Origin of the sequence: Streptomyces sp. YPW6 (genome assembly GCF_018866325.1) — a bacterium.
Classification (GTDB): Bacteria; Actinomycetota; Actinomycetes; order Streptomycetales; family Streptomycetaceae; genus Streptomyces.
In genome coordinates this window covers 4270500-4385004 of sequence record NZ_CP076457.1, presented here as the reverse complement: position 1 = coordinate 4385004, position 114505 = coordinate 4270500, and the positions used below count along the sequence as shown (strand labels likewise).

Annotated in this window: 100 protein-coding genes, 3 rRNA genes and 1 pseudogene (2 of these 104 only partly in view); 37 read left to right on the top strand and 67 right to left on the bottom strand. The window is 71.5% G+C overall.

Annotated elements, in window-relative coordinates:
• The 5 genes from KME66_RS19485 to hemL form a co-directional block, all read right to left on the bottom strand.
• Positions 1-565 carry the 5' portion of a cytochrome c biogenesis CcdA family protein gene (locus KME66_RS19485; protein ID WP_073227938.1) on the bottom strand. Its footprint begins 218 nt before the window's first position, so only the first 565 of its 783 coding nucleotides appear in the window; it begins with the start codon at positions 563-565; its stop codon lies beyond the left edge, outside the window.
• Between the two features lie 4 nt (positions 566-569).
• On the bottom strand, positions 570-1172 hold the full coding sequence (locus KME66_RS19480; RefSeq protein WP_073227934.1) for a TlpA disulfide reductase family protein: 603 nt from the start codon (positions 1170-1172) through the stop codon (positions 570-572).
• Between the two features lie 67 nt (positions 1173-1239).
• Positions 1240-2502 carry a hypothetical protein gene (locus KME66_RS19475; RefSeq protein ID WP_216324152.1) on the bottom strand — a complete coding sequence of 421 codons (1263 nt, stop codon included), beginning with the start codon at positions 2500-2502 and terminating at the stop codon, positions 1240-1242.
• Positions 2503-2958: 456 nt separating this feature from the next.
• Positions 2959-3717 carry a histidine phosphatase family protein gene (locus KME66_RS19470; protein WP_216324150.1) on the bottom strand — a complete coding sequence of 253 codons (759 nt, stop codon included), beginning with the start codon at positions 3715-3717 and terminating at the stop codon, positions 2959-2961.
• A complete protein-coding gene (hemL, locus tag KME66_RS19465; protein WP_178379139.1) occupies positions 3714-5021 on the bottom strand; it encodes a glutamate-1-semialdehyde 2,1-aminomutase in 1308 nt (435 codons plus the stop codon). The genes KME66_RS19470 and hemL overlap by 4 nt, the downstream gene beginning before the upstream one ends.
• 296 nt (positions 5022-5317) lie before the next feature.
• Between hemL and KME66_RS19460 the strand changes: the two genes are divergently transcribed.
• Both KME66_RS19460 and KME66_RS19455 read left to right on the top strand, forming a co-directional pair.
• The gene (locus KME66_RS19460) at positions 5318-5902 is read left to right on the top strand and encodes a hypothetical protein (protein ID WP_073227923.1); all 585 of its coding nucleotides are present in this window, start codon (positions 5318-5320) and stop codon (positions 5900-5902) included.
• 261 nt (positions 5903-6163) lie between these two features.
• A complete protein-coding gene (locus tag KME66_RS19455) occupies positions 6164-6499 on the top strand; it encodes a hypothetical protein (RefSeq protein ID WP_216324148.1) in 336 nt (111 codons plus the stop codon).
• On the opposite strand, the gene KME66_RS19450 is transcribed toward KME66_RS19455, so the two are convergent.
• Entirely contained in the window at positions 6414-7007 is a 594-nt protein-coding gene (locus KME66_RS19450; protein WP_073227916.1) for a TIGR03086 family metal-binding protein, read from the bottom strand. The genes KME66_RS19455 and KME66_RS19450 overlap by 86 nt on opposite strands.
• A gap of 107 nt (positions 7008-7114) precedes the next feature.
• Between KME66_RS19450 and KME66_RS19445 the strand changes: the two genes are divergently transcribed.
• The 3 genes from KME66_RS19445 to KME66_RS19435 all read left to right on the top strand — a co-directional run bounded on the left by KME66_RS19445 (position 7115) and on the right by KME66_RS19435 (position 9817).
• Complete coding sequence (locus KME66_RS19445) at positions 7115-7936, top strand: helix-turn-helix domain-containing protein (RefSeq protein ID WP_216324143.1); 822 nt, start codon at positions 7115-7117, stop codon at positions 7934-7936.
• 264 nt (positions 7937-8200) lie between these two features.
• Positions 8201-8935 (top strand): Mut7-C ubiquitin/RNAse domain-containing protein, encoded by a 735-nt coding sequence (locus tag KME66_RS19440; protein ID WP_216324141.1) that lies wholly within the window; start codon positions 8201-8203, stop codon positions 8933-8935.
• Between the two features lie 123 nt (positions 8936-9058).
• On the top strand, positions 9059-9817 hold the full coding sequence (locus KME66_RS19435; RefSeq protein WP_216324138.1) for an SDR family NAD(P)-dependent oxidoreductase: 759 nt from the start codon (positions 9059-9061) through the stop codon (positions 9815-9817).
• Between the two features lie 7 nt (positions 9818-9824).
• Here KME66_RS19435 and KME66_RS19430 read toward each other — a convergent pair whose 3' ends face one another.
• From KME66_RS19430 to KME66_RS19415, 4 genes are read right to left on the bottom strand one after another with little or no spacing between them, the layout of a single operon-like run.
• Positions 9825-10913: an ABC transporter ATP-binding protein gene (locus KME66_RS19430; RefSeq protein WP_216324136.1), complete on the bottom strand. Its 1089-nt coding sequence runs from the start codon at positions 10911-10913 to the stop codon at positions 9825-9827.
• Complete coding sequence (locus KME66_RS19425; protein ID WP_079185775.1) at positions 10910-11788, bottom strand: ABC transporter permease; 879 nt, start codon at positions 11786-11788, stop codon at positions 10910-10912. Before KME66_RS19425 ends, KME66_RS19430 begins: the two co-directional genes overlap by 4 nt.
• Positions 11776-12735, bottom strand: coding sequence for an ABC transporter permease subunit (locus KME66_RS19420; RefSeq protein WP_216324134.1), 960 nt, complete (start codon positions 12733-12735; stop codon positions 11776-11778). Before KME66_RS19420 ends, KME66_RS19425 begins: the two co-directional genes overlap by 13 nt.
• Positions 12736-12737: 2 nt before the next feature.
• Positions 12738-13886, bottom strand: a complete 1149-nt coding sequence (locus tag KME66_RS19415) for an extracellular solute-binding protein (protein WP_073227895.1) — start codon at positions 13884-13886, stop codon at positions 12738-12740.
• A 311-nt stretch (positions 13887-14197) separates the two neighbouring features.
• On the opposite strand from KME66_RS19415, the gene KME66_RS19410 reads away from it, so the two are divergent.
• Both KME66_RS19410 and KME66_RS19405 read left to right on the top strand, forming a co-directional pair.
• Positions 14198-14938: a GntR family transcriptional regulator gene (locus tag KME66_RS19410; RefSeq protein WP_079185774.1), complete on the top strand. Its 741-nt coding sequence runs from the start codon at positions 14198-14200 to the stop codon at positions 14936-14938.
• Positions 14939-15066: 128 nt separating this feature from the next.
• Complete coding sequence (locus KME66_RS19405) at positions 15067-15714, top strand: HAD family phosphatase (protein ID WP_216324132.1); 648 nt, start codon at positions 15067-15069, stop codon at positions 15712-15714.
• Between the two features lie 39 nt (positions 15715-15753).
• Here the strand turns inward: KME66_RS19405 and KME66_RS19400 are convergent, their stop codons facing one another.
• The gene (locus KME66_RS19400; RefSeq protein WP_216324129.1) at positions 15754-16947 is read right to left on the bottom strand and encodes an RtcB family protein; all 1194 of its coding nucleotides are present in this window, start codon (positions 16945-16947) and stop codon (positions 15754-15756) included.
• A 172-nt stretch (positions 16948-17119) separates the two neighbouring features.
• Between KME66_RS19400 and KME66_RS19395 the strand changes: the two genes are divergently transcribed.
• Together KME66_RS19395 and KME66_RS19390 are read left to right on the top strand one after the other, a co-directional pair.
• Positions 17120-17971 (top strand): DUF3558 domain-containing protein, encoded by an 852-nt coding sequence (locus tag KME66_RS19395; RefSeq protein ID WP_216324126.1) that lies wholly within the window; start codon positions 17120-17122, stop codon positions 17969-17971.
• A gap of 195 nt (positions 17972-18166) precedes the next feature.
• Positions 18167-18979 (top strand): DUF3558 domain-containing protein, encoded by an 813-nt coding sequence (locus tag KME66_RS19390; RefSeq protein ID WP_216324124.1) that lies wholly within the window; start codon positions 18167-18169, stop codon positions 18977-18979.
• A gap of 7 nt (positions 18980-18986) precedes the next feature.
• Here KME66_RS19390 and KME66_RS19385 read toward each other — a convergent pair whose 3' ends face one another.
• Positions 18987-20561: a tryptophan 7-halogenase gene (locus tag KME66_RS19385; RefSeq protein ID WP_216324121.1), complete on the bottom strand. Its 1575-nt coding sequence runs from the start codon at positions 20559-20561 to the stop codon at positions 18987-18989.
• 159 nt (positions 20562-20720) lie between these two features.
• Between KME66_RS19385 and KME66_RS19380 the strand changes: the two genes are divergently transcribed.
• The gene (locus KME66_RS19380) at positions 20721-20978 is read left to right on the top strand and encodes a DUF6269 family protein (protein WP_216324118.1); all 258 of its coding nucleotides are present in this window, start codon (positions 20721-20723) and stop codon (positions 20976-20978) included.
• Positions 20979-21077: 99 nt separating this feature from the next.
• On the opposite strand, the gene KME66_RS19375 is transcribed toward KME66_RS19380, so the two are convergent.
• On the bottom strand, positions 21078-22973 hold the full coding sequence (locus KME66_RS19375) for a BTAD domain-containing putative transcriptional regulator (protein WP_216324115.1): 1896 nt from the start codon (positions 22971-22973) through the stop codon (positions 21078-21080).
• Positions 22974-23210: 237 nt separating this feature from the next.
• On the opposite strand from KME66_RS19375, the gene KME66_RS19370 reads away from it, so the two are divergent.
• Complete coding sequence (locus tag KME66_RS19370) at positions 23211-23420, top strand: hypothetical protein (protein WP_216324112.1); 210 nt, start codon at positions 23211-23213, stop codon at positions 23418-23420.
• 27 nt (positions 23421-23447) lie between these two features.
• On the opposite strand, the gene KME66_RS19365 is transcribed toward KME66_RS19370, so the two are convergent.
• The 4 genes from KME66_RS19365 to KME66_RS19350 all read right to left on the bottom strand — a co-directional run bounded on the left by KME66_RS19365 (position 23448) and on the right by KME66_RS19350 (position 29436).
• Positions 23448-26435, bottom strand: coding sequence for a BTAD domain-containing putative transcriptional regulator (locus tag KME66_RS19365; protein ID WP_216324109.1), 2988 nt, complete (start codon positions 26433-26435; stop codon positions 23448-23450).
• Positions 26436-26568: 133 nt separating this feature from the next.
• The gene (locus KME66_RS19360) at positions 26569-26793 is read right to left on the bottom strand and encodes an acyl-CoA carboxylase subunit epsilon (protein WP_216324106.1); all 225 of its coding nucleotides are present in this window, start codon (positions 26791-26793) and stop codon (positions 26569-26571) included.
• Positions 26794-26803: 10 nt separating this feature from the next.
• Positions 26804-28351, bottom strand: a complete 1548-nt coding sequence (locus tag KME66_RS19355; RefSeq protein ID WP_216324101.1) for an acyl-CoA carboxylase subunit beta — start codon at positions 28349-28351, stop codon at positions 26804-26806.
• A gap of 11 nt (positions 28352-28362) precedes the next feature.
• Positions 28363-29436, bottom strand: coding sequence for a polyprenyl synthetase family protein (locus KME66_RS19350; RefSeq protein ID WP_253208406.1), 1074 nt, complete (start codon positions 29434-29436; stop codon positions 28363-28365).
• Positions 29437-29661: 225 nt separating this feature from the next.
• Between KME66_RS19350 and KME66_RS19345 the strand changes: the two genes are divergently transcribed.
• The 4 genes from KME66_RS19345 to KME66_RS19330 all read left to right on the top strand — a co-directional run bounded on the left by KME66_RS19345 (position 29662) and on the right by KME66_RS19330 (position 35266).
• Entirely contained in the window at positions 29662-30333 is a 672-nt protein-coding gene (locus KME66_RS19345) for a hypothetical protein (RefSeq protein WP_216324097.1), read from the top strand.
• Positions 30334-30443: 110 nt separating this feature from the next.
• A complete protein-coding gene (locus KME66_RS19340; protein WP_216324095.1) occupies positions 30444-32621 on the top strand; it encodes an MMPL family transporter in 2178 nt (725 codons plus the stop codon).
• 144 nt (positions 32622-32765) lie between these two features.
• Positions 32766-33311, top strand: a complete 546-nt coding sequence (locus KME66_RS19335; protein ID WP_216324093.1) for a hypothetical protein — start codon at positions 32766-32768, stop codon at positions 33309-33311.
• A complete protein-coding gene (locus tag KME66_RS19330; protein ID WP_253208405.1) occupies positions 33308-35266 on the top strand; it encodes an AarF/UbiB family protein in 1959 nt (652 codons plus the stop codon). The genes KME66_RS19335 and KME66_RS19330 overlap by 4 nt, the downstream gene beginning before the upstream one ends.
• A 32-nt stretch (positions 35267-35298) precedes the next feature.
• Here KME66_RS19330 and KME66_RS19325 read toward each other — a convergent pair whose 3' ends face one another.
• Genes KME66_RS19325 through KME66_RS34005 form a run of 3 tightly spaced genes read right to left on the bottom strand, consistent with a single transcriptional unit; the run spans position 35299 to position 37370 of the window.
• Positions 35299-36093: an ABC transporter permease gene (locus KME66_RS19325; RefSeq protein WP_216324090.1), complete on the bottom strand. Its 795-nt coding sequence runs from the start codon at positions 36091-36093 to the stop codon at positions 35299-35301.
• Positions 36090-37118 (bottom strand): ATP-binding cassette domain-containing protein, encoded by a 1029-nt coding sequence (locus tag KME66_RS19320; protein ID WP_216324088.1) that lies wholly within the window; start codon positions 37116-37118, stop codon positions 36090-36092. Before KME66_RS19320 ends, KME66_RS19325 begins: the two co-directional genes overlap by 4 nt.
• A 51-nt stretch (positions 37119-37169) precedes the next feature.
• A complete protein-coding gene (locus KME66_RS34005) occupies positions 37170-37370 on the bottom strand; it encodes a hypothetical protein (protein WP_253208404.1) in 201 nt (66 codons plus the stop codon).
• 9 nt (positions 37371-37379) lie between these two features.
• Between KME66_RS34005 and KME66_RS19315 the strand changes: the two genes are divergently transcribed.
• Both KME66_RS19315 and KME66_RS19310 read left to right on the top strand, forming a co-directional pair.
• Positions 37380-37661, top strand: a complete 282-nt coding sequence (locus KME66_RS19315; protein ID WP_253208403.1) for a nuclear transport factor 2 family protein — start codon at positions 37380-37382, stop codon at positions 37659-37661.
• A gap of 157 nt (positions 37662-37818) precedes the next feature.
• Positions 37819-39249 carry a DUF2637 domain-containing protein gene (locus KME66_RS19310; protein ID WP_216324086.1) on the top strand — a complete coding sequence of 477 codons (1431 nt, stop codon included), beginning with the start codon at positions 37819-37821 and terminating at the stop codon, positions 39247-39249.
• Positions 39250-39338: 89 nt separating this feature from the next.
• Here KME66_RS19310 and lysS read toward each other — a convergent pair whose 3' ends face one another.
• A complete protein-coding gene (gene lysS, locus KME66_RS19305) occupies positions 39339-41102 on the bottom strand; it encodes a lysine--tRNA ligase (RefSeq protein WP_073227872.1) in 1764 nt (587 codons plus the stop codon).
• A gap of 179 nt (positions 41103-41281) precedes the next feature.
• On the opposite strand from lysS, the gene argS reads away from it, so the two are divergent.
• Positions 41282-43063: an arginine--tRNA ligase gene (gene argS, locus KME66_RS19300; RefSeq protein ID WP_216324083.1), complete on the top strand. Its 1782-nt coding sequence runs from the start codon at positions 41282-41284 to the stop codon at positions 43061-43063.
• Positions 43064-43136: 73 nt separating this feature from the next.
• Here argS and KME66_RS19295 read toward each other — a convergent pair whose 3' ends face one another.
• The 3 genes from KME66_RS19295 to KME66_RS19285 form a co-directional block, all read right to left on the bottom strand.
• Positions 43137-43577, bottom strand: a complete 441-nt coding sequence (locus tag KME66_RS19295; protein WP_216324080.1) for a hypothetical protein — start codon at positions 43575-43577, stop codon at positions 43137-43139.
• A 197-nt stretch (positions 43578-43774) separates the two neighbouring features.
• Positions 43775-44986 carry a phosphatidylserine/phosphatidylglycerophosphate/cardiolipin synthase family protein gene (locus tag KME66_RS19290; protein ID WP_216324077.1) on the bottom strand — a complete coding sequence of 404 codons (1212 nt, stop codon included), beginning with the start codon at positions 44984-44986 and terminating at the stop codon, positions 43775-43777.
• Positions 44987-45158: 172 nt separating this feature from the next.
• Positions 45159-46604: a helix-turn-helix transcriptional regulator gene (locus KME66_RS19285; RefSeq protein ID WP_216324074.1), complete on the bottom strand. Its 1446-nt coding sequence runs from the start codon at positions 46602-46604 to the stop codon at positions 45159-45161.
• 227 nt (positions 46605-46831) lie between these two features.
• Between KME66_RS19285 and KME66_RS19280 the strand changes: the two genes are divergently transcribed.
• From KME66_RS19280 to KME66_RS19270, 3 genes are all read left to right on the top strand, one after another.
• On the top strand, positions 46832-47545 hold the full coding sequence (locus tag KME66_RS19280; protein WP_216324071.1) for a DUF4232 domain-containing protein: 714 nt from the start codon (positions 46832-46834) through the stop codon (positions 47543-47545).
• A gap of 157 nt (positions 47546-47702) precedes the next feature.
• Complete coding sequence (locus tag KME66_RS19275) at positions 47703-48488, top strand: helix-turn-helix transcriptional regulator (protein ID WP_073227852.1); 786 nt, start codon at positions 47703-47705, stop codon at positions 48486-48488.
• Positions 48485-48727: a DUF397 domain-containing protein gene (locus KME66_RS19270; RefSeq protein WP_216324068.1), complete on the top strand. Its 243-nt coding sequence runs from the start codon at positions 48485-48487 to the stop codon at positions 48725-48727. The genes KME66_RS19275 and KME66_RS19270 overlap by 4 nt, the downstream gene beginning before the upstream one ends.
• 28 nt (positions 48728-48755) lie before the next feature.
• Here KME66_RS19270 and KME66_RS19265 read toward each other — a convergent pair whose 3' ends face one another.
• Together KME66_RS19265 and KME66_RS19260 are read right to left on the bottom strand one after the other, a co-directional pair.
• Positions 48756-49322, bottom strand: a complete 567-nt coding sequence (locus KME66_RS19265; RefSeq protein ID WP_216324064.1) for a dihydrofolate reductase family protein — start codon at positions 49320-49322, stop codon at positions 48756-48758.
• A 362-nt stretch (positions 49323-49684) separates the two neighbouring features.
• A complete protein-coding gene (locus KME66_RS19260; RefSeq protein WP_073227845.1) occupies positions 49685-50143 on the bottom strand; it encodes a peptidoglycan-binding protein in 459 nt (152 codons plus the stop codon).
• 340 nt (positions 50144-50483) lie between these two features.
• Between KME66_RS19260 and KME66_RS19255 the strand changes: the two genes are divergently transcribed.
• The gene (locus tag KME66_RS19255) at positions 50484-50963 is read left to right on the top strand and encodes a hypothetical protein (RefSeq protein ID WP_073227842.1); all 480 of its coding nucleotides are present in this window, start codon (positions 50484-50486) and stop codon (positions 50961-50963) included.
• A 12-nt stretch (positions 50964-50975) separates the two neighbouring features.
• On the opposite strand, the gene hemB is transcribed toward KME66_RS19255, so the two are convergent.
• The 6 genes from hemB to KME66_RS19225 form a co-directional block, all read right to left on the bottom strand.
• Positions 50976-51980, bottom strand: a complete 1005-nt coding sequence (gene hemB / locus KME66_RS19250) for a porphobilinogen synthase (RefSeq protein ID WP_216324061.1) — start codon at positions 51978-51980, stop codon at positions 50976-50978.
• Between the two features lie 238 nt (positions 51981-52218).
• The gene (locus tag KME66_RS19245) at positions 52219-53889 is read right to left on the bottom strand and encodes a bifunctional uroporphyrinogen-III C-methyltransferase/uroporphyrinogen-III synthase (protein WP_216324058.1); all 1671 of its coding nucleotides are present in this window, start codon (positions 53887-53889) and stop codon (positions 52219-52221) included.
• Positions 53886-54872, bottom strand: coding sequence for a hydroxymethylbilane synthase (gene hemC / locus KME66_RS19240; RefSeq protein WP_073227831.1), 987 nt, complete (start codon positions 54870-54872; stop codon positions 53886-53888). Before hemC ends, KME66_RS19245 begins: the two co-directional genes overlap by 4 nt.
• Positions 54869-56380, bottom strand: coding sequence for a glutamyl-tRNA reductase (locus KME66_RS19235; RefSeq protein ID WP_216324055.1), 1512 nt, complete (start codon positions 56378-56380; stop codon positions 54869-54871). The genes hemC and KME66_RS19235 overlap by 4 nt, the downstream gene beginning before the upstream one ends.
• The gene (locus tag KME66_RS19230) at positions 56377-57138 is read right to left on the bottom strand and encodes a redox-sensing transcriptional repressor Rex (protein ID WP_073227826.1); all 762 of its coding nucleotides are present in this window, start codon (positions 57136-57138) and stop codon (positions 56377-56379) included. Before KME66_RS19230 ends, KME66_RS19235 begins: the two co-directional genes overlap by 4 nt.
• 257 nt (positions 57139-57395) lie before the next feature.
• Positions 57396-57686, bottom strand: coding sequence for a glutaredoxin family protein (locus tag KME66_RS19225; RefSeq protein ID WP_073227824.1), 291 nt, complete (start codon positions 57684-57686; stop codon positions 57396-57398).
• Between the two features lie 157 nt (positions 57687-57843).
• Here KME66_RS19225 and KME66_RS19220 point away from each other — a divergent pair, with 157 nt between their 5' ends.
• From KME66_RS19220 to KME66_RS19210, 3 genes are all read left to right on the top strand, one after another.
• Entirely contained in the window at positions 57844-58791 is a 948-nt protein-coding gene (locus tag KME66_RS19220) for an HAD family phosphatase (RefSeq protein ID WP_073227821.1), read from the top strand.
• 433 nt (positions 58792-59224) lie between these two features.
• Positions 59225-60004 carry an ECF subfamily RNA polymerase sigma factor, BldN family gene (locus tag KME66_RS19215; RefSeq protein ID WP_073227817.1) on the top strand — a complete coding sequence of 260 codons (780 nt, stop codon included), beginning with the start codon at positions 59225-59227 and terminating at the stop codon, positions 60002-60004.
• Between the two features lie 209 nt (positions 60005-60213).
• On the top strand, positions 60214-61428 hold the full coding sequence (locus KME66_RS19210) for a DUF5667 domain-containing protein (protein ID WP_073227813.1): 1215 nt from the start codon (positions 60214-60216) through the stop codon (positions 61426-61428).
• Positions 61429-61554: 126 nt separating this feature from the next.
• Here the strand turns inward: KME66_RS19210 and KME66_RS19205 are convergent, their stop codons facing one another.
• The 16 genes from KME66_RS19205 to KME66_RS19130 all read right to left on the bottom strand — a co-directional run bounded on the left by KME66_RS19205 (position 61555) and on the right by KME66_RS19130 (position 77996).
• A complete protein-coding gene (locus KME66_RS19205) occupies positions 61555-62649 on the bottom strand; it encodes a lysophospholipid acyltransferase family protein (protein ID WP_216324052.1) in 1095 nt (364 codons plus the stop codon).
• 15 nt (positions 62650-62664) lie between these two features.
• Positions 62665-63753 (bottom strand): NAD-dependent epimerase/dehydratase family protein, encoded by a 1089-nt coding sequence (locus KME66_RS19200; RefSeq protein WP_073227807.1) that lies wholly within the window; start codon positions 63751-63753, stop codon positions 62665-62667.
• Positions 63754-63923: 170 nt separating this feature from the next.
• Positions 63924-64022, bottom strand: coding sequence for an AURKAIP1/COX24 domain-containing protein (locus KME66_RS19195; RefSeq protein ID WP_003948845.1), 99 nt, complete (start codon positions 64020-64022; stop codon positions 63924-63926).
• A 121-nt stretch (positions 64023-64143) separates the two neighbouring features.
• Positions 64144-64356, bottom strand: coding sequence for a helix-turn-helix domain-containing protein (locus tag KME66_RS19190; RefSeq protein ID WP_029182680.1), 213 nt, complete (start codon positions 64354-64356; stop codon positions 64144-64146).
• Between the two features lie 127 nt (positions 64357-64483).
• Positions 64484-65299: a phosphatase gene (locus KME66_RS19185; protein ID WP_216324049.1), complete on the bottom strand. Its 816-nt coding sequence runs from the start codon at positions 65297-65299 to the stop codon at positions 64484-64486.
• A gap of 100 nt (positions 65300-65399) precedes the next feature.
• Positions 65400-66569, bottom strand: a complete 1170-nt coding sequence (locus tag KME66_RS19180) for an acetoin utilization protein AcuC (protein ID WP_073227801.1) — start codon at positions 66567-66569, stop codon at positions 65400-65402.
• Positions 66538-67788, bottom strand: a complete 1251-nt coding sequence (locus KME66_RS19175) for an MFS transporter (protein ID WP_216324046.1) — start codon at positions 67786-67788, stop codon at positions 66538-66540. The genes KME66_RS19180 and KME66_RS19175 overlap by 32 nt, the downstream gene beginning before the upstream one ends.
• Before the next feature lie 83 nt (positions 67789-67871).
• Positions 67872-68516, bottom strand: coding sequence for an HAD family phosphatase (locus KME66_RS19170; protein WP_073227795.1), 645 nt, complete (start codon positions 68514-68516; stop codon positions 67872-67874).
• A 72-nt stretch (positions 68517-68588) separates the two neighbouring features.
• Positions 68589-68705: ribosomal RNA gene (gene rrf, locus KME66_RS19165) — 5S ribosomal RNA — on the bottom strand.
• 81 nt (positions 68706-68786) lie between these two features.
• Positions 68787-71909: ribosomal RNA gene (locus KME66_RS19160) — 23S ribosomal RNA — on the bottom strand.
• A 295-nt stretch (positions 71910-72204) separates the two neighbouring features.
• Positions 72205-73730: ribosomal RNA gene (locus KME66_RS19155) — 16S ribosomal RNA — on the bottom strand.
• The 16S, 23S and 5S rRNA genes sit together here, the layout of an rRNA operon.
• Before the next feature lie 678 nt (positions 73731-74408).
• Entirely contained in the window at positions 74409-75218 is an 810-nt protein-coding gene (gene proC / locus KME66_RS19150; protein WP_216324043.1) for a pyrroline-5-carboxylate reductase, read from the bottom strand.
• 84 nt (positions 75219-75302) lie between these two features.
• Positions 75303-76025 (bottom strand): ABC transporter permease, encoded by a 723-nt coding sequence (locus KME66_RS19145; protein ID WP_073225706.1) that lies wholly within the window; start codon positions 76023-76025, stop codon positions 75303-75305.
• Positions 76022-76912, bottom strand: a complete 891-nt coding sequence (locus tag KME66_RS19140; protein ID WP_216324041.1) for an ABC transporter ATP-binding protein — start codon at positions 76910-76912, stop codon at positions 76022-76024. Before KME66_RS19140 ends, KME66_RS19145 begins: the two co-directional genes overlap by 4 nt.
• A 161-nt stretch (positions 76913-77073) precedes the next feature.
• Positions 77074-77604, bottom strand: a complete 531-nt coding sequence (locus tag KME66_RS19135; protein WP_216324038.1) for a hypothetical protein — start codon at positions 77602-77604, stop codon at positions 77074-77076.
• 47 nt (positions 77605-77651) lie between these two features.
• Positions 77652-77996 carry an SH3 domain-containing protein gene (locus KME66_RS19130; protein ID WP_073225712.1) on the bottom strand — a complete coding sequence of 115 codons (345 nt, stop codon included), beginning with the start codon at positions 77994-77996 and terminating at the stop codon, positions 77652-77654.
• Between the two features lie 134 nt (positions 77997-78130).
• Between KME66_RS19130 and KME66_RS19125 the strand changes: the two genes are divergently transcribed.
• A complete protein-coding gene (locus tag KME66_RS19125) occupies positions 78131-80308 on the top strand; it encodes a PQQ-binding-like beta-propeller repeat protein (RefSeq protein WP_216329464.1) in 2178 nt (725 codons plus the stop codon).
• Positions 80309-80606: 298 nt separating this feature from the next.
• On the opposite strand, the gene ilvD is transcribed toward KME66_RS19125, so the two are convergent.
• From ilvD to KME66_RS19105, 4 genes are all read right to left on the bottom strand, one after another.
• Positions 80607-82457, bottom strand: a complete 1851-nt coding sequence (gene ilvD, locus KME66_RS19120) for a dihydroxy-acid dehydratase (protein WP_216324036.1) — start codon at positions 82455-82457, stop codon at positions 80607-80609.
• A gap of 169 nt (positions 82458-82626) precedes the next feature.
• A complete protein-coding gene (locus KME66_RS19115) occupies positions 82627-83247 on the bottom strand; it encodes a TetR family transcriptional regulator (RefSeq protein ID WP_073225718.1) in 621 nt (206 codons plus the stop codon).
• 94 nt (positions 83248-83341) lie between these two features.
• Entirely contained in the window at positions 83342-84172 is an 831-nt protein-coding gene (locus KME66_RS19110; protein ID WP_216329463.1) for a sugar phosphate isomerase/epimerase, read from the bottom strand.
• Between the two features lie 141 nt (positions 84173-84313).
• Positions 84314-85264 (bottom strand): Ppx/GppA phosphatase family protein, encoded by a 951-nt coding sequence (locus KME66_RS19105; RefSeq protein WP_073225722.1) that lies wholly within the window; start codon positions 85262-85264, stop codon positions 84314-84316.
• Between the two features lie 39 nt (positions 85265-85303).
• On the opposite strand from KME66_RS19105, the gene KME66_RS19100 reads away from it, so the two are divergent.
• A complete protein-coding gene (locus tag KME66_RS19100; RefSeq protein WP_073225724.1) occupies positions 85304-86167 on the top strand; it encodes a hypothetical protein in 864 nt (287 codons plus the stop codon).
• A 352-nt stretch (positions 86168-86519) separates the two neighbouring features.
• Here the strand turns inward: KME66_RS19100 and KME66_RS19095 are convergent, their stop codons facing one another.
• Positions 86520-88454, bottom strand: coding sequence for a hypothetical protein (locus KME66_RS19095; RefSeq protein WP_216324033.1), 1935 nt, complete (start codon positions 88452-88454; stop codon positions 86520-86522).
• Between the two features lie 233 nt (positions 88455-88687).
• On the opposite strand from KME66_RS19095, the gene radA reads away from it, so the two are divergent.
• A complete protein-coding gene (radA, locus tag KME66_RS19090) occupies positions 88688-90109 on the top strand; it encodes a DNA repair protein RadA (protein ID WP_073226325.1) in 1422 nt (473 codons plus the stop codon).
• A gap of 80 nt (positions 90110-90189) precedes the next feature.
• Entirely contained in the window at positions 90190-91314 is a 1125-nt protein-coding gene (gene disA, locus KME66_RS19085; protein WP_073225728.1) for a DNA integrity scanning diadenylate cyclase DisA, read from the top strand.
• Between the two features lie 344 nt (positions 91315-91658).
• On the opposite strand, the gene KME66_RS19080 is transcribed toward disA, so the two are convergent.
• Positions 91659-92393, bottom strand: a complete 735-nt coding sequence (locus KME66_RS19080; RefSeq protein WP_216324030.1) for a hypothetical protein — start codon at positions 92391-92393, stop codon at positions 91659-91661.
• A 304-nt stretch (positions 92394-92697) separates the two neighbouring features.
• Between KME66_RS19080 and KME66_RS19075 the strand changes: the two genes are divergently transcribed.
• From KME66_RS19075 to cseC, 5 genes are all read left to right on the top strand, one after another.
• On the top strand, positions 92698-93612 hold the full coding sequence (locus KME66_RS19075; protein WP_216324027.1) for an A/G-specific adenine glycosylase: 915 nt from the start codon (positions 92698-92700) through the stop codon (positions 93610-93612).
• Between the two features lie 261 nt (positions 93613-93873).
• Positions 93874-94536, top strand: a complete 663-nt coding sequence (locus KME66_RS19070; protein ID WP_216324023.1) for a SigE family RNA polymerase sigma factor — start codon at positions 93874-93876, stop codon at positions 94534-94536.
• A gap of 104 nt (positions 94537-94640) precedes the next feature.
• A complete protein-coding gene (locus tag KME66_RS19065; protein ID WP_216329461.1) occupies positions 94641-95288 on the top strand; it encodes a hypothetical protein in 648 nt (215 codons plus the stop codon).
• Positions 95289-95455: 167 nt separating this feature from the next.
• The gene (gene cseB, locus KME66_RS19060; protein ID WP_216324020.1) at positions 95456-96172 is read left to right on the top strand and encodes a two-component system response regulator CseB; all 717 of its coding nucleotides are present in this window, start codon (positions 95456-95458) and stop codon (positions 96170-96172) included.
• Positions 96173-96389: 217 nt separating this feature from the next.
• On the top strand, positions 96390-97727 hold the full coding sequence (gene cseC, locus KME66_RS19055) for a two-component system sensor histidine kinase CseC (RefSeq protein ID WP_216324018.1): 1338 nt from the start codon (positions 96390-96392) through the stop codon (positions 97725-97727).
• 486 nt (positions 97728-98213) lie between these two features.
• Here the strand turns inward: cseC and KME66_RS19050 are convergent, their stop codons facing one another.
• Positions 98214-98927, bottom strand: a complete 714-nt coding sequence (locus KME66_RS19050) for a M23 family metallopeptidase (RefSeq protein WP_073225744.1) — start codon at positions 98925-98927, stop codon at positions 98214-98216.
• Positions 98928-99381: 454 nt separating this feature from the next.
• On the opposite strand from KME66_RS19050, the gene KME66_RS19045 reads away from it, so the two are divergent.
• Both KME66_RS19045 and KME66_RS19040 read left to right on the top strand, forming a co-directional pair.
• A complete protein-coding gene (locus tag KME66_RS19045) occupies positions 99382-99810 on the top strand; it encodes a trypco2 family protein (protein ID WP_216324016.1) in 429 nt (142 codons plus the stop codon).
• Positions 99807-103058 carry an NACHT domain-containing protein gene (locus tag KME66_RS19040; RefSeq protein WP_216324013.1) on the top strand — a complete coding sequence of 1084 codons (3252 nt, stop codon included), beginning with the start codon at positions 99807-99809 and terminating at the stop codon, positions 103056-103058. The genes KME66_RS19045 and KME66_RS19040 overlap by 4 nt, the downstream gene beginning before the upstream one ends.
• A gap of 75 nt (positions 103059-103133) precedes the next feature.
• Here the strand turns inward: KME66_RS19040 and KME66_RS19035 are convergent, their stop codons facing one another.
• Positions 103134-105662: an ATP-dependent Clp protease ATP-binding subunit gene (locus KME66_RS19035; RefSeq protein WP_073225751.1), complete on the bottom strand. Its 2529-nt coding sequence runs from the start codon at positions 105660-105662 to the stop codon at positions 103134-103136.
• A 450-nt stretch (positions 105663-106112) separates the two neighbouring features.
• Here KME66_RS19035 and KME66_RS19030 point away from each other — a divergent pair, with 450 nt between their 5' ends.
• Complete coding sequence (locus KME66_RS19030) at positions 106113-106739, top strand: SCO3374 family protein (protein ID WP_216324012.1); 627 nt, start codon at positions 106113-106115, stop codon at positions 106737-106739.
• On the opposite strand, the gene KME66_RS19025 is transcribed toward KME66_RS19030, so the two are convergent.
• The 11 genes and pseudogenes from KME66_RS19025 to KME66_RS18975 all read right to left on the bottom strand — a co-directional run.
• Positions 106718-107053 (bottom strand): Lsr2 family protein, encoded by a 336-nt coding sequence (locus KME66_RS19025; RefSeq protein WP_006125504.1) that lies wholly within the window; start codon positions 107051-107053, stop codon positions 106718-106720. The two genes, KME66_RS19030 and KME66_RS19025, sit on opposite strands and share 22 nt — an antisense overlap.
• A 144-nt stretch (positions 107054-107197) precedes the next feature.
• Complete coding sequence (locus KME66_RS19020; RefSeq protein ID WP_073225756.1) at positions 107198-107767, bottom strand: amino-acid N-acetyltransferase; 570 nt, start codon at positions 107765-107767, stop codon at positions 107198-107200.
• 9 nt (positions 107768-107776) lie between these two features.
• Positions 107777-108259 carry a BlaI/MecI/CopY family transcriptional regulator gene (locus KME66_RS19015; RefSeq protein ID WP_216324010.1) on the bottom strand — a complete coding sequence of 161 codons (483 nt, stop codon included), beginning with the start codon at positions 108257-108259 and terminating at the stop codon, positions 107777-107779.
• A 129-nt stretch (positions 108260-108388) separates the two neighbouring features.
• Complete coding sequence (locus tag KME66_RS19010) at positions 108389-108568, bottom strand: hypothetical protein (protein WP_073225760.1); 180 nt, start codon at positions 108566-108568, stop codon at positions 108389-108391.
• 80 nt (positions 108569-108648) lie between these two features.
• Positions 108649-109232, bottom strand: a pseudogene (locus tag KME66_RS34000) (hypothetical protein).
• 158 nt (positions 109233-109390) lie between these two features.
• Positions 109391-110188: a type III pantothenate kinase gene (locus tag KME66_RS19000; protein WP_073225764.1), complete on the bottom strand. Its 798-nt coding sequence runs from the start codon at positions 110186-110188 to the stop codon at positions 109391-109393.
• Positions 110188-111225, bottom strand: coding sequence for a carboxylating nicotinate-nucleotide diphosphorylase (gene nadC / locus KME66_RS18995; RefSeq protein ID WP_178379115.1), 1038 nt, complete (start codon positions 111223-111225; stop codon positions 110188-110190). The genes KME66_RS19000 and nadC overlap by 1 nt, the downstream gene beginning before the upstream one ends.
• A gap of 179 nt (positions 111226-111404) precedes the next feature.
• Positions 111405-113096: an L-aspartate oxidase gene (locus KME66_RS18990; protein WP_216324006.1), complete on the bottom strand. Its 1692-nt coding sequence runs from the start codon at positions 113094-113096 to the stop codon at positions 111405-111407.
• Positions 113093-114112 (bottom strand): pantoate--beta-alanine ligase, encoded by a 1020-nt coding sequence (gene panC / locus KME66_RS18985; protein ID WP_216324003.1) that lies wholly within the window; start codon positions 114110-114112, stop codon positions 113093-113095. Before panC ends, KME66_RS18990 begins: the two co-directional genes overlap by 4 nt.
• Positions 114109-114348: a hypothetical protein gene (locus KME66_RS18980; protein ID WP_216324000.1), complete on the bottom strand. Its 240-nt coding sequence runs from the start codon at positions 114346-114348 to the stop codon at positions 114109-114111. The genes panC and KME66_RS18980 overlap by 4 nt, the downstream gene beginning before the upstream one ends.
• Positions 114345-114505: the end of a Rossmann-like and DUF2520 domain-containing protein gene (locus tag KME66_RS18975; RefSeq protein ID WP_073225776.1), read on the bottom strand. It continues 790 nt past the right edge of the window; 161 of the gene's 951 nt are visible here — the last part of the coding sequence; its start codon lies beyond the right edge, outside the window — the gene reads right to left on this strand; its stop codon occupies positions 114345-114347. Before KME66_RS18975 ends, KME66_RS18980 begins: the two co-directional genes overlap by 4 nt.

Below are 114505 nucleotides of genomic sequence, written 5' to 3'. Positions count from 1 at the left end.
CCACGGTCAGCAGCGCGCCGCGTCCGGCGGTGGCGCTCTGGGTGGAGAGCGCCAGCACGGAGGAGAGGGTGGGGCCGATGCACGGCGTCCAGCCGATCCCGAAGAGGGCGCCGAGCAGCGGTGCGCCGGCCAGCCCGGTCACCGGCCGCTTGTGGAAGCGGAACTCGCGCTGGGTCACGCCCGGCAGGAGCCCCATGAAGAAGACGCCCATGAGGATCATCAGGACGCCGAGGACCTTGTTGAGCACCTCGGCGTGCATCTGGAGCTCCTGGCCGAAGTAGCCGAAGAGCGCGCCGGTGGAGGCGAACACCACGGTGAAGCCGAGGACGAACAGCGAGGCGCCGGCCACCACCCGGCCCCGGCGCGCGTCGGCCAGGTCGGTGCCGCTGATTCCGGTGACGTAGCTCAGGTAGCCGGGGACCAGCGGCAGGACGCACGGGGAGAAGAAGGAGATGAGGCCGGCCAGCAGGGCGAGCGGCAGGGCGAGCAGCAGCGCCCCGGACAGCACGGTGCTGTTCGTCGCGGCGAGCGTGACGGTCTCGTGGTGGGCGGCGAGGGGGATCACCGGATCACTTCTCCGCGATGATCGGGTCGATCATCTCGCGCAGTTCGTCCCCGTTGATCCCCTGGAGCGTGCGGGCCGCGATCTTGCCGTCCCGGTCGATGACCACGGTGGAGGGGATGGCCTGCGGGTTCAGGGTGCCCTTGGGGAAGCGGAGGATGAGCTTGCCGATCGGGTCGTAGAAGCTCGGGTACGTCACCCCGTAGTCCTTCTCGAAGTTGACCGCCTTGTCCCGCTCGGGGTCCCGGGTGTTTATCCCGACGAACTGGACGCCCTGGTCCTTGGTCTCCTCGGAGACCTGCGCGAAGTACTTCGCCTCCAGTCGGCAGGGGCCGCACCAGGAGCCCCAGACGTTGAGCACGACGACCTTGCCCCGGTAGTCGGCGAGGTCGAGCGGCTTGCCCTCCAGGCTGGTGCCGTCGAGCTTCGGCGCGGCCACCCGGTCCGCCTTCGCGACGGTGGAGATGCCCCCGCTGCCGGTGATGAAGTTGGTGTTGCCGCCACCCCCGGCCTTGTTGCCGCCGCCGCACGCGGACAGCGTCAGGGCACCGGCCACGGCGGTGGCGGCGAGCAGGGTGAAGCGGCGTCGGGACGCGCGGCCAAAGCTCATGTGAAAAGTTTCGCATGGCAGTTTCCGGCGATCTGCGCGCCCCCCTCGGTGCCCGTAAAGCCCCTTGTCAAGCCTGTTTAAAGAAGGAGTTCCAGCCACCCGCGGGCGCCTGTCCGACCTCCAGCGTCCGGAGCTTGGCGAGCACGGCGGGATCCTGGGCGTCGAGCCAGTCGACGTACTGCCGGAACGAGACGAGACGTACGTCGTCCTTGCCCGCGATCTTCTTGATCACTTCTTCCACGGCGTCCATGTAGATACCGCCGTTCCACTCCTCGAAGTGGTTGCCGATGTAGAACGGCGCGCGATTCGACTCGTAGGCGCGCTGGAATCCGGCGAGATAGGCGTCGGTCGCCTGCTTGCGCCAGCCGGGATAGCGCGAGGGCATGCCCTTGGTCGAATTGTGCGACTGATTGGCGAGGATGTTGTAGTCCATCGAGAGCACCTCGAAGGAGTGGCCGGGGAACGGCATCGCCTGCAGCGGCAGATCCCAGACGCCCCCGCGTTTCACGGGCCAGGTCTGGCGGCCGCCGGGCGAGCTGGCGTCGTAGCGCCAGCCCAGCTTCCGCGCCGTCGGCAGGAGGTTGTCCTGGCCGAGCAGGCAGGGGGTGCGGCCGCCGACCAGTTCCTTGCGGTAGTCGAACGGAAGCGGCTCCTCGTCCTTCCAGCCGGTGTTGGTCCGCCATTCCGTGACGAACGACACAGCCTGATTGATCTCACTGTGCCATTGGGCCGGGGTCCAGCGTTCCACCGATCCGGAACCGCCGCAGAAATGCCCGTTGAAGTGGGTGCCGATCTCATGGCCGTCCAGCCATGCCTGGCGGACGTACTTCAGCGTGTCCTTGACGTGGTCGTCGGAGAGATAGCCGATGTCGGAGGCGCCGCGCGGGTTGTTCGGCGGGCGGTAGAGCGACTTCTTCGCCTCGGGAAGCAGATAGAGCCCGGAGAGGAAGAACGTCATCGCCGCGTCGTGTTCCTTGGCGAGTTCGAGAAAGCGCGGGAAGAGCCCGTTGCCGACCTCGCCCGCACCGTCCCAGGAAAAGATCACGAACTGCGGCGGCTTCTGACCCGGTTCGAGGGGGACGGGGGCTTCGGGCTGATGCGGCTGCTTGCCGGTGTCGGCCGTCGAACCGTCACCGATCAGCCGGACCTTGTCCTTCGGCGCGCCGTTGCCGCTGCCGTTGCCTCCGGTGCCGGAGCCGCCCGTGCCCGTGCCGCCCCGGCCGGACCCTCCGTCACCGGAGGAGCCCGACGTGCCACAGGCGGCGAGTCCGATCGCGGCTGCGGCCCCGAGTCCCGCGCCGAGCAGGCCCCTTCGATTGATGTCGCGCATACCGTCCCCATCTGCGGTCGTTTTATCTCAAGCCCATACAAACTGCTGAAGGATTAGATGAGGTGCGTAACACGTCGGTTCCGTGCATTTGTGGACTTTCTTTACGCTTTACCCTCCGGTCGCGGCGAGACGCCCGTACGGCTCTCGCACGCCCTCACGGGAACCCCTGAGGAGGGACGCGGGAGCGGCCCTCCGCAGTTCTGCCGCCGGCCGGCGGACCGGGAGTCGCCGGGGCGCACATCGCGCGTCGCGGGAGCGCGCACCGCGCGGACGGCGGATCCGGCGGACGGCGGATGGACAGCGGATCGAAGGGTCGGCTTCCCCGCCTCGTCGAACTCATGCACGGGCCCGGAGACCCCTGGCGGGCGACACGGCACAAGGGACGGGACCGGCCGCCGCACACCGCGGCGGCCGGTCCCGTAGGTCCTGCCCTGTTCTTCGCCCCGTGGCGCCGGGCTACGCCCCGAACGCCTTCGACCGGCCCTTCGCGGCCTTTCCCCTCACCGGCTTGGCCCCGGCCAGCAGATGCACGGGCACCAGGTCCCGGGCCGGCTCCGAGTAGCCGACCGAGACGATCGTGTCGCCCCGGTAGGTGAAGCTGGTCAGCGAGGCCAGCGTGCACTGCCGCTTGCGCGGGTCGTGCCACAGGCGGCGGCGCTCCACGAAGGACCGCAGGATCCAGATCGGGAGCTGGTGGCTGACGCAGACCGCCTCGTGCCCGCGCGCCGCGTCCCGGGCCGTGTCGATCGCGCCCATCATCCGGACGACCTGCTCGACGTACGGCTCGCCCCAGGACGGCTTGAACGGGTTGGTGAGGTGCTTCCAGTTGTCCGGCTTGCGCAGCGCGCCGTCGCCGACGCCGAAGGTCTTGCCCTCGAAGACGTTGGCGGCCTCGATCAGCCGGGGGTCGGTGGCCATGTCCAGTCCGTGCGCCCGGGCGATGGGGTCGGCGGTCTCCTGGGCGCGCTCCAGCGGGGAGGCGACGACATGGGTGATGTCGCGCTTCTCCAGGTGCTCGGCGACCCGGTCGGCCATCTTCCGGCCGAGGTCGGAGAGGTGGTAGCCGGGGCGGCGGCCGTAGAGCACGCCGTCCGGGTTGTGGACCTCGCCGTGCCGGACCACGTGCACCACGGTCAACTGCTCGTCGCGGTCGACGCCTCCGCCCTTCGCGACCCCGCCGTTCGTGTTCCCGCCGTTCGGCTTCTGCTCGCTCATGCGGTGGCCTCCGACGCGGCGCGGGCGGCGGCGGGCAGGGCGGCGGCGATGCGCTCGACCGCCCGCTCGTCGTGGGCCGTGGAAACGAACCAGGACTCGAACGCCGAGGGCGGCAGGTAGACGCCCTGCTCCAGCATGGAGTGGAAGAACGCGGTGAAGCGGAAAACGTCCTGCTTCCTGGCGTCGTCGTAGTCGCGCACCGGGCGGTCGGTGAAGAAGACGGAGAACATGTTGCTCGCGGCCGACACCGTGTGCGCGACGCCCTCCTTGGTGAGCGCGTCGCCCACCAGGGAGCGCAGCTCGGCGGAGACCGCGTCGATCCTCGCGTACGCCGCGTCGTCCAGCAGCCGCAGCTGGGCGAGTCCGGCGGCGGTGGCGACCGGGTTCCCGGAGAGGGTGCCCGCCTGGTAGACCGGGCCGGCCGGGGCCAGGTGCGCCATCACGTCACCGCGACCGCCGAAGGCCGCGGCGGGGAAGCCGCCGCCCATCACCTTGCCGAAGGTCATCAGGTCGGGGCGGACGCCGTCGACGCCGTACCAGCCGGCCTTCGACGTACGGAAGCCCGTCATGACCTCGTCGGAGATGTACAGCGCGCCGTTGGCCGCGCACAGCTCCTTGAGCCCGGCGTTGAAGCCGTCCGCCGGCGGGACGACGCCCATGTTGCCGGGGGAGGCCTCGGTGATCACGCAGGCGATCTCGCCCGGGTGCGCGGCGAAGGCGGCGCGGACCGCGTCCAGGTCGTTGTAGGGCAGCACGACGGTGTCGCCGGCCGTGGCGCCCGTGACGCCGGGGGTGTCGGGCAGCCCGAAGGTGGCCACGCCCGACCCGGCGGCGGCGAGCAGCGCGTCCACGTGGCCGTGGTAGCAGCCGGCGAACTTCACGACCTTGGCCCGGCCCGTGAAGCCGCGGGCCAGCCGGATCGCCGACATGGTCGCCTCGGTGCCGGAGGAGACCAGGCGCACCTGCTCGACGGGCTCGATCCGCGCCACGATCTCCTCGGCGAGCGCCACCTCGCCCTCGCCCGGTGTGCCGAACGAGGTGCCGCGGGAGACCGCCTCCTGGACGGCTGCGGTGACCTCCGGGTGAGAGTGGCCGAGAATCATCGGCCCCCACGAGCAGACGAGGTCGACGTACTCACGGCCGTCGGCATCGGTGAGGTACGGACCGGTGCCGGACACCATGAACCGGGGCGTACCGCCCACGGCACGGAAGGCACGCACGGGAGAGTTCACGCCGCCGGGCGTCACGGCGGACGCCCGGTCGAACAGCGACTGCGAAACTGGGGCTTCGTATGAATACGCCACTTTGGTCCTGATCTGCGATTCGGGTGTCGGGGGGCCGGGCCGGGAAGTCCCTGACAATCTCGGCCACCGGTGAGCAGGGAGGGCGCTCCCCTCGTATCACGAGAGAGTGTCAGCGCTCTCGCGTCTGCGAAACTGGGGCGTCATAGGGAAAGCTCACACATGCCATGGTGTCAGAGGCACGGACGGTCTTCGCGGACAGGTGTTTCACCGCACGCGCGCGGGGGAGGTCACTGACACGATGATCGGGTTGCGCGGCGGGGACTGTGCCTCCTAAGAAGTAGTCGGGTGGATGAGATATGCATCGCGGTGGCGGAGTGGGCGAAGGGACCGACGACCTGGGGCCCGAGCCTGCCCGGCGAGGGCGGCACCGGCGCAGGGCCGAGCGCGCACAGAGCAGGGGCGCGGAGAGCACGCCGCTCCCCGGGACCAGGAGCGGGGGCGGGATGGGGGTGACGTACAAGTATTTCGGCGCGCCGGACGGGGCCACCGCCGCGCGGGTGCCCATCTCGATGCGCCCGGAGGAGCTGGGCGGCGACGAGCTGGGCATGGGCGGCATGTTCACCAAGATCAAGCCGGAGACCGTGGCGGCCATGGTCCTGACCGGCATCCAGGGCATACCCCTGCACAAGGTCCCCCCGCTGGAACTGGTCGTCCTCCACCCCGACTACGCCGTGGTCAAACTCCCGATGACCGTCGTCGACCCGCTGCGCGGCGTCGGCGAGGAATCGGTCGGCGCGGCGGCCTTCATCTGGTCCACGGTCCCCGACCGCGGCGGCCCGCGCGACGCGTTCAACGTCTACCAGCTGCTCCACGAGTGGCAGGACTTCTCCCACCGCCTGCACGACGCGGGACACCAGGCGTACTGCCTGGTGTGGCCCTGACCGAAGACCTCCGACGACCTGGTCCGGCCCTGACCGGGGACCTCCGGCGACAGAGCCGGCCGCTTCCCGCGGGCTCTTCCGCGGGACCGCCCCGACAGCTTCGGCCGCACAGTCGGTCGAAGCGTTCAGACGGACGCACCCACCCGCGCCCACCCGGGCGTCATCCGGCCAGATCTTCCGGATATTTGGCCGACGGCAGCTCTTCAGCCGCCCCGCCCGGCACGCCGATGGACAGGACACCGACCATCGAGGAGGTCCGCCGTGGGCGATGTTCTGCTGGCCCTGTCCATCCCCGTGCTCGTCTTCGCCAGTGGCATCTACGCCGCCGGTGACTGCTGGTGGCGCCGCAGGCACCCGGCGCCGCCGTCCCCGTACACCCATCGGGCGGCCCGGCTGGCGGAGCAGGAGATGCTGCTGCTGGCCGAGGAGATCGTCAACGACGCGCACGCCGCGCTCGGCCCCCTCTACGACGCCCCGTCCGCGCCGGGCCGCGCCGCCGCTCCCGTCGTGCTCAGCTCCCGCCCGCCCGGGGCGTCCCGTCCGGCCGCCACCCCGGATCGCGCCCCGTCACCGCCAGCAGCCGTTCGAAAGCCGTAGCGCTCCCCGGCACCGGGAACGGCTCGCCGAACACCTTCATCTCCCGGGCCTGCGGCGCCATCGCCGCCAGCCCCGGACCCACCTCGTCGAGCACGCCGCGCTCCGGCTCGAAGTCCCCGCCCGTCGCCCGTGCCAGGTCCCAGGCGTGCACGGTCAGATCGCCGAGCACCATGAGCCCCACCGTCCGGGCCGGCAGCCCCATCCGCCCCGTCGTGCCTTCCTCGACACCCGGCACGCTCCACGCCTCCACCAGCCGGGCGGTCTCGTCACCGAACCTGGCCCGCCAGTCGCCCGTCACGAACTCCGGCTCCCCGCCGAAATCCGCGTCCTTCCGGGCCGCGAGCGCCTGGAAGTTCACCACCACCTGGAACAGGTGGTTCAGCAGCGCCCGTACGTCGTACGCGGCGCAGGGCGTGGGGTCGCCCAGCCGCGCGTCGTCGATCCCCCGCACGACGGGCAGGGCCCGGTCCGCGGCGGTCTCCAGCAGTTCACCGATCGTCTGAGTCATGCCCCCACCCTGCGCCGCCCCGCCGCCGCCGTCTTGAAGAAACACGACAGGCCCCCCGAGCCCGCCTGACCACGACAGATCCCCCGAGCCCGCCTAACATCGTGGCCATGGCCGCCGGACCCCGCCGCGACACCCGGGGCATCGTCGACGCCCCGGACCTCTTCGCGCACGTCCGTTTCCGCCGCCGCGAGCCCGCCCCCGAGCTGCGCCGGTATCTGGAGCACTACTGGCTGATCGACTGGGACCTCACCGAGCCGTACGCCGCCCATGTCGTCCCGCACCCGTCGGTGAACCTGGTCTGCCAGCGGTACGGGGCCGGGGGCAGCTCCCGGGAGCGGTCCGGGTACGCCGAGGTCGCGGGCGTCCATCCCGGACTCTTCACCCGCAAGCTGGCGGGGCGCGGCCGGGTCTGCGGCGTGCAGTTCCGGCCCGGCGGCTTCCGCCCGTTCGCCCCCGGGCGCCCGGTCTCCGCATGGACCGGGGTGCGGGCCGACGCCGCCGGGGTGCTGCGGATGCCGCCGCCGCTCGACGCGGTCCTCGGCCCCGAGGACGAGGACGCGCGCGTCGCGGCGCTCGACGCCTTCCTGCTGGCGCTGGAGCCCCGCCCCGACCCCCGGGCGGCTCTCGCGATGGCCGCCGTCGACCGGGTGCGCACGGACCGCACGGTACGCCGGGTGGACGGGCTCGCCCGGGACACGGGGCTCTCCGCCCGCTCCCTGCAACGGCTGTTCTCGGCGTACGTCGGCGTCAGCCCCAAGTGGGTCATCCTCCGCTACCGCATCCACGAGGCGCTGGAGGCCGCCGAAGCCGGCCCGGAGGTCGACTGGGCGCGGCTCGCCGCTGACCTCGGCTACAGCGACCAGGCCCACCTGGTGCGGGACTTCACCGCGACGGTGGGCGTGCCACCGACGGCGTTCGCACCGCACTGACCCGACGCGGACCGCGACGAGCCCCGGTGCCCCCGGAAGGCACAAGCGACCAGGCCGCGGTCCCCCCGGAAGGCCGAAGCCCCCGGGCCCTGGTGCCCCGGAAGGCCGAAGCCCCCGGGCCCTGGTGCCCCGGAAGGCGGAAACCCCCAGGGGTCGGTGCCCCCGGAAGGCCGGTCACGCCCGCCCGGCGGGCCGGCCCCTCACACCCGCGCGCCCCCGGGATATCCCTGGCAGGCCGTCCTGCCCCGGTGGCATCCTGACCGGGTGAACGGACCCGAGATCACCCTCGAAGTAGCCCCCGAGCTGCGGATCTTCGTCCCGCACGACCGTCGCGGCGGGCCCACCCCCCTCGTCACGGACGGCGTCTCCACCCTCGGCCACGTCATCGAGTCCCTCGGCGTCCCGCTCACCGAGGCCGGAACGCTGCTGGTGAACGGCGCCCCGGTGGCCCGCTCGCATGTGCCGGGCCCCGGCGAACACGTCGACGTGCGGGCCGTGGATCGCCCCCAGCGGGTCCCCGGCGCGCCGCTGCGCTTCCTCCTCGACGTCCACCTCGGCACCCTGGCCCGCCGGCTGCGGCTGCTGGGCGTCGACGCCGCGTACGAGAGCGAGGACATCGGCGACCCCGCCCTGGCCGCCCTCTCCGCGCGCGAGCGGCGTGTCCTGCTCTCCCGGGACCGCGGGCTGCTGCGCCGCCGCGAGATCTGGGCGGGGGCGTACGTCTACAGCGACCGCCCGCAGGAGCAGCTCCGCGACGTCCTCGGCCGCTTCGCCCCGGCCCTGGACCCCTGGACCCGCTGCACCGCCTGCAACGGGACCCTGACCGGGGCCGCCAAGGACTCCGTGAGCGAGCTGCTGGAACACGGCACGCAGCAGGCGTACGACGTGTTCGCCCAGTGCACGGAGTGCTCCCGGGTGTACTGGCGCGGCGCCCACCACGGCCATCTGGAGACGATCGTGTCCGAGGCGGTCCGGGAGTTCGGGGGCACCCCGGCCTGACGAGCTCGTGACCGCACCACCGGCTCACCGCGCCCGCCGGGGGGTACGGGCGCGCACGGGGAGGTCCGGGGCGCCTGCCTATCCTGGGCCCGTACCGATCAGCAGTCCGAGGAGAGATCAGCCATGGCCGCCACCCCCATCGCCGTCGTCACCGGCGCGAGCAGCGGCATCGGCGCCGCGACCGCCCGCACGCTGGCCGCCGAAGGCTTCCGCGTCGTCCTCACCGCCCGCCGCAAGGACCGCATCGAGGCGCTGGCCGCCGAGCTCAACGAGGCCGGCCACCAGGCGACGGCGTACGCCCTGGACGTCACCGACCGGGCGGCGGTGGACGAGTTCGCCACCGCGTTCCGCTCCCTCGCGGTGCTCGTCAACAACGCGGGCGGGGCGCTCGGGGCCGACCCCGTGGCGACCGGCGACCCGGCCGACTGGCGTCAGATGTACGAGACGAACGTGATCGGCACGCTGAACGTCACCCAGGCCCTGCTGCCCGCCCTCACCGCCAGCGGCGACGGCACGATCGTGATCCTCTCGTCGACCGCGGGCCTCTCCACGTACGAGGGCGGCGGCGGGTACGTGGCGGCCAAGCACGGCGAGCACGTCCTGGCCGAGACCCTGCGCCTGGAGATCGTCGGCACCCCGGTCCGCGTCGTCGAGGTGGCCCCCGGCATGGTCAGGACCGAGGAGTTCGCCACCACCCGCTTCCGCGGCGACACCGAGAAGGCCGCCAAGGTCTACGCGGGCGTCGACGCCCCGCTGACCGCCGAGGACGTGGCCGACACGATCGGCTGGGCCGTCACCCGACCCAGCCACGTCAACATCGACCTCCTGGTGGTCCGCCCGCGCGCCCAGGCATCCAACACGAAGGTCCACCGCACTCTCTGACGGCTCGTCAGCCCTTGTCGGGCGCGGCGGCGGCCGTCGGAGCCGCACTCCGTCCGGCGACGAGGACGGGGTTCTCGTGCGGGGTGATCGTGCAGCGTGCTCCCGGCGTCAGCGCGGTCGCCTCCCAGCTGGGCAGGTCGGCCTTGCAGACGGCACCGGAATCGGTGGTCAGGTGCAGCCGGGTGGTGGCGCCGAGGAAGGTCGCCACCCGTACCGTCGCAGGAGCGCCCGCGCCGTCGTCGGCGGGGCCCACCGCCAGCCCCTCGGGGCGCAGCAGGACGTCGACCTCGGCGCCGGCGGCGGGCCGCTCGCCGTGGATGGGCAGCCGCCGCCCGAACAGCTCGACGACGCCGCCGTCCCGGACCGTGCCCGGCAGCCGGTTCATGGTGCCGACGAACTCGGCCACGAAGGGCGTGGCCGGGCGGTCGTACAACTCGCTGGGCGCGGCGCACTGTTCGAGCCGCCCGTCCTTCATCACGGCGACGCGGTCCGCCATGGACAGCGCCTCCTCCTGGTCGTGGGTGACGAAGACCGTGGTGATGCCCAGCTCCAGCTGGATGCGCCGGATCTCCTCGCGGAGGGTGAGCCGCACCTTGGCGTCGAGGGCGGACAGCGGCTCGTCGAGCAGCAGCACCTTGGGCGAGATCGCCAGGGCGCGGGCGAGGGCGACGCGCTGCTGCTGGCCGCCGGAGAGCTGGTGCGGGTAGTGGCCCTCACGGCCGGGCAGACCGACCAGGTCCAGCAACTCCAGGGACCGCGCGGTGCGTTCGGCGGAGGACCGGCCCCGTACCCGCAGGCCGTAGGCGATGTTCTCGGCGGCCGTCATGTTCGGGAACAGGCTGTAGGACTGGAAGACCATGCCGATGTCACGGCGGTTGGCCGGGACGGAGGTGACGTCCTCGCCGTCCATCAGCAGTTCACCGCCGTCCGCGGTCTCGAAGCCCGCGACGATGCGCAGCGCGGTCGTCTTGCCGCAGCCGGACGGGCCGAGCAGGGCGACCATTTCACCGGAGGCGATCTCCAGGTCCAGCCCGTCGAGCGCGACCGTGGAGCCGAACTCCCGGCGCAGGTTCTTGAGGTGCACGGAGACGGTCATGACACGGTCTTCTTTCGGTTGTCGCGGCCCTCGTGGTCCTCACGGTCCTCGGGGCCGGATTCCACGGGTGTACGGCGACGGCGGCCGCGGCCGCCCGCCAGGGTGGTGAGCAGGAGCAGCAGCCCCCAGGTGATCAGCAGGCTCAGCATCGCGGCCGCCACCGAGAGCTGCGCCTCGGAGTCCTTGACCTCCACCATCCAGACGGAGAACGGCCGGTAGGAGAGCACGGAGGCGACGGTGTACTCGCCGAGCACCATGGCCAGGCTGAGGACGGCGCCGCCGACCACGGCGGCCCGCAGGTTCGGGACGACGACCTGCCACAGGGTCTGGAGCCGGGACGCGCCGAGCGAGCGGGCGGCCTCGACGAGGGTGCGCAGGTCGACGGCGCGCAGTCCGGCGTCCAGCGAGCGGTACAGGAACGGCAGCGACATGACCGTGTACACGAGGACCAGGACCAGCGGGAAGCTCTCGTCCCGCAGCAGCTGGAAGGTCATGTAGAGGGGCGTGTCGGCCAGGTCCTGTTCCCAGGACAGCACCGTCGTGACGCCCGCGACCAGCGCGATCGGCGGGACGACCAGCGGCATCATGCACAGGATCTCGACGGTCCGGCGCAGCCCGGGCAGATAGAGCGCGACCGCGACCAGGGTCGGCACCATCAGCAGCAGCCCGCAGACGATGGTGGCCAGGCCCAGTCGCACCGAGAGCATCAGGCTGGTGGTCAGCCCCTCGGTGCCGAGCCCCTGGGTGTACGCGTCGAAGCTGATGCCCTCGACCTCGTTGACACTGAACCAGACCGACGCGCCGATCGGGACCAGGAAGTACAGCGCGGCGAGCGGCAGGACGACGGCCCGCGAGGTGAACTTCATCCGAGCCATCGGGCACTCCTGCGCTGCAGCGGTATCTGTACGGCCATCACGAGCAGCGCGATCACGACCATGTTGAGGCTCATGGCGAGGGCGAGGTTCTCCTGGCCCACCAGGACGTTGCCGTTGAGGGCGTTGGCGATCTGGATGGTGATCAGCGGCTGCGACGAGCCGACCATCACGGCGGCGGTGGCGTGCGAGGCGAAGGCCGTACCGAACATCAGCACCGCCCCGCCGAGCAGCGACGGCGTCAGCACCGGGACGCCGACGTGGAGCCAGTACTGCCGGCGGGTCGCCCCGCAGGACGCGGCGGCCTCCTGCCACTGGGAGCGCAGCCCGTCGAGCGCGGGCAGCACGGTCACCACCATCAGCGGCACCATGAAGTAGAGGTAGGCCAGCACCAGGCCGGTGAAGCTGTAGAGGCTGAAACCCGTCCGGTCCAGATGGAAGAGCTGGGTGACCGTGCCGGTCGTACCGAGCGTCGCGATGAAGGCGAAGGCCAGCGGCGCACCGGAGAAGTTGGCGAGGACCCCGCTCGCGGAGACGACGACACCGCGCAGCGCCGGCCGCGGCGAGGAGACGACGGCCTGGGCGATGAGGGTGCCGATCACGGTGGCCGACAGGGCGGTGAACAGGGAGAGTTCGACGCTCCCGGTCAGCCCGGTGGCGTACGCCCCGGACAGCGACCCGCTGACGTTCTCCGTGGAGAAGCGGCTCGCGCCGCTGTCCGGGTCCAGGACGGTGAACGCCCCGTACACCATGGTCCCGGCCGGCAGCCCGAAGCACACCGCGAGGAACGCGAAGAACGGGACGACGACGGGCCACCGGTGCCGCCGCGCGCCGCGGCGGCGGGGAGCGCCGCCGCGCCGGGCGTCCGGGGCGGGCGGCACGGGGGCGGCCGCGCCCGCCACGGGCACGGAGCCCGCGGCGGGGGCGGGAAGTGCGGTCTGGTCGGGCATGGTCAGCTGACCGCCTTGCCCCAGCCCTGGACGACGGTCTCCTTGGCCTTCGCCTCCTGCTCCGCGGTCGGCTGCTCGGGCACCCCGTCGACCTCGGGGATGGCGGCGACGGCGGCCTTGTCGGCGGTGCCGTCCTCCTTCATCGCGTCGAGGAGGGCCGGGCGCGAGAAGCCCTTGAGCCAGATGTTCTGGCCCTCGGGGCTGTAGATGAACTCCAGCCACAGCCGGGCGGCGGCCGGGTGCGGGGCGTACTTGTTGACGCCCTGGTTGTAGTAGCGCGAGTACAGCCCGTCGGCGGGCACCGCGACCTGCCAGTCGACGCCCTTGGGCTCCAGCTTCTTGCCGTAGCCCAGGTTCAGGTAGTCCCAGTCGATCGAGATCGGCGTCTCGCCCTGCTGGATGGTGGCGAGGGTGGACTTCGCGGGCACGAAGTTGCCCTTCTTCTTCAGCTCCTCGAAGAAGTCGAGCCCCGGCTGCGCGTCGTCGAGGGAGCCGCCGCTCGCCAGCGAGGCGGCGACGACCGCGGCCAGCGCCGAACTGGACTCGGTCGGGTCGCCGTTGAGGGCGACCTTGTTCCGGTACTCGGGCTTGAGGAGGTCCTTGAAGGTCTCCGGGCAGTTCTTCACGGCCTTGGCGTCGCAGCCGATGGAGATGTAGCCGCCGTAGTTGTTCATGAAGGAGGCGTCCGGCTGCTTCTGCGCGTCCGGAATGCCGTCCCAGCCCTCGACCCGGTACGGCGCGAGCAGCCCCTGCTTCTTGGCCTCCTGCATGTAGGAGGTCCCGAGGTCCAGCGCGTCCACGGCCCGGTTCTGGCCCTTGCGCTTGGCCGCCGCGTTCAGCGCGCCCTGGCTGCTGCCGCCCGGGTCCTCGTTGTTGACCTCGACGGCGTACTTCTTCTCGAAGGCCGCGATCATCTCGCCGTAGTTGGCCCAGTCCGGCGCGAGGGCGTAGACGTTGAGCTTGCCCTCCTTCTCCGCCGCCGCGACGAGCTCCTCCATACCGCCGAGGTCCGCCGCCGACTCCGCCTTCGCCGCCTTGCTGTTCTGCCCGCCGGCGTTGTCAGGTGCGGAACCACAGCCGGTGGCCACCAGTGCGGTGAGGCCGGCGAGGGCCGCGGCGGTCAGGACGCGGCGGGGATGGTGTGCCTTCACGATGCGTACTCCTGGGTCTGCGGCGAGCCACCTGTATGGACAAGCCATCGTCGTAAGCGAGCCGAAGTTAGCAGCCAAGTGACCGGCAGGTAAAGGCTTCGGTGAGGAAAAAGTGCAGGTCAGAAGCGTTATCAAGACGTAGGTTTACGTCTCGCTAAACTGGTAAGACGCAGGGTTTCGCGCGCCGAGAGGAACGCCGATTGCGCGCAGATCCGAGGGTGCGGAACACCTGGCGCGGATGACATGATCGCTCCTGGCCCTTCGCCCCGCCCCGCGCTGCCCCGAAGCCCATGACGCCCCCGAGGAGAGACGTGACCCGACGGCACCAGCAGATCGCCGAGGAGCTGCGCCGCGCCATCTCCGAAGGCATCCACCCCGTGGGCTCCGAGCTGCCGTCCGAGTCCGAACTCGCCCTGGCCCACGGGGTGTCCAGGGGCACCCTCCGCCAGGCCTTCGGCACCCTCCAGTCGGAGGGCCTGATCGGCTCCCGGCAGGGCGCCCGCCGTACCGTCCTGTCCACCACCCCCAGCCAGAGCTTCACCGAGCTGCGCAGCTTCGCCCAGTGGGCCAGGGCCGGCGGCCGCACCCCCGGCGGCCTGGTGCTCCGCTCCCGCCGCGCGAAGGCAACCGAGGCGCAGGCCGCCCAGCTCCAGCTCGCACCGGGTGACCCGGTGCTGCACATCCTGCGGCTGCGGACCCTGGACGGCGAGCCGGCGCTCCTGGAACGGACGGTGTACGCGGGGTGGACCGCGGCGGCCGTCGAAGCGCTCCCGGACGACTGCGACTCGGTCACCCAGAGCCTGTACGCGTCGGCCGGCGTGGTCATGAGCCACGGCGAACACCATCTGGACGCGGTCGCCGCCGGCACCACGGACGCCCGCGAGCTGGGCGTCCGGCGCGGCTCCCCGCTGCTGCGTGTCCGCCGCACGACGACGACGTCCGAGGGCCGCCCGGTCGAGACCTCGGACGACCGCTACCGCCCCGGCTCGGTCGTCTTCACCGTACGCAACTCGGCGCAGGCCAACCCGCTGGTGCGCACGGCGGCGGACTGACGGACGGGCGAACGGGCGCCGCGCACCGTGTCCCCCGCGACGACGCCCCCGCCCCGGGCCCCCGAGACGGCCACCCCCAGAGCAGACCACCCCAGGAACAGCCACTCCCCAGGAACAGCGAGCCCCGCATGCCTCCGCTCCCCCGCCCCGCCGCCCTGCTGTGCGACATGGACGGCACCCTCGTCGACACCGAGCACGCCTGGCTGGACACCGTGGCCGGCTTCCTGCGGACGCAGGGCGCCCCGGCCGGCGCGGGCAACCTCGCCCCGTTCGCCGGCGCCGCGGTGGCCGACGCGGCCGAGCGCCTCGTGCGCGACGGCCTCACCACGCTGTCCCCGGCCCGGACGGCCGCCCGGCTGGACCGGGAGTTCACGGCACGGGTGGCGGCGGGCGTCGCCGTCCAGCCGGGCGCCCTGAGGCTGCTGGACCGGGCGCGGGCCCTGGGTGTGCCGACGGCCCTGGTGACCGCGTCCGAGCGGCACGTGGCCGACCTGGTGCTGGACACCCTGGGCCGGCACCGCTTCGACACGTCGGTCACCTCGGGCGAGACGGCACGCGGGAAGCCGCACCCCGACCCGTACCTGGCCGCGGCGGCCGCGCTCGGGGTGCCCGCGCGCGACTGCCTGGCCGTCGAGGACACCCCCACCGGCGCGGCCGCCGCACTCGCCGCGGGATGCCGCCTGCTCGCCGTCCCCTCGGTGCCGGGCATCGAACCGGGCCCGCGCACGGTCCTGGTCGCCTCCCTGACGGAGGCGGATCTGACGGACGAGGGATGAGGCGGGCCCGCCCGGCCGAACCCCGGCGCGGCCCGCCCCTCAGCCCTTGACGCAGACGACCTGCTTGAGCTTGGCGACGACCTCGACCAGGTCCCGCTGCTGCTCCATGACCTGGTCGATCGGCTTGTACGCGGCCGGGATCTCGTCCAGGACGCCGGAGTCCTTGCGGCACTCCACGCCCCGCGTCTGCTCCTCCAGGTCGCGCACCGTGAAGCGGCGCTTGGCCGCGTTCCGGCTCATCCGGCGACCGGCGCCGTGCGAGGCCGAGTTGAACGCCTTCGCGTTGCCGAGACCCTTCACGATGTACGAGCTGGTGCCCATCGAGCCGGGGATGATCCCGTACTCCCCGGAACCGGCGCGGATCGCTCCCTTGCGGGTGACGAGCAGGTCCGCCCCGTCGTACCGCTCCTCCGCCACGTAGTTGTGGTGGCAGGAGATCTCCTGGCCGAAGACCGGCTTCGCCTTCTTGAACTCCCTGCGGACCACGTCCTTGAAGAGCGCCATCATGATCGCGCGGTTGTACTTGGCGTACTCCTGCGCCCAGTAGAGGTCGTTGCGGTAGGCGGCCATCTGCGGGGTGTCCGAGACGAAGACCGCCAGGTCCCGGTCGACGAGGCCCTGGTTGTGCGCAAGCTTCTGGGCGATGCCGATGTGGTGCTCGGCGAGCTCCTTGCCGATGTTGCGGGAGCCCGAGTGCAGCATCAGCCACACCGCCCCCTCGCTGTCGAGGCAGAACTCGATCATGTGGTTGCCCGAACCCAGCGTCCCCATCTGCTTCGTGGCACGCTCCTGACGGAACCTGACCGCCTCGGCGATCCCCCCGAACCGCCCCCAGAAGTCGTCCCAGCCCGCCGTCGGGAACCCGTGCAGCCTCCCCGGGTCCACCGCGTCGCCGTGCATCCCCCGGCCGACCGGAATCGCCTGCTCGATCCTGGAGCGCAGCCGTGACAGGTCGCCGGGAAGATCGTTCGCGGTGAGGGAGGTCCTCACCGCGGACATCCCGCAGCCGATGTCCACCCCCACCGCCGCCGGGCACACCGCGCCCTGCATCGCGATCACCGAACCGACCGTCGCCCCCTTGCCGAAGTGGACGTCGGGCATGACCGCCAGACCCTTGATCCACGGCAGCGTGGAGACGTTGCGCAGCTGCTGCATCGCCCCGTCCTCGACCGACGCGGGGTCCGCCCACATCCGGATGGGAACCTTCGCACCCGGCACCTCTACGTACGACATAACTCCTCGATTCCCCCGAAAAGACTGAAAGCGCAAAACCGGCGCCAAGGTCGGCAAACCCATCGGCCGACCGGCGTGCACAGCAGCGCGTGCGATACACATTGTGTCCATCGGCCGCCTTCGGGCGGCAACTCGTTTTCCGTACCGAAGGGAGCCTGGGACGGTGCGACCCATGGCGTACGTACCCGGCGTCGCTCTGCTCGGCGTACTCGCCGCCGGCTGCAGCACAGGCGCCGGCGGCAACGCGAACGGCGCCGACAGCAAGGCGGGCAGCCCGACGGTCACCCCCGCGCCCCCGGGCAAGTACCTGACCCTGCCCGCCCCCTGCCGCGCCGTTCCGCGCTCGACGCTGAAGGACCTGCTGCCCGGCGCCGCGGAACTGCCCGGGGAGCAGCAGGACAGGGTCTTCCGGGGCTCGGCGGCGGTCACGTACGACACGGACCGCAAGGTCGGCTGCAGCTGGAAGGCCGACGCGCCCAGCGCCACACGGTCGCTCGCCATCGACTTCGAGCGCGTCGTCTCGTACGACCCCGCGGTCAGCGACGACGACCGCGCCGACACCGTCTACGCGAAGAAGGTGAAGGCCGCCGGCCTGTCCTCCTCGGTGACGCCCGTGCCGACCGGCGAGCAGGACGGGAAGGGCGAGGAGAGCGGGAAGGCGAAGGACCCGGCCGACGCCGGCGGCACGGATTCCGCCGCCCCCTCGCCCTCCGGGAGCAGCGGCGAGGACGGCGGGGAGAGCGCCGACGGGACCACCGGGAGCAGTGGCAGCCCGGACGAGGCCCTCCCCTCGCGCCTGCTCGACGACCTCGGAGATGCCGCATTCCTCCAGGATCTGCCCAAAAGGGCTGATTCCACCTCGCAGCACCACACGGTGAGCGTGGTGTTCCGCACATCGAACGTGGTCGTGACCGTCCGGTACGCCGAGCAGCCGGCCCTCATCACCCAGACCCCCGACGCGAGGGAACTCCAGGAGAAGGCCCAGGCACTGGCCCGGAAGCTGGCCGAGACGCTCAGCGAGTAGACGCCCTCCGGCGGGCCCCCACCGGCCGGTTCTCAGGCCTCCGGAGGCCCTCGGCGGCGGCGCGGCACACCGGCCGCCCGTCGTACCGTGGCTGTCCGGAAGACGTACCGACCCGCTACCGAGCCCACCCGCACCCGCACGAACCGGGACCTCCAGCACCACGAGCCCCCTCCGTGCCATCCGAGTGAAGGAACCATGCACCGATCTGCCCCGCGCCTGTCCCGCATCCTCGCCTGCGCCGCCGTACCGGTGATGCTCGTAGCCGTCGGCTGCTCGTCGGACTCCGGCTCCGACGGCAAGAAGAGCGCGGGTTCCTCGTCGTCCGGCACGGCCGCGCCCACGCCCTCGGAGCCCACCGTCGAGCCGGCGAAGTTCACCGATCTGCCCGACCCGTGCGGCTCGATCGGGAAGAAGACCATCGAGGACCTGGTGCCCGGGGCCAAGAAGAAGGGCGGCACGGCGGGCGGGTCCAGCGACCTGTCGGTCCGCGGCAGCTGCTCCTGGAACGGCCTGGACGACCAGGGCATCAAGGGCTCGCAGTACCGCTGGATGGACATCGGCTTCACCCGGTTCGACTCGGACCAGTCCCTGGGCAGCGGCGCCGAGCGCGCCACCGAGGACTACGGCAAGCAGGTCGCCAAGGCGAAGGCGTCCGAGGGCGCCAAGAAGGTCGCCGCGGAACCCGCCGACGGGATCGGCGACGAGGCGACCCTCGTCACGTACGGCCTCAGCAAGACGGACGAGGACTTCGTGTACGCCACCGTCGTGGCGCGTACGGGCAACGTCGTCATCACCCTGACGTACAACGGCGCGGGCTACGCGGGAGCGAAGACCCCGTCGTCCTCGGACATCGTCAAGGGCGCCCAGAAGGCGGCGAAGGAGGCGGTCGCCGCGGTCGAGAAGACCGCCGGCTCCGGGGGCGCCGACGAGGATGCGGACAAGGGCTCGGGCAAGGGCTCGGACAAGGACGCGGGCGACGGCTCCAAGGCCTCGCCCAAGGCGGGCTGACCGGCGGTCAGCAGGGGGCGGTCCGTGCCGTGGGGAGGCCGTGGAGCCGTCGCAGGTACTGCCCCGCCGTCGGCAGCGTCTCCAGCAGGATGTGCTGCTGACGCTTGATCCGGACGAAGTGCGCGTCGGCCACCTCCCGGGCGTCCTGCCGATGGGCGAGGGACGCCCGGAAGGCCCGGCCGCCCGGTGCGAGCGCGGCCAGCACCCCCGCGTAGCGCAGTTCGTGGCGCTCGGGGGTCAGGGCCGCGCGGTACGCGGCCAGGCAGTCCGCGAGCTCCGGCGAGAGCGGAGCCGCGCGCCGAGCGCTCCAGTACGGTGTGTCCGCCCTGGGGGATACGTGGTGCAGCGCCTGGGCGAAGTCGCGGGCCCTGGCGGATCCGGTGGCCACGGCACGGTTGAAACGGGCCGCGGGGCCCTCCCGGTCCTGGAGGGCGGGAAAGTCCCGGACCAGCCGGTCCAGCGCCCCGAGGACCCCGCTGAGCGGTCCGCCCGCCAGGGGGTCGCGGGCGTCGGCCGCCGGCCCCAGAGCGACGCAGTTCTTCACCCACGCACGGGAGCTGTGCCCGGTGCGTGTGGCGGTGTGGCGCACGGTGGTGCGCTCGGGGTGCAGTCCCCACAGAGCGCACAGGGTGCGCGCCGCCTCCTCCGGTCCGGTCCGGTCGCCCGGGTAGGCGAGACCGGCGTCGAAGCCGTCCGCCAGCGGCATCTTCCAGGCCCAGCCGGACGGCAGTGCGGTGGCGGTCGTGAACGGGTCGACGTCGTGCTCGGCACGGTCGTACGGGACGGTGACGGCGACCGCGCGGTCGCACCCCGGCCGGTCGGGGGCGTCGGCATACGGCTCGCCCAGAAGCCCGGCGAGGATCAGGCCTTCCCTTCCGGTGCAGTCGAGGAAGAGGTCCCCCGGCACCCTGCGGCCTCCGATGGTGTGCAGGGCGGTGAGCATGCCCCGCTCGTCGCGCTCCGCGGCCCGTGGGGTGCCCCGGAGCACCCGGACGCCGAAGCGGCCGGTCGCCGTGTTCCGGAGGTATTCGGTGAACAGGCGGATGTCGACGTGCCACCCGTAGGGAAAGGCCCGTCGCCCGTCCAGCCAGCGTGGTGATTTCCGGGCGTCCATGAGGGGCGGCTCACGGAAACACGCGTAATCGGCGTTCTCGGTGCTCTCTCCGTTCGCCCTGCGCCGACGCCAGTGGTCGAGCAGCAAGGAGTCCTCGCATTCCGGGATATCGGAGCACGGGTCGTAGAAATAGTCGGAGCTGCCGTTCTTCAAGGTGCGCGGGGACAGTTCCATGGGACCTTCGGTGCGCCAATTGACGTAGCGGACGGCCGCCTTGAAGGATGCCCGGCAATTCCGCATCCATTGCTCTTCAGGAATACCGAGCCGGTCGAAGAGTTCCCGCTGGAACTCCGGCTCGACGGACACCACCTGTGGGACCTGCGATTCTTCCGGTGCGCCGGGCCGTTCGGGCGTCTCCAGCACGGCGATGGAGACGGTCTCACCGAATGCGGAAGCAAGCCGGGCAGCCGCTGTCCAACCGACGGCCGTGCCGCCCACGACAACGATGCTCGTGATGTGACTGTCCATGAAACGAGCCTTCCCTCATTTCATGTACGGCAGCTGTATCCGGGCTGTACGGGCCTGTATCGACGTATACAGATCCGCCGGATATTCCCTATGCCGACGCGGCCGAACCTGGTGATGCGGGACCTGAACGGGGCCCGGAACGCATCTCAGGAGGAAGAAATGTTCGAGGCCGAATCCGGCACCTCTCAGGTCCGGCATCCGCTGGCCGTCCTGGCGGAAATCGAGGAGCGCGGGACGCTCGATCAGGAAGTGCTGCTGCGTGACAGTGCCACCCCGTGGGCGGACCTGCTGGCGGACTACGCCGACGCGCTGACCGCACTGGCCGCGGCGGCCCCGGGCGGCGATGCGGGAGCGTCGGGCATCCCGGAGATACCGGTCTACGGCCTGGACGCGGGACACGCGGGCGGCTGCGGCTGACCCTCAGGGCTGAAATGCCCTGTGTGCCGGCCCGGGTCGCGGGGCCGGCACACAGGGCGGGCTCGCGTGGAGAGGGCCACGCGGGACGCCGCGCGGGGTTCAGCAGGGGGCCGGGGCGTGCCGCGGCTGGAGGAAGAGCTGGACGAGCGGCGGGAATCGGTAGCACAGCCCGTTCGCGCCGTCGGCGCTCCACGCGTCCAGCAGCTGGGCGTCCACCAGTCGTTCCAGCAGTTCCTCCGCCTCGTCCGCCGCCGTGCCGAGCAATGCGGCGGCGTCCCCTGCGGTGAGCCTGGTGAGGCCGGTCGCCGCCAGGGTGCCTGCGGCGGTCCGGTCGGCCGGGTGCAGCTGGTCGGCCACGTTCCGCAGCCCGGACGTCAGGTCGAGGCTGCCGAGCCGTAGTTCCGCCAGTCTCCGGCCGGGCCGGGCCAGCCGGTCGGCGAGCATCCCGGCCGTCCAGTGCGGGTGAGCGGCCAGCCGGGCCGCCGCGATGCGCAGTGCGAGGGGCAGCCGGTCGCAGGACTCCGCGATACGGGCGGCCGCCTCTGGCGACGCGGCGAGCCGTTCGGCTCCCGCGACAGCGGCGAGGAGCTGTCCCGCTTCGGCGGGTTCCAGGGGGCCCAGGCGCACCATGCGCAGGCCTTCCAGGGAGGCGAGATGGGAACGGACTCCGGTGATGAGGGTGCGGCTCGGTCCCTCACCCGGGAGCAGGAGGCGTACGTGCGCGTCGTCGAGGGCGTTGTCGAGGACGACGAGCAGGCGGCGGGTGGAGAGCAGGGTGCGGTAGAGCTGGATCCGTTCGTCGAGGGTCGCCGGGATGCGCTCGGGTGCGACGCCCAGGGCGGACAGGAACCAGCCGAGGACCTCCCGGGGAGCCCGGGGGCCGCCGTCGGCGGTGCGCAGGTCGGCGTAGAGGCGGCCCTGCGGGAAGTCCTCGCGGCACTGTTCTGCCGTCCGCAGGGCCAGTGCGGACTTCCCGGTGCCCGCGGGGCCGGTGATCACCGCGCCCCGTTGGCCGCGCAGCGCGGCGAGGAGCTCCCAGTTCTCGGTGGTCCTCCCGACGAAATCGGCGGGGGCGGCCGGCAGCGTCGCGGGGACCGGGGGGTGCCGGTCGGAGAGACCGGCGGCTTCGGTCGCCGGGAAGGCGGGTCGCCCGGGCGGGGAGATCGCCGGGGAGACCGGGGAGGTTCCCGGTTCCGCCGGGGATGTGGCGGCCGGGGCGGGCGGCGACACCGTGGCCGTCCGGCGTTCGGGGGCCTCGGGCGGGGCGAGCGTTCCCGTGAGGATCTCCTGGCGCAGGGCGCGCAGGGCGGACCCGGGGTCGATGCCGAGTTCGCCGGCGAGGATCTCGCTTCCCCGGTCGTGGACGGCGAGGGCGTCGGCCTGCCGGCCGCTGCGGAACAGGGCCGTCATCAGCTGGCCCCGGAGCCGTTCGCGGATCGGCTGTAGCGCCACCTGGCGGGTGAGTTCGGGGATCAGCTCGGTGTGGCGGCCGAGGGCGAGCGCCGCCTCCGCGTGGTCCTCCAGGGCGGCGAGCCGGGCTTCCTCCAGCTGCGGGCCCTCGGACTCCCGCAGCTGGTCCGTGACGCCGGTCAGGGCCGGTCCGTGCCACAGCCCGAGAGCCTGATGCAGACGGCGCTCGGCGTCCTGGTATCGGCGGGCCAGCAGATCGGCACGGCCGGCCGCGGCGAGGCCGCGGAAGGCGGCCCCGTCGAAGGCCGCGTCACCGATGTCCATCCGGTAGCCGGTGCCGTGGCGCTCCAGGCACAGCCGGGGGCCCAGGCGGGTGCGCAGCCGGGAGACATAGGTGTAGAGCTGCCGGGTACTCGTGGCGGGTGGCCGCCAGCCCCAGAGCAGGACCGTGAGCCGTTCGTCGGAGAGGACCGTGCCCTCGGCGAGGAGCAGGGCCGCGAGCGCGGTGCGCTGTTTGCTGCCGTCGAGTGGGACCGGGCGGCCGTCGAGTTCGGCTGCCACGGCTCCGAGGATCCTGAGGTCCATGGGAGGCCTCCCCCGCTGTCCGCGGGCCCGTTCCCCATCGCCGGGCCGCTTGCCGGGGAACCTACTGAGCTGGCGTTTTTCGTCGATATCGGGTCGATTTCGTGCTACCGAAAGCGTTCCGAAAGAGCTGCGAAAAGCCTCCTCCGTAGCGTTCTGGACATCGGCGGGGCACCGGCCCGCAGCCGACCCGGCAAGCGCACCCGGCCCGGCGACGGGCCTCGTCCAAGGAGGAACACCATGAGGACCTTCAACTCCCCGGCCATCAGGACGACGGCGGCCGGTCTGGCGGCCGGTGGGGCTCTCCTGCTTTCGGTGGCCGGCCTGGTGTACGCCGATGGGGCGGGCTCGGCCGTGGCGGGCGACGATCCGTGGACGAGCGCCCCGGTCGCCGTTCTGGACGACCCGTGGACGAGCGCTCCCGCCGCCGCGGACGACCCGTGGACCTGATGCCGGTGGTCTCGGGGCTGAACGGCCTCAGGGTCGTATGAACTCGAACAGCCTCTGCTCGTCCAGGACTTCACGGTCCCAGAGTTCTGCAAGCAGTCGGGTGCAGCGATCCTGCCAGCCCGGCGCCCCCACCTCGGTGAACAGTTCCTGTGCCGCCTTGAAGCTGCCGGCCGCGCCGGAACGGTCCGCGCGCAGCGCCTGTACGCAGCCGATGACGATCGCCGCCCGCGCCTCCAGGAAGCGGTCGGGCACCTTGACCGCGGTCTCCAGCCCGTCGCGGAGAACCACCTCCGCCTCCTCGGTCCGCCCCCGGCGCCACAACGCCTCGCCCAGGGTCCTCAGCGCATGGGCCTCGCCCCGGCGGTCACCGCTGTTCCTGACCAGTTCAAGCGCGCGCCGGGACGCCTCCTCCGCGCGTTCCCCGTCCCCCTGGTGCAGCAGCGCCTCGGCGAGACGGACGGTGCTCTGTGCCTCTCCTCTCGAGGTGCCCAGTCCACGGCTCCGGGCCACCGCCTCCGAGGACAGCACGAGACTCGCCTGCGGGTCGCCCCGCTCCAGTTCGATCTGCGCCAGGAGTCCCAGCACATGGGTCTCGGCGTAGTGGTCGCCGACCGTTCGGAAGATCTCCAGCGACCGGTGTGCCATCCGCCTGGCACGATCCATGTCTCCGCGATGGCGTTCGCACAGCGCCAGGTTCCGGAGCACCAGGGCACGTCCCTGAGCCTGGCCCTGCTCCTCGAACAGCCGCAGGGCCAGGCTGAGGCGTTCGTGCGCGGAGCCGTAGGACCACTGGACGATCTCCAGGGTGCCGATCGAGTGCAGCATCGCGGCCTCGCCCAGGGTGTCGCCGGTCCGCACGGCCGCTTCGAGGGCGCGCTCGCCGCAGTGCCGCCAGTCCTCCAGGTAGTTGCGGTTCTGGAACAGGGTGACGCTGGTGATGGCGAGGTCCCAGGCGTAGGCGGACTCGTCGTGCCCGGCTGCCTGGTCGACCAGTCCGGTGATCGAGGAGCGTTCGCTCTCGAACCATTCCATGGGGTCTTCCAGCAGGCTGTCGGTCAGGTGGCGGGGCAGCGGGTGCAGGGGGGCGGGCCCGTGGATGACGGTGTAGTCACCTCCGTAGACCCGTCGGTGGGCCTCTCCGGCGAGACCGAGCCAGGCACCACAGGCCCGCCGGAGCGCGGCTCGGCGTTCCTCCTCGGGGTCCTTGGCCTCGGCGCACTCGCGCGCGAAGAGCCGCAGCAGGTCCTGGAACCGGTAGCGGACGTGGCCGGTGGCGGCGCTGAGCGGTTCCAGGAGCTGGGCGTCGACGAGCTGTTCGATGAGGTCCTCGGCGTCGACCGGGTCGACACCGAGGAGTGCGGCGCCCACCCAGGAGGCGAAGTCGGGCACGTTCAGGGTGCCGAGCAGCCGGAACATCCGGGCCGTCTCCGGGGGGAGGCCGCGATAGCTGAGCCGGAGGCCGGCGCGTACGCCCCGCTCGTCCAGGCTGAGTTCGTCGAGCCTGCGGTGCTGGTCCTCCAGCCGGGCCACCAGGGTCCGCACCGACCAGTGCGGTTTGGCGGCCAGCCGGGCGGCGGCGATGCGCAGTGCGAGGGGGAGACGGTCGCAGAGGGCGCTGAGCCGGGCGGCGCCGACCGGGTCGCTGCCGAAGCGGTCGTCGCCCGCGACCCGGGAGAGGAGGGTGATGGATTCGCCCTGTTCGAGCGCGCCGAGGTGGAGAGGGACGAAGAAGTAGTCTCCGGCGAGGGCGCCGCCCATGCTGTCGCGGCTGGTCACGAGGACGCAGGAGCGGCCGTTGCCGGGCAGCAGCGGACGTATCTGCTGGAAGGAGACCGCGTTGTCGAGGACGATGAGCACCCGCCGTCCGTCGAGGACGCTGCGGAACAGGGCGGTGCGTTCGGCCTGTTCGGCGGGGATCTGTGCGCCGGGCACGCCGAGGGCGCGCAGAAAGCGGTCGAGTACGGCGCCGGGTCTGCGGGGTGCCTCCTCACCGTCGTAGCCGCGCAGGTCGGCGAAGAGCTGGCCATCGGGGAAGCGGGCCGAGACTTGGTGGGCCCAGTGCACGGCGAGGGCGGTCTTGCCCACGCCGCCGGGGCCGGTGATGGAGCCGACCGGCAGCGCGCTGCCCTCCAGGTGGTCCAGCAGCCGGTCGAGCGAGGCCAGTTCGCGTCGCCGCCCGGTGAACGATGCTGCGCTGGGAGGAAGATGGGCGGGGACGGCGGTCTGTGGGAGGAGTTCGGCCGGCTCGGCGGGCAGGCCGAGGCGCGGGGAGTCGGCCAGGATCTCGTCATGGAGGTCGCGGAGTTCGGGGCCGGGATCGATGCCGAGTTCGTCGGCGAGGATCCGCTGTCCGTCACGGTAGGTCTCCAGGGCCTCGGCGCGTCGTCCGGAGCGGTACTGGGCGAGCATGAGATGGGCCTTGGCCTGTTCCCGGAGCGGGTGTTCCCGTACGAAGGCCACGAGTTCGCCCATCAGCTCCCGGTGCTGGCCGAGCCGCAGGCGCAGCCCGACGTACTCCTCGTAGACGTCGAGCCGCATGTCGGTGAGCCGGGCGGCCTCCGCCTCGACGCGTTCGGCCGTGATGCCTTCGAGTGCGGGACCGCGCCACATGGCGAGGGCCTCCTCCAGGAGGGCGCACGCCTCGTCCGTGCGGCCGCGCCGGGCCGCCTCCCGTCCTCTGGCCGCGTGTTCCTCGAACTCCGCCGCGTCGATGCGGTGTTCACCGGCGTAGAGCATGTAGCCGGGGTGGCTGGTGACGAGGATGTCCTCGACGCCGACGGCGTTCTTGAGGGTCTTGCGGAGGGCGGAGACGCAGATGGCGATCTGGTTGCGGGCGGTGGCGGGCGGGTTGCCGCGCCATACGGCGTCGGCGAGGGCGTCCACGGACACCACCCGGTTGGGTGCGAGCAGCAGCATCGACATGATGGTGCGCTGGCGGGCGCCCTGGAGGGCCACCGGCCGTCCTTCGACGGTGACCTCCAACGGCCCCAGGATCCGGAACACCACCTGAAGCACGAGGAGCCTCCTGATCGCGGCCGCAGCCGTGCCGTACGGCAGGTTCCGCCGTCTCGGACTGAGTAAGCAGGGCATTCTCAGGCCCCGCAACGGGGGCGTCAGCAAGCTGCCATTTACGGTCCGGGCGGCCCGGTTACCGCCGGGCCGCCCAGGAGACCGGTGTGCAGCCCTCCGGGCGCCCCCAGTCGGCCGTGGCCACCGGCCGGGTGGCGGCCACATCGGAGGCCGGTCCGGCGGCGGAGGCGGACAGTGCGGTGAGGAGGGCCGTGACGGCGGCGAGTTCCTCGGGGCTGGGGCAGCCGCTGATCACCTTGAACAGCGCCGGGGCCAGGGCTCCTTGGAGTGCCGGTGCGGACATCGGTTTCTCCTCACTGGGGTGGATTGCCGTGTTTGCGGGAGGGCAGCACGGCGTGTTTGGCGCGCAGCATGGCGAGTGCGCCGATGAGTGCCGTCCGGGTGTCGGCGGGGTCGATGACGTCGTCCACGAGCCCGCGTTCGGCGGCGTAGTAGGGGTGCATCAGCTCGGCCTTGTACTCCTTGACCAGCAGTTCCCGCAGGGCGTCGGGGTCCTCGGCCGCCGCGATCCGGCGGCGGAAGACCACGTTCGCGGCTCCTTCGGCGCCCATCACAGCGATCTCGTTGGCGGGCCAGGCGAAGGAGATGTCGGCGCCGATGGAACGGGAGTCCATGACGATGTAGGCGCCGCCGTACGCCTTGCGCAGGATCACCTGCACCCGGGGGACCGTGGCGTCGCAGTAGGCGTAGAGCAGCTTGGCACCGTGCCGGATGATGCCCCCGTGCTCCTGGCCGACGCCGGGCAGGAAGCCGGGTACGTCGACCAGGGTGACGAGCGGAATGTTGAAGGCGTCGCACAGCTGGACGAAGCGGGCGGCCTTCTCGGACGCGTGGATGTCGAGCACTCCGGCGAGCACCCGGGGCTGGCTGGCGACGATCCCGACGACGTCGCCGTCGAGCCGGGCGAGGGCGGTGATGATGCTCCCGGCCCAGCGCTCGTGGATCTCCATGTACTCGCCGTCGTCGACGAGTTCCTCGATGACCTCGTGGACATCGTAGGGGCGGGTGCCGTCGACGGGCACGAGGTCGAGCAGCCGTTCGCAGCGCCGGTCGGCCGGGTCGGCGGTGGCGGTACGGGGCGGCTTCTCGCGGTTGTTGGAGGGGAGCATCCCGATGAGGTAGCGGACCTCGGCGATGCACGTCTCCTCGTCGTCGTACGCGAAATGCGCCACGCCCGACGTCTCGGCGTGGACGTCGGCGCCGCCGAGGCCGTTCTGGGTGATCTCCTCGCCGGTGACCGCCTTCACGACGTCCGGGCCGGTGATGAACATCTGCGAGGTCTCACGGACCATGAACACGAAGTCCGTCAGCGCCGGGGAGTACGCGGCGCCGCCCGCGCACGGGCCGAGCATCACACTGATCTGCGGGATCACACCCGAAGCACGCGTGTTGCGCTGGAAGATGCCGCCGTACCCGGCGAGCGCGGAGACGCCTTCCTGGATACGGGCGCCGGCGCCGTCGTTCAGGGACACCAGCGGGGCACCGGCCGAGATGGCCATGTCCATGATCTTGTGGATCTTCGTGGCATGGGCCTCACCCAGCGCCCCGCCGAAGATCCGGAAGTCGTGCGCGTACACGAAGACCGTCCGGCCCTCGACCGTGCCCCACCCGGTGATCACACCATCGGTGTAGGGCCTCTTCGCCTCCAGGCCGAAACCCGTCGCCCGGTGCCGGCGCAGCTGCTCGACCTCCTTGAACGAACCCGGGTCGAGGAGCAGCTCGATGCGCTCGCGGGCGGTCAGCTTGCCCTTGGCGTGCTGCGCCTCGGTCGCCCGGGGTTCGCCTTGGAGTACCTCGCCCCGGATCCGGGTGAGTTCGTTGATCCGCTCGTCCAACGTCATGGCCGATCCCTTCATGTCGTCGGGCCGGTTTCGGCTCGGCCGGACCGGAGGGCGACGACGTCGCAGAGCTCTTCGAGCGCGCGGCGGGCGGGCAGGTCCGGCAGGGGGCCCAGGGCGGTACGGGCGAGCTCCAGCCGTTCGTGCATGACGGCACGGGCCCGCGCGGTCGCGGGTGAGCGGCCGAAGAGTTCCAGCGCCCGGCGGTGATCCGCGGCTCCGGCGCCCGGTCCGGCGTCGATCAGCGCGCGCAGCTCCCGGTCCCCGTCGTCGTATCCCGCACGGACGAGCAGCACGGGGAGGCTCGGCACCCCGGCGAGCAGGTCCTTGCCCTGCTCTTTGCCCGTGACCTCAGCGGGCGCGTGGAGGTCCAGCAGGTCGTCGGCTATCTGGAAGGCGATGCCGAGCTGCTCGCCGTACTCGGTGAGTGCTTCCGCGTACGGGGCAGGGGCGGCGGCCTGGACGGCGCCCATGCCCAGCGACATGGCCAGCAGCGCGGCCGTCTTGCCCGCGGCGACCTGGAAGTAGTGGGCGACCGGGTCCTCGCCCGGTACGGGCCCGGTCAGTTCGCGCAGTTGCCCGGAGACCAGCCGCCCGGCGGTGTGGGCGTTGAGGCGTACGGCTTCGGCGCCGAGGGCGGCGGCGAGCTGGGCGGCCCGGGCGAGCAGCCAGTCCCCGCCGAGCACCGCGACGTGCTCGCCCCAACGGGTGTGGACGGTGGGCACGCCGTGCCGGGTCTCGGCGCCGTCCATCACGTCGTCGTGGTGGAGGGAGGCGAGGTGGACGAGTTCGGAGATGACGGCCGCCTGGGTCACGCCGTCCCGCCAGGACTCGCCGAACTCGGCCCCGAGGAGGACCAGCAGGGGCCGCAGCCGCTTTCCACCGGCCGCCACCAGATGCCCGGTGACCTCGGCGATCCGCGGGTCGGGGGCGCCGGCCGCACAGTCCTGGAGCTGCTTCTCCGCCCCGGCCAGCGCCTCCGCGATCCGGGCCTGGAAGCCGGGTTCGCCGCGGACGAGGCGTCCGATGAGGCCGTCGGGGCGGCGCAGCAGGGACAGAGCGCCTTCGTACCGGTCATGGACGTCCACGGGCACTCCTCCGTCGCACGGCGAAACATCTGTCCGCATATCGGCCACCACTCTCGGTCGTGGCCGATCCGCCGGGCAACGGTGCTGGCATGAAGGTGCCAGAACGGCACGGACCGGCCGGGGACACGGGATTGTCAGCTTCGTGCCAACCTTTTTCCTCACAGTCCCCGGCCTCGCGGCCCGCGCATACGCTCCGTGACGGAATCCCGAGGAAAGGCAAGTAAATTGCGCCACCGCATCGCGCTCGTCGCGCTCACGGCCGGGCTGTTCTCCCTGACCGCACTCCCCGCCTCCGCCACGGCCGCCTCGCCGGGCTCCGGTGCGGGCCAGGAGTGCACGGACGTGAAGCTGTCCGGGGAACTTCCCCTCCCGCCCGCGGGTATGGCTGTACGGCAGCAGGTCACCATAGGCCCCGACTGCACTCCGGTGCCGGGCGCGGTCCGACTGGTGCCGAGCTCCGCCGCCCCGGCCGTCGCCGCCTCCTCGCGTACCGCCGCGGAGACCAGACAGGTCCGCAGCCGCTCGGAGATGTACGACTGCTGCAACATCCGGATGACCGGCCTCTACACAACGTCCGACTGGTCCTTCGACGGCACCGCGGTCACCGCGTCGGCCACCGACGCGACCCAGGAGTGGAACCGCGAACCGTGGAACGCGGGCTGGTCGCTGAAGTCCTCCGGCAAGAGCGCCGACTGTCTCGCCGGCTGCCCGGTCTCGGTCAACGCGGCACAGGCGGAGTTCTCGTACCAGGGCGTCTTCGACCCGACCGGGGTCTGGTACGCGAACAAGCACTCCACCACCGTGACGCTCAAGGCGGACGGCACGGCGTCCTGCGAGTTCGACGTCGAGCTGAAGCACAGCTTCGTCGGCTGGAACTGGCAGCGCGGCTGCGAGTGAGCCGAACGGCCCGGGCGGCATGTTGATGCCACATACAGCTGCTCCCCGGGCCCGACCGGACTGCTGGACTCCACACTTCAGGCGTCCTGGAAGTCCCTCGAAGGAGCACCATGTTCGGAAGGATCGGGCGGTCCGCCGTCAGACACCCCTGGTTGACCATCCTCGCGTGGCTGGTCGCCGCGGTCGCTGCGGCCTCGCTCGCGCCCCCGCTCAAGTCCGTCAGCGACCAGGCCGAGTTCCTGCCGTCGCACTACGAGTCGGTGCGGGCGGCCGAGATTCAGGAGCGTGCCTTCCCGCAGCAGGAGCAGCCCGCCTCCATCGCGGTGTTCCGGCGCACCGACAAGGCCGTGCTCACCGACGCCGACAAGGTCGACGTGAAGCGGATCGCCGCGGCGCTGGACGAGGCCGGGCTGAAGAAGATCAAGAAGGTGACGACGGCCCCGGAGGCGGTGTCCCCGAAGGGCGAGATCGCCCTGGCGAACATCAACGCCACCACGAAGAACGCCTACGCCCCCGAGCTGATCGAGTCGGTGAAGGAGCTGCGCGAGAAGGCGCGGCCCCTCCTGGAAGGCACCTCCCTGCACATGGGAGTGACCGGAGCCTCGGCCACGGCCCTCGACTCCCAGGAGTCGGCGGGCGACACCGACGCCATGATCATGATGGCCACTCTGGTGCTGATCATCCTGCTGCTCGCGGTGATCTTCCGCAGTCCGCTGATCGCGATCCTGCCGGTGATCATCATCGGTCTGGTCTTCGGTGTCGCGGTCGGGCTGATCTCGGCCACCGCCGAACTGGGCGGCTTCCAGGCGGACGCCTCGATCACCTCGATCCTGGTGGTGGTGCTGTTCGGCGTCGGAACGGACTACATCCTCTTCCTGCTCTTCCGCTACCGGGAGTCCCTGCGTACGGGCAAGTCTCCGAAGGAGGCCATGAGCGAGGCCGTGGCCCGGGTCGGCGAGACCATCGCCTCGGCCGCCGGAGCGGTCATCACCGCCTTCCTGGCGCTCCTGCTGTCCAGCCTCGGCATGCTGCGGGCCATGGGCCCCGCGCTGGCCATCTCGGTGGCGGTCACCCTCGTCGCCGCGCTGACGCTCGTACCAGCGGTGTTCTCGCTGCTCGGGGCCAAGGCGTTCTGGCCGTCGAAGGCCTGGCGCAAGCAGCCCGACCACGGTTTCGCCCACCGGGTCGGCACGCTCATCTCGCGTCGGCCCGGCCGGGTGGCCGCCGCCTCCGGCGGGCTGCTCGCGGTGCTCGCCGTGGGCGTCTTCAACTTCACCCCCCAGTTCGACAGCACCGGTTCCCTCCCCGACGACCTGGAGTCGGTGCAGGCCGCGGCGGACGTGCAGCGCGGCTTCTCGGCCGGGCAGACCGACCCCACGTGGGTGCTGGTCCAGGCCGACGACGGCAAGCGGCTCGACCCGGCACAGCTCACGGCGTACGAGAAGGAGCTCCGGGCCACCGGTCTCGGCCAGGTCACTCCGGCCGCCGTCGGCCCGCAGGGCGACACCGCACAGTTCGGGGTGGTCCTGAAGCAGAAGCCCGCCAGTGACGAGGCGGTCGAGCTGGTCGCCGGTCCGCTGCGGGACGCCGCGCACGAGGCCGCCCCTGAGGGCACCCGGGCGGTCGTCGGGGGCACCACGGCGGTGCTCGCCGACATCCAGCACGCCACCTCGCGCGACTACTCCCTGGTCTTCCCCGTCGCGGGCCTCGCCATCATGGTCATCCTGGGGCTGCTGCTGCGCAGCGCCATCGCGCCCTGGTACCTGATGCTCTCGGTCGGTCTCGGCTTCGCCGCCACCCTCGGCTCCACGGTCTGGCTGTTCCAGGGCGCCATGGGCGAGCAGGGGCTGCTTTTCACCTTGCCGGTGGTGGTGTACCTGTTCGTCGTCGCGATCGGCACGGACTACAACATCCTCATGGTGGCCCGGATCCGGGAGGAGATCCGGGACGGCAGCAGTCCGGCGGAGGCCGTACGGCGGGCGACCACCCACTCCGCCTCCACGATCGCCGCGGCCGCCGTCATCCTGGCGGGCACCTTCGGCGTACTGCTGCTCGCCGAGAACTCGATGCTCCAGCAGATGGGCTTCGCGGTCGGCTTCGGCATCCTGCTGACCGCCTTCGTGATGGCCCTGCTGCTGGTCCCCGCGGTGACCACCCTTCTGGGCGGCCGGGCCTGGTGGCCCGGCGGCCGGGGAGCGGCGGAACAGCAGCGGCCCGGGAACGCTGCCGCGGAGGACGACCGGCGCGTACCGGTCACCGCCCATACCGGTGGTGACCACAGCGCCTGACCGGCCGTCGGATCGATCCGGACCGACGGCACGACCGAACGACCGGATCGCGTCCGGCACATCCTGCTCCCCGTCGCGGGAGGCAGGGTGTGCCGGTTTTCGGCCGGTTGCACCGCCTACGAGATGATGGGCAGTCTTACGCTCATGACCACACAGACCAGCAGCGCCGACGGCCAGTCGCCGACGTACACCACTCCCCCGCCGCCCCGTTGGGCGCGCTGGGCGGCCCACGCCGTCCCCTTGGTCGTCCTGCCCTCGTCGCTCTGGCGTCTGGCGATGGCCGTGGGCATCCCGGTCGGCTACAGCGACGAAGTGCTGCGCACGGACTACGGAATTCCCGGCAGCGGCTATGTGGTCCTGCCCCTGATCAGCCTCGCGCAGGAGGCCGCGGCCCTGCTCACCCTGGGACTGATCAGCAAGTGGGGCCTGATCGCCCCGCGTTGGCTTCCGTTCATCGGCGGCAGGCCCGTCCGGCCGATGGCCGCTGTCGTCCCCGCAGCCCTCGGCGCCCTGATTCTCACCGTGGTGACGTTCAGTCAGCTGATGATCTGGGACTCGGTCGACCAGGACACCCTGACCGGCGGCCACCGCGCGTTGATGGGCTGGTGCTACGCGCCGCTCCTGCTGTGGGGCCCGCTGCTCGCCGCCGTCACCGTCTCCTACTACCTCCGGCGTCGGCGGGAGCGGTGAACACCGTGGTGCTCGTCCTGCTCGCGGCGCTCTCCCTCACCGTCTTCCTCACCGGGCTCGCCTCCGGCGCCCGCAGGCTGCTCGGCATCAGGATCGGCAAGGGACGAGCCGTGCTCACTGCCGGAGTCGGTCTCGTCGCGGCCACTCTGATCAGCAGGCCGCTGCGCGACGTGGAGCCGGTGGCCCTGATCAGCCTGGAGATCGGGGGCGCCCTTCTGGTGTCGATGGCGTTCCTGGCCATCACCGAACTGGTGATGCCCAGCGGGACGCTCCCCGGCCTGGTGCGGCTCCCCCGCACCCTGCGGCGCCGCTTCGCCCGCACCCGCCGCTACACCAGGCTCAGCCGCATATTCATCCGCCACGGCCTCGGCCGCTTCCTCAGCGGCAAGTCGCGGCGCGGTCCGGGCGCGGCCGCCGAACGCCAGGTGCTCGCCCCGTCCCTGCGCCGGGCCCTGGAGGAGGCGGGGGTCACCTTCGTCAAGCTGGGTCAGGTGCTGTCCACCCGTTACGACCTGCTGCCGGCCGAGTTCATCGAGGAGCTGAGCAAACTCCAGGACCAGGCCGCGCCCGAGCCCTGGGCCGCGGTGGAGCAGGTGCTGACCGATGAGCTCGGGGCCCCGCCCGGCGAGGTGTTCGCCACGTTCGACCGCGAACCGCTCGCCGCGGGTTCCATCGCCCAGGTCCACCGGGCCCGGCTGCATTCCGGCGACCAGGTCGCGGTCAAGGTGCAGCGCTCCGAGGCGCGTTCCATCGTCGTCGACGACCTGGACATCCTCTACCGGTTCGCCACCAAGATCGAGCTGCACTCCGACTGGGGGCGCAGTGTGGGAGCGGTGGCGCTGGCCCAGGGCTTCGCCGTCTCGCTCCAGGAAGAGCTGGACTTCCGGATCGAGGCACGCAACACCCTGTCCGTGGCCGCCGCGATCAAGACGTCTCTCACCGGCGAATCCGTCATCCTTGTGCCCGCGGTCCACGAGGAGCTGTGCAGCCGGCGGGTCCTGGTGACCGAGTGGATGGACGGCACTCCCCTCAACAACGTGTCCGACGCACTCGACGAGCGCGGCCTCGACCGGCAGGCGCTGGCCCGCGCCATGCTGGAGTGCCTGCTCGGCCAGATCATGACCAGCGGGGTGTTCCACGCCGACCCGCACCCCGGCAACCTGCTGCTGCTCCGGGACGGCCGCCTGGGCATGCTGGACTTCGGGTCGGTCGGGCGGATCGACCGGTCGCTACGCTCGACGCTGAGCAATATGCTCCTGGCTCTGCATCGCGGCGATCCGCCGGGCCTCTGCGACAGCCTGCTGGAGCTGGTCGCACGGCCGGAGCAGATAGACGAGCGGGGGCTCGAACGGGCCGTCGGCCAGTTCCTGGCCCGCCACTTCGCCCCGGGGATCAAGCCCGACCGGGAAATGTTCGCCGACCTCTTCGCCATCGTCTCGCGGCACGGCATCAGCGTGCCGCCGGAGATCGCGGCCGTCTTCCGCGCGCTGGCCACCATGGAAGGGTCGCTGGACCGGCTTGTGCCCGGCTTCGACATCGTCTCCGAGGCCCGTTCGTTCGCGGTCAGCCGCCATCTGCACAAGCTCAGGCCAGAGGCGCTGGGGCGCACCCTGACCGAGGAAATGCTCGGAGTCATACCGATGCTGCGACGCCTCCCGCGGCGTATCGAACGTATCGGCAGCGCGGTGGAGAGCGGCCACATGGTCGTCGGAGTCCGGCTCTTCGGCGACCCGGAGGACCGCCGCTACATCCGGTCCCTGATGCACGAGGTGCTGCTGGCGTTCCTCGGGGGCGTCATCGGGCTGGTCGGTGTGCAGCTGCTCCGGACGAGCGGCGGGCCACGGATCAGCGAGGGTCTGGGGCTCTTCGAACTGTTCGGCTACAACCTGCTGGTGATCAGCTGTGTGCTGGTGATGCGGGTGCTGTTCATGATGATCGGTGCCCCCAGACGCTGACCGCCGTCCGCAGGCGCGCCGCCCTCGCGGGCTCAGCGCTGGGCGGCCGCCTTCTCGTACGCGCGTCCCGCGAGCGGCACCACGACCACGAGCAGCACCGCCAGCACGATCAGCGATGCGGCGACCGGGTGCTGAGCGGGCAGCGCCCCCGAACTGGCTCCCTGTTCGTTGCCGAAGAGCTGACGGCTGGCCGACACCACCGCACTGACCGGGTTCCACTCGGCGATCGTCCGCAGCCAGCCGGGCAGGCCGTCCAGCGGGACGAACGCGTTGGAGAGGAAGGCGAGCGGCATCATGATGATGCCGGACAGGGCGCTCACCGTCTCGACGTTGCGCAGGGTCAGCCCGATCAAGGCGCCCAGCCACGACATGGCAAAACCCATCAGAAGGAGCAGGCCGAAACCGGCGAGAGTCTGGAGCACGCCGTTGTGGGCGCGCCAGCCGATCAGGTATCCGACCAGGGCCATCATGGTGCAGGTCCAGGTGACCAGTACGGCGTCGGCTCCGGTACGGCCGATGAGCACCGACGAGCGGGCGATGGGCAGCGCGCGGAAGCGGTCCACCAGGCCGTTGTTGAGGTCGTTGACCACCCCGACGGCGGTGGTGGTGATGTTGGCGAGCATCACCTGGGCGAAGATCCCCGCCATGATGTATTCCTTGTAGCCGCCCTCGCCGGGCACCTGCATCGCACTGCCGAAGAGGTAGCCGAAGACCACGACGAACGCGATCGGCATGACGGTGATGCCGAGCAGCTGTTCCGGCATGCGCCGGATGTGCCGCATCTGGCGGCCCGCGAGGGCCAGTGAGTCGCTGATCGCCTCGGTCATGCCGGTTCCTTCTCCTTCGTCTGCGCGGACTTCCGCGGCCCGCTCTTCTGCTGCTGCGTGGGGTCGGTCTCCGGTTGCCCGTCGGACGCGCCCGGGTGCCCGGTCAGTGCGAGGAACACGTCGTCGAGCGAGGAACGTCGTACGGCGAAGTCCTCCGGCTCGATGCCCAGTTCGTCCAGACGCGCCGCCGCCGCGGAGATCGCGGCGACCCCTCCCGTGAGCGGGACGGAAACGCTGCGGGTCTCCTGGTCGACGACCGGGGCGGCGGGGGACACGGCGGCCAGGGCGCGGGCGGTCGCGGCCAGATCAGCGGGGTCGGCCACCGCCACCTCCAGGCGCTCTCCGCCGATCTTCCGCTTGAGCTCGTCCGGGGTGCCGTCGGCGATGACCGTGCCCTGGTCGATGACGGCGAGCCGGTCGGCGAGCTGGTCGGCCTCCTCCAGATACTGGGTGGTGAGGAGCACGGTGGTGCCGTTCCTCACCTGCTCCCGGATCATGTCCCACAGGGCGAGGCGGCTCGTGAGGTCGAGCCCGGTCGTCGGCTCGTCGAGGAACAGCACCGGCGGCCTGGCGACGAGGCTGGCGGCGAGGTCGAGCCGGCGCCGCATACCGCCGGAGTACGTCTTCGCCATCCGGTCGCCCGCGTCGGTCAGTCCGAACTGCTCAAGCAGCTCGGCCGCCCGCGCCTTGGCCGCCCGGCGTCCGAGATGGAGCAGGACCCCGATCAGCTCGATGTTCTCCCGGCCGGTGAGCCGCTCGTCCACGGCCGCGTACTGGCCGGTCAGACCGATGTTGCGGCGGACCTCCAGAGGCTGCTCGGCCAGGTCGTACCCGGCCACGGTGGCGCGGCCCCCGTCCGGCTGAAGCAGGGTGGCCAGAATCCGTACGGTCGTGGTCTTGCCGGCGCCGTTGGGCCCGAGCACGCCGAGCACGGTTCCGGCCGGGGCCGTGAGGTCGATGCCTCTCAGGGCCTGGTGGTCGCCGTAGTTCTTGCGGAGGCCTTCCGCTGATATCGCCGTTTCCATGACGGCCAACTCCCTTTCGTCGCACTGATGTCGTCGTTGACAGGCCGTATGTCAGCCGAGTTCGACGAGCCTCTGATGAAGGACCCGGCCGATCTCGGCGGCGGGCTCCGGTTGCAGCAGGTTTCCGTGGTGCGCGTCGATCAGATGGGTGCGGACCTCGCCCTTCACGTACGGGCGCCAGCAGTCGGCCGAGGAGGCCGCCTTGCCCGTCGGGTCGTCGGTGCCGACCGTGGACACGAGGAATGGGTCCACCCCGACGGAATGGCGGCCTACGGACTGGGCGGTACGAAGCACGGGCACACCGGAGTCCGGGAGTTCCTGGCCCACGTACCGACGGTGCTGGGCGGGATGCGCCTGGAACCGGCGGAGTTCGTGCAGTCGGGCGACCGGGTGGTGGTCTTCGGCACACGTCAGGTGACCTCCCGCAGCGGCCGTACCGAGACCCTGTCGTTCGTGCACTCCTGGACACTGAGCGGCGGCAAGGCCGTGCGGATGGAGGACATCTTCGACACCGCCGCCTTCCAACGGCTGATCGAAAGCTGACAGCCACCGGCCGCCCCACGGCGTCGACGACGAACTTCGGCCCCCTCCCCGCGCAACAAAACTCGTACACATGTGCCAGGCTGTCCCCTCGCCGGGCACAAAGACCGGCGCAGAGGCCGGATACGGCCGGGCAATGAGGTCGGGGAGGGGATCGCTGGTGGCCGCGATGCAGCTGACACGCACGCACCGCATACTCATCGGGGTCGTCGTCGCGGGTGCGGTGGTCATCGCCGCGATCGGGTTCGCGGGTTCCTACGCCGCCGTGCGCGAACTCGCCCAGGAGAAGGGCTTCGGGACGTTCTCCCTGGTCTTCCCGATCGGCATCGACGCGGGCATCTGCGTCCTGCTCGCCCTGGACCTCCTGCTGACCTGGATGCGCATCCCGTTCCCGATGCTGCGCCAGACCGCGTGGCTGCTGACCGCCGCGACGATCGCGTTCAACGGCGCCGCCTCCTGGCCCGACCCGCTCGGCACCGCCATGCACGCGGTGATCCCCGTGCTGTTCGTCGTCTCCGTCGAAGCCGCCCGCCACGCCGTGGGCCGGATCGCGGACATCACCGCCGACAAACACATGGAGGGCGTCCGCCTCACCCGCTGGCTGCTCTCCCCCATCCCCACGTTCAAGCTGTGGCGGCGCATGAAGCTCTGGGAGCTACGCAGCTACGAACAGGTCATCAAGCTCGAACAGGACCGGCTCATCTACCAGGCCCGCCTCCAGGCCCGCTTCGGCCGCAACTGGCGGCGCAAGGCCCCGGTCGAGTCGATGATGCCGCTGCGCCTCGCGAAGTACGGCGTGCCGCTCGCCGAGACCGCCCCGGCCGGGCTCGCCGCCGCCGGAATCGAACCGGCCCTGCTGCCGCCGGTGCCCGTCGAGGCCGACCACGCGAAGGCCGAGCTGAGCCCCGCCGGGCCAGGCCGGGCCGAGCCGGTCCACGCCGAGCTGCCGTACGGACCGCACCAGGAGCACGGCCCGCAGAACGGACAGCACGGGCAGCACGGGCAGCCCGGACCGCAGCACAGCCAGGGGCAGTACCAGGAGCACGGCCCCCAGCCCGAGCAGGCCCAGCCCCACCCCCAGCAGCAACAGCAGGACCAGACCCTGTCTCTCCAGAAGCAGGATCCGCCCACCCACGATAGCCCCTGGTTCGCCGCCCAGAAGCTGCCGGACAACGGCCACGAGAGCGCGTACGACCCGCAGCACGTCGAGGGCCCCGAGCCTGGCCCGGTCCAGATCCCCGCGGGCCCCGGCCGCACCCGGCCGCTCGGTGACGTCGGCACGATCGGCGCGGTCCCGCACCCCCGCCAGGAGGAGCAGGCCCCCGAGCCGCCCGAGGTCCCCGACCCCGAAGAGGCCCCGCAGGTGGAGCAGTGGCCCATGGAGGACACCGACTTCGCCCGGGAGGCGTACGAGGTGTTCAGCGAGTACACGGACGCGCAGGGGCAGTACCCGTCCGTGGAGGTCCTGGACATCCACCTCGCCGACACGCGCAACGTCCGCCACCCGCGCTCGACGGAGCTGCTCCAGCAGCTGATGCCGCAGTTCCGGGAGGCCTACGCGCAGCGGCCGACCGCCGAGCAGCCCGCCTGAGGCGCAGACGCAGGACCGTACGAAGGACGGCGGAGGGCCGCCGCCCGGGAGCGATTCCCGGGCGGCGGCCCTCCGCCCTTGTGGGGGTGTTACGCGCCCAGCAGCCTGCGCACCCGGTCCGCCCCCACCGCGAGCAGCAGCGTGGGCAGGCGCGGGCCCGTGTCGCGGCTGACGAGGAGGCGGTAGAGCAGCACGAAGAAGGACCGCTGCGCGGCCTTCAGCTCGGGCGTCGGCTTGGCGTCCGGCTCCAGGCCCGCCAGCACCTTCGGCACGCCGTAGACGAGCGTGGTGAGACCGTCCAGCGACCAGTGCGTGTCCAGGCCCTCCAGGAGGAGGCGCAGGGACTCGCGGCCCTGGTCGTCGAGCGAGCCCAGCAGCTCCTTGTCGGGCTCGTCCCGGACGATGGTGCGGGCCTCGGCCGGGACCTGGGTGGTGATCCAGTTCTCGGCCCGGTCCAGGCGCGGGCGCGCCTCGTCCAGCGAGGTCAGCGGGTTCTGCGGGTCCAGCTCGGTCAGGATGCGCAGCGTCTGGTCCTCGGCGCCGGCGGTGATGTCGGCGACCGAGGCGAGCGTCCGGTACGGCAGGGGCCGCGGGGTGGCCGGCAGCTCCCCGGCGGCCGTGCGGACGGCCCGGGAGTGGGCCGCGGCGTCGGCGGGCAGCACCGTGCCGTCGGCGACCTTGCGGCCCAGCGAGTCCCACTCGTCGTACAGCCGCTGGATCTCCTGGTCGAAGGCGATCTTGAACGACTGGTTGGGCTTGCGGCGGGCGTAGAGCCAGCGCAGCAGCGGCGCTTCCATGATCTTCAGCGCGTCGGCCGGGGTGGGCACCCCGCCCTTGCTGGAGGACATCTTGGCCATGCCGGAGATGCCGACGAAGGCGTACATCGGCCCGATGGGCTGCACGCCGTCGAAGATCTCGCGGACGATCTGGCCGCCGACGACGAAGGAGGAGCCGGGCGAGGAGTGGTCGACACCGCTGGGCTCGAAGATCACGCCCTCGTAGGCCCAGCGCATCGGCCAGTCGACCTTCCAGACCAGCTTGCCGCGGTTGAACTCGGCGAGCCGGACCGTTTCCGCGAAGCCGCAGGCCGAGCAGGTGTAGTTCAGCTCGGTGGTGTCGTCGTCGTAGGAGGTGACGACGGTGAGGTCCTTCTCGCAGTTGCCGCAGTAGGGCTTGTACGGGAAGTAGCCGGCGCTGTTGCCGCTGCCGTCGTCCTCGGCGGCGGCGCCGGAGCCCTCGGCGGCCTCCAGCTCGGCCTCGTCGACCTTCTTCTGCTGCTGCGGCTTCTTGCCGCCCTTGCCCTGGGCCGCCGGGTCCTTCTTGGTCCGGTAGCGGTCGAGGACGGCGTCGATGTCGGCGCGGTGCTTCATCGCGTGCAGGATCTGCTCGCGGTAGGTCCCGGCGGTGTACTGCTCCGTCTGGCTGATTCCGTCGTACTCGACGCCCAGCTCGTCCAGGGCCGCCGTCATGGCGGCCTTGAAGTGCTCGGCCCAGTTCGGGTACGCCGAGCCGGCCGGGGCGGGCACCGAGGTCAGCGGCTTGCCGATGTGCTCGGCCCAGGACGCGTCGACGCCCGGGACGCCGCCCGGGACCTTGCGGTAGCGGTCGTAGTCGTCCCAGGAGATCAGGTGGCGCACGGTGTGCCCGCGGCGGCGGATCTCGTCGGCGACCAGGTGCGGGGTCATGACCTCGCGGAGGTTGCCGAGGTGGATCGGGCCCGACGGGGACAGACCGGAGGCGACGACGACCGGTTTGCCAGGCGCACGACGCTCCGACTCGGCGATGACATCGTCCGCGAAGCGGGAGACCCAGTCGGTCTCGGTGCTGGTCTGACTCTCGGCCACGGTCGGCACGTCCTTCTCTCGTCTGTCGGTCCCGGTGGGTTACCGGCCATTCTCCCAGGTACCCCCCGCAGCGCGAAAACGGCTTTGCACCCGGTGCCGGCCGGGCGAAAGCCGACCGTAAAACGGCTTTACACCCGTGGGATACTGAGGAGATCCCTCGTACCCCTACGGAAACGGCAGCCCGTCCCATGCCTGAGCACGGCTCGGTCCCTTCCCTCGCTTCCACGCTCCAGCAGCAGCTGGCGGACGCCCTGACGGCAGCGCTGCCGGATGCCGGCGCCGCGGACCCGCTGCTGCGCCGAAGCGACCGGGCCGACTTCCAGGCCAACGGCATCCTCGCGCTCGCCAAGAAGCTCAAGGGCAACCCCCGTGAGCTGGCCGGCCGGGTCACCGCCGCCCTCCCGGCGGGAGAGCTGATCAAGGACATCGAGGTCTCCGGCCCCGGCTTCCTCAACATCACCCTCGCGGACCGGGCGATCGTCGAGACCCTGGCCGCCCGCGCCGCCGACCCCGCCGGCCGCCTCGGCGTGCCGGTGGCCGCGGACGCCGGGAAGACGGTCATCGACTACGCCCAGCCCAACGTGGCCAAGGAGATGCACGTCGGCCACCTGCGGTCGGCGGTCATCGGCGACGCGATGGTCAGGATCCTGGAGTTCACCGGCGAGGACGTCGTACGGCGGCACCACATCGGCGACTGGGGCACCCAGTTCGGGATGCTCATCCAGTATCTGATCGAGCACCCGGGCGCCCTGGCGCACGAGGGCGGGGCCACGGACGGCGAAGCGGCGATGTCGACGCTGAACCGGGTCTACAAGGCGTCCCGGGCCCTGTTCGACTCCGACGAGGAGTTCAAGGCCCGGTCCCGGGACCGGGTGGTGGCGCTCCAGGCCGGCGACCAGCGGACGCTGGAGCTGTGGCAGGGCTTCGTCGACGAGTCGAAGATCTACTTCCACTCGGTCTTCGACAAGCTCGACATGGAGGTCCGCGACCCCGACATCGTCGGCGAGTCCGGCTACAACGCCATGCTGGAGGAGACCTGCCGGATCCTGGAGGAGACGGGCGTCGCCGTCCGCTCCGAGGGTGCGCTGTGCGTGTTCTTCGACGACGTGAAGGGCCCGGACGGCAACCAGGTCCCGCTCATCGTGAAGAAGACCAACGGCGGCTACGGCTACGCGGCGACCGACCTCTCCGCGATCCGGAACCGGGTCCAGGACCTCAAGGCGGACACCCTGCTGTACGTGGTGGACGCACGGCAGTCGCTGCACTTCAAGATGGTCTTCGAGACGGCCCGCCGGGCGGGCTGGCTGAACGAGGACACCCGGGCCGTGCAGCTGGCCTTCGGCACGGTCCTCGGCAAGGACGGCAAGCCGTTCAAGACCCGTGAGGGCGAGACGGTCCGGCTGGAGGACCTCCTCGACGAGGCGGTCGAGCGGGCCACCGCGGTCGTCCGGGAGAAGGCCGGGAAGGTCGGCCTGTCCGAGGAGGAGATCGTCGAGAACGGCCGGTACGTCGGCATCGGGGCCGTGAAGTACGCGGACCTGTCGACCTCCGCCGTGCGGGACTACAAGTTCGACCTGGACCAGATGGTGTCGCTCAACGGCGACACGTCGGTGTACCTCCAGTACGCGTACGCGCGTATCCAGTCGATCCTGCGCAAGGCCGGGGACGCGGTTCCGGCCGCCCACCCGGAGCTGGCGCTGGCCCCGGCGGAGCGGGCCCTCGGGCTGCACCTGGACCAGTTCGGCGAGGTGCTCTCCGAGGTGGCGGCGGGCTACGAGCCGCACAAGCTGGCCGCGTACCTCTACCAGCTGGCCTCGCACCTGACCACGTTCTACGACCAGTGCCAGGTGCTCAGCCCGGACAACGCCCCGGAGGTCGTCGAGAACCGGCTCTTCCTGGTGGACCTCACCGCCCGGACCCTGCACCGGGGGATGGAGCTGCTGGGCATCCGGACGCCCGAGCGGCTCTGACCGCGTCCGCCGCACGCACCCCGGCCCCGGCGCCTGTTCCGCAGGAGCCGGGGCCGGCCGCGTGAGCCCGGGGTCACTGCGGGCGGCCCAGCGCCCATCCCGACACGTCGGAGAGGCGTCCGCGCCACAGCGGCAGGGAGACCGGCGCCGCGGCCCCGGAGACGAGGGTGACGTCCCGCAGATGGATCCAGCGGGGCAGCCGGGCCGCCCCCGTCTCGTCCTCCTCCGCACGCAGTTCCCGTACGCCCTGGTCGACGGTCTCCGGGAACTCGGCGAGCAGGTTGGCCCCCTCGCCCTCGACCTGCCGCAGGCTCCTGGCCCACTCGGCCTTCCACTGCTCGTGCCCGATGACGTCCCCGTGCAGGATGCCGCCGGGGTGCGTGAGGGTGAGGGGCAGGCTGGAGCGCGGGTCCTCGTCGAGCAGCTGGATGAGCAGCTGGAGCTGGAGGTCGGGCAGAGGTTCGGTGATCACCGCTGCGGACGGTGCCGGTGAGGTGTCGGCGGTCGCGCTCATGGGCCCTGCCCTTCACATGGGGGACGACGGTCGTGCTCCCCGCCTGCCCGGCGACGGCGCGGGCACGCCTCCGCGGCCCCCGGTCCCGGCGCAGACCGCTCGCGGGGGAGACGGTTCCCCGCGGAAACGGCTCGCGGAGGAGACGGCTCCCGGCGGAAACGGCTCGCGGAACGGGCAGCCCTCCGCGGATGCGGGTCTCAGAGGAAGCGGCGGATGGGGACGACAGCCGCTTCCCTGGCCCGCTGGAGCAGGTCGCGGCGCTTCCACCTGCCGCGTTCGATCTGCACGCTCTTCTCCCGGTCCTCCTCGAAATGGCCGTCGAGGGCGGCGGTGAAGTCCCGGTCGAGGACGGCGAGCATGACTTCCTCGTCGTGGTCGAGGGAGCGCCGGTTGAAGTTGGTGGAGCCGATGAGCGAGGCGACCCGGTCGACGGTGAGGGTCTTCGTGTGCAGCATCGTCGGCTGGTACTGGTGGATCCGCACGCCGCAGGCGGTCAGGTCCTCGTAGAAGCGCTGCCCGGCGAGCTGGCACACCCGCTTGTCGGTGTGCGGCCCCGGGAGCAGGATGTCGACCTCCACCCCGCGCCGGGCGGCGTCGCACAGCAGCCCGGTGAAGTAGGCGTCGGGGGCGAAGTAGGCCGTGGTGAGGCGGATGCGTTCCTCGGCGGACTCCAGGACGACCCGGATCAGGGTCTGCATGTCCTGCCAGCCGAAGGAGGCGGAGCCGCGGACGACCTGGACGACGGCGTCCCCGTGGTGCTCCTCGCTGATGAACCGGTCGCGCTCGTCGAACAGCTCGTCGTGGCACTCGGCCCAGTTCTGGGCGAACGCGGCGGCCAGTCCGTCGACGGCGGGCCCGGTGACCTGGACGTGGGTGTCGCGCCACTCGTGCTCGTCGCGGGCGTCGCCGCACCACTCCTCGGCTATCCCGACGCCGCCGGTGAACGCGGTCTGCTCGTCGACGACCAGGACCTTGCGGTGGCAGCGGTGGTTCTGCTTGAGCGGTGAGAGGTAGAGGGGCTTGCGGAACCAGGTCACGGTGACCCCGGCCTCGTCCATCATGGCCAGCTGGTCCTTCTCGATCAGCCGCGACCCGAACCCGTCGAGCATGAGCCGCACCCGGACCCCGGCGCGGGCGCGCTCGGCCAGGGCCTCGGCGAACTCCAGAGCGATGTCACCCCGCCAGTAGACGAACGTCATCAGATCGACGGTGTGCTCCGCTTCCCTGATGGCCTTCAGCATCGCCCCGAAGATGGCGTCGCCGTTACGGAGCGGGACGAGGGAGTTCCCCTCGGTCGCGGCGATACCGATCAGCCGCTCCAGTCTGCGTCTGAGCCGCAGGGACCGCTCCTCGCAGGTGCGGTCCTCCGGGGCCGTGCGATCGGAGGCTTCGGCAGCAGTGGCGGACATGAATCACCTGTGGGCTCGCGGGCGGGGGGGCGGCCGCACGCCGCCGTCGCGCGGCGGTGAGGCTGCCCAGAACCTCGCAGACTGTACTCCCGGGAGCCGGACCCCGGCGACACCCTCCCTACCGCCGCTACCGGCCCCGCCCCAGGTCGCGGTGGTGCTCGACGAGCCGGCGTCAGGGCTGACCGGCCCGCTCCCAGCCGTAGCCGGGGCCGCCGTGCACGTACTCCGGACGCCCCTTCATCCCGCTCAGCCGGAACGGCTTCCCCCGGTCGTCGATCCGCAGCGTCCCCTCCTCGCCACCGCTGCTCCACTCCAGCTCCAGGTACCAGCTGACGTCGTAGTTCACGGCCGTCATCTCCAGGTTGAAGACCTCCACGTCCTCGGACGACACCTTGTACGGGAAGTCCACCGCCGGAACCTCGATGTCCCCCTGCGTCCCCGGCACCGCCCGCAGGGTGGGATGCCCGGCGTCGAGGTGGGAGGCGAACGTCTGCGGGGTGATCCCGCTGCCGCAGCCGTTGCCCATCAGGTACGCCGACCAGGGCAGCGGTGCCTTGCGGGACACGACGCGGACGTTCATCCCCTTCAGGACGACCGCCTCGCGCGAGGTCCCCTGCACGGTGAGCTGGAGCCGCGTGTTCCCGCCCTCGACCCCGCCGTACGACTCCGCCCAGCCGCGCCGGTCCTGCGGCGCGGGCGGCGGGTCGAGCTCGTCGGGCCCCCGGTTCACCAGGTAGTGCTGGCCGCAGGGTTCCTCCCAGTTGTACGAGGAGATGCTGACGGTCGGCGGGGCGCCGAGCCCCGTACCGCCGTCGCCGCCCCCGCCCCGGGCCTGCCCGGCGACCGAGCCCGCGGAGGGCTTCCCGGGCGGTTGCCCCGACGGGGACGGGGAGGCGCTCGCCGAGGAACGGGCCGGACTCGGACTCCCGGAGGGCCGGGGCGGGGCCGGGGCAGAGCCCTCCGGCGCGGCGGCGGGACCCCCGCCCGCGTCCTCCACCCGGTCCGCGGCGCTCCCGCCGCCCTCCGTGCCCGACCCGGCGAGATCGACGGCGACGACGGTGGTGGGGACGAGGAGCGCGGCGACCCCGGCTGCGGCGACGAGCACCCGCGTGCGCCGGGAGAGCCGGGACCAGCGGGAGCCCGGGTCCACGCCGCCACCGGACGTGACGGACAGCTCCGACGGCTCGGGTGCCTCGGGGGGCTCCGGCGCCCCGCCCGCCTCGACGGCCTCCGGCACCGCAGCGGGCGCGGCAGCAGCAGGGGCGTCGGATGCGATGTCGGACGCGGCGTCAGGGACCCTGGCAGGCACGGCGTCAGGCACAGCCGCAGCGGCGGCGGCAGGCGCAGGCGCGGCCGCCGCAGAGGGCCGCCGCCGGGCCGCGTCCGCCACGATCCACCGCCGGTGCACCTCCACCAGCTCGTCGCCCGAGGCTCCGCAGACCCGCGCGAACCGTTCCACCGGAGCGAACTCGTTCGGCACGGCGTCCCCGTTGCAGTACCGGTGGAGGGTCGACGTACTGACGTGCAGCTTCCCCGCGAGCACCCCGTAACTGCGTCCCGAACGGTTCTTCAGTTCCTTGAGCAGAGCCGCGAACTCCACGGCCTCCGGCGTCGCCACGACGGCGCTCCCCTTCCTCGTGCGTCCCGGAACGGCGTTCCAGGGACGCGGAATTCCCGCAGGTCACCGTATGCGTAGACGTTCCGGCTTCCCCAATGGTTCGACAGGCGTTGCGGCCGGATTCCGCCACCCCACAAGCTCGGACCAGACCACAGCAGCACCACGGGCCGGCCGTTCGACCGGGCCGGCACGTCAACCGATCACCGAGTACGGGGAGTACCACCGCCATGCGCACCCACCGCATCCGCACCACCGCCCTCGCCGCCACCGCCCTCGCGGCCGCCCTCTCGCTCACCGCCTGCGGCGGCGACGACACGGCCATGGGGACCAGGTCGGCCGGCACCGCCGAGACGGCCACCCCCGCGGCGACGAGCACCGACGGCAAGGCCCGGTCCGGCGCCCCGGAGCCCGGCACACCCGAGACGCAGACCGTGCCCGCCGAGGGGAAGCACGCCGGCGGCAACGGCAACGGCGACAACCGGGGCGAGAAGCCGCAGACCGCGCCGGACACGGGTGCTGCGGCGTCGGTCGCGACCTGCACGCCCAAGAACTCCACGGTCAAGGTCTCCGAGGTGAGCCGCCCGATCAACCACCTGCTGCTCACGGTGACCAACACCGGCACCAAGGACTGCGCCGCGTACTACGCGCCGTTCCTCCGCTTCGACGACGCGCAGGCGGTGTACCCGATCCTCGACGACAGCAAGCCGCAGGCCGTCGTCACGCTCTCCCCCGGCGAGGAGGCCTACGCGGGCATCGGGCTCCTCGGTGAGCCCGGCGAGGACGAGCCGGTCAAGAGCGACAACCTCGGCGTGATCATGGTCGACAGGAACAACAAGTCCAAGGGCGAGACCACGCTGAAGCTTCCGGCGGAGACCTACACGGACAGCCGGGGCTTCGTCACCTACTGGCAGTCGGACGTCGAGAACGCCCTGATGTTCTGAGGGCGCCGAACCACCGCGGGCCACCGCCTGACGTGCCGTGACCATGGGCGACCCGTACAGATTTCTTGTACGGGTCGCCCATGCGTGAAGTGGGTTCCCGGGTGGGAGGGGGAACCGTATGCACCCCAGAAAGCGACAGCGTAAGAACGCGTCGACGATGAAGCTCGTGGGCAAGCTCCTGGCCCGGTTCCGCATCGAGGCGGGCATGACCCAGGTCGAACTGGCCCTGGCCGCGGGCGTACAGGAGGACACGATCGCCTCCATCGAGCAGGGCAGGCGCTCGCTCGTGCCGGATCTGGCGGAGACGATCGACGATCTGCTGGACACCAAGGGCGCGTTGTCGACGGCGGTCGACAACATGCCGGAATACGACCTGATCCCGCTGTGGGCCGAGCACTACCTCGACATGGAGCACGAGGCGCTGGCGCTCTCCTGGTACGACAACCAGGTCATCCCGGGCCTGCTCCAGACGAAGGCGTACGCGGAGGCGGTGTTCAGCAACAAGATCCCGGTCTACAGCCCGGAGGAGATCGAGACGCAGACGGCGACGCGGCTGCAACGCCAGCAGATCCTGGACCGGAAGAAGCCGCCGACGATCAGCATGGTGATCTGGGAGCCGGTGCTGATGATGAGACTGACGTCGGACGAGGACCACCGGGAACAGCTCCGCCACCTCTACGCGATGGCCCAACTCCCTGGGATCTGCCTGCAAGTCCTCCCACTGGACAGCCGGGCCCACGCGAGCCTCGACGGTCCCTTCACTCTCCTGGAAACACTGGACCACCAGCACATCGCCTACACCGAGACCCAGCGCGGCAGCCACCTGATCTCGGACCGGAACGAGATCAGCATCCTCGCCCAGAAATATGCGATGCTGCGAGCCCAGGCGCTCACCCCGCTGGAGACCTTGCGCCTGCTGGCCCGTTTACTGGGAGAGACATGAGCACCGCACTGAACTGGTTCAAGTCGAGCTACAGCGGCAGCGAAGGCGGCCAGTGCCTCGAAGTCGCCTACGACTGGCGGAAGTCGAGCTACAGCGGCAGCGAAGGCGGGGCCTGCGTCGAGATCGCCGCGCACCCCGCCGCCGTCCACGTCCGTGACTCCAAGAACATCGAGGGCCCGACCTTCACCGTCGCCCCTTCGGCCTGGTCGGCGTTCGCCGCCTACGCGGCCACCGCCTGACCCTCATCCCTCCTCAGCACCACGCGCCTCATCCCCGGACCGTCTCGTAACGGAGCATCGCGACCCCGTTCCCGAAGGTCCGGGTCTCCACCAGCCGGAGCATCTGCCGCTCCGCCGTGTCCCGGAAGAAGCGGCGGCCCCGGCCGAGGATGACGGGGTGGACGTAGACCCGGTACTCGTCGATCAGGTCGGCCCGCCGGAACGACTCCAGCAGCTCCGCCCCGCCGACCGCCAGGTCCCCCGAGGCGGCGTCCCGCAGACCGCGCACCTGCTCGGGGTCGACCTCGTGCAGCAGCGTCGCGTTCGGCCCCACGCTCTCCAGCGTCCGGGAGAACACGAACTTCGGCATGTCCCGCCAGATCCCCGCGAACTCCGCCATCGGGCCCTCGTTGGCCGGGTCCTGATCGGCGGTCGGCCAGAACTCCTCCATCAGCTCATAGGTGACCCGCCCCTCGACGAAGCCGCCCATGGTCCGGAAGTAGTCGTTGAAGTGCTGGTGCAGTTCCTCGTCGACCGTGTGCCAGTCGATGTCGTGATCGGGCCCCTCGAAGAATCCGTCGAGAGAGAGCGAGATGGACGTGATGATCCTGTTCACGGCGGCTCCTGCCGGATCGGCCCGGCCGACGGTGACCGGGGCGGCGCACAACGGGGCCTCGACGATACGTCCGGGACCCGGCGGCCGGAGCCCGGCCACGCCCGCCCCGCCAGCGGTCCTTCCCCGCGTCCTGCCGTACGGTCTCCGCCGGCGCGGCGAGAATCGGTTCCGCGCCCGTCCGGAGCAGCGAGCCCCCGGCGCCGGGCACGACCGTGCGCGCCGCACCCGGATCCCGCCGGACTCGTTCACCTCGCCGCCGGCAGAGGGCCTGCCGCCGGCGAGGTTCTGCAGCGCACACACCGGACAGCCCGAGGGCGAGGACTCCCCACGGAGACCCCGCCCTCAGGTGTCGCCCTACGTGTTCAGCACCAGCTGCTGCAGGCGTTGGCGAAACGCTTGAAAGCCGCCTGGGTGCCCGACCCGGCGATCCCGTCGATCGCCCCGGTGTAGCCCCAGCTCGACTTGAGCAGACGCTGCAGCGCCTTGACCGTGCCCGATCCGACGATCCCGTCGATCGCGCCGGTGTAGCCCCAGTGCGCCTTGAGGTTCCGCTGGAACGCCTTCCAGCTGTTGGTGCCCAGCTGGCCGTCGACAGCTCCGGTGTAGCCCCAGAACTGCCGGAGCCAGCACTGTGCGTACTTGGCCTGGGTCGTGCTCAGCCCGAGATTGACCACCGCGAGCGGGGTCACAGCTTCGGAAGTGACGGCCGGTTCCGTGGTTGACGCGGGTGCCGCGAGGGCGGCGCCTGCCCCGGCCAGGCTTCCGGCGGTGATCCCGACAGCGGTGACAGCGCCGACGAGCGTCCTTGTCAAGCCTCGCATTCGTTCCCCCTACGGTCGTGGTGGACCCGACCGCGTCAGCGCGATACGGGTCTGACGGCAGGGTTGACGATACTCATCCCGCGTCGACCCGCCAGGCCTGCTATCGGCCAGATCGAGAACAGCCGGCACGAGCCGCTCACCGGCTGAAGCCGCCGTCGTGACGGTGCGGACGTCCCCGTTCCTCCCTGCGGTCCACCGAGAGGAGACCCACCGCCGGCGGCCGCGGTGTTCCCTGCCTCCGCGGTCCGGGGCGCCCCCGGCCGCCCCTGCCACCGTCGTGGCCGCTTTCGTAGCATTCATGGCACTGGTCGACTGGCCCTGACAGAAAGTGTCCACCCCCATGAACGACACGAACCTCACGACCACGACGGAAGCCGCTTCCGCGGCCGAAGCCGCAGAGCGCCTGATAGCCGAGTTCCGTGCGCTGCCTGCCGGAAACGACCGCAAGCGCGAGATCATCACCGAGCTGGACGCCAACACCCAGGCGCTGCCGTTCCTCGTCTCGGTCGTCGCGGACCCGGGCGAATACGACCTCGCCCGGGTCGAGAGCGCCACCGTCCTGCGCCTGTGGCCCCCGGCCGACCCCGCTCTGCGCCACGAAGCGGGCCGCGCCCTGCTCACCGCGCTGCGCGACCCGGCCGAGGATCTGGTCCGGCAGTACGCGGCGATGTCGCTGGCGCCCTACACCGACGACCCGGTCGTCGCCACGGTCCTGGACACCACCGCGCGGGCCGACGAGGACCCGCTCGTCCGGGACAGCGCCCGCTTCTCCATCGAGGAGGCCCACCGGCTCCAGGAGACCGGAGCGGGCGGGCCGTGATCACGCGGGGCCTCAGCCCCTGCCGCGTCCGAGCCACTGGGCCGCCTCGGTCGCCCAGTAGGTGAGGATCATCTGCGCCCCGGCCCGCCGGATCCCGGTCAGGCTCTCCAGGATCGCCTTGTCCCGGTCGATCCAGCCCTTCTCGGCGGCCGCCTCGATCATCGCGTACTCACCGCTGATCTGGTACGCCGCGACCGGCACCGCCACGGACTCCGCGACCTTGGCGAGGATGTCCAGATACGGCCCGGCGGGCTTCACCATGACCATGTCCGCGCCCTCCGCCAGGTCCAGCGCCAGCTCCCGCAGCGACTCGCGGGCGTTGGCCGGGTCCTGCTGGTAGGTCTTGCGGTCGCCGGTCAGCGAGGAGCCGACGGCCTCGCGGAAGGGGCCGTAGAAGGCGGAGCTGTACTTCGCGGTGTAGGCGAGGACCGACACGTCCTCGTGCCCGGTCTGGTCCAGCGCGTCCCGGATCACGCCCACCTGACCGTCCATCATCCCGCTGGGGCCCACCACGTGCGCCCCGGCGTCCGCCTGGACCTGGGCCATCTCCGCGTACCGCTCCAGGGTCGCGTCGTTGTCCACCCGGCCGTCCGCCGTCAGGACCCCGCAGTGGCCGTGGTCGGTGTACTCGTCCAGGCACAGGTCCGACATGACGACGAGGTCGTCACCGACCTCCTCGCGGACCGCGCGCAGACCGAGCTGGAGGATCCCGTCCGGGTCGGTGCCCGCCGTGCCCCGGGCGTCCTTCTTCCCGTCCTCCGGCACCCCGAAGAGCATGATCCCCGAGACCCCGGCCTCCACCGCCTCGACGGCCGCCTTCCGCAGGGTGTCCAGGGTGTGCTGGTGCACGCCGGGCATGGCCGAGATGGCGACCGGGGCGTCGATGCCCTCCCGGACGAACGCGGGGAGGATCAGGTTCGCGGGGTCGAGCCGTGTCTCGGCGACCATCCGCCGCATCGCCGGGGTCGTCCGCAGCCGCCGGGGGCGGGAGCCGGGGAAGTTTGCGTACGCAGTCATCCTTCGACGATAGCCCCGTGCACCCCACGGTCTTACCGACACCGACGCCGGGAAAGGCCCGTGCGCAGGGCCCCCGACAGGCCCACGCGCCCGGCCGCCCGGCCTGTCAGAGGGCAGGCCCCGCCGGCAGTCCCGCCGTCGCGGCCCCGCAGCGGACGGCCGCCCCGACGACGGGTTCCGGAGCGGACAGCGGGCCCGGCCGCCGAAGCGACCGGGCCCGCTCACCCTCGTACTGCCGTTACGTCGTCGTCCGGCGCCTGCGCGCACCCGGGCGCCGCTCGCTCGGCCGGGTCACCGGGTCACCGGCCTCCCTCGCCGCGTCCCGGCGCTGCGCGCCGAAGGCGGCGAGCGCCTCGGCGAGCTTGTGCACCGACGGCTCCGGGGACAGCACGTCCACCCGCAGACCGTGCTCCTCGGCGGTCTTCGCGGTGGCCGGGCCGATGCACGCGATGACGGTCACGTTGTGCGGCTTGCCCGCGATGCCGACCAGGTTGCGCACCGTCGAGGACGAGGTGAACAGGACCGCGTCGAAGCCGCCGCCCTTGATCGCCTCGCGGGTCTCGGCCGGCGGGGGCGAGGCGCGGACCGTGCGGTACGCGGTGACGTCGTCGACCTCCCAGCCCAGCTCGATGAGCCCGGCCACCAGGGTCTCGGTGGCGATGTCGGCGCGCGGCAGGAACACCCGGTCGATCGGGTCGAAGACCGGGTCGTAGGGCGGCCAGTCCTCCAGCAGCCCGGCGGCGGACTGCTCGCCGGAGGGCACCAGGTCCGGCTTGACCCCGAAGTCGATCAGCGCGGCGGCGGTCTGCTCGCCCACGGCGGCGACCTTGATCCCGGCGAAGGCCCGCGCGTCGAGCCCGTACTCCTCGAACTTCTCCCGGACCGCCTTGACGGCGTTCACGCTGGTGAAGGCGATCCACTCGTAGCGTCCGGTGACCAGGCCCTTGACCGCGCGCTCCATCTGCTGGGGCGTACGCGGCGGCTCGACGGCGATCGTGGGGACCTCGTGCGGCACCGCACCGTAGGAACGCAGCTGGTCGGAGAGCGACGCGGCCTGCTCCTTGGTCCGCGGGACGAGCACCCGCCAGCCGAACAGCGGCTTGGACTCGAACCACGCGAGCTGGTCGCGCTGGGCGGCGGAGCTGCGCTCTCCGACCACGGCTATGACCGGCCGGTGGCCCTCGGGCGAGGGGAGCACCTTCGCCTGCTTGAGGGTCTGGGCGATCGTCCCGAGGGTCGCCGTCCAGGTGCGCTGGCGGGTGGTGGTGCCCGCGATCGTCACGGTGAGCGGCGTGTCGGGCTTGCGGCCCGCCGAGACCAGCTCCCCGGCGGCGGCCGCGACCGAATCCAGCGTGGTGGAGACGACGGCGGTCGCGTCGCTGGCGCCGACCTCGCTCCAGCACCGGTCGGAGGCCGTGCGCGCGTCGACGAAGCGGACGTCCGCGCCCTGCTCGTCACGGAGCGGCACCCCGGCGTACGCGGGCACACCGACCGCGTTCGCGATGCCAGGGACCACCTCGAAGGGCACCCCGGCGGCGGCGCAGGCGAGCATCTCCGCGCCCGCGTCCCCGTCCAGGCCCGGGTCGCCCGCGACCGCACGGACCACCCGCCTGCCGCCCTTCGCGGCCTCCATGACAAGATTGGCCGCATCCCTGAGAACGGGTACACCGGCGCTTGTTGACGAGACGTCAACAAGCGTCAGCTCAGGCGTGCTCACGCCTTCCCGCGCATGGCTGCGAACGACGTCGAGCACATCGGGCTCGGCGACAAGGACGTCCGCGCTCGCGAGCGCTTCGACGGCGCGCAGGGTCAGCAGTCCCGGGTCGCCGGGACCGGCGCCGAGGAAGGTGACCTGGCCTTGGGCGGACAGGACCGGAAAGTCGGATGCGGCGGGGCCGGTGGGGCTCAAAGTGCTCGCTCCCCCATAAGACCGGCCGCACCCTTGGCGAGCATCTCGGCGGCGAGTTCGCGACCGAGGGCCGCCGCGTCGTCGTGCGACGTGGGGACGGGACCGGTGGTGGACAGCTGTACCAGCGAGGAACCGTCGGTGGAACCGACGACTCCGCGCAGGCGCAGTTCGTTGACAACCTGCCCGTCGGCCAGGACGTCGGCCAGCGCACCCACAGGTGCGGAGCAGCCGGCCTCCAGAGCGGCGAGCAGGGCGCGCTCGGCGGTCACGGCGACCCGGGTGTACGGGTCGTCGAGCTCGGCGAGCGCGGCGGCGAGGTCCGCACTGGAGGCGGCGCACTCGATCGCCAGTGCTCCCTGGCCGGGAGCGGGCAGGACGGTGTCGACCGGCAGGAAGTCGGTCACTTCACCGCTCCGGTCGAGACGGCTGAGCCCGGCGGCGGCGAGGACCACCGCGTCGAGCTTCCCGTCACGCACGAACCCGATCCGCGTGTCGACGTTGCCCCGGATGGGAACGGTCTCGATCCGCAGTCCGTGGGAACGGGCGTACGCGTTGAGCTGCGCCATGCGGCGCGGCGAACCAGTGCCGATGCGGGCGCCTTCGGGCAACTGCCCGAAGGTCAGCCCGTCCCGGGCGACCAGCGCGTCGCGCGGGTCCTCGCGCGGCGGCACTGCGGCCAGCACGAGTTCGTCGGGCTGGCTGGTCGGCAGGTCCTTGAGCGAGTGGACGGCGAAGTCCACCTCGCCCCGCAGCAGCGCCTCGCGCAGGGCGGCGACGAAGACGCCGGTGCCGCCGATCTGCGCCAGGTGCTCGCGGGAGGTGTCCCCGTACGTGGTGATCTCGACGAGCTCGACGGCGCGCCCGGTCACCTCACGGACCGCCTCGGCGACGAGTCCGGACTGGGCCATGGCGAGCTTGGAGCGCCGGGTGCCCAGCCGGAGCGGCGCGGCGCCCCGCGCGTCCGGCGATGAGTTGTCGGTCATGACCGCCCTCTATTCGGGTCGTTCAGGTCGGCCCGGGAGACGGCGGCCACCGTCTGCGGGTCGAGGTCGAAGAGTTCTCGCAGCGCGTCCGCGTACCCGGCGCCGCCGGGCTCGCTGGCGAGCTGCTTGACCCGCACGGTGGGCGCGTGCAGGAGCTTGTCGACGACGCGGCGCACGGTCTGGGTGATCTCGGCGCGCTGCTTCTCGTCCAGGTCGGGGAGGCGGCCGTCCAGCCGGGCGATCTCGCCGGCGACCACACCGGCGGCCATGGTGCGCAGGGCGACCACGGTCGGGGCGACGTGCGCGGCGCGCTGGGCGGCGCCGAAGGCGGCCACCTCGTCGGAGACGATCGTGCGGACCCGGTCCACGTCGGCGGCCATCGGGGCGTCGGCGGACGCTTCGGCGAGCGACTCGATGTCGACGAGGCGCACTCCGTCGATGCGGTGGGCGGCGCCGTCGATGTCGCGCGGCATGGCGAGGTCGAGCAGGGCGAGCCGGACCGGTCCGGTGGACTGCGCGGGCACGGTCACCCGGCGCGGCGCGGTCGCCTGACCGGCGTGCGCGGCGGAGGCGGCGGAACCGTTCTCCACCCAGGCGGCGTGCTGGTCGACGTCGTCCGGGGCGGGGGTGACGGCGGTGACCGCCGGTTCCTCGGGGGCGTCGCCCGGCACCGTGCCCAGGGCGTCGGCGAGGGCGTCCGCGGTGAGCACGAGGCCGGTGGATCCGGTGCAGGAGACGACGATGTCGGCACGTGTCAGTTCGTCGCCCACCGCGGACATCTCGACGGCGCGGGCGCGCACGGCGGTGTCGTCGCCCTGCTGGAGGATCTCCACCAGGCGGTCCGCGCGGGAGCGGGTCCGGTTGGCGACGGCGATCTCGGCGACACCGGTCCGGGCGAGGGTCGCGGCGGCCAGCGAGGACATCGAGCCGGCGCCGATGACCAGGGCGCGCTTGCCCCCGGCCCAGAGGGCGGGGTCGGCACCGGCGGCGAGCTGCTGGAGCCCGAAGGTGACGAGCGACTGCCCGGCCCGGTCGATCCCGGTCTCGCTGTGGGCGCGCTTGCCGACCCGCAGGGCCTGCTGGAAGAGGTCGTTCAGCAGCCGTCCGGCGGTGTGCAGCTCCTGGCCGCGCGCGAGCGCGTCCTTGATCTGGCCGAGGATCTGCCCCTCGCCGACGACCATCGAGTCCAGCCCGCAGGCCACCGAGAAGAGGTGGTGGACGGCCCGGTCCTCGTAGTGCACATAGAGATAGGGAGTGAGCTCCTCCAGGCCGACACCGCTGTGCTGGGCGAGCAGGGTGGAGAGCTCGGCGACGCCCGCGTGGAACTTGTCCACGTCCGCGTACAGCTCGATGCGGTTGCAGGTGGCGAGCACGGCGGCCTCGGTCGCGGGTTCCGCGGCGAGGGTGTCCTGGAGCAGCTTGGCCTGCGTCTCGGCAGCGAGGGAGGCCCGCTCCAGTACGGAGACGGGGGCGCTGCGGTGGCTCAGTCCGACGACGAGGAGGCTCATGCGGGCATCACGGCGGGCATGTCCCCGTCGGGTCCCTTCCGGCCGGCGGGCGTGGCGCGCATCGGGGGCGCGCCGCCGTCCTCGGCGGTGGAGTCCTCGCCCGCCTTGCGCTGCTCGTGGAACGCGAGGATCTGGAGCTCGATGGAGAGGTCGACCTTGCGCACGTCGACGCCCTCGGGCACCGACAGGACGGTCGGCGCGAAGTTCAGGATGGAGGTCACCCCGGCGGCGACGAGCCGGTCGCAGACCTGCTGGGCGGCGCCGGGCGGGGTGGTGATCACCCCGATGGACACACCGTTCTCACTGATGATCCGGTCGAGGTCGTCCGTGTGCTGGACGGCGATCCCGGCCACCGGCGTACCGGCCATGGCGGGGTCGGCGTCGATCAGCGCCGCGACGCGGAAGCCGCGGGAGGCGAAGCCGCCGTAGTTGGCGAGGGCCGCGCCGAGGTTACCGATACCGACGATGGCGACCGGCCAGTCCTGGGTGAGCCCGAGCTCACGGGAGATCTGGTAGACGAGATACTCGACGTCGTACCCGACACCCCGGGTGCCGTAGGACCCCAGGTAGCTGAAATCCTTGCGCAGCTTCGCCGAGTTGACGCCGGCCGCCGTGGCCAGCTCCTCGGAGGAGACCGTGGGGACCGATCGCTCGGAGAGCGCGGTCAGGGCGCGCAGGTACAGCGGAAGTCGGGCGACGGTGGCCTCGGGAATTCCTCGGCTACGGGTCGCCGGTCGGTGAGTTCGGCCAGTTGCCACGGTGCTCCTGCGGGACGAGCGGGGCTGCAGGCGGCCGTCTGTCCCAAGACCGCCCCGTCCAATGCAGGCTATGCCTTTGTGAACGCGTGCACAAAGATTGTGTCCGTTTTGTCCGGTCAACGTGACCGGGGTCACGCACATTTCCCGCGCGATCCCGGAACCGGGGACCGCACCGTCCCGTTGCAGCCTCGAAGAGGGCAAAGCGGCACACACTCCTCACAGCTACGCCCCCGAGGCCACTCAAAACGCCCGTAATGTTAACCGGGTTTCGCGTCCGCACCCAGCGCCTTGCGCAGCCTGGCCGGGTCGACGCGCCAGAACGTGTGCTGTTCGCCGTCGATCAGCACCACCGGAATCTGCTCCCAGTACGCGCTGTGCAGTTCCTCGTCCTCGGTGATGTCCTTCTCCACCCACGACGCACCGGTCTCGGCGCAGACCGCGCTCACCACCGCCCGCGCGTCCTCGCACAGATGGCAGCCCGGCTTCCCGACCAGCGTGACCACCCGCTCGGCGGGCTTCTTCTTCGGACGTCGCAGCAGAGGACTCATGCCTCCATTCTGCGCCCGCCGCGCCCGGACCCCGGGGCCGCACGCCCTCACGGCGGACCGCCCGGAATCGACCGGTTCACCGTTCCGCCCCACAGCGTTCACGCCGGCGCATCACGGCAGGTCGGGCAGGTGCGGACGGACTGGCTATGCTCACCGCATGGCCGCTCTTGGATGGCTCACCCCCCGTAGGCGCTCCGCGACTGCGCGCAGCGTCCTGGCAGGCGAGGCCGCCGCCGAGGCCGCGCGCAAGACCTCGGCCGCCGACACCGACGCCGCCCTCCCGACCACAACCCCCGAAGAGGTCCCCGGGGAGCCCGCGTTCCCGGTCGCCGGGGACGTCCGCGCCGCCGCCTTCTTCGACCTCGACAACACCGTGATGCAGGGCGCCGCGATCTTCCACTTCGGCCGCGGCCTCTACAAGCGGAAGTTCTTCGAACGCCGCGAGCTCACCCGGTTCGCCTGGCAGCAGGCGTGGTTCCGGCTGGCCGGCGTCGAGGACCCCGAGCACATGCAGGACGCCCGCGACAGCGCCCTGTCCATCGTCAAGGGCCATCGCGTCTCCGAGCTGATGTCCATCGGCGAGGAGATCTACGACGAGTACATGGCCGACCGCATCTGGCCCGGCACCCGAGCCCTGGCCCAGGCCCACCTGGACGCCGGGCAGAAGGTCTGGCTGGTCACCGCCGCGCCCGTCGAGACCGCCACGATCATCGCCCGCCGCCTCGGCCTGACCGGCGCGCTCGGCACCGTCGCCGAATCGGTCGACGGCGTCTACACCGGCCGCCTGGTCGGCGAACCGCTGCACGGCCCCGCCAAGGCCGAGGCCGTCCGGGCCCTGGCCGCCGCCGAGGACCTCGACCTGGACCGCTGCGCCGCCTACAGCGACTCGCACAACGACATCCCGATGCTCTCGCTGGTCGGCCACCCCTACGCGATCAACCCGGACACCAAGCTCCGCAAGCACGCCCGCGCCCGCGACTGGCGGCTGCGCGACTACCGCACCGGCCGCAAGGCGGCCAAGGTCGGCATCCCGGCCGCCGCCGGGGTCGGCGCCCTGGCGGGCGGCACGGCCGCCGCGCTCGCCCTGCACCGCCGCCGCCGCTGACCCGCGGCCGCACCGCCCGGCATCGTCACCGCATCCGGCCCCCGGCCCCGTCCCCACCACCGCGCCCCGTGCCCGCCCGCTCCTTCCGGTCACGGGGCGCAGCCACGCCCGAAGCGGCGCGGTCGGTCGAAAGCCGTTTCGCCGTGATCGCGAACGCCCCCTCCGGCCAGGCCGATCGCCGGTGCCCGGCCACAACCCGTCGCCCTCATAGGCAGATCACGAAGTAATCCGATCAATAAACGGTCACCATGTGCTACTTGCTACGTCACTTAGCGATAAGAGAAGCGACGGAACCGGTGATTTAGACAACTGGGTGTAGCGCTGCCTGCACGAAGCGTTATTCTCCTCAGACGCATCACGGAGACCGCCACCCGCTACCACGGGTGACGATTTTCGAACTGCTCGTGATGGAAGCTCTGCCTCTGGGAGTCCCGTGTACCCACACGTCGGGGTTGACGCCTCGGGCCTGGCTACGCTGCGCGCATCGGTCATCGACCGCCTGCGCGGCTTCGTCCCCACCGCGTACGCCGTCCCCGCCTTTGCCACCCCTGCACCTGCCGGCCCCTGCTACGCCCTGGCCGAACGCAGTGCGGCGGTCGGAAGACGCAGCACCCGCGCCGCCTCGACCGCCACGTCGACCGTCCGCCGTCCCACGGCCGACAGCGACAGCGCGCGCATGATGGATCTCGTCGAGCGCGCGCAGGCCGGTGAGGCGGACGCCTTCGGCCGCCTGTACGACCAGTACAGCGACACCGTGTACCGCTACATCTACTACCGCGTGGGCGGCAAGGCGACCGCGGAGGACCTCACCAGCGAGACCTTCCTCCGCGCGCTGCGCCGCATCTCCACGTTCACCTGGCAGGGCCGCGACTTCGGCGCCTGGCTGGTCACGATCGCGCGCAATCTGGTCGCCGACCACTTCAAATCCAGTCGTTTCCGACTGGAAGTGACCACCGGCGAAATGCTCGACGCCAACGAGGTGGCGCGCAGCCCCGAGGACTCCGTCCTGGAGTCCCTCTCCAACGCCGCACTGCTCCAGGCCGTCCGGCGCCTCAACCCCCAGCAGCAGGAGTGCGTCACCCTGCGGTTCCTGCAAGGGCTCTCGGTCGCCGAGACCGCCCGCGTGATGGGCAAGAACGAAGGTGCGATCAAGACCCTCCAGTACCGGGCCGTGCGGACGCTCGCCCGACTCCTGCCGGACGACGCCCGCTGACGGCCTCTGCGTGACCGTCCCGTCACGCACCGATCCGATCATCTTTCGTGCGTAACCCAAGTGCCGCGCACGTCGTTGTGCCGATTGCAGGCCCCCTGTCGTCACCACCTGTCCGTCTCCGCTCACTCCATCGAGTGGAAACGCTCAAGGTGCGCAACCTTCCGGACCGCCAGGGGAGTCGACCGTCATGACGAGAGGAGGTGCCGCCAGTGATCGCAAACGTCTCGGCACACCGGCGGGCGAACGCCTTCGCCCAGGCCCTGGAGGAGCAGACCCCCCAGGGTGCGGCGGCCGCAGAGCCCGCTGAGCCGGCCGACCAGGCCGACCGCGGACCGCTGTTGGCCCTGGCGAACGGCCTCGGTGAGCTACCGAAGCCGCAGTTGGACCCCGAGGTCAAAGTGGTGCAGCGAGCCCAGCTCGTCGCCGCCATGGAGGCCATGTTCGCCGAGGGCGGCGCGTCCACGGGCCCTACGGTGCCCGTGCAACGGGGCAAGGGAGCCCACCGGGCCTCACCACTGCGGAAACTGCGACCCCGCTCCCGCTGGGCGAAGGGGCTCACCGCCGGCGGGCTCACCGTCGGCGTGGCCGCGGGAGCATTCGGCGGCGTGGCCGCCGCCAGCTCCGACGCCCTCCCCGGTGATTCCCTGTACGGGCTCAAGCGCGGGATGGAGGACCTCAGCCTCGGCATGGCCAAGGGCGACACCGACCGCGGTGAGGCCTACCTCGACCAGGCCTCCACCCGGCTCAGCGAGGCCCGCAGACTCATGGAGCGCGGCCGCTCCGGCGCCCTGGACCACGAATCCCTCGGCGCCGTCAGACGCGCACTCAACGGCATGTCCCACGACGCCTCCGAGGGCCACCGCCTGCTCCGCTCCGCCTACCAGCGCGACGGAGCGATCGGCCCCATCCAGACCCTGGACACCTTCTCCCGCTCGCACCGCGACACCTGGAGCAGCCTCCGCGACCGGCTGCCCGTCCAGCTCACCGACGTCCGCGACGAGGTCACCTCCGTCTTCGACGCCATGGACGAGGAGGTCGCACCGCTCCAGTCCCTCCTCCCCCGTCCCCCCGGCGAGAACAAGGGCACCGGCCGCTCCGACACCACCACCGCCCCCGGCGAGGGCTCCCCCCGCACCGACACCAGCGCGCCCCCGGCCTCCCCCGAGAAGCCCGGAGACCGCACCGACGGCAGCGCGGACCCCCAGCCCTCCGGATCCTCGGGCTCCTCCGACGCCACCCCCGACGACGGCCTGCTCGGCGGCGGCACGGACGGCCTGCTGGACGAACTCCCCACCGACGAGCTCGCCCCGCAGCCCTCCGAGAACCGTCCGAGCACACCCGCCGCCCCGGACGTCACCCTGCCCCCGCTCCTGCCGGGACTCCTCCCCGGCCTCGGCATCGACGGCGAGAACCTCAGGCCGTAGAACCGAAACGGGAGGGGGCCGGCACGCGATCCGCGTACCGGCCCCCTCCCACATCCCGGAGCATCCGTGCCGAGGCACCACGCGAGGCGTGCCCGGGCATCCGCACCGCGCCCCGTCCGCGCGGGCTCAGAAGAAGACCGACCTCCGCTGCACCAGCAGCTTGTACAGCGTGTGCTGGATCTGCTCCCGCACCTGGTCCGTCAGGTTGAACATCAGCATCGGATCCTCCGCCGCCTCCGGCGGATAGCCGTCCGTCGGAATCGGCTCGCCGAACTGGATCGTCCACTTCGTCGGCAGCGGCAGCGCACCCAGCGGCCCCAGCCACGGGAACGTCGGCGTGATCGGGAAGTACGGAAAGCCCAGCAGGCGGGCCAGCGTCTTCGCGTTCCCGATCATCGGGTAGATCTCCTCCGCCCCCACGATCGAGCACGGCACGATCGGCGCCCCCGCCCGCAGCGCCGTCGACACGAACCCGCCCCGCCCGAAGCGCTGCAGCTTGTAGCGCTCGCCGAACGGCTTGCCGATGCCCTTGAACCCCTCCGGCATCACCCCGACGATCTCCCCCAGCTCCAGCAGCCGCTGTGCGTCCTCCGCACAGGCCAGCGTGTGACCGGCCTTGCGCGCCAGCTCGTTGACGACCGGGAGGTGGAAGACCAGATCGGCGGCGAGCAGCCGCAGATGGCGCTCGGCCGGATGGTTGTCGTGCACCGCGACCTGGAGCATCAGCCCGTCCAGCGGCAACGTCCCGGAGTGGTTGGCCACGATGAGCGCCCCGCCGTCCGACGGGATGTTCTCGATGCCCTTCACCTCGACCCGGAAGTACGTGTCCGCCAGCGGCCGCAGCACCGACATCAGGACCTGGTCGGTGAGCTCCCGGTCGTACCCGAACTCGTCGACGTCGTAATCACCGGTGACCCGCCGCCGCAGGAACGCGAGCCCGCCCGCGATCCGCCGCTCCCAGCCCCCGGCCGACGAGCGTTCCGCGCCGGCCGCGTCCGGACCGGGCTCCGGGGAACCACCGCCTGCCTCCACGGCCTGGGGGGACCCGTCGGGCAGGCGACCGGGCCGCTCCGGGACCTGCGCCCCCGGCAGGGCGCTCACCGCGGCGGCGGAGCCGTCGCCCCGGCCACCGCCCGCCCCGGTCCTGCGCCGCGCCGGACGCGCACCACCACCGGAACGCGAACGGTCGTCGTCGAACGGAATGACCTTGGCATCCGCCATCGTCGGTGCGCTCCTCTACCTGGCCCCGTGAGTCGTCTGTACCGCGCCGGCCCCGCGCTCCCGCGGTCCGGCGCCTCCCGGCAGCGGCAACGCCGCCAGCCGGTCCACCGCCCTGCCCAGCGTCTCCGGCGGCAGCAGCCCCGGCCCCCGGCTCCGCGCGAACTCGGCGAAGGTCTCCGCCGTGGTGAACTCCGGCCGGAAACCGAGGGTCTCGCGCATCTGCACCGTGGACACCACCCGGCCATGGGTGAGCAGCCGGATCTGCTCCGGCGAGAAGTCGGTCATGCCGACCGTGCGGAGCGCCGAGCCGACCCAGGTGACGGCGGGCAGCAGCACGGGGACGGTCGGCTTCCCCAGCCGCCGCGAACACTGCGACAGCAGCAGCACCCCGTCACCGGCGATGTTGAACGTGCCGCTGTTCAGCGTTCCGCGCCGGGGCTCACTCGCCGCGATGCCGAGAACGTCGATCACATCGTCCTCGTGCACGAACTGGAGCCGCGGGTCGTAGCCGAAGACGGTCGGCAGGACGGGCAGCGACAGATAGTCCGCCAGCGGCGAGTCCGGGTGCGGCCCCAGGATGTTGGCGAACCGCAGCACGCACACCGCCACGTCCGGGCGGCGGCGGGCGAAGCCCCGTACGTACCCCTCGACCTCCACCGCGTCCTTCGCGAAGCCACCGCTCGGCAGCGACTTGGGCGGGGTGGTCTCGGTGAACACGGCCGGGTCGCGGGGAGCCGACCCGTACACGCTCGTGCTGGACTTCACCACGAGCCGCTGCACCGTCGGCGACTTCTGGCAGGCGCCGAGCAGCTGCATGGTGCCGATGACGTTGGTCTCCTTGACCGCCGTCCGGCCGCCGGCGCCGAGCGCCTTGCCGGAGACGTCCAGGTGGACCACCGTGTCGACGGCGTACTCGGCCAGGATCCGCGCCAGGGCCGACTGCCGGATGTCGGCGCGGACGAACTCCGCGCCGCCCAGCCTGTGCGGGGGCGGCACCGCGTCGACGGCGATCACCCGGTCCACCCCGGGGTCGCGCTGGACGCGCCGGACGAAGCGGCCCCCCAGCTGCCGGGCCACTCCTGTGACGAGGACGACCTTCCCCAAAGCCAGCGCCTTCCGTCGGCACGGGAAGCCGAACCCTGCTTCCCTGTTCCCCTGCTTCCCGCGGTAACTTCCCTGGCGGTCACCGTAGCGGGTGGACGGTTCCCTGTAACGCACCGCAGCCCCTCCACCGGAACGGCGGAGGGGCTGCGGATGTCACGAACTGCGTTCGCTTACTTCTTGTTGCGACGCTGAACGCGCGTGCGCTTGAGCAGCTTGCGGTGCTTCTTCTTGGCCATCCGCTTGCGCCGCTTCTTGATAACAGAGCCCACGACTACCCTCGCTCACTTCTTCTTCACTGGTGCGGGGCGTCTGGGCCCACACGACCTACGTCGGCCTAGCCTACCCGCCCCTGTCCGAGGGACGTAATCCGCGGGCAACCCGAGGCTGACCTCAGGCTGATTCCACCCCCACGAAGGACTCGCGGAGATACGCGTGAACCGCTTGCTCCGGCACCCGGAAGGACCTGCCCACCCGGATCGCCGGCAGATGACCGCTGTGCACCAGGCGGTACACCGTCATCTTCGACACGCGCATGACCGAGGCGACTTCCGCCACGGTCAGAAACTTGACCTCGTTGAGAGGCCTCTCGTTGTCAGCAGCCATGATCCACCTGTCCCTCCGCACCGGACGCGCACCGGCTTCCCCTCCGGTGACTCTTCGTCGTTGTGCGCTCACTCCCCAGATTAGGGGCGGGTGATGCGAGTGGGGAAGAGGGGAGGCGATCGACGGCTTACTGTGACAGACGGGCCCGATTGAGCACATAGCGCGTCAACGGCCGGTAGAACGGCGCCCGTACGCCGTCGTCGACCGGCACGACCACGGACACCCGCCCCTCCGCCTCCCCCACGAACAGCGCCGGATCGTCCGTGTCCGCCGGCCCGATCGCCTCGATCCCCAGCTGACCTGCACCGCAGACCCAGCCGTGATCCCCGATCACCAGCTCGGGCAGGACTCCGAGCCGCTCCGCCGCCCCCTGGAGCGCGAGCCGCACGGGAAGCGGCGAATGCGTGTGCGCGCCGGTCTCACCCCCGGTGGGCCGCCCCCCGGGCTCGCGCACCAGGGCGACACCCCGTACGTAGTCGAGACGGTACGTACGTACGCCAAACCGGGTCGTTATGTCGACACATCGCCCCTGCGCAGGGGTGAGAACAGGACAGCCCGCCGCCGACAGAGCGTCTGCCAGCCCGGCGTAGAACCCGAGCAGCCGGTGCGGATGACCGGTCCCCAGCAGCACCGGAGCCCGCCGCTCGGCCACCAGCGCCAACCGCTCCGCGAAGGCGTCCAGCGCGGCCACCGTCCGGTCCGGGTCGATCGCGTCGGGACCGCTCACCCGGGCGGGGTCGGCCGAGACCCCGCACCGGTCCGCCATCAGCCGCAACAGCTCGCTCTCGCCCCAGGCCCGCTCCGGCGCGAGCCCCAGCATCACCCGCGGGTCCCGGGCGGCGAACAGCCGGTAGCTGCGCAGACTGGTCTCGCGCGAGGTGGCCACGGGCCCGGCCAGCCGGGCCGCCAGCAGATGGGCGCGCAGCGCCCCGGTGCTCAACACCCCTGGGATGCTGCCGTATCGCGGAGCCGGAGCGGGCCGGAATCCCGTTACGCCCCACCGTTGGCGTAACGCACGGCACAATGCCCCGCTCGGCGCCCTCTCAGGTCAGCAGCCCCCGCAGCGGGAAGGCGGCCTTCCGGGACGCCAGCACCGCCTGGTCCAGCCGGTCCGCCGGGTCGTACCCGTCCTCCCACGCCTTCCACGACGGCGTACGCCCGTCCGTCATCCGCCCGGGACCCAGCTGCCGCGTCCGGGCGTAGACCAGATCACGCCAGGACGGCGGCACCACCGACTCCGGGTCGACCGGAGCGTGCGCGGCGATCCCCACGAGGTGCGTCCACGACCGGGGCACCACGTCCACCACCGCGTACCCGCCGCCGCCGAGCGCCATCCAGCGCCCGTCGGCGTGATCGTGGGCCAGCCGGTGGCAGGACTCCATGACCGCCCGCTGGGCGTCCAGCGACACGGCGAGGTGGGCGAGCGGGTCCTCGAAGTGCGTGTCGGCCCCGTGCTGGGTGACGAGCACCTGGGGCCGGAAGTCCGCCAGCAGCTCGGGCACCACCGCGTGGAAGGCCCGCAGCCACCCCTCGTCCCCGGTCCCGGCCGGAAGCGCCACGTTCACCGCGGAACCCTCCCCGGCCCCGGCCCCGGTCTCCTCCGGCCACCCGGTCTGCGGGAAGAGCGTCCGCGGGTGCTCGTGCAACGAGATCGTCAGAACGCGCGGGTCCTCCCAGAACGCCGCCTGCACCCCGTCCCCGTGGTGGACGTCCACATCGACGTACGCGACCCGCTCCGCGCCCAGCTCCAGCAGCCGGGCGATGGCGAGGGCCGGGTCGTTGTAGACGCAGAACCCGGCGGCCGACCCCGGCATGGCGTGATGCAGCCCCCCGGTGAAGTTCACCGCGTGCTCGGTCTCGCCCCGCCACACGGCCTCCGCGGCCCCCACCGACAGCCCGGCGATCAACGCGGACACCTCGTGCATCCCGGTGAACGCCGGATCGTCCACGGTGCCGAGCCCGTAGTTCTGGTCGGCGGCCCGCGGATCCGCGGAGGCGGCCCGCACGGCCGCCACGTAGTCCTGCCGGTGGACGAGCCGCAGGGTGGAGTCCCCCACGGGCTTCGCCGACCGCAGATCCACCGCCGTATCGAGCCCGAACGCCCGCACCAGCCCCATCGTCAGGGCGAGCCGGACCGGGTCCATGGGGTGGGTGTCCCCGAAGTCGTATCCCGTAACTGCGTCATCCCACATCAGCTGTGCGCGGCCGCTCATGCCCGCCACCGTATCGGGCGGGCTCCGGCCCGAACGCGCGGGCATACACGAGCGTCGCCAGCACCAGAACCATCGGTACGAGCATGGCCCCGCGATAACTCCACGCATCCCCCAGAGCACCCACGAGCGGCGAACCGACCAGGAACCCCACATAGTTGAAGATATTCAGCCGGGCCACGGCGGCATCGCTGCTCCCCGGGAACATCCGCCCGGCGGCGGCGAAGGTCTGCGGCACGATCACGCAGAGCCCGAACCCGAGCATCGTGAACCCGAGCATCCCCACCCAGGCCCCGGGCGCGACCGCCACGACCGCGAACCCGCCGGCCGCCAGCAGACTCCCGCCCCGCACCACGGCGACCGCCCCGAACCGCCGCACCCCGAGGTCCCCCACGGCCCGCCCCAGCAGCGTCGTCACCATGTAGACGTTGTACGGAACGGTCGCGAGCTGCTCCGAGCTGCCCAGCACGTCCTGGAGGTACTTGGCACTCCAGTTGGAGACGGTCGAATCCCCGATGTAGGCGAAGGTCATGATGAGGCAGAGCGGCAGCAGCAGCTTGAAGGAGATCGCTCCGCCGGCACTCCCCGCACCGGCATCGGCGACCCCACCAGCATCCGCGGCGTCCGCCGCCTCCCCCGCCGGGCCCTTCCGCTCCGGGCCCGTCCCCTCCGTGTACCACCGGCTCGCGATCAGCGCGGCGGGCAGCAGCACGGCGACGACGGGCAGGTAGGACGCGAGCAACGACAGCTCCCACCGCGCCCCGGCCCATGCCAGGGACGCCCCCGCGATCCCGCCGAGGCTCCAGACAGCATGAAAGCCGGTCATGATGCTGCGTCCGTAGGCCCGTTGGAGGCTGACGCCCAGCATGTTCATGGAGGCGTCGAGCGCCCCGACGGCCAGCCCGAACACCCCGAGGGCGACGGCGACCTGCCACATCTCCCGCCCGGCGCCCACGCCCAGGAGCGCGAGGAGGACGAAGGGCTGGGCCCACCGCAGGACGACGCTCGGCCGGACCCGCGCGACCGCCTTCTCGGTGGCCACGCTGCCGGCCCCCGCCAGGATCGGGACAGCGGCGAGGAAGACGGGCAGCAGCCCGTCGGATATCCCGTACCGGTCCTGGATGGCGGGGATACGCGTCACCAGAAGAGCGAACGCCACGCCCTGCACGCCGAAGCTCAGCCCCAGGGAGGCCCTGCCGTGCCGCAAGCCCGCATCAGTCATGGCGGCGAGCGTAGAGCCAGCCGCTACCCATGGGTAGAGAGATCAGTCGAGCAGTTTCCGGACGGGCGACGTCCGAGGGGGCTTCAGGCGAGCAGCTGGGGCAGCTGGGCCATGTCCGAGAAATGCCCGGTCACTCCGACGAGCCGGTCGGCGGGCACCATCGAGGTGAACCCGTACACGTCCATCCCGGCCGCCCGTGCCGCTTCGACCCCGAGCGGGCTGTCCTCGATGACGACGCACCTTTCGGGGGCGACGCCCATGCGCTCGGCGGCGTGGAGAAACAGGTCCGGTGCCGGCTTGCCCCGCCCGACGTCCTCCGAGCTGAAGATCCACTCCTCCTCGAACCACTGGTCGATCCCGGTCCTGCGGTGCCCGACCCGGATCCGCTCATGGCTCCCGGAGGAGGCGACGCAGTAGTCCACCCCGTCCGCGACGAGCTTCCCGAGCAGTTCCTCGGCTCCGTCGACCGCCACCAGTTCCTGCTGGAAGGCGGCGAACGTACGGGCGCTGAGCGTGGAGTCGAAGTCCTCGGGCAGCTTCTGCCCGGTCCTCTCCTCGACGAGATCATGGACCCGGTGCACGGCGGACCCCATGTAGTCACGCAGCGATTCCTCGTACGTGGTGGGGTGACCGAGTTCGGTCAGGTAGCCGGAGAGGACGGTGTTCGCGAGCGGCTCGCTGTCGACGAGCACACCGTCGTTGTCGAAGATGACCAGTTCGTAGCGCATGGTCCGACCCTAGACGTTCAGAACGCAGAAAAGCCCCGTGCCACAAGGGCACGGGGCTTTCCCACAATAATTGTTCGGCGGCGTCCTACTCTCCCACAGGGTCCCCCCTGCAGTACCATCGGCGCTGAAAGGCTTAGCTTCCGGGTTCGGAATGTAACCGGGCGTTTCCCTAACGCAATGACCACCGAAACACTATGAAACAATCAAACCAACCGGGCAACAACACAGCCGTTCGTTATTTCAGAACTAACACAGTGGACGCGAGCAACTGAGGACAAGCCCTCGGCCTATTAGTACCAGTCAGCTCCACCCGTTACCGGGCTTCCACATCTGGCCTATCAACCCAGTCGTCTACTGGGAGCCTTAACCCCTCAAAGGAGGTGGGAATACTCATCTCGAAGCAGGCTTCCCGCTTAGATGCTTTCAGCGGTTATCCTTTCCGAACGTAGCCAACCAGCCATGCCCTTGGCAGAACAACTGGCACACCAGAGGTTCGTCCGTCCCGGTCCTCTCGTACTAGGGACAGCCCTTCTCAATATTCCTACGCGCACAGCGGATAGGGACCGAACTGTCTCACGACGTTCTAAACCCAGCTCGCGTACCGCTTTAATGGGCGAACAGCCCAACCCTTGGGACCGACTCCAGCCCCAGGATGCGACGAGCCGACATCGAGGTGCCAAACCATCCCGTCGATATGGACTCTTGGGAAGATCAGCCTGTTATCCCCGGGGTACCTTTTATCCGTTGAGCGACAGCGCTTCCACAAGCCACTGCCGGATCACTAGTCCCGACTTTCGTCCCTGCTCGACCCGTCGGTCTCACAGTCAAGCTCCCTTGTGCACTTACACTCAACACCTGATTACCAACCAGGCTGAGGGAACCTTTGGGCGCCTCCGTTACTCTTTAGGAGGCAACCGCCCCAGTTAAACTACCCATCAGACACTGTCCCTGATCCGGATCACGGACCCAGGTTAGACATCCAGCACGACCAGAGTGGTATTTCAACGACGACTCCACAACCACTGGCGTGGCCGCTTCACAGTCTCCCACCTATCCTACACAAGCCGAACCGAACACCAATATCAAACTGTAGTAAAGGTCCCGGGGTCTTTCCGTCCTGCTGCGCGAAACGAGCATCTTTACTCGTAGTGCAATTTCACCGGGCCTATGGTTGAGACAGTCGAGAAGTCGTTACGCCATTCGTGCAGGTCGGAACTTACCCGACAAGGAATTTCGCTACCTTAGGATGGTTATAGTTACCACCGCCGTTTACTGGCGCTTAAGTTCTCAGCTTCGCCACCCCGAAGAGCAGCTAACCGGTCCCCTTAACGTTCCAGCACCGGGCAGGCGTCAGTCCGTATACATCGCCTTACGGCTTCGCACGGACCTGTGTTTTTAGTAAACAGTCGCTTCTCGCTGGTCTCTGCGGCCACCCCCAGCTCAAGCAGCACGTGCTATCACCAGAAATGGCCCCCCTTCTCCCGAAGTTACGGGGCATTTTGCCGAGTTCCTTAACCATAGTTCACCCGAACGCCTCGGTATTCTCTACCTGACCACCTGAGTCGGTTTAGGGTACGGGCCGCCATGAAACTCGCTAGAGGCTTTTCTCGACAGCATAGGATCATCCACTTCACCACAATCGGCTCGGCATCAGGTCTCAGACTCCATGCACGACGGATTTACCTACCGTGCGTCCTACACCCTTACCCCGGGACAACCACCACCCGGGCTGGACTACCTTCCTGCGTCACCCCATCGCTTACCTACTACAAGTCTGGTTCATCGGCTCCACCACTACCCTCAACTCCGAAGAGATCGGGCCGGCTTCACGGACTTAGCATCGCCTGATTCAGTACTGGGCGTTTCAAAGCGGGTACCGGAATATCAACCGGTTGTCCATCGACTACGCCTGTCGGCCTCGCCTTAGGTCCCGACTTACCCTGGGCAGATCAGCTTGACCCAGGAACCCTTAGTCAATCGGCGCACACGTTTCTCACGTGTGTATCGCTACTCATGCCTGCATTCTCACTCGTGAACCGTCCACAACTCGCTTCCGCGGCTGCTTCACCCGGCACACGACGCTCCCCTACCCAACCCAACGGGCGTTGGCCCTCATGCTGGATTGACACGACTTCGGCGGTACGCTTGAGCCCCGCTACATTGTCGGCGCGGAATCACTTGACCAGTGAGCTATTACGCACTCTTTCAAGGATGGCTGCTTCTAAGCCAACCTCCTGGTTGTCTCTGCGACTCCACATCCTTTCCCACTTAGCGTACGCTTAGGGGCCTTAGTCGATGCTCTGGGCTGTTTCCCTCTCGACCATGGAGCTTATCCCCCACAGTCTCACTGCCGCGCTCTCACTTACCGGCATTCGGAGTTTGGCTAAGGTCAGTAACCCGGTAGGGCCCATCGCCTATCCAGTGCTCTACCTCCGGCAAGAAACACACGACGCTGCACCTAAATGCATTTCGGGGAGAACCAGCTATCACGGAGTTTGATTGGCCTTTCACCCCTAACCACAGGTCATCCCCCAGGTTTTCAACCCTGGTGGGTTCGGTCCTCCACGAAGTCTTACCTCCGCTTCAACCTGCCCATGGCTAGATCACTCCGCTTCGGGTCTAGAGCGTGCAACTCAAACGCCCTGTTCGGACTCGCTTTCGCTACGGCTTCCCCACACGGGTTAACCTCGCTACACACCGCTAACTCGCAGGCTCATTCTTCAAAAGGCACGCAGTCACGACTGACAGCACAAGTGCTGCCAGCGACGCTCCCACGGCTTGTAGGCACACGGTTTCAGGTACTATTTCACTCCGCTCCCGCGGTACTTTTCACCATTCCCTCACGGTACTATCCGCTATCGGTCACCAGGGAATATTTAGGCTTAGCGGGTGGTCCCGCCAGATTCACACGGGATTTCTCGGGCCCCGTGCTACTTGGGTGTCTCTCAAACAAGCCGCTGATGTTTCAGCTACGGGGGTCTTACCCTCTACGCCGGACCTTTCGCATGTCCTTCGCCTACACCAACGGTTTCTGACTCGTCTCACAGCCGGCAGACCATGACAGAGAGATCCCACAACCCCGCATACGCAACCCCTGCCGGGTATCACACGCATACGGTTTGGCCTCATCCAGTTTCGCTCGCCACTACTCCCGGAATCACGGTTGTTTTCTCTTCCTGAGGGTACTGAGATGTTTCACTTCCCCTCGTTCCCTCCACACTGCCTATGTGTTCAGCAGCGGGTGACAGCCCATGACGACTGCCGGGTTTCCCCATTCGGAAACCCCCGGATCACAGCTCGGTTGACAGCTCCCCGGGGACTATCGTGGCCTCCCACGTCCTTCATCGGTTCCTGGTGCCAAGGCATCCACCGTGCGCCCTTAAAAACTTGGCCACAGATGCTCGCGTCCACTGTGCAGTTCTCAAACAACGACCAGCCACCCACCACCCCGCCCTTGCAGACGAGTTCACTGGGACCGGATCAGAAGGCTGCCTTACGGCCGTACCCTCAGACACCCAACAACGTGCCCGACACAACCGATCCCTCACCACGTTCCACGCCGAAGCAGTACTAGCAGTGATCAACCTGTCGTGCCGAATAGTCAACGTTCCACCCATGAGCTGACCACCGTCGGACATCTGCCGACGTAGTGGCTCTGGATTCCTTGCGGAATCTAGATGCTCCTTAGAAAGGAGGTGATCCAGCCGCACCTTCCGGTACGGCTACCTTGTTACGACTTCGTCCCAATCGCCAGTCCCACCTTCGACAGCTCCCTCCCACAAGGGGTTGGGCCACCGGCTTCGGGTGTTACCGACTTTCGTGACGTGACGGGCGGTGTGTACAAGGCCCGGGAACGTATTCACCGCAGCAATGCTGATCTGCGATTACTAGCAACTCCGACTTCATGGGGTCGAGTTGCAGACCCCAATCCGAACTGAGACCGGCTTTTTGAGATTCGCTCCGCCTCGCGGCATCGCAGCTCATTGTACCGGCCATTGTAGCACGTGTGCAGCCCAAGACATAAGGGGCATGATGACTTGACGTCGTCCCCACCTTCCTCCGAGTTGACCCCGGCAGTCTCCTGTGAGTCCCCATCACCCCGAAGGGCATGCTGGCAACACAGAACAAGGGTTGCGCTCGTTGCGGGACTTAACCCAACATCTCACGACACGAGCTGACGACAGCCATGCACCACCTGTATACCGACCACAAGGGGCACCATCTCTGATGCTTTCCGGTATATGTCAAGCCTTGGTAAGGTTCTTCGCGTTGCGTCGAATTAAGCCACATGCTCCGCTGCTTGTGCGGGCCCCCGTCAATTCCTTTGAGTTTTAGCCTTGCGGCCGTACTCCCCAGGCGGGGAACTTAATGCGTTAGCTGCGGCACCGACGACGTGGAATGTCGCCAACACCTAGTTCCCAACGTTTACGGCGTGGACTACCAGGGTATCTAATCCTGTTCGCTCCCCACGCTTTCGCTCCTCAGCGTCAGTAATGGCCCAGAGATCCGCCTTCGCCACCGGTGTTCCTCCTGATATCTGCGCATTTCACCGCTACACCAGGAATTCCGATCTCCCCTACCACACTCTAGCTAGCCCGTATCGAATGCAGACCCGGGGTTAAGCCCCGGGCTTTCACATCCGACGTGACAAGCCGCCTACGAGCTCTTTACGCCCAATAATTCCGGACAACGCTTGCGCCCTACGTATTACCGCGGCTGCTGGCACGTAGTTAGCCGGCGCTTCTTCTGCAGGTACCGTCACTTGCGCTTCTTCCCTGCTGAAAGAGGTTTACAACCCGAAGGCCGTCATCCCTCACGCGGCGTCGCTGCATCAGGCTTTCGCCCATTGTGCAATATTCCCCACTGCTGCCTCCCGTAGGAGTCTGGGCCGTGTCTCAGTCCCAGTGTGGCCGGTCGCCCTCTCAGGCCGGCTACCCGTCGTCGCCTTGGTAGGCCATTACCCCACCAACAAGCTGATAGGCCGCGGGCTCATCCTTCACCGCCGGAGCTTTCAACCCCGTCCCATGCGGGACGAAGTGGTATCCGGTATTAGACCCCGTTTCCAGGGCTTGTCCCAGAGTGAAGGGCAGATTGCCCACGTGTTACTCACCCGTTCGCCACTAATCCACCACCGAAGTGATTTCATCGTTCGACTTGCATGTGTTAAGCACGCCGCCAGCGTTCGTCCTGAGCCAGGATCAAACTCTCCGTGAATGTTTACCCGTGATCGGGTGCACACACACGAGAGCGGAACAACCGGTCGGAATGAGACCGGTTGTTCACAGCGTCCTCGCTGTGTATTTCAAAAGGAACCGCGTCCCGACCAAAACGGCCGGAGACGGGGTATCAACATATCTGGCGTTGACTTTTGGCACGCTGTTGAGTTCTCAAGGAACGGACGCTTCCTTCGGTCCCGTATCACCGGGGCCCTCCGGGCGCTTCCCTTCGTTTTTTCTTTGTCCTGCTGTCTTGCGTTTCCGACTCTATCAGACTCTTCCGTGTCCGATTCCCGGTCGAAGCGGGCCGTGCAGTTTCGCTTTCCAGGTCCACCGCTTTCGCGCTTTCCCTTTCCGGCGAGTCCGACTCTATCAGATCCTTTCGGGCCTGATTCCCAGTCAGCGGGGTTCGTCTTCCCGGCTGTTGGGCCGTTCCGACGAGTGAGACTTTAGCGGATTCCCGGGCCCCGACGCTAATCGGGGGCGTTCCTTCGAACGCGGATTCCTCATTTCGCGCAGGCACGCGAAAAGGCATGCGACGGAACGTCGCGTGTCTTCTCGTGGTTACTGCGGAATGGCTGTCCGGGGACCGACCGGGGTCGGCGCTCACGTCGGACAACTCGGAGCACACTACGGATCTGCCGGGGGTGTGTCAACCCCCGGCAGGAGTCCCGGGTCAGCCGTTGCCGGTGGCCAGTTCGCGGCTGCGGTCGCGTGCTGCCTCCAGGGCGGCGATGAGGGCCGCGCGCACTCCGTGGTTCTCCAGCTCGCGGATCGCGCTGATCGTGGTGCCGGCCGGGCTGGTGACGGCCTCGCGCAGCTTGACCGGGTGTTCGCCGCTGTCCCGGAGCATGACGGCGGCGCCGATGGCGGCCTGGACGATGAGGTCGTGGGCCTGGGCGCGGGGCAGACCGAGGAGGATGCCCGCGTCGGTCATGGCCTCGACCAGGAAGTAGAAGTAGGCGGGGCCGGAGCCGGAGAGGGCGGTCGCCGCGTCCTGCTGGGACTCCGGGACACGCAGGGTCTTGCCGACGCCGCCGAAGATCGCCTCGGCGGTGGCGAGGTGGGCGCCCGTGGCGTGGCGTCCTGCCGAGATGACGGACATCCCCTCGTCGACGAGGACCGGGGTGTTGGGCATGACCCGGACCACCGGGGTGTCCGGGGTGAGCCGCTCCTCGATGAACACGGTGGTGATGCCGGCCGCCGCGCTGATGACCAGGCGGTCGGCGGTGGCGTGCGGGGCGAGTTCGTCCAGGAGCTTGCCCATGTCCTGCGGCTTGACCGCGAGGATGAGGATGTCGGCGTTCTTCGCCGCCTCCGCGTTGGTGACGGACTCGACGCCGTACCGCGTGTGCAGTTCCCGGGCCCGGTCGCCGCGGCGGGTGGTCACCAGGATGTCGGCCGGTCGCCAGCCCGCCCGGATCATCCCGCTGAGCAGGGCCTCGCCGATCTTTCCGGTGCCGAGGACTGCGACTGTCTGGGTCATGTGTTCACCCTCCGGGCGGTGCTGGGCCGTACGGTGCTGTGGGCTGGTCCGGTGCTGCTGCCCGACATCCTCGCATCGGGGTGCTCACGGCGTACGGCGGCGGAGGGTGATCGCGCCGAGGCAGAGGACCAGCAGGGCGCTTCCCGCGACCACGACGACGTCGCGGACGAAGTCGCCGGTGATGTCGGAGTGCTGGAGGACCTGGTTCATACCGTCGACGGCGTACGACATCGGCAGGACGTTGGAGATCGCCTCCAGGACCGGGTGCATCGCCTCGCGCGGGGTGAACAGGCCGCACAGCAGGAGCTGGGGGAAGATCACCGCGGGCATGAACTGGACCGCCTGGAACTCGGACGCGGCGAACGCCGAGACGAACAGGCCGAGCGCGGTGCCGAGCAGGGCGTCGAGCAGGGCGACCAGGAGCAGCAGCCAGGGGGAGCCGACGACGTCGAGGCCCAGCAGCCAGACGGAGACGGCCGTCGCGAGTGCCGACTGGACGACCGCGACCGCGCCGAACGCGAGGGCGTACCCGCCGATCAGGCCGCCCTTGCCCAGTGGGAGGGCGAGGAGGCGTTCGAGGGTGCCCGTGGTGCGTTCGCGCAGGGTGGCGATCGAGGTCACCAGGAACATCGTGATCAGCGGGAAGATGCCGAGCAGGGAGGCCCCGGTCGCGTCGAAGGTGCCGGGCGCGCCGTCGAAGACGTAGCGGAGCAGAGTGATCAGCAGGACCGGGACGATGACCAGGAGCGCGATCGTGCGGGGGTCGTGGGTCAGCTGGCGCAGGACACGGCCCGCGGTGGCGTTCATCGGGGGGACTCCTCGGTGAGGGGTGCGGCGGTCTTGTCGGCGGGACGCTCGTCGGCTCCGTGGCCCCCGGCCCGGTCCGGGTCGGTCGGTTCGGCGTCGACCAGGCGGAGGAACGCCTCCTCGACGGTGGCGGAGTTGGTGCGGCGGCGGAGCGCGTCGGGGGTGTCCTCGGCGAGGATCCGGCCGTCGCGCATCAGGAGCAGGCGGTGGCAGCGCTCGGCCTCGTCCATGACGTGGGACGAGATGAGGATCGTGGTCCCGCGGTCGGCCAGGCGGTGGAAGAGGTCCCAGAGGTCCCGGCGGAGTACGGGGTCGAGGCCGACGGTCGGCTCGTCCAGGACCAGCAGGTCCGGGGTGCCGAGCAGGGCGACGGCCAGCGAGACGCGGCTGCGCTGCCCCCCGGAGAGGGCGCTGGCGAGGGCGTCGGCGCGGGTGGTCAGGTCGACGTCGTCGATGGCGCGGGTGACGGCCTCGCGACGGGCGTCCCGGTGGGCGCGGCCCGGGTGCAGGACGGCGGCGAAGTAGTCGAGGTTCTGCCGGACGGTGAGGTCGGTGTAGACCGAGGGCGCCTGGGTGACGTAGCCGATGCGGGGACGCAGGGCCGGGTCTCCGGCGGGGTGGCCCAGGACGTCCAGGACGCCGGTGACCTTGGCCTGGGTGCCGACCACCGCCCGCATGAGCGTGGTCTTGCCGCAGCCTGAGGGGCCGAGAAGGCCGGTGATGCTGCCGGAGGGGACGGTGAAGCCGAGGGCGTGCAGGACGGTGCGGGTGCCCCGGACGACGGTGAGGTCACGGGCCGCGATCGCCGAGGTCGGCGGTGGGGGTGTGTCCGGGGACGGGTGCGTCGCGGGGGTGGCCGGAGCCGCCCCGTGCTCGTAATTCATCATGTGATGAATTATTCGCCCGACGGGACTGCTCGTCAAGCCCGACGGGGCTGCCCAACGGGCTCGGCGGGTACGGACGAGGGGGAAGGAATACGAAACGGCTCGGCCCGCCGACGTGATGTCGGCGGGCCGAGCCGTGTGTGCGGTCGACGGAGCCCCGGGGCTCAGCCGCGCTTCGGGCGCTTGCGGCCGGAGGCCTTGCGGGCCGCCGGGTTGCCGGTGCGGGCCGAGCGGCGCTTCTCGAACTGGGCGCGGGCCCTCTCGTACTCGGCGCGGCGCAGCTTCTCGCCCGGGGCCTCGGTGAGCGAGCGGACGAAATAGGCGAGGAGCGAGCCGATGAAGCCGATGGACTTCAGGCCGCGCAGGGCGTCCTCGCGGGACGGGTCCTCGGGGCGGGCGCCGAAGCCCTCCCAGGTCTTGCGGAAGGCGATGGCGCTGCAGATCGAGAACATCGCGATGACCAGCACCCCGACGAAACCGCCGACCTCCGCGATCTCCAGACCCTGGTAGGCGAAGCGCAGGACGAAGCAGGCGGCCACCGCGGCGGCCAGGGAACCGGCGGCGACGCCGGCGCGGCGCAGGCCGTAACCGCCGTCGTGGTCGACCCAGGTCGTGCCGAAGAAGCGGATCGGCTCGGGCCGCGGCCCCGGGGCCGTGGCGGGCGGGGTGCCGGGGGCTGCGCTGTTCTCGCTCACGGGGTCGATTATCCCCCGCCGCCGCCCCCGGTACCCGGGCGGCGCCGTCAGTCGCAGCGCGGTGCGATGTAGCCGTCACGCCCCGTGTAGACGTAGGCGTCCGAGACGAACTCGCCGTTGGCGATGTTGTCCCAGATGTTCGACGTGCCGTACGGGCCGGTGACCCACTCCCCCGGCTTCTGGCAGTAGACCGGGACCTTCTGCCCGTACGGCAGGGTCCTGACGATGCGGTAGGCGGTGCCCGGTCCGCTGCGGACGTTGACCCGGTAGCCCGGGGCGATCGGGTAGCGGGTGCCGGTCGAGGCGGTCCCGGCCTCTCCCGCCGCCGCGCGTTCCGCGGTCGCCACCGCCTCGGCCGCCGACCGTTCCTGCGTGTGCTCTTCAACGCCCATGCGGGCCTCCCCCGTTGATATGTCCCGTACGCGCCTGTGCGTACGACGCGCAGGCTAGCAAGCACCGTGCTTCTCGCACGCACCTTCGACTAGGCTCCGTGCGTCGCATGCGCACGAACACACGGGGGTGGGCGATGCCGCCGCTGCGAGATCCCGGAGCGCTTCCGGAAGCGGAGTTCCCGCAGTACGCCGGCGCCTACCGGCTCGAAGCCCGCCTCGGCTCGGGCGGCATGGGGGTCGTGCATCTGGCCCGCTCGGCCTCGGGCCTGCAGCTCGCGGTGAAGGTCGTGCACGCGCCGCACGCGGCGGACACCGAGTTCAGGGCCCGGTTCCGGCAGGAGGTGGCGGCCGCGCGCCGCGTGAGCGGGGCGTTCACCGCCCCCGTCGTCGACGCCGATCCGGAGGCCGGCCGGCCCTGGATGGCCACCCTGTACGTTCCCGGGCCCACGCTCGCCGAGCAGGTGAAGCGGAACGGCCCGATGGCCCCCGCCGCGCTGCGCAGGCTGACCGCCGGACTCGCCGAGGCGCTGCGGGACATCCACCGCGCCGGTGTCATCCACCGCGACCTGAAACCGAGCAACGTCCTGCTGACCGACGGGGGCCCCAAGGTCATCGACTTCGGGATCTCCCGGCCGTACGACAGTGATCTGCGCACCGAGACCGGCAAGCTGATCGGGTCGCCGCCCTACATGGCTCCCGAGCAGTTCCAGCGGCCGCGCGAGGTGGGGCCGCCCGCCGACGTCTTCGCGCTGGGAGCCGTGATCGTCCACGCGGCGACGGGGCGGGGGCCGTTCGACTCGGACAGCCCGTACATCGTGGCGTACCAGGTGGTGCACGATCAGCCGGATCTGGGCGGGGTGCCCGGGGAGCTGGCCCCGCTGGTCGCCCGGTGCCTGGCGAAGGACCCGGCGGACCGGCCGACGCCGGACGAGGTGATGGCCGCGCTGGGACCGCCGTCGTACGCGGCCGAGGCGTTCGTACCGGCGCAGCGGCGGCGGGCGGCGGTCGCGGCGGCGGTGCCGGCCGTGCCGGACGGGGAGCGGGACGGTTCGGAGGAGGACACGCATGTGCGGGCCGCGCCGCCGGTCCGCCGCCCGTGGCTGCCGCGGACCCGGCTGGTCGTGGCCGCCGCGGTGCTTCTGCTGGCGGCGGGGGCGGGGACGGGGGCGTACGCGATGCGGGACGGCGGCGGTACGGAGGCGGGCCCGCCGGGGCCGGGGCCCGAGGCGGAGACGGACGGGCCGAAGGCTCGGGGTGCCGTCACTCCCTGGCGTACCGGGCTGCGGACCACCGGGAGCGCCACGCCCGCCTGCGCCGGCGCCGGGGACGCGCTGTACTGCTCGGCGGCCGGCGCCGGCACGGTCCGGATCGACCCGGCGGACGGGCGCGTGGTCTGGTCGGCCCGGTCCGCCGAGGACGGGATCGCGCACGCTCCGGTCGTCTCGGGCGCGGTGGTGCTGGCCGGCGGTCCGGACGGGAAGCTGCGGGCGTTCGACCCGGTGCAGGGGACCCCCGTCCGGGACACCGCGCTGCCCGCGGGCCCCGGTGCGGCCTTTCCGGCGGGCGGCACCCTGCTGGCCGTAGCGGACGACGGGACGGTGAGCGCGCTGGACGGGGCGAGCGGGGCGTCCCGCTGGAGGAAGCCGCTGGCGGGGCACGTACGGCCGGGCTTCGCGCTGTACGACGGTGGGTCCGGGCTCGCCTACGCCGTCGAGCACGCGGCCTCGGGCGCGTCGACCCTCGTCACGGCGGTGGACGCGGAGAGCGGCCGGGTGTCCTGGCAGCGGCGGCTGGACGGGGTGCTGACACCGGTCTCCGCGGCCGGGGCCGGGGAGCTGGTGCTGACGGCGATGGACGCGAACTCGGACACCGTCGGGGTGGTCCGGTACGCGGCCGCGTCCGGTTCCACCGCCCGGATCGCGCTGCCCTTCGCTCTGGACGGGGCGCAGGCGGTCATGGCTGGGGAGGTGGTGTACCTGCTGGGACGGGGCGGTTCGCTGCTGGCCGTCGACACGGCGGCGGGCGCTGCGCGGGCGGAGCTGTGGCGGCTGGAGACCGGGGTGGGGCGGGCGTCGGCCCCGGTGCTCGGGGAGGGCGGGCGGCTGTACTTCTCCGCGGCGGACGGGCGGTTGCTGGCGGTCGACACGGCACGGGGTGCGCTGGTGGGGCAGACGCGGGCCCGGCTGAGCGACGGGAAGCTGACGTACGCGTCCGTGCTGCCCGCACCGGTGGCGGTGGGGCGGACGGTGGTGGGGACGGCCCCGGACGGCTCGGTGTTCGCGGTGGACGGGGCGGACCCGGGCGACTGGTGAGGGCGGGCGCGCCCTCGGGTTTTCCGGGGCTCTGCCCCGGTCCCCGCTGCTGCGTCTGAGGGCCCGTGGCGGTCGCCCCGAGGCCGCCGGGGAGGCGGGAGGAGCGGCTGAGGAGGCGCCGGCAGGCCGTGGACGAGGAACCGCCCTCCGCCGGGAACGCCGGAGGGATCGCACGAACGGCGGGAAAAGGGCGGCCCCTCCGCCGACAGCACCGGCGGAGGGGCTCGCACGCGTCGCCCGGAGCCGCCTCACGGGGAGGCCGCGTCGCCCGGGGCCGCCACTTGAGGCGGCGGGCTCGTCAGCCGAGCTTCGAGATGTCGCGGACCGCGCCCCGGTCGGCGCTCGTCGCCATCGCCGCGTAGGCGCGCAGTGCGGCCGAGACCTTGCGGTCGCGGTTCTTCGGGGCGTACACCCCGTTCAGCGCCTCGCGGCGGGCCGCCAGTGCGGCGTCGTCGACGAGCAGTTCGATGGAGCGGTTCGGGATGTCGATGCGAATCCGGTCGCCGTCCTCGACGAGCGCGATGGTGCCGCCGGAGGCCGCCTCCGGCGAGGCGTGGCCGATGGAGAGGCCCGACGTGCCGCCGGAGAAGCGGCCGTCGGTGACCAGGGCGCAGACCTTGCCCAGGCCCCGGCCCTTGAGGAAGGAGGTGGGGTAGAGCATCTCCTGCATACCGGGGCCGCCCCTCGGGCCCTCGTACCGGATGACGACGACGTCGCCCGGCTGGATCTCCTTGCGGAGGATCTTGTCGACGGCCTCGTCCTGCGATTCGCAGACGACGGCGGGGCCCTCGAAGGTCCAGATCGACTCGTCGACGCCGGCCGTCTTCACAACGCAGCCGTCCTCGGCGAGGTTGCCCTTGAGGACGGCGAGGCCGCCGTCCTCGGAGTAGGCGTGACCGACGTCGCGGATGCAGCCGCCCGCAGCGTCGAGGTCGAGGGTGTCCCACCGCTCGGACTGCGAGAAGGCGGTCGCGGAGCGGACGCAGCCGGGGGCGGCGTGCCACAGCTCGACGGCCTCGGGGGACGGGGAGCCGCCGCGGACGTCCCAGTCCTTCAGCCACTCGGCGAGGGTGTCGGAGTGCACCGAGTGGACGTCCTCGTTGAGCAGGCCGCCGCGGTGGAGTTCGCCGAGGAGGGCGGGGATGCCGCCGGCGCGGTGGACGTCCTCCATGTAGTACGTGCCGCCGGGGGCGACGTTGGGGGCGACCTTGGAGAGGCACGGGACGCGGCGGGAGACGGCGTCGATGTCGGCCAGGTCGTAGGCCAGCTCGGCCTCCTGGGCGGCGGCCAGCAGGTGCAGGATGGTGTTGGTCGAGCCGCCCATGGCGATGTCCAGCGCCATCGCGTTGTCGAACGCGGCGCGGGTGCCGATGGAGCGCGGCAGGACGGTGGCGTCGTCCTGCTCGTAGTAGCGCCGGGTGATCTCGACGATCGTGCGGCCGGCCTCCTCGTACAGCGCCTTGCGTGCGGTGTGGGTGGCGAGGACGGAGCCGTTGCCGGGGAGCGAGAGGCCGAGGGCCTCGGTCAGGCAGTTCATCGAGTTGGCGGTGAACATGCCGGAGCAGCTGCCGCAGGTGGGGCAGGCGTTCTCCTCGATGCGGAGGATGTCCTCGTCGGAGATCGACTCGTCGACCGCGTCGCTGATCGCGTTGACCAGGTCGAGTTTTCGCACGGTGCCGTCGACGAGGGTGGCTTTGCCGGCCTCCATCGGGCCGCCGGAGACGAAGACGGTCGGGATGTTGAGGCGCATGGCGGCGTTCAGCATGCCCGGGGTGATCTTGTCGCAGTTGGAGATGCAGATCAGGGCGTCCGCGCAGTGCGCCTCGACCATGTACTCCACGGAGTCGGCGATCAGGTCGCGGGAGGGCAGGCTGTAGAGCATGCCGCCGTGGCCCATCGCGATGCCGTCGTCCACGGCGATGGTGTTGAACTCGCGCGGGACCGCGCCCGCGGCCTGGATCGCCTCGGAGACGATCCGGCCGACCGGGGCGAGGTGGGTGTGGCCGGGGACGAACTCGGTGAACGAGTTGGCGACGGCGATGATCGGCTTGCCGATGTCCGCGCTCGCTACGCCCGACGCGCGCATTAGGGCGCGCGCGCCCGCCATGTTGCGTCCGTGGGTGACCGTGCGGGACCTCAGCTGGGGCATCGTCGCTCGCTCCTTCGGCAGGGGACCTGCCTCCGACAGTTGAAGAGAAGGCTGCCTTCGAGCGTACGCCCCGGATCCAAGATCTGGACAGACGGTCCGGAATGCGGGACGCGGTGGCCGGTGGGCGGTCGCCCCCACCGGTGCGTGCGCGCCGTCTCCGCCCGCCGCTTCAGCCCTCGCCCAGGTATCTCTGGAGCGTGGGCGCCACCATCGCGACGATGTCCTCCAGGTCGGCGGAGGCGAGCGGCTCGGCGCGGACCACGTACCGGAGCATCACGATGCCCAGCATGTGCGAGGCGGCCAGCTCGGCCCGGAGGGTCGGGTCCGGTACGGCCAGCTCGGCCGCGACCCGCTCCAGCAGCCGGCGCAGCACGAAGTCGCGCAGGACGTTCGCGGCCGCCTCGTGGGTGACCGCCGAGCGCAGGATCGCCAGCAGGGGCGTACGGGTGCCGGGATCCTCCCACACCGAGAGGAAGAAGCGCGCCAGCCGCTCCCCCAGGCCGTCCGGATCGCCGCCGAGGACGGCCGGGAGGACCAGGGCGGGTTCGAAGGTGACCTCGACGGCGGCGGCGAAGACCTCGTCCTTCGTACCGAAGTAGTGGTGGACGAGGGCCGCGTCGACCCCGGCGGCCTTGGCGATGCCCCGGATCGACGTCTTGTCGTAGCCGCGCTCGGCGAACTCCGCGCGGGCCGCCTCCAGGATGCGCGTACGGGCGTCGGGGCCTTCGGCGGCGGCCTTGCGGGAGGGGCGGCCCCGGCGGCGCGGGGCGGCGGGGGCGTCTTCGGTCATGGGCGCTTCGGGGGTCACGGTCGGCGGGACGGGTTCCTCGGTCACGGGCGGAGGTTCGGCTCCTCGGTCACGGGCCGGGGATCACGTTCCCCGGTCACGGGCGGTGGATCTTCGGGGACGGGCCGGGGGCGGCGGAGGTGGCCAGGTGGAGCCGGGTGAAGGCCAGCGCCTCCGCGAGATCGGCCTCGCGTTCGGCGGAGGACATCGCGCGGCGGGTGTTGACCTCGACGACGACATGGCCGTCGAAGCCCGTGCGGGCCAGGCGCTCCAGCAGCTCCGCGCACGGCTGGTCGCCCCGGCCGGGCACCAGGTGCTCGTCCTTGGCCGACCCCTTGCCGTCGGCGAGGTGGACGTGGGCGAGCCGGTCGCCCATCCGGTCCACCATGGCGAGCGCCTCGGTGCGGGCGGTCGCGGTGTGCGAGAGGTCGACCGTGAAGTGCCGGTAGTCGTCGTTGGTGACGTCCCAGTCGGGGGCGTACGCGAGCATCTCGCGGTCCCGGTAGCGCCAGGGGTACATGTTCTCGACGGCGAACCGGACGTCGGTCTCGCCGGCCATCCGCCAGATTCCGGTCACGAAGTCGCGGGCGTAGGTGCGCTGCCACCGGAACGGCGGGTGCACCACGACGGTGGAGGCGCCGAGCTTCTCGGCGGCGGCCTTCGCCCGCTGGAGCTTGACCCAGGGGTCGGTGGACCAGACGCGCTGGGTGATCAGGAGGCAGGGGGCGTGCACCGCCAGGATCGGCACCCGGTGGTAGTCGGAGAGGCGGCGCAGGGCCTCGATGTCCTGGCTGACGGGGTCGGTCCAGACCATGACCTCGACGCCGTCGTACCCCAGGCGCGCGGCGATCTCGAAGGCCGTCGCCGTGGACTCGGGGTAGACCGAGGCCGTCGACAGGGCGACCTTCGCATCGGGGATGCGCACCACTGGTTCTGCCACCTGGACAGCCTACGGGCAGCGATGCGCCACTCCGAGTGGTCCTGGCCGAAAGTGATCAGGGCCATGGACCCGTGACCGTACGTCACCGAAGCGGCGCGTCCGGTACGGCTCCGCCCGGCTCACCCCGCCTCAGCCGGGCAGGGCGGCGCGTTCCGTCGGGAGGTGGTCGAGGCGGCGCAGGATGACGCCCTCGCGCAGGGCCCAGGGGCAGATCTCCAGCTCGTCGACGCCGAACAGGTCCATCGCGCCCTCGGCCACCAGCGCCCCGGCGAGCAGCTGGGCGGCCCGGCCCTCGGAGACTCCGGGGAGCCGGCCGCGCTCCTCGACGGTCATCGCCGCCAGCTTGGGCACCCAGTCCTCCAGCGCCGTGCGGCTCAGCGAGCGCTGGACGTACAGGCCCTCGGTGGAGCGGGCGGCTCCGGCGATCCGGGCGAGCTGCTTGAAGGTCTTGGAGGTGGCGACGACGTGGTCGGGGCGGCCGGCCCGGCTGAACTCGCCCACCGTCCGCGCGATGCTGGCCCGGACGTGCCGGCGCAGCGCCCTGACCTGTTCGGGGCCGGCCGGGTCGTCCGGCAGCCAGGCGCTGGTGAGGCGACCCGCGCCGAGCGGCAGGGAGACGGCGGTGTCGGGCTCCTCGTCGATGCCGAAGGCGATCTCCAGGGAGCCGCCGCCGATGTCCAGGACCAGCAGCTTCCCCGCGGACCAGCCGAACCAGCGCCGGGCGGCCAGGAAGGTGAGCCGGGCCTCCTCCTCACCGCTGAGGACGGCGAGGTCGACGCCGGTCTCGATCCGCACCCGCTCCAGCACCTGGTCCGCGTTGGTGGCCTCGCGCACGGCGGAGGTGGCGAACGGCAGCACGTCCTCGCACCCCTTGTCCTCGGCGGCCTGGACGGCACCGGCGATCGTCGACACGAGCCGGTCGATGCCGAGGGGGCCGATCGCGCCGGTCTCGTCGAGGAGTTCGGCGAGCCGGAGCTCGGCCTTGTGCGAGTGCGCGGGCAGCGGGCGGGCGCCGGGGTGGGCGTCGACCACCAGCAGATGAACCGTGTTCGATCCCACGTCGAGGACTCCGAGTCTCATACGGGAACGCTACTGCGCCGCGCGACTTACTCTGGGCGCGTGCCAAAGACGAAAAAGGCTAAGCAGGACAAAGCCACGAAGAAGCCGAAGGCGAACAAGCAGACGTCACCGCCGGAGGCGAACGGACCGGACCCGGCCGACGAGAAGGGCGTCGACTTCGCACGGGCCTGGGTGGAGTTCCCCGACCCGGCCGACGACGAACAGGTCTTCCGCTGCGATCTGACCTGGCTGACGTCGCGTTGGACCTGCATCTTCGGCAGCGGCTGCCAGGGCATCCAGGCGGGCCGCGCCGACGACGGCTGCTGCACGCTGGGCGCGCACTTCTCCGACGAGGACGACGAGAAGCGGGTCGCGGAGCACGTGGCCAGGCTCACGCCGGAGCTGTGGCAGTTCCACGACGTCGGTACTCAGACGGGCTGGGTCGGCGTCGACGAGGACGGCGAACGCCAGACGCGCCGCTGGGAGGGTTCCTGCATCTTCCAGAACCGGCCGGGATTCTCCGCCGGAGCGGGCTGCTCGCTGCACATTCTGGCGCTGCGGGAGGGCAGGGAGCCGCTGGAGACCAAGCCGGACGTGTGCTGGCAGCTGCCGGTGCGGCGGACGTACGACTGGATCGACCGGCCGGACGACACCCGGGTGCTCCAGGTGACGATCGGGGAGTACGACCGCCGGGGCTGGGGGCCGGGCGGCCACGACCTGCACTGGTGGTGCACCTCGGCCACCTCGGCGCACGGGGCCGGTGACCCGGTGTACGTGTCCTACCGCCCGGAGCTGATCGAGCTGATGGGCAAGGAGGGCTACGACCGGCTGGCCGAGCTGTGCGAGGAACGGCTGTCCTCGCTGCTGCCGATGGCCCCGCACCCGGCGGACCCGCCGCTGCCCGCGGCGAGGAAGAAGGGCTGAGGGGCGGGGCCGGGGCCCGGGCGACCTGAGGCCCCGGGCGCCTGAGGCCGGGGCTGAGGGGCGGGGGCCGGGGCGGGGGGCTGGGGGCCGGCGGACCTGAAGCCTGGCTGAGGGTCAGGGCTGGGGGCCGGGGGGGGACCGGGAGTCGGGGCTGAGGACCGGAGGTGCAGCCGCAGCCGGGGCCCGGACCGGGGCCTCAGCCCGGGGTCCGGGGTAGCGGGCCCCGGGAAGCGGGTCGGGGGAAGCGGGCCGGGAGGACGCCACATCTGCCGGGCCATCTCCCGGGCCCCGTCGTCCTCCCCTTCCCTCAGCCCTCTCCCCCCTCCCGCCCCCTCCCCCGGACCCTCTTCTCTCAGCTCGTCGGGGCCGGATCGGCCGGGGACGGGTCCGTGGGGCTCGGGTCGGTCGGGTCCGGCGTCGGTTCGGGCGGGTCCGTGGGGTCGGGCGGATCGGTCGGGTCCGGCGGGTCCGTGGGGTCGGGGGTGCCCGGATCGGTGGGACCGGGGTCGGTGGGCCCCGGGTCGGTCGGGCCGGGATCCGTGGGACCGGGATCCGTGGGGCCCGGGTCGGTCGGGCCGGGATCCGTGGGACCGGGATCCGTGGGGCGGGGCGATTCCGCACCGGGGCGCGTGGGGCGCGGGCCGCCCGTGGGCGGAGCGGTGACGCCGTGGCCGTCGATGAGTACGGCGGAACCCTGGGGGGTCAGCGAGACGCGGGCCCGCCACGGCCCGGCCGGCTGCGCGTCCCCGATCACCGACACCGCGATCGTGGTGGACCGCCCGGCCGCGAGCGTGCCCGCCGTACGGCTCAGGCGCAGCCACGAGGCGTCCGTCGCCGCCGACCAGCCGACCGGCTCCCGGCCGGGGTTGGTCAGCGTGATCGTCGTGACGGCCCCGGAGGTCCGGGCCGTCACCGTCAGCCGGGCGTCGCCCCGCTCCGCGCCACCGGCACCGACCACCTCGGCGGTGACGTCCGGGACACGGGCGCCGAAGCGGTCACCGGGGCGGCCGTGGCCGGTGTTCTCGGGGTCGTACGGGTCACCGCTCATACCGTCGGCGCCGTCCACCTCCGTGGCGGTGACCGAGGCGCCGTCGTGGCCCTCGCCGGTCTGCGGCGCCCCCCGGTAGGCGGCCCAGAGGGCGATCACGGGGGCGGCGACCACGGTCGCGACGACCGTGGTCGTCACGACCCGGGCGCGCAGCCGGTCGCGGCGGGCGGCCTGGTCCTTGGGGTCGAGCGGATAGCCGCTCCGGTCGAAGCGGGGGCCCGCGGCGCGCGAGCGGTGGGCCTGGGCCATCGCGACGTACACGGAGGGGCGGGGGGCCTCCACGAGGGGCAGGGCGGCGACGGGGGCCAGGGCCGCTCCGGGCCAGGGGCCCGCAGCGTCGGCGCGTTCGGCGGCACGGCGGCAGCGGGGGCAGTCGTCGACGTGCCGGACGAGCTCGCGTCGCAGGGCGGCGGAGAGCAGCACCTGGTGGTCGCCGGTGAGCCGGGCGACGGTGGGGCAGTCGCCGCCCTCGACGACGGCGAGGGCGGCGCGGGTGCGCTCCACCTCGCAGGCCGCGGCGGCCAGCAGCTCCCGGGCGGTGGCCGGCTCAAGACTGAGCACGGCGGCGACGGCGCGCGGGGGGAGGCGGTGGCGTACGGCCAGTTCGAGGGCTTCGCGCTGCTCGGGGGTGGTGCCCGCGGCCTCGGGCCAGGCGAGTGTGGCGAGTTCCCTGCGGCGGGCCTCGGCGGCCGGTGACTCGGCGGGGGCGGGAGTGGCGGCGTCCTCGGGGGTGGCGGGGGTGGCGGGCGCGGTGTGCTCCGGCGTGCGGCGGGCGGTGCGCGCCCCGGGGGTGCTTCCGGTCGCGGTGCCGGTAGGAGCAGTGGCGCTGGTCTCGTTGCGGGTCTCGGAGGCCTTGGCCGTACGGGGTGGCTTGACCGTCCCCGAGGGGCGGCGGTGGGCCTGACGGCCGCGCCTGCGCTCGGTCAGCGCCCGCCGGCAGGTCCACCGGGCCAGCGCGTAGAGCCAGGATTGACGTTCCTCCTCGGCGGTGGGGCCCCGGGCGTCCTGCCGGTCCGCGATCGCCAGGACGGCGCCGAGCGCTTCGGTGGCCGCGTCGTGGTCGCAGAGCACGGAGAGGCAGTACGTGAAGAGGCCGTCGAGATACGGCTCGCAACGTGCGGGCGGTCGCTGTGCCGGGGCGTCGGTTCCTCGGCGGTGCGCCCGGTGTGCGCCGGTGGTGTGCGTCGGGGTCTCCAGCCTGCTGCTCGTCACCCGGCGACCGTAGGCAACGGAGCGCATGCCTCAAGTGCCCCTTGAGTACATTTAATCCTTACGGGTGAATGTATCCCTCGAAAGAGTTGGGAAAGCGGACAGAGATCCTGGATTCCCCCCGAAGTGCTCCGGAGTGCTTCCGTGCGCCCTGCGCGCGGCGGGGCGTGCAGGGCGAGCGCCGGGGCGTGCGGGCCGACGGCCGGGCTGGGCACGCCGACCGCCGGGGCGGTGTTGTCGTACCCCACCGATACGGTGACGCCATGGCTGCCCGTACGAAATCCGCGAAGGACCGGCCGTCCTACCGCTGCACCGAATGCGGCTGGACGACCGCCAAATGGCTCGGCCGTTGCCCCGAGTGCCAGGCCTGGGGGACGGTGGAGGAGTTCGGCGGCGCCCCCGCCGTACGCACGACCGCGGCGGGCCGGGTCTCCACCGCCGCGCTGCCGATCGGCCAGGTCGACAGCCGGACGGCCACCGCGCGCTCCACCGGCGTCGGCGAGCTCGACCGGGTGCTGGGCGGCGGGCTGGTGCCGGGCGCGGTCGTTCTGCTGGCGGGCGAGCCGGGCGTCGGCAAGTCGACGCTGCTGCTGGACGTGGCGGCCAAGGCGGCGAGCGACGCCCACCGCACGCTGTACGTGACCGCCGAGGAGTCCGCGAGCCAGGTCCGGCTGCGGGCCGACCGGATCAGGGCGATCAACGACCACCTCTACCTCGCGGCGGAGACGGACCTGTCGGCGGTGCTCGCGCATCTGGACGAGGTCAAGCCGTCGCTGCTGATCCTGGACTCGGTGCAGACGGTCGCCTCGCCCGAGATCGACGGCGCGCCCGGCGGGATGGCCCAGGTCCGGGAGGTGGCCGGGGCGCTGATCCGGGCCTCCAAGGAGCGCGGGATGGCCACGCTGCTCGTCGGCCACGTCACCAAGGACGGCGCGATCGCCGGGCCCCGGCTGCTGGAGCACCTGGTGGACGTGGTGCTGTCCTTCGAGGGCGACCGGCACGCCCGGCTGCGGCTGGTGCGCGGCGTCAAGAACCGCTACGGGGCGACCGACGAGGTCGGCTGCTTCGAGCTGCACGACGAGGGCATCACGGGTCTCGCCGACCCCTCGGGCCTGTTCCTGACCCGCCGCGACGTCGCCGTGCCGGGCACCTGCCTGACGGTGACGCTGGAGGGCAAGCGGCCCCTGGTCGCCGAGGTCCAGGCGCTCACCGTGGACTCGCAGATCCCCTCGCCCCGGCGCACGACCTCCGGCCTGGAGACCTCCCGGGTCTCCATGATGCTCGCCGTGCTGGAGCAGCGGGGCCGGATCAGCGCGCTCGGCAAGCGGGACATCTACAGCGCGACGGTGGGCGGCGTGAAGCTCACCGAGCCCGCCGCCGACCTGGCGGTCGCCCTCGCGCTGGCCAGCGCGGCCAGCGACACCCCGCTCCCGAAGAACCTCGTCGCGATCGGCGAGGTGGGGCTCGCGGGCGAGGTCAGAAGGGTCACCGGGGTGCAGCGGAGGCTGGCCGAGGCCCATCGTCTGGGCTTCACCCACGCCCTCGTACCGACCGACCCGGGGAGGGTCCCGGCCGGTATGAAGGTCACGGAAGTCGCCGACATGGGCGACGCCCTGCGGGTCCTCCCGCGCCGCTCTCGCCAGGAGGCGCCGCAGCCTCGTCAGGAAGACAACACGCGCCGGTAGACTTTGCCCTGGTCTCGCCCGCCCGTGGACACGGCATGGGGGACGCAAGGGCACCGCAAACCTGTGACCGGAGGAGTGCAGTGGCAGCCAACGACCGGGCGACGACGCCCGGAAAGTCCGGCCAAGGCACCGGTAACGAGGCGCTGATGCGCGCCTCGCTGAGCGCGGTCGCGCCCGGTATGGCCCTGCGGGACGGCCTGGAGCGCATTCTGCGCGGCAATACCGGCGGCCTGATCGTGCTGGGCATGGACCGGACCGTCGAGTCGATGTGCACCGGCGGGTTCGTGCTGGACGTGGAGTTCACGGCGACGCGCCTGCGCGAGCTGTGCAAGCTCGACGGAGCGCTGATCCTCGACAAGGACATGACCAAGATCCTGCGGGCCGGTGTGCAGCTGGTCCCGGACGCGTCGATCCCCACGGAGGAGACGGGCACCCGGCACCGTACGGCGGACCGGGTCTCCAAGGCGTGCGGCTTCCCCGTCGTCTCGGTCTCCCAGTCGATGCGGCTGATCGCGCTGTACGTGGACGGGGAGCGCCGGGTCCTGGAGGAGTCCTCCGCGATCCTGTCCCGGGCCAACCAGGCGCTCGCCACGCTGGAGCGGTACAAGCTGCGTCTCGACGAGGTCGCGGGCACGCTGTCCGCGCTGGAGATCGAGGACCTGGTCACCGTCCGGGACGTGACGGCGGTGGCGCAGCGGCTGGAGATGGTGCGGCGGATCGCGACGGAGATCGCGGAGTACGTGGTCGAGCTCGGCACCGACGGACGGCTGCTCTCCCTCCAGCTCGACGAGCTGATCGCGGGGGTGGAGCCGGAGCGGGAGCTGGTCGTCCGGGACTACGTCCCCGAGCCGACGGCGAAACGGTCGCGCACGGTGGCCGAGGCACTGACCGAGCTGGACTCCCTGACCCACACGGAGCTGCTGGAGCTGCCGGTGGTGGCGCGGGCGCTGGGCTACAGCGGCTCGCCGGAGACGCTGGACTCGGCGGTGTCGCCGCGGGGCTTCCGGCTGCTGGCGAAGGTGCCGCGGCTGCCGGGGGCGATCATCGAGCGGCTGGTGGAGCACTTCGGGGGGCTGCAGAAGCTGCTGGCCGCCAGCGTGGACGATCTCCAGGCGGTGGACGGGGTCGGCGAGGCGCGGGCGCGGAGTGTTCGCGAGGGGCTGTCACGGCTGGCGGAGTCGTCGATCCTGGAGCGGTACGTCTGAGGCCCGGCCGCGCGGCCGGAGCCCGTCACACGGTGCGGGTGCGGACTCCCGCGGTCCGCTGGTCGGTGCCTGTACGGGACCGGCGCGGGCCCTTCGGCGCAGCGCTCGTCCCCGCGGAGGGTGGGGCCCTCAAGCGCCGGACGGGCTTGGTTTTCCGGGCCCGCCCGGGGCCGTGAGCGCAGGGCCCGACCGCGTGGACGGTTCCGTCCCCGAACGCGGGGACGGGCCCGCATCGTCGCCGGCCCCGTAGGGGCAGCGCCCGCCCGGCTAGACGGTTCCGTCCCCGAGCGCCGGACGGACCGGGTTTCCGGGCCCGCCCGGCCCCCTGAGCAAGGGGACCGGGCTCAGTCCTTCGCCAGGACGAACGACGCCCGCTGGACCGGCTCGCCGGGGGCCTTCGCCTCCAGGAGGTACGTTCCCGGGCCCGCCTTCCCGGACGGCGGCGTCGCACAGCCCGGCGCGGACAGGGTGCGGTTCCAGTCCACCGTGTGGATCACCGTCGCCCCCGCCGGCACCTTCAGGAACAGCGGGCCCGCCGCCGCGGGGCAGTCCTTCGAGGACCAGATCGGGTCGTCGTCCTCGCCGCCCGCCTCGGTGACGGTGAGCACCGCGTTCTTCGGGCCGAAGTCGGCCTTGCACGTCGTCGACGACGTGTTCTTCGCGATGAGTTCGAACTTCGGCTTGTCGTCGGGGCCGTAACTGACCTTCGTCCGCAGGCTCAACTCCACCGCCGCGGGCTTGCATTCGGGAAGCGGGGACCCGGCCGGAACCTGCCGGCCCGCACCGCCGTCGCCGTCCGGACCGGCCGACCCCGCACCCGACGCATCCGCAGCGCCCGTATCAGCACCGCCTGCTGACGATCCGTCGGACGCGCCGCCGTCAGCCGAACCGCCGGAGGAGCCACCCGAGCCGTCCTCGTCGTCCGACTCGTCGCGGCCGCCCGGCTGTTGGCTGATCGCGGGACCGGAGCTGCCCGGTCCGGGGGTGATCGACTCGACCGGGTCGGAGCCGCCGGGCTTGGCGTCGTCGCCCCCGCCGCCGCCACCGCCGCCGGATGTCACCGCCCAGGCGATCAACACGGCGATCAGCGCAACCAGAAGTCCCGCTACCGCCCTTCGTCGCCAGTAGATGCTGGAGGGAAGCGGACCGACCGGATTGCGCATAGATCCCACGGGCCGAACTCTACGAGAGATCCGCGCCGCGTCTGGCCTCACCCGCCGCTCCGCTCACAAGTTTTGCCGATCATCATCACGGGAACGGGGCCGCGACCCGGTCACAGGGGACAGAACGGGTGGCGTTGTCACCCCGTGGGCCCGCCGCGCGGGACGACACCCCCGCGTCCGTGACACCCGCCCCGCCTTCCGTGCCAGGATCGTCAGTGCCATGACTGCCATGACTTCCCCTTCACCCCAGACGCCCCCCGCCGCCGCCTCCCTCCACACCCCCGTCATCGGGTGGTTCGAGCAGCACGCCCGCGATCTGCCCTGGCGCCGCCCCGAAGCGGGCGCCTGGGGCGTGATGGTCAGCGAGTTCATGCTGCAGCAGACCCCGGTGAGCCGGGTCCTGCCGGTGTACGAACAGTGGCTCGCCCGCTGGCCCCGCCCCGCCGACCTGGCCGCCGAGGCCCCCGGTGAGGCGGTCCGCGCCTGGGGCAGGCTCGGCTACCCGCGCCGCGCGCTGCGCCTGCACGGCGCCGCGCAGGCGATAACGGAACGGCACGGCGGCGACGTGCCGAGCGAGCACGCCCAGCTGCTGGCGCTGCCCGGGATCGGCGAGTACACGGCGGCGGCCGTGGCCTCGTTCGCGTACGGACAGCGGCACGCGGTGCTCGACACGAACGTCCGCCGGGTGTTCGCCCGCGCCGCGACCGGGGTGCAGTACCCGCCGAACGCGACGACGGCCGCCGAGCGCAAGCTCGCCCGCGCACTCCTGCCGGACGAGGACGAGCGGGCGGCGAAGTGGGCGGCGGCCACGATGGAGCTGGGCGCCCTCGTGTGCACCGCGCGCAACGAGGACTGCGACCGGTGCCCGATCGCCTCGCGGTGTGCCTGGCGGCTGGCCGGGAAGCCCGCGCACGAGGGTCCGCCGCGCAAGGGCCAGACGTACGCCGGTACCGACCGCCAGGTGCGCGGGCGGCTGCTGGCGGTGCTGCGGGACGCGGTGAACCCCGTACCGCAGGCGGCGCTGGACGCGGTGTGGGAGGAGCCGGTGCAGCGGGCCCGGGCGCTGGACGGGCTGGTGTCGGACGGCCTGGTCGAACCGCTGGCCGACGGCCGGTACCGGCTGCCGCTGACCTGATCCCGCCCGTGCTTCCGGGGCCCCGCACCTGACCGTCCCGCCGACGTCTCCGGGGCTCCGGCCCCACCGTCCGGCCGACGTTCCGGGGGCTCCGGCCCCACCGTCCCGCCGACGTCCTCGGGGCTCCGGCCCCCGCTGTTACACAACCGATGGGCAGCCGTGCACCGGCCTACGGCTGCTCCGCACAACGCCGTGACAACGCCTCCGTAGCCTCTGGGACAGCAGTGACCACGGGGTTCATCGGGGACGGAGGCGGTTGTCATGGCGCAGGGCGAGGTGCTCGCGTTCGAGGACTACGTACGCACACGGCAGGACGCGCTGCTGCGCAGCGCGCGCCGTCTGGTTCCCGATCCCGTCGACGCCCAGGACCTGCTCCAGACCGCCCTGGTGCGCACCTACGGCCGGTGGGACGGCATCGCCGACAAGTCGCTGGCCGACGCCTATCTGCGCCGCGTCATGATCAACACCCGCACGGAGTGGTGGCGGGCGCGCAAGCTCGAAGAGGTCCCGACCGAGCAGCTGCCCGACGCGAGCGTCGACGACGGCAGCGAGCAGCGCGCGGACCGCGCCCTGCTGATGGACATCCTCGGGATTCTGGCTCCGAAGCAGCGGAGCGTCGTCGTGCTGCGACACTGGGAGCAGATGAGCACGGAGGAGACGGCCGCGGCGCTCGGCATGTCGGCCGGTACGGTCAAGAGCACGCTGCACCGGGCCCTCGCGCGGCTGCGCCAGGAGCTGGAGAGCCGCGAGCTGGACAGCCGCGAGGCGGTCGCCCGGGAGCACCGGGGCGTGGCGCCGGTCACCTCCGCCCGTGTCCCCGCCCAGCGGTCGCCGCTCACGTCGGTGCCGGGGGCGAAGGCACACACGCCGGCGCAGCGGAACGGGCGCCACGACGAGCGGGGGATGGAGCGGTGCGCGGCCTGAGCGGCAGCAGCGGTGGGGACGGCGGTCCCGGGGACGGCGAGGAGCCGGGGAGACCGCCCCGGAGGCCGCGTTTCCGGGGCGGTACGGCGGCGAGTGGCACGGCCTTGGCCGGACTCGTCGCCTTCGGGCTGTTCGGCGTGGGCTGCTCCACGGGCGGCACCGGCACCCGAGACGAGGGCCCGGCCGGCAGTCAGCCGGTCGCCCAGATCACCCAGCGGCCCAGCCCGTCCGGGACGACCCCGCCGGTGCGGCGGGTCGACGCCGTGCGCCTCCTGCGGAACGACCCCAAGGTGGGCGAGCGGGTCAGGGAGGGGCTCAAGCCCTGCGCGGGCAAGGCCTATCCGATCGACACCTCCTACGGGTCGATGACCGGCGGCCCGGCCGCGGACGTGGTGGTCAACGTGATGAGCTGCGCCGACTCGGTGAGCGTCGGAACGTACGTGTACCGGGCGGACGACGACGGCTCGTACGAGAACGTCTTCACCGCCGAGGTTCCGGCCGTGTACGGAACGATCGACCGGGGCGATCTGGTGGTGACGACCCAGGTCTACGGATCGAGGGATCCGCTGGCGTCCCCGTCCGGCTCGGAAGTGGTCACCTACCGTTGGGCGAGCGACCGCTTCACCGAGCACGACCGGGTGCACAACGACTTCAGCCGTGCCGTCGAGGGCACGGACGGCGAGCTGCCCGTGCAGCCGGAACCGGTGGAACCGGATCCGGGGGACGGGCCGGCGAATCCGGGCAGGAACTGACCCCGGGCGGAACGCCGTGACGGTGACACCGGACGGAACGCCGTGACGGTGGCCCCGGCCGGGGAGCCGAACCGGTGGAGCTGAGCGGGAAGCCGTACGGCGGCCCCGGACGGGAACGATGTCGCGCCGGTGGAACCGGGCGGGAACGGAAAGCGAGAAGCAGCCCCATGGCTGAGACCCACGTCCTCTTTGTCGAGGACGACGACGTGATCCGCGAGGCCACCCAGCTCGCCCTGGAGCGGGTCGGCTTCACGGTCACCGCGATGCCCGACGGGCTCCAGGGGCTGGAGTCGTTCCGCTCCCACCGGCCGGACATCGCCCTGCTCGACGTGATGGTGCCGGGCCTGGACGGGGTGAGCCTGTGCCGCCGCATCCGGGACGAGTCGACCGTACCGGTGATCATGCTCTCCGCGCGGGCCGACTCGATCGACGTGGTGCTCGGCCTGGAGGCCGGCGCCGACGACTACGTGACCAAGCCCTTCGACGGGGCGGTGCTGGTCGCCCGTATCCGGGCGGTGCTGCGCCGCTTCGGCCACGCGGCCGGACCGGACGGCGCCGGTCCGGCCGGTACGGAGGCGGAGGGCTCGGGGGCGCTCGGCGGGGTGCTGGTCTTCGGCGATCTGGAGGTCGACACGGACGGTATGGAGGTGCGGCGCGCCGGTGAGCAGGTGGCGCTGACGCCCACCGAGATGCGGCTGCTGCTGGAGTTCTCGTCCGCACCCGGCACGGTCCTGTCCCGTGACCGGCTCCTGGAGCGGGTGTGGGACTACGGCTGGGGCGGGGACACCCGGGTCGTGGACGTCCATGTCCAGCGGCTGCGCACCAAGATCGGCCAGGACCGGATCGACACGGTCCGCGGCTTCGGCTACAAGCTGCGCGGATGAGCCGGGCACGAGTGCGGAGGGGACGGGCACGAGTGCGGATGAGCTGGGCACGAGTGCGGCCGGGGCCGTCGCGGGTGCGACGGGCACCGGCACGGACGAGGCCGTCGCGGGTGCGGACGCGGCAGGCACAGGCACGGACGCTGCCCTCGCACATGCGGACGCGACAGACACAGGCACAGACACGGCCTTCGCGCGTGGAGCGGCCGGTGGTGGGCCCGTGAAGCGGCTGGCCCTGCGGACCGGTGTCCGCTGGAAGATCAGCATCGCCATCGCGACGGTCGGCGCGCTCGTCGCGGTGGCGCTGAGCCTCGTGGTGCACAACGCGGCCCGGGTCTCCATGATCGAGAACGCCCGCGAGGTGCAGCTGGAGCGGCTGCTGGGGGCCCAGCGCTTCTACGAGGCGACGAGCATGCAGAAGGGCGGGCCGAAGTTCGGGGCGAAGCTCAACGACCCGACGATCCCGCCGAGCCTGCGCGACGAGGTCCGCAAGAACCGGCGGGCCACCCATGTCGAGCAGGGGGCCGACGGGGTCCCCGAGGTCTGGGCGGCCGTGCCGCTGGCGGGCGGTGACGTGCTGTCCCTGCACACCCGGTTCGCGGACCGCTCCGCCACGATCATGGACGATCTGGACCGGGCCCTGATCATCGGCTCGGTCTCGGTGGTCTTCGGCGGCTGCGCGCTCGGCGTGCTGATCGGCGGCCAGCTCTCGCGGCGGCTGCGCAAGGCGGCGGCCGCGGCGGGCCGGGTCGCCCAGGGGCAGACGGACGTACGGGTCAGGGAGGCCGTCGGCGGGGTCGTACGTGACGAGACGGACGAGCTGGCGCGGGCCGTCGACGCGCTGACCGACGCGCTGAACGAGCGGATCGAGGCGGAGCGCCGGGTCACCGCCGACATCGCCCACGAGCTGCGCACCCCGGTGACCGGGCTGCTGACGGCGGCCGAGCTGCTTCCGCCGGGGCGCCCCACCGAGCTGGTACGGGACCGGGCCCAGGCGATGCGGACGCTGGTCGAGGACGTGCTGGAGGTGGCCCGCCTGGACAGCGCGTCGGAGCGGGCGGAACTCCAGGAGCTGCCGCTCGGGGAGTTCGTCAGCCGTCGGATCGCCCTGCTGGACCCCGATGTGACCGTGCGGGTCATCCATGAGTCGTGGGTCTCCACCGACCCGCGCCGGCTGGAGCGCATCCTCGGCAATCTCCTGGGGAACGCCGCCAAGCACGGCTCGACCCCGGTGGAGGTCTCGGTCGAGGGCCGGGTGGTCCGGGTCCGCGACCACGGTCCGGGGTTCCCGGAGGAGCTGCTGCGGGACGGGCCGAGCCGGTTCCGTACCGGAAGCGTGGACCGGGCCGGGCACGGACACGGGCTGGGGCTGACGATCGCGGCGGGCCAGGCGAGGGTGCTCGGGGCCCGGCTGACCTTCCGCAACGCGGCGCCCTCGGGTGCGGCGGAGGGCACGGGCGGGGCGATCGCGGTGCTGTGGCTGCCGGAGCACGCGCCGACGGTGACGGGGAGCTTCCCGGTGCTGCGGATGGCGGACCAGCGGCAGCCCTCGGACTGACCCGCGCCCACGGGTGAAGGGGCGGCGGGGAAAGGGGGGAACGCCGACGGCGACCCCGAGGAGTGAGCCGTGAGGCTGTCCTCGACGTCGCCGTCGGTCGGGTGACCCGGGCGCACGCCCCGGGTACCGGGGTGTAACGGGTCCACTGAACGCTCTTCGGTTGTGCTGCGCGGCCGACAGGCGCAGAGCTCTCCGGGGTGCCGGGTCCCTGCGAGGGCCGGGATACCGGGTCCCCGCGAGGGCCGGGATACCGGGTGCCTGCGAGGGCCGGGATACCGGGTGCCTGCGAGGGCCGGGATACCGGGTCCCTGCGAGGGCCGGGATACCGGGTCCCTGCGAGGGCCGGGATACCGGGTCCCTGCGAGGGCCGGGGTGCCGGGTCCCTGCGAGGGCCGGGGTGCCGGGTCCCTGCGAGGGCCGGGAGCCGTGCGGCGCTGGGCGCCTGGGCTCCGGCCCGGGGGCGGCCGCGCGGTTACGCCGGCCGGATCAGATGGAGACGTGCACCGAGCGGAGGAACGCGGCCGGGTTCAGCGCCGAGCCGTAGTTCGGGGTGGTGCGGATCTCGAAGTGCAGGTGCGGGCCGCTGGAGTTGCCGGTGTTGCCGGACAGGGCGATCTTCTGGCCCGTCTTGACCTTCTGGCCGATCTTCACGTTGATCTTCGACAGGTGCGCGTACTGCGAGTACTTGCCGTTGGAGTGCTTGATCACGACGGCGTTGCCGTACGCGGGACCGTCACCGGCGCCGTTCGGGCCGGCCTTCACGACGGTGCCGGTGTGGGCGGCCACGACCTTGGTGCCGACCGGCACGGCGAAGTCCTGGCCGGAGTGCTTGGCGGCCCAGCGGGCGCCGCCGGTGCCGTAGCTGGCGGTCAGCTTGTACTTCTTGACCGGGGCCTTCCAGGAGGCGGCGTTCTTCTTCGCCGCCTTCTTCTTGTCCTCGGCCTTCTTCTTGGCGTCGGAGGCCTTCTTCGCGGCCGCCTTCTTCGCCGCGTCCGCGGCCTTGGCCTGCGCGGCCGCCTGCTGGGCGACCGACTCGGCGGTCGTGCTCGTGGCAAGGGGGGCAGCGGCGGCGGTGCCGCTGGAGGCGAACGCCGTTCCGGCACCCAGCACCACGGTCGCTCCCAGGCCGGCGGCCAGGACGGCACCACGGACGCGGAAGGCGGTCGGGCGGATGGTGTGCTGGTTCGTTGCGCGCTTCATACGGGGAAGTCCTCCGAAGGTGAGTGGACCCGGCGTGCTGTCCGGGCTTGCTCAACCTTGGTAACCCGCCCCCCGGCCGATGCTCAAACACCCCATCTACGAAGAAAAGCCGTAGAGAGGGGTGGGGGAATTGACCGAGTTTGTCCCTCCGTAAGGGGTCGCCGCGGGCGACGGAATCCTTTGCGCGAAAGACGTTTAGCGCCTGTTCCATGGACCCTTTTCCGGACATGGCACCGCGAAAAGGCCGTATCGCCCAGAACCTCGAAGGGCCTGGCGACACCGGGCCGAAGGTCCCGCGGCCGATCACGGCCCCTGCTACGGGCCCGGGTAGTAGGCATGTTTCGGGCTGTGCGCCTTGTCACCGCCGGTGGGACCTCAGTCCGTCCGATTCGGGACCTTCGGCCCGCTGCTTCACTACGCTGACGGGAAAGAGCACCGCACCCCGGGGGACCCCATGACGACCGCGAACAGCCACGCACTGGACGGAATTGAGCTCGCGGACGCCGTCGCGTCCATCCGCAACCAGCTCATCGACGCGGCGACCCGGGCCACGGACCACCCCGTGTCCTTCGCGGTCGGCGACATCCAGATGGAGTTCACCCTCGAACTGCGCCGGGAGGCGAAGGCGGGCGGCAAGGTGAAGGCCTGGGTGGTCGAGGCGGGCGCGGACGCCGCCCGCGCCACGGGCCGCACGCACAAGGTCGCCTTCACCCTGACCCCGCGCAACGCCGCGACGGGCGAGGCGTGGGAGATCGGGACCGAGGACGACGGGTCGACGGCGGGGTTCGGCGGTGCGACGGCGGGGTCCGGGGGCGAGCCCGGTGAGAGGGCCGCCCCCGACGGCTCCACGGCGGGGTTCGGCGACGGAGCCTCGCGTCCGTGAGCCCGCCCGCCGTCCACCCCGCCGACCGTACGGTGGTCGTCACCGCGATCCAGCAGGGCAGCGGCGTCCTCATCGCCGACCGGCTCGTCCTGACCTGCGCCCATGTGGTCAAGTCCGGGTCCGTCCTGGTCGCGCATCCCGCGGTTTCGGACCGGGTAGGGGCCACCGTCGCCTGGATCGACTACGGACTGGACGTGGCCCTGCTGGAGACCGTCGAGCCGGTGCGTCCGGTCCCGCCCGTACGGCTCGGTGTGGTCGACACCCGCCAGGCGATACCCGGCTGCGAGATCACCGGCTTCCCGCGCGTCCAGCGCTACGGCCCCGACCGGCGGCTGGAGGCGGACCAGTACACGGCGACGGTCCTGCCGGTGGCGGGCCAGGTCCGCGACCTGCTGGTCTGCGATCTGGACGGCCCGCCCGCCGCCCGCCCCGACGACGAGCCGGCCGCCCTGTCCGGACTCTCCGGGGGCCCCGTGTTCATGGGGGACGTGCTCCTGGGCGTGGCCCGCCAGGTGCCCCGGCAGCGCGACGGCCGGCGGGTCGAATGCGTGCCGCTCGGCCCGGTCCTCGCCGCGAAGCCCTTCCGCCTCGTCTGCCGGCGGACCGGGATCGACCTGCGCCAGGAGCGCGTCCACGGCAGCTTCCCGAAGGACCTGCGGTACGAGGCGGAGTACGCGCAGGCGCTCGGCGTCGCCTACCGCCGGACGAAGATCTTCGGGCTGGACGAGCTGAGCCGGCACGACCGGGAATGGGACCTGGACACGGCGTATCTGAGCCTGGAGGCCCAGGCTCAGGACCGGGCCGCCCCGGGCGGCCCGCCCCTCCCCCGGCGCATCGACGACCTCCTCGCGGACCGCCCCCGGGTGCTGCTCCGCGGCGACGCGGGCGCGGGCAAGACGACGCTGCTGTGGTGGCTGGCCGCCCACGCCTCGGCCCGCACCCTGGGCGACGCGCTGGCCCCGCTCAACGGCCTGATCCCCTTCGTGGTTCCCCTGCGCACCCTGCGGGCCCGAGGCATGACGTTCCCGGGTCCGGCCGAGCTGTCGGGTGCGGCGGGTCTGGTGGTCGATACGGCCCCGGAGGGCTGGGCGGGCCGGGTCCTGGAATCGGGCCGGGCACTCCTGCTGGTGGACGGGCTGGACGAGGTGCCGCCGGAGGAGCGCGAGCAGGCGCACACCTGGCTCTCGCAGCTGCTGGCCCGCTACCCGGAGACCCGGTGCGTCGTGACCGTACGGCCGCTCGCCGTCGAGGCGGACTGGCTGCGCTCCGAGGACTTCGCGGAGTTACGTCTGCTGCCGATGCGGAACGAGGACATCCAGGCGTTCGCGGCGTCCTGGCACCGGGCGGCCCGGTTGTCGGAGGAGGACGATCACGAGCGGCTGGACGAACTGGAACGCGGCCTCTCCCGCCAGTTCGACCAGAACTCCACGCTCCGCGACCTGGCGCGTACGCCACTGCTCTGTGCGGTGATCTGCGCCCTGCACCGCCTGCGCGACGGCCTGCTTCCGGAGACCCGCTGGAAGCTGTACCGATCGGCTCTGGAGATGCTCTTGGGCCACCGCGACCACCGCCGCCGGATCGGGAACCCCGAGGGCATCGACCTGACCGTCGAGGAGCACACGCAACTCCTCCAGCGGATCGCGGTCTGGCTGGTCCGCGAGGGCCAGTCGGAGTTCACCCGGGACCAGGCTCTGCGCCAGCTGGGCCGCGCGCTGGCGGGCATGGAACGGGTCAGCACCCAGGGCCCGCCGGAGAAGATCCTCACCCACCTGCTCAACCGCAGCGGCCTGCTCCAGGAGCACGGCGACGGCACCTACCAGTTCATCCACCGGACCTTCCAGGACTACCTGGCCGCGAAGGAGCTCATCGAGGACGAGCACCTGGGCGAGTTGCTGCGGCACGCGGACGAGGAGTCCTGGCAGGACGTGATCCTGCTGGCGGCGGGGCATTGCGGACGGCGTGAGCTGGGTTCGCTGGTCAGCGGTCTACTGGACGCGGGCAACGCGCACACGGAGGAGTCCGCCCAGCGCACCACCCTGCCGGTCCTCGCCGCGCTGTGCGCCCAGCACGCGGCCTGGCTGGACGGCCCGGTACGGGAGCGGGTCCAGTGCACCCTGCAGGGCGTGTTCCCGCCCGCTGACGACGACCAGGTGCACGCGCTCGCCCGGCTCGGCGAATCGGCACTGGCCCTCCTGCCCCCGCCCGAGAGCCTGGCGACCGATGGCCCGCTCGCCCGGCACGTGGTGCAGTTGCTCGGCAGGATCGGCGGCAGCGCCGCCATCCCGCACGCTCGCGAGTGGTCGGCCGCGCATCCCTCGGCGGTCAGCCGCCTGGCGACGAACTGGTCCGCTTTCCCGCCGGACGAGTTCGCCGCCGGGGTACTGGCCCACTACGACCTCGCCGAGCACTTCGTGCTGGCCCAGCGGGCACAACTGCGCGCCCTGCGCCATCTGCCGTCCCTGAGGCACCTCGTCGTCTCCGGCGAACTGCCGCAGGACGAGCTTCGTACGGCGCTCTCGGAACTCCGGCTGGAAGTGCTCTACCTGCACATGAACCCGCATGTCACCGACCTCTCCGCACTCGGCGCACAGGCGAGCACCCTCCAGCAGTTGGGGCTGGACACCTGTCCCGCGGTACAGAGCCTCACGGCGCTGGCCGAGCTGCCCTCACTCATCGCGCTGAGCGTGGACGCCATGAACCGGCCCACCGAATTCCTGGCACCCGTTCCCGGCCTTCCCACGCTGAGCTACCTGGAGGTCAGCCGCCTCGCGTCGGGCCAGGTGAGCCGGCTCCCCGTCCATCCCGGGGTGACTCACCTGAAAGTCAGCAGCGACCGCCCGGTGGCCCTGGGCGGCCTCACCGCCTGGGAGTCCCTCCGGGATCTCCAGGTCTCCCGGGCCGTATCGCTCGACGACGCGGTGGCTGCGGTGCGGCAGCACGGCCGGATCACACGGCTCAGGCTCGGCCTCACCTCCTGGAAGGGCCTCGTGTCCGACGACCGGCCGGTCATGTCGCTCAGGGAACTGGCCATCACCGCCCCGCAGGACAGCGCGCACCTGGCACTGCTCGGTCGGCTCTTCCCCGGGATCACCCGTCTCACGCTGTCCGCACGCCGCTCCGCCCCCGAGCTCGACCTGACACCCCTGCTGGCGCTGCCCGATCTCCAGGTGACAGTGCGCAGGGGCCACACGCCGCTGATCCTCGGGTGGGAGCAGTTGGGGGACCGCCTCAGAGTCCTCACCTACTGACCAAAAAAGGGGCTGCCCCGGACCGGTACGGATACCGGTTCCGGGGCAGCCCCTCAGTGGTGCACTACCCGCGCGTCACGCGTCCTTCGTGAGGTTCGGGCCGGCGCCGCCTGCCGCCTGCTCGATCGGGGGGACGTCGGGCAGAGCCGACTTCTCCTCGCCGCGGAAGGTGAACGTCTTGTCGTCACCCTCGCCCTCCGTGCCGACGACCACGATGTGACCGGGGCGCAGCTCTCCGAAGAGGATCTTCTCGGAGAGCACGTCCTCGATCTGCCGCTGGATCGTCCGGCGCAGCGGCCGGGCGCCCATCACGGGGTCGTAGCCCTTCTTCGCGAGCAGCGTCTTGGCCTCGCCGCTGAGCTCGATGCCCATGTCGCGGTCCTTGAGACGCTCGTCGACCTTGGCGAGCATGAGGTCGACGATCTCGATGATGTCTTCCTCGGTCAGCTGGTGGAAGACCACCGTGTCGTCGACACGGTTGAGGAATTCCGGCCGGAAGTGCTGCTTGAGCTCTTCGTTGACCTTGACCTTCATGCGCTCGTAGTTGGTCTTGACGTCACCCTGGGCGGCGAAGCCCAGGTTGAAGCCCTTGGAGATGTCCCGGGTCCCGAGGTTGGTCGTCATGATGATGACCGTGTTCTTGAAGTCCACGACCCGGCCCTGGGAGTCGGTCAGGCGACCGTCCTCCAGAATCTGGAGCAGGGAGTTGAAGATATCGGGGTGGGCCTTCTCGACCTCGTCGAAGAGGACGACGGAGAACGGCTTGCGGCGCACCTTCTCGGTGAGCTGGCCGCCCTCCTCGTAGCCCACGTATCCGGGGGGCGAACCGAAGAGACGCGACACCGTGTGCTTCTCGCTGAACTCCGACATGTCGAGGGAGATCAGCGCGTCCTCGTCGCCGAAGAGGAATTCGGCGAGCGTCTTGGACAGCTCCGTCTTACCGACACCGGACGGGCCGGCGAAGATGAACGAGCCACCGGGGCGCTTCGGGTCCTTCAGGCCGGCTCGCGTACGGCGGATCGCCTGCGAGAGGGCCTTGATGGCGTCCTTCTGGCCGATGACGCGCTTGTGGAGCTCGTCCTCCATGCGCAGCAGACGGGAGGACTCCTCCTCCGTCAGCTTGAAGACCGGGATACCGGTGGCGGTGGCCAGGACTTCGGCGATCAGCTCGCCGTCGACCTCGGCGACGACGTCCATGTCGCCGGCCTTCCACTCCTTCTCCCGCTTGGCCTTCGCCGCCAGCAGCTGCTTCTCCTTGTCACGGAGGGAAGCCGCCTTCTCGAAGTCCTGGGAGTCGATGGCCGACTCCTTGTCGCGGCGGACGCCCGCGATCTTCTCGTCGAACTCGCGGAGGTCCGGCGGCGCGGTCATCCGGCGGATGCGCATCCGGGAACCGGCCTCGTCGATCAGGTCGATCGCCTTGTCCGGCAGGAAGCGGTCCGAGATGTACCGGTCGGCCAGGGTCGCGGCCTGGACGAGCGCCTCGTCCGTGATGGAGACCCGGTGGTGGGCCTCGTAGCGGTCGCGCAGACCCTTCAGGATCTCGATGGTGTGCGGCAGCGACGGCTCCGCGACCTGGATGGGCTGGAAGCGGCGCTCGAGAGCGGCGTCCTTCTCCAGGTGCTTGCGGTACTCGTCGAGCGTGGTGGCGCCGATGGTCTGGAGCTCACCGCGCGCCAGCATGGGCTTCAGGATCGAAGCCGCGTCGATGGCGCCCTCCGCGGCACCCGCACCGACCAGCGTGTGGAGCTCGTCGATGAACAGGATGATGTCGCCGCGGGTGCGGATCTCCTTGAGGACCTTCTTCAGGCGCTCCTCGAAGTCACCCCGGTACCGCGAACCGGCGACGAGGGCGCCGAGGTCCAGGGTGTAGAGGTGCTTGTCCTTGAGGGTCTCGGGCACCTCGCCCTTGACGATCGCCTGGGCCAGGCCCTCGACGACCGCCGTCTTGCCGACACCGGGCTCGCCGATGAGGACGGGGTTGTTCTTCGTCCGGCGGGACAGCACCTGCATGACCCGCTCGATCTCCTTCTCGCGCCCGATGACCGGGTCGAGCTTGGACTCACGAGCGGCCTGGGTGAGATTCCGGCCGAACTGGTCGAGCACCAGGGACGTGGAGGGCGTGCCCTCGGCGGGGCCGCCCGCGGCCGCCGTCTCCTTGCCGCCCGAGTAACCGGAAAGCAGCTGGATGACCTGCTGCCGGACCCGGTTCAGGTCGGCGCCCAGCTTCACGAGGACCTGGGCGGCGACGCCCTCGCCCTCGCGGATCAGGCCGAGCAGGATGTGCTCGGTGCCGATGTAGTTGTGGCCCAGCTGAAGGGCCTCGCGGAGCGACAGCTCCAGGACCTTCTTGGCTCGCGGGGTGAAGGGGATGTGCCCGGACGGAGCCTGCTGCCCCTGCCCGATGATCTCCTCCACCTGCTGGCGGACCGCCTCGAGCGAAATCCCGAGGCTCTCCAGGGCCTTAGCGGCGACACCCTCACCCTCGTGGATCAGGCCCAGGAGGATGTGCTCGGTGCCGATGTAGTTGTGGTTGAGCATCCGGGCTTCTTCCTGAGCCAGGACGACAACCCGCCGCGCGCGGTCGGTGAACCTCTCGAACATCGTTAATCGCTCCTCAGAGCGGTCGGTCAGTGAGGGGTCGGTCCCCTCCCAGTCCTTCCGCATGCTAGTCCCGCAGGACGGGACAGCTCATTCCAACTGCCGACATCCGTCCGGATCACCCCGCGCCGGGCGGGGATTCTTACTGCCGAACAGCTGACAACTGCTCCAACCCGATGGTGCGAGACGATGTTCCCGCAGGCCAGGCAGATACCCCTTTCGCCAGTACGCCGATGGCGAACGTGAGACGTCTCGGCCAGCGTGTCGCCCCTTCCCACTAGGAAAGTCTTACCCGCAATCACGGACAGTCCATGCGGCGCACCCCGGTTCCCTCCGCTACGGGCGAACATCCTTGCGCCGCCGAACGCTCCCGAGCGCCCCCTCCGCCGCAACGTGGCGTGACGGAGCGCGGACCGTGCGTAACTCCGGGGGTGGTTCGGCGGTTCATCGGACATGACGCGCACCGTCCCGCAGCCCCGATCGTCGCCCGATGCCGCTCCGGGTTCCGCCGACGCCGCACTCGCCCTGCGGTACGCGCGGGAGCTGGGCTGGGCCACCGCGGGGCGGGGTCCGCTGCACCTGCTCACCGGAGAGTCCTTCGACGTGCTGGAGGTGCCCGCCGAGGCCGGTCACGCCGTGCTGCGGCGCGGTGTGCGCACCGGCCCGGTGCTGCTGTCCGGTATGCGGATGGGACTGCTGGTCGCCGCGGGCGGCGCCGACGAGCTGCCGGGGCTGCTCGACTGGCTGGAGTGGGGCCCTCTCGCTCCGGACCTGACCGCCGTGGGCGCGGGGGGCCGGGTCACGGCCCCGCCCCTCCCGGGCTGCCCGGAGGGATCGACGGAGGGCTCGACGGGGGCCGCTGTATGGCTGCGGCCCCCAGAGCCGAGGCAGACGCCCGGCCCGGCGCTGCCGGCCCTCGCGGGCTTCGGGAGCAGCGGTGGGGATGCCCCCGATCTCGTACGCCTGGTGGACGCGGCGGCCACGGAATGCCATCGGGTCCGGTTGTCGCACGCCCGCACCGGCGTGCCGACAGGGGTGCTGACAAGAGGTGGGGCAGGTCAGCCGTTGGCCTTCTCGTAAGCCTCGCGGATCTCGGCGGGAACGCGGCCGCGGTCATTCACATTGTGGCCGTTCTCCCGGGCCCACCGGCGGATTTCCGCGGTGTCCTTGTTACCGCCGGCGGCGGCGCGGCCCTTGCCGCGGCCCGTGGCGGCACGGCCGCCGGTGCGACGTCCACCCTTGGTGTAGGGCTCGAGAAGGCCGCGAAGCTTGTCCGCGTTGGCCGTGGTGAGGTCGATCTCGTACGTCTTGCCGTCGAGGGCGAACGTGACGGTCTCGTCGGCCTCGACACCGTCGAGGTCATCGACAAGAAGGACCTGAACCTTCTGTGCCACGGGATTTCCTTTCATCGAAAATGGAGTACGCGGAAAGGAAACCGCTTTTCCCGGGAAAACACAAACCCTCCGGAGAGGTTCAGCAGCCCGGGAAGACGGGAAACGTACGCGATTCGGACATAGGGAGGCAGGACCTTCTGTCGATCACAGGTGCAGAAGCATCCGGCTGTTGCCCAAGGTGTTCGGCTTCACTCGTTCGAGGCCCAGGAACTCCGCGACGCCCTCGTCGTAGGAACGCAGCAGCTCACTGTAGACATCGGTGTCGACAGGCGTCTCCCCGATCTCGACGAAGCCGTGCTTGGCGAAGAAGTCCACTTCGAAGGTGAGACAGAAAACCCTGCGGACACCGAGCCATCGCGCGGTCTGCAAGAGCTTCTCCAGCACGTCATGCCCGACTCCCGCCCCCTTCATGCGGGGGTCGACGGCGAGGGTCCGCACTTCCGCCAGGTCTTCCCACATGACATGAAGTGCGCCGCAGCCGATGACGGTCGCGTCCTCGTCGCGTTCCGCGACCCAGAACTCCTGGATGTCCTCGTAAAGGGTGACGGTCGCTTTGTCGAGCAGGATGCCCCCGGAGACGTACCCGTCGAGGAGTCGTCGAACCGCCCCGACATCACTCGTCCTGGCTCGCCGGACGGTGATGGCGGGCTTATTTACCGACGGGTCGGTATGGAGTTCGGTATCGGGATCGCTTTGCGGCTGCTCTGAGGACATGCCCCGACGCTATCGCCCGCTCTCCGGCGTCGCGCCATCGGCCGGGGCGCCATCTCCGGCGGCGCCTGCGGCCGGTTCCGCGGGGTTGCCCGGGGCAGTTTCGGCAGGCGGGCCGGGGGCGGTTTCCGCGAGATTGGGGGAAACCATACGAACGGCGTCCTGCAGGGCTTCGCGCTGCTCGGCGGACATCATGCCGAAGAAGGCGACAAGCGCTGCGGCGGGGTTGTCGCTCTGTGACCAGGCTTCGTTCATCAGTGCGGCCGAGTAGGCGGCCCTGGTGGAGACGGCCGTATATCGATAGGCGCGGCCGTCGACTTCCCTGCGGACCCAGCCCTTCTGATGGAGATTGTCCATTACCGTCATCACGGTCGTGTAGGCGATGGACCGTTCCTGCTGAAGGTCCTCAAGGACTTCCCGCACCGTGACCGGTCGGTTCCATTGCCAGACACGCGTCATCACGGCGTCTTCGAGGTCTCCCAATTGACGGGGCACGCGATCACTTTAGTGCTAGATGTCCCGAATGTTCCGCTCTTGGCGCAGCAAAAAGCGCACGGCTCTCTCGAGCCGTGCGCCGGGGACGCGCGCCGGGAAGGCAGCGGGGCGGGCGGAGCCGCTCCGCGGTCAGACATTCTCCGGACGAGCGGTCTGCTTTGCGGATTCCGCGCGGGCGATCGCCGCGTCCACCGCGTCGTCCTCCTTGGCCTTGTTCGGACCACCCTGGCTCTTGACGATGATCACGATCAGGGAGACGAAGAAGACGGCCATCACCACGGGGGGCACGAGCGCGGATACGTAGTCCATGCCGTCCAGAGTAGCGAGCCCCGGGCGGCCGGACGCGGCGGCCTCCCGGTGCGGGCCGCCGCGTCGGAGAGTGCCGGGAGTCAGCCGGCCGCCCGCTCCTCGGACGGGGGCGGTGCGGGCCGCCGGCGCGGCGGGAAGACCTCGGAAGGCTTGGGCATGGGGCGGTCGCCGGGCTTCCGCGGGCCGCTCGGCGCCGCCGGGTTCGCGGGCCGTTCCGGCTCCCGGGCGGCGGCACGGCCGCCGGGCAGGGCGAGCAGCCGGCTGCGGGGGCCGGGGCCGCGGACCCGGCGGAACGGCCGGCGAGCCGGGCCCGCACGGAGCGCTCGGCGAGCACCTGGCAGCGCTCCAGGAGGGCCGCCGCGAGCGGGCCCCCGCGCAGGGCCCGCAGGGCGGCCAGGTCGTCCGGGCGGGGGTCGTAACCGGCCGCCAGGGCGTCCTGGAGCAGCTCCAGATAGCCGGCGGCGGAGCCGGGAAGGGCGTTGCGGTAGCGGGCGAGATCGGCGAGCAGGAAGGCCCGCAGCCGACCCGCCTCGCCGACCGCCTCGTCCACGGAGCCCGCGAGCCGCAGGCAGTCCTGGACGTCCTCGTCGGACAGGGGCGTGGGGTGGAGGGCGATGGCGAGGGCACGTCGGAGCACCCGCAGCTCGTCCGCGCTGAACGCCATGCCGCCTCGTGAACCGTAGGGCGTGGGCATGACGCGACAATACGTGCTAAATGGACAAAATCCGTTTAACTGGTCGTCGGTGGCGCGGCGTCGCGGAACGGACCGGTGGCCCCGCCCCCGGCCGTTCCCGCAGGTACGCCGGGGCCCCGCGGCCGCCCCTACGCGCGGGACACGTTCCGCTCGTACACCAGGCGCAGCCCGATGAGCGTCAGCCACGGCTCGTGCTCGTCGATGACCGAGGACTCCCCCAACACCATCGGAGCAAGGCCGCCCGTCGCGATGACGGTGACGTCGTCCGGGTCGGCGGCCAGCTCCTTCTTCATCCGGGCCACCACGCCGTCGACCTGGCCCGCGAAGCCGTAGATGATGCCGGACTGCATGGCCTCGACGGTGTTCTTGCCGATCACGCTGCGCGGCCTGGCCAGCTCGATCTTGCGGAGCTGGGCGCCCCGGACACCGAGCGCCTCGACCGAGATCTCGATCCCGGGGGCGATCACCCCGCCCGCGTACTCGCCGCGCGAGGAGACCGCGTCGAAGGTGGTGGCGGTGCCGAAGTCGACGACGATCGCAGGGCCCCCGTACAGCTCGACGGCGGCGACCGCGTTGATGATGCGGTCCGCGCCGACCTCCTTGGGGTTGTCCATCAGGATCGGCACGCCCGTCTTGACCCCGGGCTCGACCAGCACGGCGGGGACGTCGCCGTAGTACCGGCGGGTGACCTCGCGCAGCTCGTGCAGGACCGAGGGGACGGTGGCACAGATCGCGATGCCCTCGATGCCGTCGCCCAGCTCCACGCCGAGCAGCGGGTGCATGCCCATGAGCCCCTGGAGCAGGACGGCCAGCTCGTCCGCGGTGCGGCGGGCGTCGGTGGAGATCCGCCAGTGCTCGACGATCTCCTCGCCGTCGAAGAGACCGAGGACCGTGTGCGTGTTGCCGACGTCGATGGTGAGCAGCATCAGACCCCGGCCCCGTCCCCGGCGGAGGCCGACGCGTCCGCGTCGCGGAAGTCCAGGCCGATGTCGAGGATCGGCGAGGAGTGGGTGAGCGCGCCGACCGCCAGATAGTCGACTCCGGCGTCGGCGTAGGCACGGGCCGAGTCGAGGGTGAGGCGGCCGGAGGACTCCAGGACCGCCCGGCCGTCGACCAGGGCGACCGCCTCGGCGGTCTCGGCCGGGGTGAAGTTGTCCAGCAGGATCAGGTCGACTCCCGCGTCCAGCACCTCGCGGACCTGCTCCAGGGTGTCGACCTCGACCTCGATGGGCAGCTCCGGGAACGCGGAGCGCACGCGCAGGAACGCCTCCGCCACGCCTCCCGCCGCGATCACGTGGTTGTCCTTGACGAGGGCCGCGTCGGAGAGCGACATCCGGTGGTTGACGCCGCCGCCGCAGCGCACCGCGTACTTCTCCAGCGCGCGCAGCCCCGCCGTCGTCTTGCGGGTGTCGCGGACCCTGGCCCCGGAGCCCTCCAGCACGTCCGCCCAGGCGCGGGTGGCGGTCGCGATGCCCGAGAGGCGGCAGAGCAGGTTCAGCGCGCTGCGCTCGCCGGTCAGCAGGTCGCGGGTACGCGTGGTGACGGTCAGCAGCCGCTGGCCGGGGACGATCCGGTCGCCGTCCTCGACGTGCCGCTCGACCTCGAACGCCTCGGTGCAGACGATCGACAGGACGGCCTCGGCGATCCGGAGCCCGGCGACCACGCCGGCCTCGCGGGCGGTGAAGTCACCGGTGACCACGGCGTCCTCGGGGACGGTCGCCACGGTCGTGACGTCCACGCCGCCGTCGAGGTCCTCCTCGATCGCCACGTGCGCGACGTCCTCGACCTGGACGGGGTCGAGCCCCGCCTCGGCCAGCAGCAGGGCGAGCGCGGGGTCGAGGCCGCACTCCAGGGCGTCGAGGTCGAACCCCTCCGCGCCGCCGCAGCCGCAGTTGTCGCCGCAGCCGCCTTCCGCCGGTGCGGACGATGCGGGCGTGCCGACGCTGATCAGCGGTACGTCCACGGGAGTGGGGCGCGGATTCTCTTCGGGCGTGCTCACGGTGTCGGCTCCTCGGGGGCGTGGCGGGTGGTGCGGGGTGTGGCTGGTGCTTCGGGTGGTGCCGGTCCGGCCGGTGCCGGGTGGGCTGCTGGTGCTGGTGCTGCTCCGGGGGTGCGGCGGAGCGGTTGCTCCCAGCAGTCTGCTCAATCCGACGGGCGTACGGGCGGGAATGCGGCGGTCTGCGTGCGGTTCACGACCGGGGTGCGGTCCGGGCCGATGCGGACGACCAGGTGGCGGCGGCCGTGGGCGTCGTCGCGGTCGGGCCGGTCCTCGCGCCAGTGGCAGCCGCGGGTCTCCTCGCGTTCCCGGGCCGCGGCGACCAGGACCCGGGAGACCAGGAGCAGGTTGGTGACCTCCCAGGCGTCGACCCCGGGGACGACCGTCTTCGCCCCGTCCGCCTCCGCGTCGGCGGCGGCCTCGCGGTGCAGGGCCTCCAGCTCCCCGGCCGCGGTGGCCAGGGAACCGGCGGAGCGCAGGACCCCGGCGCCCCGGGTCATCGTGCGCTGGATCGCCGTACGGGCCTCGGGGGCCAGCAGCGGGGTCAGGTCGTCCGCGTCGCGGGAGGCTTCGGCCGGCGGGGTGCGGGGCGGGCGGACCTCGGCGATGTCGGCGGCGATGCGCTCGGCGAAGACCAGTCCCTCCAGCAGGGAGTTGGACGCGAGGCGGTTGGCCCCGTGCACTCCGGTGCAGGCGACCTCGCCGCAGGCGTACAGGCCGGGGACGGTGGTGCGGCCCCGCAGGTCGGTGCGGACGCCGCCGGAGGCGTAGTGCGCGGCGGGGGCGACCGGGATCGGCTCGGTCACCGGGTCGATGCCGTGGACCCGGCAGGCGGCCAGGATGGTGGGGAAGCGCTGCTCCCACATGGCCGCCCCGAAGTGCCGGGCGTCGAGATACATGTGCTCGGCGCCCTTCTCGTGCATCCGGCGGGTGATGCCCTTGGCGACGATGTCGCGCGGCGCCAGCTCGGCCAGCTCGTGCTGCCCGAGCATGAAGCGGACGCCGTCGGCGTCGACGAGATGCGCGCCCTCGCCCCGTACGGCTTCGGAGACCAGCGGCTGCTGCCCCTCGGAGTCCGCGCCGAGGAAGAGAACCGTGGGGTGGAACTGGACGAACTCCAGGTCGGAGACCTCCGCCCCGGCCCGCAGCGCGAGCGCGACCCCGTCCCCGGTGGAGACGGAGGGGTTGGTGGTGGCGGAGAAGACCTGGCCCATGCCGCCGGTGGCGAGGACTACCGAGGGAGCCCGGACCGCGCCGACGCCGTCGTGCTGCCCCTCGCCCATGACGTGCAGCGAGACGCCCGCCGTACGGCCTTCGGCGTCCGTGAGCAGGTCCAGGACGAGTGCGTTCTCGATGGTGTGCAGGGCGGCCTCGCGGACCGCCTCGACCAGGGCGCGGGAGATCTCCGCGCCGGTCGCGTCGCCGCCCGCGTGGGCGATGCGGCGGCGGTGGTGGCCGCCCTCGCGGGTCAGCGCGATGTCACCGCTGTCGGTGGTGTCGAAGTGGGCGCCGGTGGTGATCAGCCGGCGTACGGCGTCGGGGCCCTCGGTGACCAGGGTGCGCACGGCCTCCTCGTCGCAGAGGCCCGCGCCCGCGACGAGGGTGTCGTCGAGGTGCTGCTCGGGGGTGTCGCCCTCGCCGAGCGCCGCGGCGATACCGCCCTGGGCCCAGCGGGTCGAGCCGTCGTCCAGGCGGGCCTTGGTGACGACGACGGTGTCCAGGCCGGCGGCGGCGCAGCGCAGGGCGGCGGTGAGCCCGGCGACACCGGAGCCGACCACCACGACGTCCGCGTCGATGGCCCAGCCGGGGGCGGGGGCGGTCAGCCGTATTCCGGTCACGTCAGGGCTCCGAAGGTGAGGGGGATGTTGTCGATGAGGCGGGTGTTCCCGACCCGGGCCGCGACGGCGAGGATCGCCTCGCCGCTCTCGCGGTCGTCCGGGATCTCGGTGAAGTCCGCCGGATCCACCAGGGCCAGGTAGTCCAGGGCGAGCGGAACGCGGTTCCGGGCTGCGGCCTCGTCCAGGACCGTCCGGGCGGCCGCGCGGACGGCCGCGGGCGCCCCGCCCGGCCGGACCAGCGCCACGGCCTGGGCGTCGGCGGCGGCCCTCGCCTCGCCGAGCCTGTTGAGCCCGGCGGCCCGGTCGCCGCCGGGCGCGGTGGCCCTGGCCCGCTCGTGCAGGGCCTGCTGGGCGGCGAGCCGGTCCCGGGCCGCGAACAGGGCCCGGGGCAGGGCGAGGGCGGTGTGCCGCTCCTGCGGGGAGAGGAAGCGGTTGCGGCTGGAGAGCGCGAGGCCGTCCGCGTCCCGGACGGTGGGGACAGCGGTGATCCGGACGCCGAAGTTCAGGTCCCGGACCATACGGCGGATCAGGGCGAGCTGCTGGGCGTCCTTCTGCCCGTAGAACGCCTCGTCGGGGCGGGTGAGGTGGAGGAGCTTGGCGACGACGGTGAGCATCCCGTCGAAGTGGCCCGGCCGGGACGCTCCTTCGAGGCGCTCGCCCATGGGGCCCGCGGTGATCCGGACCTGGGGCTCGCCGCCCGGATAGACCTCGTCGACGCCCGGGGCGAACACCGCGTCGGCGCCCGCCGCCGCCGCGGTCTCCAGGTCGGCGTCCAGGGTGCGCGGATAGCGGTCCAGGTCGGCGGCCTCGCCGAACTGGAGCGGGTTCACGAAGACGGTGACCACGACCTGCCCGTCGGGGCCTGCCGCTTCGCGGGCCGCGCGGATCAGGGTGGCGTGGCCGTCGTGCAGCGCGCCCATCGTCATGACGACGGCCCGCTCCGCCCCGGCGGGGCGGGGCAGCGCGTCCAGCTCGGCGGCGGTGCGCAGGAGGGCCGGTCGCGTGGTGCGCGTCATCGGGTCTCCCCCGGTGCCGGGCAGCCGGCGGTCGTCCGGACGGTGCTGATCCGGCCGGTGGTCGTGCGGACGGTGCTGATCCGGCCGATGGTCGTGCGGCCGGTGGCGGTCCCGCCTGCGGTCGTACGGACGGTGACCGGGCGGACGACGGTCGTGCGGGCGGCGGTCGTGCGGACGGTGGCGGTCCCGCCCGTGGTCGTGCGGACGGTGCTGGTTCCGCCGGTGGGCGGCGTCATCGGGTCTCCCCCGGTCCGGGGCCGCCGGGGCGGCGCTCCTGGTCGGCCAGGACCACGAGCAGGTCCTCGGCCAGCTCGGCCTTGAGCAGGCCGTGGGCGAGCGCCCGGTCGGCCGTGGCGCGAGCCATGGCGACATACCCGGCCACCGCCTGCGGGG

What these genes read in the sequence shown, in the direction of transcription:
- KME66_RS19480 (WP_073227934.1), bottom strand. Translation starts at nt 1,172, where the DNA reads ATGAGCTTTGGCCGCGCGTCCCGACGCCGCTTCACCCTGCTCGCCGCC.
- KME66_RS19475 (WP_216324152.1), bottom strand. Translation starts at nt 2,502, where the DNA reads ATGCGCGACATCAATCGAAGGGGCCTGCTCGGCGCGGGACTCGGGGCC.
- KME66_RS19470 (WP_216324150.1), bottom strand. Translation starts at nt 3,717, where the DNA reads ATGAGCGAGCAGAAGCCGAACGGCGGGAACACGAACGGCGGGGTCGCG.
- KME66_RS19460 (WP_073227923.1), top strand. Translation starts at nt 5,318, where the DNA reads ATGCATCGCGGTGGCGGAGTGGGCGAAGGGACCGACGACCTGGGGCCC.
- KME66_RS19450 (WP_073227916.1), bottom strand. Translation starts at nt 7,007, where the DNA reads ATGACTCAGACGATCGGTGAACTGCTGGAGACCGCCGCGGACCGGGCC.
- KME66_RS19445 (WP_216324143.1), top strand. Translation starts at nt 7,115, where the DNA reads ATGGCCGCCGGACCCCGCCGCGACACCCGGGGCATCGTCGACGCCCCG.
- KME66_RS19435 (WP_216324138.1), top strand. Translation starts at nt 9,059, where the DNA reads ATGGCCGCCACCCCCATCGCCGTCGTCACCGGCGCGAGCAGCGGCATC.
- KME66_RS19430 (WP_216324136.1), bottom strand. Translation starts at nt 10,913, where the DNA reads ATGACCGTCTCCGTGCACCTCAAGAACCTGCGCCGGGAGTTCGGCTCC.
- KME66_RS19425 (WP_079185775.1), bottom strand. Translation starts at nt 11,788, where the DNA reads ATGGCTCGGATGAAGTTCACCTCGCGGGCCGTCGTCCTGCCGCTCGCC.
- KME66_RS19420 (WP_216324134.1), bottom strand. Translation starts at nt 12,735, where the DNA reads ATGCCCGACCAGACCGCACTTCCCGCCCCCGCCGCGGGCTCCGTGCCC.
- KME66_RS19405 (WP_216324132.1), top strand. Translation starts at nt 15,067, where the DNA reads ATGCCTCCGCTCCCCCGCCCCGCCGCCCTGCTGTGCGACATGGACGGC.
- KME66_RS19400 (WP_216324129.1), bottom strand. Translation starts at nt 16,947, where the DNA reads ATGTCGTACGTAGAGGTGCCGGGTGCGAAGGTTCCCATCCGGATGTGG.
- KME66_RS19395 (WP_216324126.1), top strand. Translation starts at nt 17,120, where the DNA reads ATGGCGTACGTACCCGGCGTCGCTCTGCTCGGCGTACTCGCCGCCGGC.
- KME66_RS19390 (WP_216324124.1), top strand. Translation starts at nt 18,167, where the DNA reads ATGCACCGATCTGCCCCGCGCCTGTCCCGCATCCTCGCCTGCGCCGCC.
- KME66_RS19385 (WP_216324121.1), bottom strand. Translation starts at nt 20,561, where the DNA reads ATGGACAGTCACATCACGAGCATCGTTGTCGTGGGCGGCACGGCCGTC.
- KME66_RS19380 (WP_216324118.1), top strand. Translation starts at nt 20,721, where the DNA reads ATGTTCGAGGCCGAATCCGGCACCTCTCAGGTCCGGCATCCGCTGGCC.
- KME66_RS19375 (WP_216324115.1), bottom strand. Translation starts at nt 22,973, where the DNA reads ATGGACCTCAGGATCCTCGGAGCCGTGGCAGCCGAACTCGACGGCCGC.
- KME66_RS19370 (WP_216324112.1), top strand. Translation starts at nt 23,211, where the DNA reads ATGAGGACCTTCAACTCCCCGGCCATCAGGACGACGGCGGCCGGTCTG.
- KME66_RS19360 (WP_216324106.1), bottom strand. Translation starts at nt 26,793, where the DNA reads ATGTCCGCACCGGCACTCCAAGGAGCCCTGGCCCCGGCGCTGTTCAAG.
- KME66_RS19355 (WP_216324101.1), bottom strand. Translation starts at nt 28,351, where the DNA reads ATGACGTTGGACGAGCGGATCAACGAACTCACCCGGATCCGGGGCGAG.
- KME66_RS19340 (WP_216324095.1), top strand. Translation starts at nt 30,444, where the DNA reads ATGTTCGGAAGGATCGGGCGGTCCGCCGTCAGACACCCCTGGTTGACC.
- KME66_RS19335 (WP_216324093.1), top strand. Translation starts at nt 32,766, where the DNA reads ATGACCACACAGACCAGCAGCGCCGACGGCCAGTCGCCGACGTACACC.
- KME66_RS19325 (WP_216324090.1), bottom strand. Translation starts at nt 36,093, where the DNA reads ATGACCGAGGCGATCAGCGACTCACTGGCCCTCGCGGGCCGCCAGATG.
- KME66_RS19320 (WP_216324088.1), bottom strand. Translation starts at nt 37,118, where the DNA reads ATGGAAACGGCGATATCAGCGGAAGGCCTCCGCAAGAACTACGGCGAC.
- KME66_RS19315 (WP_253208403.1), top strand. Translation starts at nt 37,380, where the DNA reads ATGGCGGCCTACGGACTGGGCGGTACGAAGCACGGGCACACCGGAGTC.
- argS (WP_216324083.1), top strand. Translation starts at nt 41,282, where the DNA reads ATGCCTGAGCACGGCTCGGTCCCTTCCCTCGCTTCCACGCTCCAGCAG.
- KME66_RS19295 (WP_216324080.1), bottom strand. Translation starts at nt 43,577, where the DNA reads ATGAGCGCGACCGCCGACACCTCACCGGCACCGTCCGCAGCGGTGATC.
- KME66_RS19290 (WP_216324077.1), bottom strand. Translation starts at nt 44,986, where the DNA reads ATGTCCGCCACTGCTGCCGAAGCCTCCGATCGCACGGCCCCGGAGGAC.
- KME66_RS19280 (WP_216324071.1), top strand. Translation starts at nt 46,832, where the DNA reads ATGCGCACCCACCGCATCCGCACCACCGCCCTCGCCGCCACCGCCCTC.
- KME66_RS19275 (WP_073227852.1), top strand. Translation starts at nt 47,703, where the DNA reads ATGAAGCTCGTGGGCAAGCTCCTGGCCCGGTTCCGCATCGAGGCGGGC.
- KME66_RS19270 (WP_216324068.1), top strand. Translation starts at nt 48,485, where the DNA reads ATGAGCACCGCACTGAACTGGTTCAAGTCGAGCTACAGCGGCAGCGAA.
- KME66_RS19260 (WP_073227845.1), bottom strand. Translation starts at nt 50,143, where the DNA reads ATGCGAGGCTTGACAAGGACGCTCGTCGGCGCTGTCACCGCTGTCGGG.
- KME66_RS19255 (WP_073227842.1), top strand. Translation starts at nt 50,484, where the DNA reads ATGAACGACACGAACCTCACGACCACGACGGAAGCCGCTTCCGCGGCC.
- hemB (WP_216324061.1), bottom strand. Translation starts at nt 51,980, where the DNA reads ATGACTGCGTACGCAAACTTCCCCGGCTCCCGCCCCCGGCGGCTGCGG.
- hemC (WP_073227831.1), bottom strand. Translation starts at nt 54,872, where the DNA reads ATGACCGACAACTCATCGCCGGACGCGCGGGGCGCCGCGCCGCTCCGG.
- KME66_RS19235 (WP_216324055.1), bottom strand. Translation starts at nt 56,380, where the DNA reads ATGAGCCTCCTCGTCGTCGGACTGAGCCACCGCAGCGCCCCCGTCTCC.
- KME66_RS19225 (WP_073227824.1), bottom strand. Translation starts at nt 57,686, where the DNA reads ATGAGTCCTCTGCTGCGACGTCCGAAGAAGAAGCCCGCCGAGCGGGTG.
- KME66_RS19220 (WP_073227821.1), top strand. Translation starts at nt 57,844, where the DNA reads ATGGCCGCTCTTGGATGGCTCACCCCCCGTAGGCGCTCCGCGACTGCG.
- KME66_RS19205 (WP_216324052.1), bottom strand. Translation starts at nt 62,649, where the DNA reads ATGGCGGATGCCAAGGTCATTCCGTTCGACGACGACCGTTCGCGTTCC.
- KME66_RS19190 (WP_029182680.1), bottom strand. Translation starts at nt 64,356, where the DNA reads ATGGCTGCTGACAACGAGAGGCCTCTCAACGAGGTCAAGTTTCTGACC.
- KME66_RS19180 (WP_073227801.1), bottom strand. Translation starts at nt 66,569, where the DNA reads ATGAGCGGCCGCGCACAGCTGATGTGGGATGACGCAGTTACGGGATAC.
- KME66_RS19175 (WP_216324046.1), bottom strand. Translation starts at nt 67,788, where the DNA reads ATGACTGATGCGGGCTTGCGGCACGGCAGGGCCTCCCTGGGGCTGAGC.
- KME66_RS19170 (WP_073227795.1), bottom strand. Translation starts at nt 68,516, where the DNA reads ATGCGCTACGAACTGGTCATCTTCGACAACGACGGTGTGCTCGTCGAC.
- proC (WP_216324043.1), bottom strand. Translation starts at nt 75,218, where the DNA reads ATGACCCAGACAGTCGCAGTCCTCGGCACCGGAAAGATCGGCGAGGCC.
- KME66_RS19145 (WP_073225706.1), bottom strand. Translation starts at nt 76,025, where the DNA reads ATGAACGCCACCGCGGGCCGTGTCCTGCGCCAGCTGACCCACGACCCC.
- KME66_RS19140 (WP_216324041.1), bottom strand. Translation starts at nt 76,912, where the DNA reads ATGATGAATTACGAGCACGGGGCGGCTCCGGCCACCCCCGCGACGCAC.
- KME66_RS19130 (WP_073225712.1), bottom strand. Translation starts at nt 77,996, where the DNA reads ATGGGCGTTGAAGAGCACACGCAGGAACGGTCGGCGGCCGAGGCGGTG.
- KME66_RS19125 (WP_216329464.1), top strand. Translation starts at nt 78,131, where the DNA reads ATGCCGCCGCTGCGAGATCCCGGAGCGCTTCCGGAAGCGGAGTTCCCG.
- ilvD (WP_216324036.1), bottom strand. Translation starts at nt 82,457, where the DNA reads ATGCCCCAGCTGAGGTCCCGCACGGTCACCCACGGACGCAACATGGCG.
- KME66_RS19115 (WP_073225718.1), bottom strand. Translation starts at nt 83,247, where the DNA reads ATGACCGAAGACGCCCCCGCCGCCCCGCGCCGCCGGGGCCGCCCCTCC.
- KME66_RS19105 (WP_073225722.1), bottom strand. Translation starts at nt 85,264, where the DNA reads ATGAGACTCGGAGTCCTCGACGTGGGATCGAACACGGTTCATCTGCTG.
- KME66_RS19095 (WP_216324033.1), bottom strand. Translation starts at nt 88,454, where the DNA reads ATGCGCTCCGTTGCCTACGGTCGCCGGGTGACGAGCAGCAGGCTGGAG.
- radA (WP_073226325.1), top strand. Translation starts at nt 88,688, where the DNA reads ATGGCTGCCCGTACGAAATCCGCGAAGGACCGGCCGTCCTACCGCTGC.
- KME66_RS19075 (WP_216324027.1), top strand. Translation starts at nt 92,698, where the DNA reads ATGACTGCCATGACTTCCCCTTCACCCCAGACGCCCCCCGCCGCCGCC.
- KME66_RS19070 (WP_216324023.1), top strand. Translation starts at nt 93,874, where the DNA reads ATGGCGCAGGGCGAGGTGCTCGCGTTCGAGGACTACGTACGCACACGG.
- cseB (WP_216324020.1), top strand. Translation starts at nt 95,456, where the DNA reads ATGGCTGAGACCCACGTCCTCTTTGTCGAGGACGACGACGTGATCCGC.
- KME66_RS19050 (WP_073225744.1), bottom strand. Translation starts at nt 98,927, where the DNA reads ATGAAGCGCGCAACGAACCAGCACACCATCCGCCCGACCGCCTTCCGC.
- KME66_RS19045 (WP_216324016.1), top strand. Translation starts at nt 99,382, where the DNA reads ATGACGACCGCGAACAGCCACGCACTGGACGGAATTGAGCTCGCGGAC.
- KME66_RS19035 (WP_073225751.1), bottom strand. Translation starts at nt 105,662, where the DNA reads ATGTTCGAGAGGTTCACCGACCGCGCGCGGCGGGTTGTCGTCCTGGCT.
- KME66_RS19030 (WP_216324012.1), top strand. Translation starts at nt 106,113, where the DNA reads ATGACGCGCACCGTCCCGCAGCCCCGATCGTCGCCCGATGCCGCTCCG.
- KME66_RS19020 (WP_073225756.1), bottom strand. Translation starts at nt 107,767, where the DNA reads ATGTCCTCAGAGCAGCCGCAAAGCGATCCCGATACCGAACTCCATACC.
- KME66_RS19010 (WP_073225760.1), bottom strand. Translation starts at nt 108,568, where the DNA reads ATGGACTACGTATCCGCGCTCGTGCCCCCCGTGGTGATGGCCGTCTTC.
- KME66_RS19000 (WP_073225764.1), bottom strand. Translation starts at nt 110,188, where the DNA reads ATGCTGCTCACCATCGACGTCGGCAACACGCACACGGTCCTCGGTCTC.
- panC (WP_216324003.1), bottom strand. Translation starts at nt 114,112, where the DNA reads ATGACGCGCACCACGCGACCGGCCCTCCTGCGCACCGCCGCCGAGCTG.
- KME66_RS18980 (WP_216324000.1), bottom strand. Translation starts at nt 114,348, where the DNA reads ATGACGCCGCCCACCGGCGGAACCAGCACCGTCCGCACGACCACGGGC.